We start from the raw sequence: 115,343 nt of genomic DNA on the forward strand, positions 1-115,343 counted from the left end.
CTTTTTTCAATTGGGCTGGCCACGGCAACGCTTGGATTCTGGACCACACGCATTGAGGAGCTGCAGACCATCACCGAGGATGCGGCCCGTACGGCTGCCCAATATCCGCTGACGTTATATCCCAAATGGATGTCCGGCATATTGCTGACCGTAATCCCGGTGGGTTTTGTCAACTATGTTCCGTCACTCTATCTGCTTCGCGGGGAATTAGGAGCATGGGTTCTTGTTGCGATTGTCGTAGTTGCCATCCTGAGCCTGGCCGCAAGTCTGCGTTTCTGGAAATTCGGTTTAACCAAATATCAAAGTACGGGTAGCTAAGGGGGAAAATATCGTCATGACCATGATTACAGCGCGCCATCTGCAAAAGGAATTCAAAACTCCTGTGGTACGCGAAGGCCGGTTCTCCGGGCTTCGCACCTTGTTTTCACGCGAATATCTGTCCAAGGAAGCGGTGCGAGACATTAGCTTTGATATTGGCAAAGGAGAGTTTGTTGGTTATATCGGCCCGAATGGGGCTGGCAAATCCACCACGATCAAAATGCTGACGGGTATCCTCCATCCAACCTCGGGTGAGGTGTTGCTCGGTGGCATGAATCCACATCAGGAAAGACGCCGCACGGTTGGACGTCTAGGTGTGGTGTTTGGACAGCGCAGCCAGCTCTGGTGGGATCTGCCTGTGAAGGATTCGTATGATATTTTGGCCGAGATGTACGGAGTCCGTCCCGAGGACAAAAAGAGACGATTGGGCCAGTTCGCCGAGCTGCTGGATCTTGAATCATTCTGGGCCACGCCTGTCCGCAAGCTCTCGCTTGGTCAGCGAATGCGTGCCGATCTCGCAGCTTCCATGCTGCATGATCCGGAACTACTTTTTCTCGATGAGCCGACGATTGGACTAGATGTGAATGCGAAGCGGAACATTCGTCAATTTCTTCGTACATTAAATGAAGAGTTTGGCAAAACGATTTTGCTGACCACCCATGACATGGACGATATTGAGCAGCTATGCAGTCGGGTGATGGTAATCAATCACGGCCAACTTACGTATGACGGCTCAATTCCCTCCCTACGTGACACCATCGGTCTGCCAACGCTTATCCGGGTGACGTATCGGGGTTCGTTTCATATGCCGGATATCATATCGTCCGCCATTCAGATTACAGGGGCAGAAGGCCAAGTCGTCACCGTCGAAGTTAATCGTAAAGAGTGGAGCACGATGGACATTCTGAAACAGCTCGAGCAATGGGGCCAGATTGAAGATGTCGAGATGAAAGAACCGGATTTTGAGGATATTATTCATCGGGTGTACTGACTGGCCTATTTTATTAGGATCTGGATGAGGGCCTGTTCAAATGCCGTTACATGCGGGAAGGACATGACGTACTGTAATATTGGAGGTGAAGTGTCATGCTTGTTACCAAACACACACTTGCTGCATCCAGTGCACACGCCACTCCCTATTACATCGTTCGAGGCACGAAGCCCGGACCCGTCATCATGATCACATCAGGAGTTCACGGGAACGAAACCGCAAGCATGGCCGCTGCGCAGAAGCTGGCTAATGACTGCATGACAGGACGACGACACGTGGTTCGCGGAATCCTCATTATTGTGCCACGGGTGAATCAGAAGGCCTATCGGAACAACAGCCGAGGAAAACCTGATTTAAACCGCACGTTCCCGCGGCATCTCTCTGGCAAAGCCAAACATCCGCTTGCTTCCGCTGTCTTTGGGCTTGCCCGTCAATATGGGCCTGCCTGGTGGCTGGACCTGCATGAAGCAAACGGATTATCCCAACGCAGTTCACAGGTACTGGGACAAACCTTGATTACCAATCCTGGCAGCCGGGCTGTTCCGGTATGCAAACGAATAATAGCGCGAATGAATCGGTCAATTCCCATTCGTGACAGACACTTCAACCTGAAGCAACACGAATTGCCCGGTTCAGCACGAACAGCCGCAGCTCGCCTGCTTCAAGCGCGCTCGGTTACGGTAGAAACCTGCTGGAGTCTGAACCGTTCGGAACGGATCAAGTATCAGACGGCAATTGTGCACCATTTTCTGCGTGAAGCAGGTTTGTTTTGAATCAATTTCGGGATGGTTGGAACAACAAAGACACCTTCAAGGATATCTCTCACGCCGGACGCGTCAGAGATAATTCTTCGAAGGTGTTAATTGTTTACAGGGTTACATTATGAAGTTACATTATGAAGTCACCTTACGTATTCCCCTCCTCCCTATTGATTCGGAAAGATTCAATATAATTGTGAATATCATGCTCTGGCGTCAGAAGCAACCCGGCAAGAAGCGTCTGCATCTGCTGCAGGTTATCGATATGCAGTTGAATCTCTTCAATTCGGTCACGAACGAGTTCTTTTAGTGCTTCGCTCTCCACATCCTCCTGACTGAGCAGCTGTAACGTATCCTTTATTTCCTTTAATGAATAACCCAGTGATTGAGCATCCTTAATGAATTTGATCTTAACCAGATAATCTTCGGTATACACACGGTATCCGTTGGATGAACGACGGGGAGCAGGCAGAATCCCGCTGTCCTCGTAATATCGAAGTGTTGCCATGCTTACACCCGTACGTTTGGCCAACTCTCCTCTTGTCATCGTTTTCATGCCTACTCCTCCATCCTTCTATGCATTATTCCTCCTGCTTGCTGCGCAGCTTGGTATACTTCATATCATAGGTGGCCTCCGGAAAATGGTTTGACGGCCCTTCCAGCAATGGTTGCTCCTCTTCTCCCTTCAAGTAACGGTCAAAGAATGCCAATGTATACGATCTGGTAATGTCCACATTATGCTCCGGCGTCATGCCCTTGGCAAACATCTTGGGTGAAATTAAGGAGATATCCGTGAAACTCTGATGGAAAAAGCCATCCACGGTTAAGTAATACGTATCATTCAAGCTGTGTGACATCACGTAATCCAAATCCGGTTCAAACTCGGGATAGAACACCTTGTCTCTCTCGGTTACGCTTGGGTCCAGGCTTTTGGCTGTTTCTCCTGACATAATATACATAAACGGCTGTTTCAAAGCTGTCGTAGAAACACTGCCCCAGAATCCGCCTTCCAAACTGAGTCCTGCTTTGAAACGGTCATCCTGGGCTAACGCTTCCGCTGTTGTTGCACCACCATAGGAGTGACCAAAAATACCGACAGAATCCAGATCAAGCTTGCCTTCGAGCAGCTGATTCGGATCTTGTGTATTCCACTGGGTGAGTGTATCCAGTACAAAGCTTGCGTCGGCTGCACGAATACCAACACCTTCTATATTATGTTGATATAGCTCCTCTGACGTTGGATAGTCAGGATCTGGCTCATATGAAGCAATATGTCCATCCGGGAATGTCACTTGAGCAGATGTATACGGATGGTCGATCCCAACAACAATGTAGCCATGGCTTACAAGTTCCTCAATCGCGGTCATACTTTGAAAACGTGCTGAGCGCACTCCAGGGGAGAACAATAATACTGGATATTTACTCTGTGCGGCAGATACCTCAGCACCCTTAACAACATGTGTGGGAATCGTATCCAGGTAACTGAACACCATCGGTGGAATTCCAAATACGAGACTGATCGCCTCTCCCAACTCGGCCGGATAATGTTCTAGCGGCAATCCTTTGGCCGTTTCCTGATCTACAGGATACCAAACATTGATCATAAGCTCACGCTTATCACCCGCTTCAGCCGTCTTGGTCTCTTCGCGGGATTCATCCGTTAGCTGCTGAGAAAAGGTGCCTATGGCGAATGAACCTGTTGGTTCAGGCATCGTGAACGCAGGGAAAAACGACGTCAACACTATGGAACCTGCACTGAGAGCCAGCACCAGAACAGAGGACAGGGACGTTGTGATCCATGAGCGACGTCTGGATTTCAACGTGCTCTGGGGTGCATGGTGAGAATAGTGTCTACGGCGTCCCCATCTTACGAATTGAACGCTCCACAGAATTATAAGTACAAGCAACACGATATAGGTAGGCAGCATCTGCACTCGTAAATGATTGATAATGCCATGCAGCAGCACTGCCAGCACGAGAGCGGAAAACATCCCCATGGAATACGCACGGCGCTTAGGAGCCGCCAGCATAAGTGCCGTAGCTAATATCGTGATGAGTACCAATATCCATTCTAAAATCCTCATTATTCTACCTCCAACTTGATGTAATACACCAAGGATAAACCTTGAAGTATAATTCAAGGTCAAGGTCAAATTTTAAACCATACTCAACTCATTGGAAAGTTCTCGTTTACGCAAAAAGAACTGCTCCTGACGCAGCAATCCGCGTGGGAACAGTTCCTATCCATTTAAACCTTCAGATCCCATTTAAACCTTCAGATCCCATTTGAATACTTCAGACAACGTGCAGTTACCGGAGGAAAATGCTGATATTCCCGTTGAGTCCGGTCCCGGATAAATACGCGCTGTCATGACCTTCTCCCCGCCTTGAATAAATACTTCAACCGATGAGACATCCACAAAAATTCGCAGCTCCAGCCTGCCGTCATTCAGCTCCACTTCTGCAGCACGTTCACCTCCGAGGCCATTTCCCGAACGATCCCGATTAAGACGAAGCTTACGCTCTTCCACCTGATAGGTGATAACGGTCTCTTCCCCCTCACCCACACGTAATTTCAATCCAAAGTTCTCTGCCGTTCCCGATTCAAAAACAACATACAGTTCATAGCGGTCTCCTGGCATATCCAAATCACGTATCCCGTCCAAATGGATGTTCTGTTGCTTGATCTCGTTTGTGCGATATTGCTTCAGCTCCGCGATCGGCAGAAAGAACAATCGCTCTCCTCTCAGAACGATCTGCCGTGGCAGCGTCATCGCTCCTGCCCAATGATGACCATGCTGCGTTGGGATATCCGTTTCCCATGTTTCCATCCACGCCACCATGATGCGTCGGCCCTGCTCATCGTCCGTTGTCTGCGGTGCATAAAAATCAAACCCGTAATCGAGTGGATCATATTGCTCATATTCCAGTACACCCTGCTTCTCATCCAATGTACCAATCATATAAACCGTGGAATGTAAATTTCGATAATTATCCATCTGAGCGGGCATCCGCTGCGGTGACATGATCAAAATATCTCGGCCTCCAAGAGAGAATAAATCGGGACATTCCCAGTTGTCTCCAAGTGTACCGTCGCTTTGCGCCATGACGTTGACGTAGCTCCATTTTTCCAGATTGGTGGATTGATATAACAGAATTACACCTCGGCCAGCCCCGTCGTTTGAACCCAGCACACAATAATAAATCCCATTTCGTTCAAACACCTTGGGATCACGGAAGTCCCTCGGACTTGTATGCTCTGGAATCTGATCCAGCCCAATGACCGGGTTCAGCACACTTTTGACAAAATCAACGCCATTGTCCGATACAGCGATATTCTGCGTCTGCCTGTAATCATTGTCTTTGTCTGGTCCAGTCACGACATGTCCCGTGTACATAAGCAGCAGCTTGTCGCCCTGAACGAGAGCACTTCCTGAGAAGCACCCTCCACTGTCATAACTCTGATCCGGAGCTAACGCCACCGGGAGATAAGACCAGCTAACCAGATCCTTGCTCACCGCATGTCCCCAATGCATCGGTCCCCATACCGGAGCATAGGGATAGTACTGATAGAACATGTGATACATCCCGTTGTAGTATACAAAACCATTAGGATCATTCATCCAGCCCACTTCAGGCATCAAATGATATGCCAGGCGGTAAGCCGGATTAACCTTTTGACGTTGTTCCCTGATATACGCATTTGAGCGGGCTAGTGTATAAGTTCCCTGTGCAGGATGCGATATTTCCAGTAGTTCATTGTCCGTGTCTTGTTTTGTTTCTGTTTCCCGTTTCAAGTATGATTCCTGATTCATATGTCTATCACTCCTGTCTCTCTACTGCAATCAATCTGAAACCAATTATTTGATGGACCCCTGCATCACGCCTTGGATAATATACTTCTGTGCAAACAGATACACGACTAGCACTGGCAGCAAGGTGAGCACCAAACCAGCCATTAATGGACCATAATCAACCGTATAGGTACCATAAAAATAAAAGGTGGATAACGGTAGTGTCCGCTGTTCGGATGAAGTCAGTACCAGAGAGGGCAACAAGAAATCATTCCAGATCCACAGGACGTTCAGCACGGTAATCGTAACGCTTGTTGGTAGGAGCACCGGCAATACGATGCGAAAGAAGGTCTGTACTCGGCCACAGCCGTCTATTAGAGCCGCTTCTTCCAGTTCCAGCGGGATGCTCTTGATGAAGCCATGATAAATAAAGACGGCGAGTGGACTGCCAAAGCCGATATACATATAGATAAGTGACCATTTGTTGTCCAGCATCCCCAGTGAACCATATATTTTCACGAGTGGAATCATGATTGCCTGAAAAGGAATAATCATTGCTGCCACCATCAGAAAAAAAAGATATTGGTTCAGCTTGCTTTTGTGCCGTACAAAATAATGAGCTGTCATCGCAGCGAGCATTGCAATCAGTAACACACCTGCCACCGTAATTAGCAAAGAATTTCCGAAGGCAGACATATACCCCATTTTATCGAAGGCACTAACGTAATTATCCCATTGAACGGACACTGGCAGGCCCAGTGGATCTGAAGTTATGGCCTGATTTGCCTTAAATGAATTCGTAATGAGCAGCAGAAACGGAAAAATGAACAACATCATCGCTACAATTAATAAAAACAGCTTGGCCCAGCCCAACAAGCGCGATTGTCCAGCCATTATGCCTCCACCTCCAATTTCTTGCTGAAATAGACTTGGAGTAATGTAATCGTAGCGACTAGAATAAACAGTACAAACGCCTCTGCTTGACCAAGCCCGTAATCACGTGCCAGAAAGGCCTGTTCATACACATGCATGGATACCATTTCTGTGCTTTTGAAGGGTCCTCCGCTAGTGAGGGAGACATTGAGATCATAGACCATAAAGCCCCGTTGGAGGGACAGGAAAATGCATACGATAAACGACGGTACCATAAGTGGCAAAACGATCCGTGCCAGCATTCTGCGATTGCTTGCTCCATCAATACTGGCCGCTTCCATGACATCCTTGGGCACATTCATCAGCCCTGCAATATAGATCACCATCATATATCCTGCGTACTGCCATACGGTAACGACAACTAGTGCCCAGAACGCTTTATCAGGGTCCGATAACCATGATGTTCCGAACAGCGGAATGTTCATTTTCTGACCGGCAAAAACCAGTACTTGATTGAAGATAAACTGCCATATGAATCCAAGCACAATTCCGCCGACCAGATTGGGTAGAAAAAAGCCAGCCCGGAACAAGCCCTGTGCCTTCATACCACGTGTTACCGCGTAAGCAAGTAGAAATGCCACGCCATTGGTCAACACCACGGTAATAAATACGTATTCCAGAGTCATCCCGAATGACTTCCAGAACACGGTATCCTTGAACACGCCGATATAATTGTCCCAGCCCACAAGACTTTGCTCAACAGCAATACCATCCCAATCCGTAAACGTCAGATAAATCCCGTACAGAAACGGAATAATCATGACCGTTGCAAACGCAAATAGTGTTGGACCCGTAAAAATTAGTCGGGTGCGCAATCGGGTCCAAAATCCTTTTTCGGTAAGCATCGTTATCCTCCACTCTATCCCAGGGTGTATACAGTCGGTTGCCCGAAGACGAAGCGGGCGCGGAAAGTTGATCTCCCGCCCGACCAGTGTCCCCGAAATCCCTACCATTCTCTATGTGAAGCATCCAAAACCCGGTGGACAACAGATAAAGAGTTGCTTTTATCTATGCCCTAACGCTGCTTCAGTTTATTTCACGTTGGTCCAATAATCTTGAATTTCTTTGGCGAGTCCATTACGGTCAATCACATCAGCCAAATATTTCTGCATGGAAGCACCCAATTTGGACCAATGGTCAGCTGGAAGCGCGCTCATCGATTCCTCAATTTTGCCTGCCTTAATGTATTCACTAATCGACTTGCCCAGCGGATCAGCCGGTTCAAGTGTAATATTGCTGAATGCAGGAATGACGCTGGCCTGATTCACCAGGAAATCTTGACCTTTAGCCTCATAGACTATCCAGTCCAGAAATTTTTTCGCAGCTTCCTGCTGCGCTGGTGTGCTTTTTTCTTTGTCGATCAGAATGCGTTTGGATACGGCTGCAGAAATTTGCGTGTTGCCAAAATCATCGGGATTGTTGCTTATAGGAACCGGCAGGAAGCCATATTGCCCATCCGCGGTATCAAAGCTGTGAATTTGCGGCCATGCCCAGTTGCCTTGAAACCAGATGCCAACCTCGCCTTTACCCAGTACTTCGGGTCCACGCTCATACGTCCCGGACAACGGGGAGGCTTTGTCGATGTTATAGGTCTTCATCAGATCGAACGTATCCATCAAGCCATTGAATACAGCGTTGGAAGCCAAATCCACTGTACCTGCTTTCAGATCACTTATGAACTGATCCACTTTGGCGCGATCCGGAGACTGTCCGCCATATGCAAGTGCCAGATAGTGGGCGCCAAGCGACCAATCCATAGGTGATACAATTAAGGGTGATTTTCCGGTTGATGCAATCTTCTGAAACAATTCATCGAGCTGTGCAGTGGTTTGCACCGATTGGGGATCAAATGTGCCGCCTACGGCCTGATCCAGTATCTTCTGGTTGTAGATGAAGCCATATCCTTCAATGGAGAGTGGAAATGCATAGTTTTTCTCCTCAAATGTTGTTGCCGTGGTGCTATTTTCGACGGCATCCTTCATCCACTTTTCAGAGGTAAGGTCCATAACACGGTCCTTGAATTTCTCAACATCCCCTGTATCCAGCATCATCATTGTTGTCGGATTGCCAGATGCATAGAGCGCCGAGGCTTTCTCAAAAGGAGATTGCCCGCTTCCTACAGGTACGATTTCCAGTGTTATATTAGGGTTCTCAGATTGAAAATCCTTTGCTGCCTGCTCCAACTGACTGTTTATTTCTGCTTTGGAATTCAGCAGTGTAATTTTGACACTATCACCGGATGCGGACGATGACTCCGTTCCCGCTCCTGACTTGGCACCGCCACATGCCGAAAGAATAACTACCATAACCAATGATAAGACTGATAATTTCATCCATTTCCATTCTTTTTTCATCTGTTATTGCCCCCGTTCAATATTATAAAAGGAACCGCTTACAAAAATGATTATAGTGTCAAAGGTTTGACATGTCAATCGTTTGACATAAAATAAATAAGTTACCTTCCCATTAATTATTAGAATGTATAGACGCATAAAAGCATGCAAAAAACGACCTTGTTTAGGTCGTCTCTCTCTCCACCAGTGTGACTGGCAATATATGCTCCATCCCGATTTCCTCCTCAGCGATCTGGCCTCGGATCAACTCTACGGCTAGCTCAGCCATGGCCTCCATTGGCTGCCTTATGGTTGTAATTCCTGGCATCGCGTAACCCGCCGCCTGGATGTCGTCATAACCAACAATTGCGATATCCTCGGGAACTTTGCGACCATGAAGCACGATTTGCTTCAAGGCATGAATGGCCATCAGATCACTGGTTACGAACAGTCCATCCACTTCGGGATGCTGAGCAAGCAGTTTTCCGACCAATTCGGTATACTGATGCTGACTGAACACATTCAGGTCGGTTTCATGGATCATGACCGGCTGGATTCCATGTGCCTTCAGTGTGTCCGTGAAACCTGTAGTTCTGCGATTAGACAGCATTTGCAGCCCTAGATTGCCGCAGATATGCGCCACGTGTCGTCTGCCCTTGGAGAGCAGCAATTCGGCTGCCATAACCCCACCTTGATAATTATCAGATGAGATGAACGGGATGTCAGTACTGATTTGTCGGTCCAATGTAACGATGGGAGAATGCAGATTCATGTACTCATCCACTTCGAGCGTATGGCTTCCCATAATAATTCCATCGACCCGGTTACCCTTGAGCATCTCCACGTATTCTCGCTCTTTGGAAGGGTCCATGTGTGAGTTGCACAGCATCATTTTTAACCCGTTCCGGTATGCATGATACTCAATATAGTTTGCCAGTTCTCCGAAAAACGGGTGAGACACATCAGGAATAATCAAACCTATTACATTTGACTGCTTGCGCAGCAGAGAACGGGCAATTTCATTGGGACGATAATTCAGTTCGTTCATGGTTTGGTACACTTTATCCCGTGTCTTCTGACTGATATAACCCCGGTTGTTTAATACACGCGAGACGGTGGTTACCGAAACCCCAGCTCTGAGTGCAACATCATGAATTGTTGCCATAACAGCCTCTTTTCCTACAACATTCTTCATATCTTAATAATTATATACGTATTTTCAGCCCCGAACCAATCCGCACACCAGTCTGCTCTTTACTTCGCCTGGATCTTCGCTCTGGGCATACTATGCATGGCCCCATGTGTCACATGGGCCTGAACCACATACGTACCTGCCTGCTCAAAAGTATACTGCACCTCATACAGACCATTCTCTACCTCGCTTGCCTTCAAGGCGCCTTGTTCCTCCAGCTTATCCTCTGTCATCATTCCTAGTTCAGGCGAGACTGCCGGGGCATCCTCAAGCTCATCCCATATCTGGAATTGAACTTGATCCGCATCGCTTACCGGCACTTCACCCTGAGTAAGCTTCACCTGCAAGGTCACAGGCTTATGGAGAGAAGCTTTGTCAGGGACCACCAACTGTACTTTGATCATCTCCGGCATCTCACCAGACTGGGACTGCTCCTCATAGGAGCATCCCGCAATCAGGAGGGTCAGAATGATGAAGGGCATGAACCAACGGACTTGTCCGCTCATCAATTATCTGTCCTTTCTTATGAAGAAGATTTTGGTGTTTTTCCAATTCCCCACAGCATCACAATAATGATGATAAATGCGATCAGTGCAAGTAACGGTATCGTAATAAAACCAAACCAGTTCAAGTAATCGGTATAACACGGAATTTGTCCGCATGCCACTGAACTCCCCGTAGCGGAGTAAATACGCTGAATCGTTACATGATATAACGAGATTCCGCCCCCAATGAAACTAAGTGGAAGAACATATTTGGTGATGCCCACATCATCCTTGAAGTAGGCAATGCCCAGTAAAATCGTTAACGGATACATAAAGATCCGTTGGAACCAGCACAGATCACAGGGGATGTATCCCTTAATCTCACTAAAATAAAGGCTGCCTCCAGTCGCAATGACTGATACAGCCCAGGCAATAAACAGACGGGTATCAATGTTTTTTGCCCGTCCCTCAGGCTTTGAAGCTGTGTCCATCCGCTTGAACCCCCTTTTCTTGTTTGATCATACCGAATAATAATACAACATACATGACTCCAACGGGCTAGTGTTACAATTATGTACAGTCCATAACCGTACCGTGATCCATATACACGTTGCGGTGAGGTTGCTGACTCCCCTGATTATACCAAATATTTGAATATTTTGATGTGGTCTTTTTGCGTCCAAGTGAAGCCGCTGAAACGAAAAAAACTGCCGTATGGGGCAGCCTTTTCGTTCTTCTTTTATAAATAGCGATTACATGGATTTAGTCAGTGTGATGGAACCATCTTTTTGAGCCCATTTTACATCCCAGCCAAGAAGCTCAGCGATGAAACGCAGTGGCACTTGCGTACGTCCATCTTTGTTTACAAAGACCGTTGCACCTACATTTTTCTTCATGCCGTTCACTTCCATAACGTTGTTGTTCACCCAGAATTTCAGCGTATCATTACCAGCCATTACGGTTACTTGTTGTGCTTTTTTATCCCATTTCACAGTTGCACCAATTCCTTCACTCAGGAAACGCAGTGGAATGTAGGTTGTGTTTTTCCAGAGCATTGGTGTTGTGTCCATATTGGTTGTTTTGTCATTGATTTTCAGCATTTTGCTGTTCAGTTGCATCCATACAGTAGTTGTATCTGTTCCGGGCATTGTCGGTGTCATGGGCTGCTCTTGGAATTTGTCGTTGAATTGCGTCACGATTGCATTACCAAGGGCTTGACCTACACCAAACATAACTTTGAATCCTTCACGGTTGGTGGTGTACGAACCTTCGTAGTTAGCCGCAGCGTATTGATCCAATACTTGCTGCACTTGCTTCTCATGTGTAGTCAGTGCTTGTTGTCCAGCAGCTTTCGGCAGGTTACCTGCAGTTGCGGAATCCAGGAATGTCGCGAACTCCGTCGTGAATCCGTCAATACGTTTCTCGACAGCTGCACGAGCCGCTGCATCATTGTTTTTAACGGCTGTTACATAGTCGCTTTGTGCATTCACATGGTTGGTTACCCAAATTTCCTCGAACGCACTTGCACCGTCGTTACCGTAAATGGAAGCGATCGCTGCTTTGAAATCCGCTGTGTTTCCAGCTTCAGCTGTAACCAGTGCATTCGATGCTGCTGTGCGACCATCATATTGCTCTTGCATTTGCAGAGCCGACAGAGCAAAGTGCTCGGAAGCCAAGTGATTCAATGCGGATCTCAGATCAGCTGCTGGTGAATCTGCTTTGCTATTCTCGAATTTCTCAGGCATTTGTGTTGTGATTGCTGTGGAAAGTGCTTTACTCACATCGAACATTTCTTTGAAGCCCTCACGATACGCTTTATATGCATCTGCGTAGTCACCAGCGACATACTCATCAAATACTTTTTGCACGAGATCTTCATGTACTTTCAAAGCATTTTTGGCTGCTGCTTTTGGCAATTTTCCTTCGGTTGCTGTGCTCAAGAATGTAGAGAATTCTTCTACAAAACCATTGATGTTATCCTGTGCCTGTTTGATCCCAGCCTGGTTGCCCATTTTAGTTGCTTTCACAAGATCGTCTGTATATTTGTTATGAGCGCGGAAGATGCGTTCGAATTCTTTGGCTCCTGCATCACCGTAAAGGGAAGCGATAGCCGGCTGCATATCCAATGCATTTTGGTCGAGTGCTTTATAAGCTGCGTCCGCATCTTTTGCTCCGTCATATGCTTTCGCCATTGCGGTTACAGCGAGTGCAAAGTGTTCGGATAACAGATGATCCAAGCTCGCTCTCAGGTCAGCAGCAGGTGTATTAACACTTGCTTTCATCGTAGCCATCGGTGTCTGTGGTGTTGAAGCAGCCCCGGCGATTCCCGGCATCAATAACGTCAAGCTCAGCATGGGTGCGATAAATTTCTTCATTTTCATTTTCATTACGTGTTCACTCCTCGGTTAGTTTTGTTTATCCTTTGTTTCCTCGTCGTCGTCTTCATAGGGTGTAACGTAGAGTTCTTCCATCTGGATCACCTCTCTGGGCAAAAAAATCGCAGCCTCCGTCCAGGAAAGCCGCGAATGCGCGCCACAACAAGGTTTATCTCAAATTTAAAATTTTAAAATTATAGTGATCCGCTCCATTCAGCGCTATATATATACTGTAAGAGAAGAACTTTATTTTCCTATATTTATCAATAAAAGCTTACATCCAAGGTAAACCTGAAGTACAATGAACAGAACGATTGATTTCAATGAAGGAGGTCATCGCATGACATTGCTGCCCTATATTTTAATTATTGGTATTGCCCTGTTCGGTGGTATTGCTACAATGATCATCGGGAATTCGAAAGCGAATCAGACCAGCAACCCCGAGTATGATCGCAGGACCAAGCAAAATCTGAGCAAACTTACCTATGTATACGTGGGTGCCATCGTTCTCGGCATAGGCGGTTTCGTCCTGTATTTATTCAACTGAATAACCTTACTCTCCGCAAAGTACATGTTTGAACTTTTCGAGTAATTGAAGGTTTCGTTGTACATATGGGATGGTTTGGCGAACCATCCCCCTCTCTCTTATGACGGTCAAGAGTCCTCGTACCACCCACAAATGCATTTGTTCGTAAAGAATTTTCCTGCTGAAAGAATTACCTCCCTGAGTATATCCCTGCTCAAAGTCAGCTACAATCTCTCCTGCTTCTCTCTCTGTAACAGATGTAAAAACGGAGGAACTCAGCGTGGCTGCCAAATCAAAATGAATATCCCCTCTCCTTGCTTCTCCAACATCAATAATGTGGATGCTCTCCTCTGTAAATAACAAATTCCAAATGCCAAGATCCCCGTGAATGATTGCTTTATAGTGATCCTTGTATTCCATGCAATGCTCTGTATGTTGTTGCAGAGAACGTATACATTCAGATATTGATGTGGTTACTTCTCTGGAAACTTCACTCCATAATCGGGGTAACGCGAAGCGATCTGCCTGTTCGGTAATCTCAAGATGACTCGTCACACGATGAAAAAGAGAGATCAACCGACCTATCCGAATGAAATCCAAGTTAATCTGGTTACGGGGAAGGGCATTCTCTATATAAGTCTGTAGATTAAAGACTTCATGGTTGTCCGTGATAAATGGAAGGCCGTCTTTGGCATGTACCATGGATGGGGCGATATTTGCGGATGCCAATGCCTGATACATTTTATATTCAGTCCACGCCTGTTGTTCATCCCTCAGTTTACGCAGTACGAACTTCCCGTATGAAGCCTGAACGAGCATCGCCTTTGAACTATTTCCTTGTCGTATGGAATGGCAGTCTAGAATATTCCCAATATCGTAATGCTCTGCCACAAAATCGATGTTTGTCATGACTTCCCTCATTTCCTGACTCTTAATGATTCTCTAAATTAGGCAAAATGATATTTTGCCGCGTCCATACACATGTTTACAAGTTGGAGATAATTCAGAATTATTCTGGATATGTTCAGCGGGTAATATAAAGCCATAAGGACAGCAAGCCATTATAAATAACACAATTTAAAGGAGAGAAATATGATGAAGAAAAACTTGAAGAAATCTGCAGCAACGATGATGGTATTGGGCATGACTTTAACAGGAGCAACGGGTGTATTCGCTGGCACTCAATTGGAGAAAATCTCGGCATATCTCAACCATGGTATCAGCTTCAATGTAGACGGTGCGGCGTACTCACCAACGGATGGCAATGGCAACAAACTGGCTCCAATCACTTACAACAATTCCACTTATCTGCCTGTACGGGCCATTGCTGATGCACTGCATGTACCTGTATCGTATGACGGCAAAAAAGGACAGGTCATTATCGGTGAGGCTACAAGCAACCCATCCACGCTGAACAACGTATCCTATAGCGCAGCGCAAAAAGAAGCCATTCAAAAGGCATTTGCACAGTTCGATGGTTTCGAGGCAGCTTACGCTCCTCAGCAAATGATTGCAGGTGATACGTTCAAGAGTGTAGGAGCTGGAGAAGACGGCGTAAGCTTTACGTTCAGTCATATGAAAGTGGGTGTGTCTCCAAGAGATTATTCGGACGGTTATAATGGCAAAGACGTAAAACTCTCCAATGGCGTCACAGCCAAATGGTACACACCAGATCAAACGGGTATGCTCACGTTCAAACTGGATGATCGTTACGTTACGATTAGCTCACCGGATCATAAGCTGACTCAGGCTCAGCTGCAGCAAGTGGCAGTATCTGTACAAAAGGTACAAGGCAATGATCAGGGCGTTACCGGGTTCGCTGATGTGAAATATACACAAGAACAGTCGGCTGCCATCCGCAAAGCATTTGCAAAATTCCAAGGATTTGAGACTGCTTACGCACCACAACATATGATTGCCGGGGATACGTTTAAAAGTGTAGGTGCTGGCGGGGATGGTGTAAACTTTGTTTTTAATCACATGAACGTGACAGTATCACCCAAAGACTACTCCTTCAGCTATGACGGCAAAAATGTAAAACTGCCCAACGGCGTTACCGCCAAATGGTACACACCGGATCAAACCGACATGCTGACATTCAAACTGGATGATCGCTATGTGACGCTCAGCTCGCCAAAAAACGCATTAACTCACACACAGCTGGAGCAAATGGCGGTATCTGTGCAAAAAGTGAAATAATTTCGAATTTAAAATTAAGGAATCACACTGAAATCATACAACATAACCAACACACATCATTCTGTTCTTCCTGATGCGGGACAGATTCGATGTGTGCTTTGTCCTATTCCAAATGATCGCTATGATTCTAAAAACAAGGCTTTTGTCCAGATTCATTTCATATTGAATAACGTTATAATGAAGTATACTGCATTTAACAGAAGAAAAGATAAGGAGTAGATCATAATGGACCAGCGGATCGATCTATCCCCGGAGGAACTGCAGCAACTTGCGGGTGAATTCAACAAGGCCTCGCAGAACGGACATGATATCCTTGCGCAGCTCAAAACGATAATTGACCAGTCTGAAGGTCAGTGGGAAGGTGAGCGCCAGCGTGAGTTTTTACAACGAATAAATGGTAGCATAACGTCTATAAGCCATTATTTGCGTGGATTGCAGGAGACAAGCAATAGTCTTCAGCAGACGGCGACCCGTTTTCGTGAAGTGGATCAGTCCCGATAAAGCAAAACACATGTCACATCACATCGCATCAAAAAAACCATGTACCCGAAGATGATGATTTATCATTCTTTCAAGGCCATGGCTTTTTGAGATTTCTATGATTCACTCAAACTTACAGCAAACGCCTCTTCTTCCTCATCTGCATAACCCCTGAAAATGATCTCTTCGATATCTTCATGATTAAATACATACGTATAATCCGCATTGATATACCCTTCCGGATACAAACAGCCAATATAATCGAACTGACGTGGTGTTTCCGTCATCAACATTTGCTTGCGTCCATAGATGATTAACTTTTTGGTGCCTTCTTTTAAAAGGACGACGGAGCCATTGGGCAGTAAAGTGGATGTTTCTTTTTCCATAGTGATCGCCCTCCTTTATCATTTTATGTTTTTATTGGCATGAACTTCATCAGACTTGTTCAACACCCGGCGAAGCCAGTAGTATCGGTGTACATCCATAATAAAGTGAAATACGACAAAAGCCAGCATAATGTACACACACATGAGCACAACAGCTACGGTCTGCTGCGTAATAAAAGCCAGTGAAATGTTGGCCAGAAGATATCCAGCTCCCGTTAACATCGTTAACATAGCGACTGGCATTCTGGAGCCCATTTCCCCTTTTTTTCGGTGAGGGGACTGTCGCAGTTTACGCAAATGAAACTTCGCATACTGATATAAGGCAAATCCATATAAGACAAACGATGCAATGGCGTACCACGGCGTTGTGAAGCCCAACATGCCGTATGCAAACTTTTGCACAATAATCATAAAGCCCAAAGAACAGACGATCCCAAACACACCCCGAAACAGGACATAATTCAGCTGCAACCTTCGTGGTGTTACGATCAAGGCGACGGCCCACACATTCATCACCACCAGCAGCGGCAGGAGAATATAAGCGTATACGGGTTGGAACGGAACACTGAACACGGGAATCAACAGAAATATGTTAAGAAAGAAAAGTACCAGCGTACCCACACTGAACCGAATGCCCTCTACCGCATATACAGCCAGATAGTTTTCGAATGTCTCCCGGTGATAGGACGTTCCTTCATACATTGCAGAAACCGTGGTACCGGTCGTTGAATTTTTACGTTTTTTGCTTGCCATTTATTTAAACCACCCCGCTACTGTAGACCAGGCTTTCTTCGCACCATGCTTAACGACATCCTTCACAGAATCATCCTTCCCATCCCCATCCAGATCCATATTCATCGTTACCCCTTCCGCAAGATAAGTCAGGCCTACGGATACGCCCAAACCAACTGCGCCTACTGCCAACACAGGTGCTGCTGCAGGCAGAATAGCCGCTGTCAGGAGTGTTGCGCCAACGGTTGTTGCGCTGCCGACAACAACATTACCGATGATATCTCCAGCAATTTTGTCACTAGATGCATTATGGCTAATGTTCTCCTGGGTATCTGTGAAAACATCAATGCCAACACTTGCCCATCCCAGCTTGTCCGTTAATGCAGATTTGACCGCATAACCCGGCTTGAACATAGAGGCTATTTCCTTAATCTGCGGGGTAGCGGTTCCATTGGTAAGTTTGGCTTCAATGTCACGGACATAGTGAATTTTGTAGTCTCTGGGTCTTCCGTTCACAATCTTGTTATCTTTGACCGAATCGTAGCTTTCACGAACCAAAATACGTGGCGTATTCCGGTCCAGCTGCGGCTTGACCATGTAGCCATTTTTCACGCGATATCCCAACCGGGCAACAGCCGCGGCTCCCGTCAGTGTTCCTACCGTGCTTCCTGGTCCGTCAAATGGAGCGATTGGATTAATTCCGGTCAGCCCAAATGTACCACCTGACTGATCCTCTTGTTCCATTCGCTCACGGGTGGTTTTCACAAATGCCGCCAGTTGGTGCATATTCTCTCCAGCGCTCTGAAACCGCTGCTGGTGTGTCTGGTATAACCCAATGATGGTTTGACGATTCCCAGACTGCCAGGCTGCACCCTGAATGGAACGTTGCAGAGCGCCATCTACCTGCTGCAGTTGTGCGGTAACTTGTTCAATCTGCTGTGCGAGGGAGTTCAGGTACTCCGCTTTCATGATAATTTTGGTCAACTGGACTTCCTCCTTCGACTTAAGAAGATGCTTCCACCTGTTTAAACCGCAGGCAACATAGATAATGAACGTGTCGTTAGCAAAAACAGACTCTGCACCAACTCTTCTTCGGTCACCTTGAATGCGGTCAGATCTGTATCGTTACCTTCCAGGAATAACCAATTGCCATCGGTACTGCCCAGAAAATAAATGGTTTGCGACTTACCCTCCGTGCCACGAGTGTACACGTCAAATTGCCCCCTTCTCCGGATCGTCGAAAAAGCATGGGATAGCTCGTTGATCAACGATTCATTGAGATGATGGTCCTGCTGTAGAATCGATTGCATGGTCTCGAAGTCCGATCCAATCGGTAACGCGGATAGTTGCTGCAACGTTTCTGCCTGAATGGGTGTGCGCATCATTTCCTCTGCCGTATCGGGCAACTCGATCCGGTTTCCCATGAGTTGGAACAGATCCTGCAATTCTTCGAAAGTAGACAGTAACGCCTGATCCCGTGTGGGTGTCCATACCCATTCAACAATTTGCATGCCTGACAAAAAACCATAAATCACGGACGATTCACCATCCGCAATATGCAGATCAAGTCGGGTAACTGCACTACTGAGCTTACACCCCATCAGCAGGTTATGTACTTGCGGATCTATAGTGACTTGTCCACCTTCTACTTCAATGACACTATCTTTAACCAGACGGTTAACAACTTGTTTATATATGCACTCCGCCTGCTTACCCTCCAATGGGGGATCATTCAGATCTCTGATAAGCTGGTCCGCTTCGGGAATATTCATCAGTTGAAACAGAAACAAGGCCTCTCGGCCGGAACATTCAAACGATGTATATGAAGGCAAGATATTCCCTCTTTTCCTTAGTATAGGTTAAACATGTTATGGAAAAGGTCTATCATTTTATTGTAAAAGGTTATACAACTGCACTCAATGCGCCCTCGCTCCTGATATTGGGGTGATTAACATGATTATATTTACCCAAAAAATGCATAGAGGCACAACAAATGACACCGTCCCCCTACTAATTTGTCCACTATAAAATTCACCTTGCCAAATCGCCTAAACGGATCACTCTCCGATAGTTCATATAATCAATCATTTCCTCCCAGTCCAACTCACCAGCATTACCATCACGATAGTATACGGCTGCAGCGGGCAGAAAACCGACCAACGGTCCCATGCCACCACAGATCATTGCGCCACCGTCGCCACCTTTGGGCATCATGGTTCCAGATGCATCAAGCGTAAGTTCATACGTATAGGGATCTCCTGCAAACTGGATACCAAAAAAGTTAGGCAGCTCCAGATCATATGGTCGATCATCCTCTCCTAATAGGGAAGGGCCCGGCTCTGCCGATTCATCCATGATTCCCTCCAATCCCTCGAGGCTCCCAAAATGCTTTAATTTCATCGTGTAGTCAAAGCTGTCTCCCCATGGAAATAATGTGCGGCAGCCACCGCCATACAGATACTCCCACTCATCTTCAGTTAATAAACCAAAACCCGATTTTTCTTCTTCCTCAATGAGGTACTCCAGCGTCAAATCTTCATTGAACCAAAAAATCTGCACTGCCTCACCTTGACGAACCAGACGGAATTCTTGATGCAGTTCATATTGGTTCAGATCGGACAGCTTAAATTTCTCCAATTCTTCTGTAAAACAGGCATTCTCCTGCGCTACCGCTTCAGCTTCCGTCACTTCAATCCAGCCAAGGGAATGGTTGCTGCACTCCACTAACATGGGCGCAATATGGACTTCTCTCACAGGAGACATCTGGCTACATAAAAAAGAATCCACATCCTCCACACCATACTCACTGACCGTCTCCAGCAAATCCGCGGAAGTCTCGTCGTTCATCCCATCCTGCCAGCGATTCCACCCGAGTATTACCCGATCACCAGGCACAAACACAAATTTCTGCTCATCATATGAAAATACACCTGTCTCGATTCCCTGACCGTATCGTTCAAATGTCTCTAATCCTTTATACTGCATACCTACGGGAAAATGACTAACCAAACCACGCAATAGTTCCTCTTTTTCCTGAGCAGATAATCCTTTCCATGCCTCCCGATTTAATGCTTCCACGCACTCTCCCACCTTTCATTTTTGCCCTCAACTACCTTAAAGCCCTCACGGGCATACCCTTATTTCCCAGCCGCCTTTAACAGTTCTAACAGCAATTCTTTCCGTCTTCCATCGGCCTTGCGGGCCAGCGTTGCAAGCTTCTCCACCTTGCCCCAGATCGGATATAGCGCTCGCTCCACTTCATAATACTCCAGCTTTTGCAACTGTTTCACCAAAGGCTCAAGCTTCTCTTCATTTTCCAGTTCCGGCTGGATCTTCAGCTTCAGATAATCCGTAGAACGGCGCAAGCAAGCAACTAACGCAGGTATAGAATTAACCGTAACACCATGTGTCTCAGTAAAGGCAGCGGTAAACTTATCCTGTACCAGCTGATGCTCATCATCTACTTTGCCCATGTAATATTCAACCAAAGGGAAATACCGCTCATCTGTCAGCCCAAGTCCGAATGTTGCATAGCTGCCTGGCATACAGCTCTTCTCACCTTCGGTATCCTCGTAAAATTCGAATTCCTCAATGGCTTCACGTGCATATTCTTCAAGAAGCGGTAACAGCTCTGGATATGCCAATGCGTTAGCAAAAAAGCGATGCGTATCCGACTTCGCGATTCCTTTAATCGGCAGGTATTGCTTCACGCTGGATTTGAGCTTGATCTTGTAGCTTTTTGGGAAGCCCTGCTTCAACAGACGGATGATAAAAGCAATGGCCTGTTCGTAGGCAGCTGCTTCTTCCTTGCGAATGTGGATGGTAATAATAGAGAACACATCGTTCGCGGTGAACTCCACCAGCTCATTTTTCACATAAATATCTTCCTTGGCATAGGTTCCGCTACCTTCCGTCATCATGCGAACCGCACGGCCGCTGCCCAATTGTTTGGCCAGCTCCAAGAAAGTAAGGCCTTTCGGTTTACTGTAACTAGGCTCATAACGAAGAATCATTACGGCTGCATATAGCAGCAGATCAATAGGCTGTGCCGCCTGCTTCTCATGCTCACTATGAGCCTCGTCTTCCTCCAAAGAAGCACCTGGCTTGAGTGTATATACATTGGCGCTGTACGCTGAAGGCTGTACATCAAAGTATTGTGGCAAAAAATAATTCTCCGCCCATGACGTTATCGCACGGATAATATCACCACGATGCTCCGCCAGAGCTTCCTGACGCCCTTTGTTTAACTCCTGTATTCGATCATATTGCGCTATAGTCCACGCTACGTTGAGTTCAGGAAACAATTTTGGATCAAGCAGATGACGTGTCAGAAAAAAGGATTCCAACGGCTTTGTTGGATATGAACCTTTCAGCAGCTTTTGGTCTACGTATGTATGAATGCGCTCAAGCAGCTGCTGCCTTTTCCCTTCTTTGATATATTCGAGCATGGTCACTTGAAGCTTTCCTTCTGTCGTGGGGAATTTCCCGCGAAAGGTAAACCGATAGTCGATCAACGCTGTATCCGCCAACTTATCCAATTTCTCTTGAACGACTTCTACAAGCTTGGGCTGGATTTCATTTCGCACCTGTTCCTCGGTAAAAGGACCTGGATTCTTCGATTTGAATCCTTCATCCAATCCAAGATCCACACTGTCTATCGTGGTCCTTCCAGGTCTGTAATCCAGCAAAATATCATTAAAGATCCCCATTTGCAGCGTTGTTCGCTTCACAGCCTTTTCCAGGTCATTCCGCTTCAATTGTTCCTCAAACCATTCATGAATTACCGCAATCATCTCTTCCATTGCCTGATCATAGAGTGTACTCATCCTCTCGACCGCCTTCCCATTGATCTAATGTCTGCTGATGTCCACTAAGGTCTTCTGCCCAAAAGTTCTTACTAATCTCTGATAACTTCGCATACCATCTATATAAAATACGTATCTACGTTCGTAGTTCCACCTATTATTTTACTCTCTCAAGCTCACCCGGAACAATAAGTCTTACGCACGGTTGTTCGCTAGAAAAAGAATGATCCTCTCTCCTGCCCTGTCTGTGCATCCCGCAGACCAAGACAAAAACACCGGATTAGGCGATTTTCCGCCCATATCCGGTGTATTCACGAAATATTACGATTCTTTTTTATAACTTTAGTATGATTCATCTCGTAAACCATTCACGGTATTAATTGACTGTTTTGAACCATTCATTGACTTCAGTTGTGATTTCATCGCCGCCCATGGATTTCCATTTCGTCACAAACGCGTCGAATTCATCGATGCCAACCTGACCATAAATGATTTTGCTGAACGTATCTTTCTCCAGCTTGTCGAGTGCGTCTTTCTTCATTTTCATCGTATCCGTAGGTGCACCCGTGAATTTGTTCTTGATTGCATCATCCTTATGGGCTACCACGACTTGAGCCGCAGCGAACACTTCAGGTTTGTTGGCAATTTTCGTATTTTTCTCAAATGGTGTTTCAGGCTCCTTACCCGAAGCAAGTTCAGCCAGGGTATCCATCATCAGGTTGGGAATCCGTGCACCATCATAAGTGAGTGTGTACTTCAGCGGAGATACGCCGTCTTTCAAATCAGCTTCACCAAGCACTTTGCCATCTACAATATCAAAGTCATATCCTTGGGCAAAGCCATGCTCAAACTCCCCACCCACTTCTGGATTAGCGAAGTTATCGAACAAATAATTTTGATATGTGAAGAAAATTTCCGGGTTGGCCATATCTTTATTGATCAACACAACCCCGTTGCTCGCACCTGAACCGTGGTGATGGCTCTCGCCAGTTGGTCCAGTTGGCAGAGCGATTGCTTTGTAGGTAGCGCCGTCCACATTTTTCTTCACATCATCGATCGGCCAGTTCGGCATCCAGTGTGGTCCCACAATGATTCCGGCTTTGCCTGCTGTAAACAGTTCGGCTGCCTTGATCTCGTCATATACGCCGGCTTCCTTCGGCAGATAGCCTTTGGACAACCAGTCTTTCATCGTAGCAAGTCCTTCTTTCACACCTGGTTGAATTGAGCCATATTCCAGTGTTCCTTCTGAATTCACATTCCACTGCCCCGGCATCGTATTGTACATTCCGAAGATCCAGCCGGATTCACTCATCCACGTATTGAGGGCAATCTTCATGCCGACTGTCAGACCGTACGTATCTTTCTTCCCGTTACCATCCGGGTCTTTATTCGTAAATGCATCCATTACCGTAACGAGCTCATCGATCGTTTTTGGTTCTTCCAGCCCCAGCTTCTTCAGCCAGTCTTCACGGATAAACATAACCGGGTCGCCGTTGTAGGCATAGTCGAAGATCGGAATACCATACCGTTTACCTTCGTACATGTACGGGTACCATTCTTCCGGTGCGGATTCGGCAGCCCCTTTCCATGTGTCGGATGCATACTTGTCGAACAATTCACCTGCATCGGCGAATTTACCTGACTCAATCAACTCACGTACCAGATTGTAGTCACCACGGATGGAGACGATATCCGGCAGCTCTTCGTTAGCCGACAGGGAGAGGCGAAGCTTCGTGTAGAAAGCATCGTTGGTCACCGACACAGCCCAAGGTGTAGTCAGGTCGATGCCCAGACGTTCTTTGGCCCATTTGGTGTGCACGTTGTTCTGTGCAGTCTCTCCGTTCTTGAACTTTGTATCATCATTCCAGGCTCGCAAATAGCTCATTTGAACCGCAGGTTCATACTTGCCGTCTTGCAGCGCAAGTGGCGCAGCCGCTTCCTTGGACGGTTCTTCCTTTGCCCCCGAACTGCATGCCGTTACGGCAACCATCGTCAGTGCAAGCAATGCAGTCATCATTTTTCTATACATGAAACCCCTCCTCAATCGCTTTGAATACCCTTACATGAAAAGGATAGTGCAGCCGGGGATGCAAACATATATCACAATTTCAATGTTCATATTGATTTGTTAACCGTTCCGAAAATCCTGCGGGGTCAATCCATAATGTTTGCGGAATACTTGAATAAAATAAGGGGTATTGTTGTATCCCACTTCCTGGCCGACTTCATAGATCTTCATTGCCGTATGCTTCAGCAAGTGGACAGCACGTTCCATCCGGGAACGAATAATGTAGTCACTGATGCCTTCACCCGTTGATTGTTTATACATTTTAGATAAGTATACCGGGTGCAGATGTACCTCCCCTGCAATGACCTGCAAGGAAAGATCTTCGCCCAGATGATGGTCAATCCATTGTTGGACCTGTCTAATCATGCTTGATCCACTTTCCTGGCCCGTATCGGTTGCACTTTGAGCCCATTGTTCCATCACACTCCGGGTCCATGCTTCCAGACTGCGAAGCGACACACCGTAACCATCCTTCAACAGCTGCTGATACTGCTCACCAAGGACATCGGACAACTGTCTGCCCTCCCGATGAGCCATGTATGAGAAAGCCGCTGCTAGATAGTGAAAAGCAACATACACATGCTCCGGGAACACACTATCCGATAACTCGGCGAAAATCGAATCAATCTTGCGGTTTGCATCCTCCATCCGTCCTGCTTCCAGCAATGAAGTCAGTCCAGGTGGCTCATACAGTGCGGCAAGTGATTTCAATGTTGCCCCATGGGAGCCGGCAGCCGCATTGAGATGCAGTCCTTTGCCCGCTTCCGCCTGCTTGCGCAAGGCACTAACTGCCTGATGGTACAGCTGCGGAACCTGCTCTGGAAAACGACCGATCCGGCTAACGGACAGGGAGATCGTCGCGTTTAAATACTGCTTCACACTGTGAAGTAATCGTTCTCCAAGCCGTCCCATTAAGATTTCCGGTTCAGACTGTGCCTGTTTGGGGCTAGCCATGAAAACGAGATCATCATAGGCATCGTCCGTATGACAGAGATGATAGCTGCTGCCAAAGATCTCCTCCACCACATTGGAGATAGCGTATTTCATTAATCGGAATGCCTTGTGCGTTGGCTGCGGATCATCATAACGAATAAGCAGCAGCTGCATTTTGTCCTGAGGGCGGAAACCAATCTCCAATTGCTCCAGCTTTTCCACAAGTTCACTCTCTGCAAATTTGTGCCCCAGCAGCACATCCTTCATTAATCCAGCCCGCTTCTCCGGTAAATGCTCTCTCACCGAATACATAGCGCGCTGATGCATCAATTGTTTCTCTCCCTCCAGCCGAATCTGGACGGAGGCCTGCTGCACGGCTTCAATTAGTTCCTCATCCCGCACTGGCTTCAGCAGATAACTCACTGTTCCATGACGGAGTGCCTGCTTTGCATAATCAAAGGATGCGTGTCCAGATAAAATGATACATTTGGTCCGCTCCCACTTTTGCCGAATATGACTCACCAGATCCAGACCGGACAAGCCCGGCATACGAATATCGGTGATGATAATATGAATTTGATGGGCCGTCATTTGCTGCAAAGCCTCTTTAACTGAATACGCCTTATACACCTGTCCAATCCCATGTTCCCTCCACGGTATGGAGGATGCAATCGATTCCACCGCTGAATGTTCATCATCCACGACCATTAGATTCATCATTAGGATATTCCTCCTCAAACCATCGTATTTCTACACTGAGCCCCCCATAAGGGATCGATGCAAAGTGAAGCCCCGAAGAATGACCATATCGTGTAACGAGCCGCTGGTGTACATTCCAGGTACCCGTGCCAATCTCTTCACCCATCGGTTCATTGATTTCTCGTTCAAGACCAGCAATCTCTTCCGGCGTCAAAGTAACACCATCGTTATCAACAAACAGACTGTATCGTGTGTATTGCCTTCCATCCATTTGCTCTTGTGCTACCATGCCTGTAACCACGATGTGACCGCTACCCTCCATCGGTTCAATGCCGTGAATGACTGCATTCTCCACGATAGGCTGGATCAGCAGCCTTGGAATGTGCTGCTGCATCAGCTCTTGCGGTACAGCGATCTCATACGACAAACGATTGGTACGCATCTGTTGGATGGACAAATAATTGTCAAGCAACCGAATCTCCTCTTCCACGGTCGTCATATCGTTCTCATCACGTGTGATGTAGCGATAGTAATCTCCCAGACTGAGCGACATGGCAATAACCGCTTCGCGGTTGCCGAGCTGCGTCATATTTTTAATATAAAACAGACAATTGTATAGGAAATGAGGATTAATCTGTGATTGCAGATGCTTTAACGTTGCTTCCCGTGAACGGATGCGTTCCTCGTATACCTTTTCGATCAGCTCCTGAATCTGCTCGGCCATGTGATTGAAGCTCTGCGTCAGATACGCGAATTCATCACGGGAGTGATCGACCGGAATTCGTGTGGACAGCTGTCCTTTGCGAATCTGTTGAAGCCCTCTCATGAGACGTTGGATCGGCACCTGTACCTTTCGGTATAACAACAGTGCAGCACCAATACTGAGCACGAGCAGCAGCAAAATGGAAGTAATAAACATATTTCGACTCTTGTCCATCGGGGTAAGCAAATCATCCAGCACAACCGGGTTAACATAGATTCCGTTCAGCTGTTTGGAGAGCACATAACTGACCAAGTACTGCTTGCCCCCCACCTCCAGCTGATGGTTGCCTTCACTGCCCAGCGCGTTTATCGGCATGTCCTCCATGATGGCCTGGATCAGCTCAGGGTCCGCACTTCGATTCAATAACGGCTCATTGCCCGGTACGAATAGAAAGGGATCTCCCCCTTGGGCCTCCTTGAAGTCGTCCAGCATGGCTACAATGTTCATTGGATCAAAATTAATCTCCATCACGGTTCGAACACCCGTAGTCACCGGTTTTGCACTCCACTCATAATTATCCGTGAAGAAGTAGGTGAAGCTCCCCTGATCCAATTGCCACTGTCCAGGTTGGGGAAACTTCAACATGTTCTCATTGTATACGGTTCGACTTGTCTTGGTGGATAGAACCAATTCTGCCTGAGGCAGAACAATGGTAATATCGTTCTTCCAGCGGCTGGTGGACTGGTACAGCGACAATTTGTCGAGAATATCGAGATAGATGCTATTTTTCTCATATTGGCTGGTCGATTCCGTCATGTAACGATAATGCAAAATACTTGGATCGCGCAGTAATGTCAGCCCGTAGAGCGAAAGCTGCTCAATATTTTTATCTACCTGAGAGCTAAAATAGTTGAACTGGTTCAAGCTGGACTGCTGCTTCTCCTCGACGATCATGTCCACGTTCGCCTGATTGGCGTAGGTGTAGAGCAACAAGATGGGTACCAGCAAGCAGACCAGCAACATAACTGTTTTTGAGAATACTGTAAATTTCATTGCTTCACCCTGTCCCGGTTAAAGTAAAGATACATATCGAAGTCCTATTTTATATTGAAACCCCTTACATATCTATACTGAATTTCGCATAAAGCCCTTTTCAGCCTCTCGGTCAGCTTCTCTATTTGATGTTCATTTTTATTGAATAGTGCTCTGCTTCCTCCCTTTATGTGTTGTTATATCAACAAGTTAATAAATCAACATCCGCCTTGAAATGTTGTTCTATAGCTCACCCGTTTCCATTGCTATAATTCAGTTGCTCCACTTTTTGCAGAGGCTGACTGGCCTCATGACAGAGGCTGGACGATATAAAGGAGGGACCTGATGGCTATGGAACAACCACTAACGACCAATACGCCGGTGCGGCAGGCAACACACAATCCACGCAAACGTACCCGCTGGAATTTCAAACGCAATTGGCCGCTGCATCTGATGCTGCTGCCTTCGGTACTGCTCACATTGCTGTTCGCCTATGTGCCTATGGGCGGCATTATTATTGCTTTTCAGGATTTCAAACCATGGCTGGGATTCACCGGTTCCAAATGGGTAGGATGGGATAACTTCCGATTCATGTTCGAATATCCGGACAGTGTTCAGGTCATCTGGAACACGGTGCTGATCGCTGCCATAAAAATTGTGGCCGGACTCGTGGCCCCGGTTGTGTTTGCCATTTTGCTGAATGAAGTACGGAACTCCACGTTCAAAAGGTTCTCGCAGACGCTGGTATACCTGCCCCACTTCCTGTCGTGGGTTGTACTGGGCGGCATCCTGCTAGACATGCTCTCTCCCGAAGGCGGTCTGATTAACCAGGTGCTCGCGGCTGTTGGCATTGAACCGATCTTCTTTCTTGGCGATGGCGACTGGTTCCGTGTAACCGTGGTTATCAGTGATGTATGGAAGGAATTTGGATTTGGTACCATTGTCTTTCTTGCAGCCCTCGCAGGCATTAACCCTGCGCTGTATGAAGCTTCCGAAGTTGACGGGGCAACACGGCTTAAGCAGACTCTGCACATTACGCTGCCTGCACTCGTGCCGATGATTATTGTCGTGGGAACACTATCACTGGGGAATATTCTTAATGCCGGATTTGACCAGATTTTCAACCTGTACAATCCACTTGTATATGATAAAGGCGATATTATTGACACGTTTGTTTACCGGATGGGTATTTTGAATGGCAAAATGAGCTTTGCGACTGCGGTTGGTTTGTTCAAATCCTTTGTCGCCATGTTCCTCGTTATTACTGCCTACCGGATGGCTTACAAAATCGCCAATTACCGCATTTTCTAAGGAGGAATTAAGGTGTATCACAAAACGACCGGATACCGTATATTTAACGGCTTCAACCTGTTCTTCATCGCGGCCGTCTCGCTGCTGTGTGTGCTGCCGCTTGTCCACATTCTGGCGGTTTCCTTCAGCGGTAAAGCGGCAGCTTCCGCCAATCTGGTAACGCTCTGGCCGATTGATTTTACCGTCGATGCCTATACCAAAACGTTCGGTAACAGTAACTTTCTCAGCGCACTCTGGATCTCGGTGCAACGTACCGTGTTCGGTACGCTGCTCAGCATGGTGCTGGTCACCCTGACGGCATATCCTCTATCTAAAGAGAGTTTGAATTTTAAGGGACGTTCGCTGTACGCGTGGTTTTTCATCTTCACGATGCTGTTCAGCGGCGGACTGATCCCGTCCTATATCCTGATTCAAAAGCTGGGACTGATCAACACCCTGTGGGCTCTGATTTTACCTGGGGCTGTGGCGGTCTGGAACCTGATTCTCATGATGAACTTCTTCCGTAACGTGCCCAAAGAGCTCGAAGAAGCAGCGTTCATCGATGGTGCCAACCATATCACCACACTGTTCCGTATTTATCTGCCCGTATCCATGCCGGCCATTGCGACGATCTCCCTGTTCACGATGGTGGGGCAATGGAATTCCTGGTTCGACGGACTGATCTACATGAATGACGCAGCCAAATACCCGCTCGCTACGTTGATGCAAACCATTATCGTACAGCAGGATTTCTCCAACATGAATGTCGATGCAACACAGCTTCAGAACATGTCGCAGCGTACCGTTAACGCAGCCCAGATCTTTATCGGGGCACTGCCAATCCTGCTCGTGTATCCGTTCTTGCAGCGATTCTTTGTAAAAGGTATTGTGCTTGGGGCTGTAAAAGAATAGGGTTCGTATACTGAATGCATTCGCATAAATTCACATAATTTATCCCGAGGTTCATAACGCATTTATTTACTTCGGGATGATTTCCCGCGAATAGCGTTGTTATATTCATTAATGAGTTCATCCAGAACCATCGATTGACGAATGACTTCCGGATGCCACAGTTCTTTATGAGAATTTGCAATCTGGTGGAGCCTTTGTCTTGCCTTTTCGATACATTCCTGAATGGTTTCCGGATTATGCACCATACTCCCGCCCCCTGTTGTCCTTCAATATCCTCCATCCAAAAAAGACCATCTATTATAATATTCGGAACGAAGGTAGCTGCATATTACCCCAAAATCGAATTTATGGTTATTTTTTCTTGTAAAGGTTGAAATAAGATGAGCAATGGACTTCGATGGTGCAAAAACACGAAAAAATACCGGATAGGCTTATAGCCTTATCCGGTATTTCTATTTTACGGTAAAACGGTTCCATTCATCTTAATCCGATATCCTCAAAACGGTTACCAATTGTCTCAGGGAAGGCCTGTTTAATGGCATCGATGGCACGCTGTTCCGTTTCCCCCACCTGCTTGATCAGGTTGATTACCCTCAGTACAAGCCCCGGCTCCTTCGCATCCCATGCTGGTGAATCCTCAACCTTCTCCATCATCTGTGCATATAAGTCTGCGAGTAACGCATACTCCCGCACCACATGATTCATCTGATTGGACAAATGCCCAAGCTCTACAACATAGGCGGCCATATCCTGTCTTGAATTAGCATAATAGCGCAGGACCTTGGCGGCTTGATCGGTTTCATATACTCCAGATTGCAGGGCAGCAGCAATGGCTGCATATGCAGCAGGTCCACAGGCGTAATCTTGGGGTGGCAGCATATAATCATGGGTCTCCCATTTGTATACAGCCTGAATTAATGATTCTTTGCACACTTCCCATACGTCTACGGTTGTATGAGATTCAAGCACCTGATAGTACCAGTATGGTGTACTGTTCCGACCAAAAGAATCATAGGGCAGACGAACAATTTCATTTCCTTTACTTTCACAGATAAACAGTACCTGCTCCCCATCATCATACCCCGTGCAAATGACAAACTGATCATGCCATAGAATGGCCCCGACCCCCCGGTCAATGGAAGCTTTGATATCCAGCAGGGCCTGCTTCTGATAGAGCGGAAAGGTCAGCTCGAACGAAAAGCCCCCGTGTTGTCCGGTCGTGACGCCAATGAAATCCGCAGCTACAAAATTCTCAGCCATCCAGTTGTATGCCGAAATCGATTCTGTCGTTAGACCCCGATCTACTACTAATCGAAACACACTTGTGGTCATCCCCGCAATCATGTGACGCGGTAAATCCGTCCACTGTTTATGCATCAGAATCCGGTACATCGCATCTATATAGGAGCCCGCTCCGTTCCATGATATGTGTTCACGTGCAGAATTGCTGCTCTGTATAAAATGAATCCAATCCGGCAGTATTTTGCTCCCCATCCTCTACTCCTCCCTTCCTACCTTGCCGAGTGTGCACCCCACCGGGGCACAGTAGACCGTTTACGGTCAGGATACTTTAGGGAGATCAAGCGAAAATAATCAACAGCCTGGTCTTCCAATGTCTTCGCTTCCAATAAAGCCTGTGCCAGCTTCTCTGTGGCGTCTGCCTGCATGATCCATCTGTTATGCCCCTGAATCATGTATCCCTTCATCTGTATAATCAATGCTCCAAGCTGTTCATAGCATGCATAGGCCTGGTCCAGTTCAGTCCATATTCCGCGCGCATTCTGCAAGTACATCTGAATTTCAGTTCGGGACTGGCAATAGGATTCCAAAATATAAGCAGCACCCGATTCATCGTAATCTCCACTTCGAAGGGCTTGCACCCACACATCATACGCCAGTCTGCCCGAAGCGATATTCTGATCAGGCAGCAGCCTGAAAGGTATATCCCAATCCTCAATCGCCAATCTCAAAGATTCCAGCAGCATCTGTTGTTCGGGGATATGTACCTGTTCACCAAAAACCTGACAATACCAGAACCCGGTGAAGTTTAGTCCGAAATTGTCATACAGCAAAATCTGAGGTTCCTTGCTCCAGCCGTCTTGCACATAAAAGATGCGATCACTGTCATCATACCCGTGAATGACACCAAATTCCGGAATCCAGTAGATCACCCCGATGCCCCCATCCAGACTGCGCTTCACCCAATTCACCGCATCCTGCTGGTAATACTCGAAGGTGGGATGACGTGTCCGTCCTCCATCACTAATCGTGAATAATCCCAAATTATCGATTCCTTGGCGATGGGATTCGCCCCATTGACCGTAGGCTGTAACCGACAAATGCAGCAATCTGCGGTGTACCGAAAGTTTGAATGCCATCCCCGTATATCCAGCGAGCCCATATTTAGAACCCTGAAACAGACCCGCATGGGTCAATACAGCGTGCAGGCTATCCACATACGATTTGGACTCCCGCTTCATGATCAGGTTGTCTAACACAACTTCAGTCAAAAAAAATCCCCTCTCCATGGTTGTTCTAATTCACGTTTGCCTTGCGCTTATTGCAAGCCTGTCGATTATTCCTTCAGCACTTTGCTGAAACTTTCGTCTAAGCCACGTTGGAGACAACAGTTCCTCCCACTCGCTAATGAACAAATGCTGTAGGAAAGCATCCGTATCATAAAATTCAATCCAGTGAACCTGACCTTGCTTCTCTCGAATCCGATATCCATGCCACTGCTCTGTTTGCCGCACTTCTCTCAATCTTATCTCAGCGACAAACGGTTTACGGACAGGCAGCGCCTCTTCCCATGAACCCAGCAACCCGTCTGTCTGACACTGAAACGTCTCGTTCGTCATCTGCACATGAATCATGCCCTCCAGCCGGATGGCCGTTTGCTGTAAAGGGTCCATTTCATAACCAACCACGTAATCGGCGTTGAACTGGGACAGCATCTTCAATGGACACCAGGTAAATTGCCGTTCTCCGGCATGATCTCTGTAATGGATATGTACTTGGCGGGATTCGACAATCGCATGGGACAAAATCTCAAAGAACTGAAGCTGCTGCGGATCTGCTTTAAACACAGGAAGCTGACTGCTCTCCGTCTGCTGTTCCTCGAGTGTAAAACGCTCCAGCAAATGTGCCACACGTTTCACCGCATCCGACTGATCATAATTGTAATGCCGATAACGATGTGCCAGATATTTAAGCACCCGCTGCTCTTCTTGCGTCATATATAAATGGGGCAGTCGGTAGGTCTGATCCTCGTAACAATACCCCCGATATTTTGCGATATACACCAGGGGGGCGCGCAGAGAAATCGCCATATATTCAATATCACGCTGGGCCTGACGCCGGGATATTTCAAATTCACGTGCAAGCCAGCTGCTGTTCGGAAAACGTCCACTCCGAATCTGCTCGTCAAACCAGTGAATACGATGCATATTGCTCATTTCCCCGCCCCCCTATCTCATTCCGTATTTCGTAATTGTATTATACCAAAAGACATGGCCCGTTCCGAAGAACAGGCCTGTTATATTATACGGTTACCTTGTCCACTCTGGACTGCACAGCTTTGGAGCATTTCTTGCATACTTTCAGACTCGTACCATCTGTTTTGGTTTGCGAATATAACAATTTAATCCGGGTGCTGCTGCACACCGGGCATGTTCCTCTTCCTCGGGATGGTAGATTCCACAGGACGCGTCCTCTTTTTGTTTTTGCCAACGTATGTGAACCTCTTTTCGATATGGTTTGTGTGTTCACCGTTATTATAGGGGTCCCGCCAACAAAACGCGGAAAACGTACGCTAAGCGAAAATTTATTCAAACAAGCCGGAAATTCCGTACGCTAAGGAAATCCGGCTTGTGTTTTTATTCTGCAGGTGATGACTGTAGTATTCCATACACTAATTGCATTGATGAGGATATTTAATGCGCTGGCTCGCTGGAGCTGATCTTGCAGAGCACGTTCTCGCAGCTCGCCGTGTTTGCCAAAAAAGATTGCTCTGGCCAATGCATTCATGGCTTCTCCTTTGTTCAACCCCCGATTGATCTTCCGCCGTAGTGTTTCACTTGAAATGTAATCCATAATAAAGATATTTTTCTCGATTCGTCCCATTTCACGGATGCAGTTGCCAAACTGTTCTGGCGAGCATAAGATCCGAGTTTCCCCATAATCAGTGATGCCGAAACCGTTCCTTCCCGGATGGAATGCGCAAGCCGCAATACATCATCGTAGTTCTCCTGAATGACCTTTGTATTGATCTGTCCACGCAGCAGCTTCTCCAGTTGACGGCTACCGACAATGGATACGTCACCGGAACGGACGTAATTCCGAAGCTGGAGTCGATATATTCCATTGTTCATCCCACCGTTTCCGGGAACCAGAATTCGAAGGCTCCTCTCTCAATCTTGCAGGTTGGGCAAAGAAACTGACGGGTAAACCAACGATTTACGGTCGGGGCGGTCGGTCTTGATGCAGAGTTTATTAGTTTTTTTGCAGAAGGGAAAGGAGCTCAAAATGTCAATATCGAAGGATTGATCGAGAGGCTTGAACGGGAAGAATTCGATTTGGTAGCGGTGGGTCGGGCTTTACTGGTTGATCCAGCTTGGGCAGAGAAGATACGTAACGGGCGTGTGAAAGAGTTAGTGCCGTTTACAGCCGAGGCCTCGAAAACTTTATTTTAACATCCGTATAACCGAAACACGTTACGTTACTCGAATAAGACGGATGTTGGTAACGAGATTTCCTTCTACTCAATACTTAGTTTGATAATAAAACAGGTGAAACAAAAAACAGGTCACACTCTGATATTTAGTTTTTCAAATGTGACCTGTTTTAACGCGTATAGCGGCTGTACCAAATAATTATGCCTTAGCGTACGTTTTCCGCGTTTTGTTGGAGATACCCCTTAAAGAACTATTGCCCGGGCTTGTGGAAAGGGGATATCGTAGTGTTACCATTTCCGAATTATTTACATACGAAAAAAAATCCCCCAACAGGCTTTGATTTGCAAGTGACGCCCCCTTAATACAATTCCGCCAAAGGAGGCGCTTCTTAGTTTAATTCCGGGGGATTTTGATGTTGGTGTTCATGGTGTATGACCTCGTTAAAAAGATCGCCATTTCGTCCCTGCTGCTTCGGCGACTGTTTCGATTGCAATTGAGCTAACGCTTTTTCCAGTTCCCCGATCGTTACCGGATTGGCATGTCGCATCCATTCATAACCAGTGCAGTCTGCTTCTCCTATGGTTACCTTTTCACTATTCGACTATCCCGATTTCTAACGCTTTCTGGACGGCTTCTTCCTTGTTACGCACTCCTAGCTTTAAATAGGCCGAGGAGGCGTAGTTTCGGACCGTGCCGTCCGACAAATACAGCTTGGACGCTATCGTCTTGTACCGGAGCCCTTTGGCAACAAACTGCAATATTTCTATTTCCCTGGCCGTCAGGCCATAGTCGGCGGCGGCTTTCGATTGCGGCGATTCGATGCTACCATCGAGGTTATCGAATATTTTATGGGACATCCTCTGATCGATTAATGTGCCTCCCCGATGAATAAGCCGAATCGTATCGGCCAACTCGAGCGGTTCGGCCGATTTCAGCAGGAAGCCGTCCGCGCCGCCTCGTAGCAAGTCCAACGCTTGCTCCGTATCCTGAAACGTCGTAAAAATCAATACGCGGATATGCGGCCATTGCTGCTTGATCATTTTAGTTGCCTCGGCTCCGCCCATATCCGGCATATCCAAATCCATAAGCACTACGTGGGGCTGATGGCGTCCGCACAGCTCGACGGCTTGTTTGCCATCCTCAGCCAAATCGGCTACGTTCAAATCTGGGTAACTGTCGAGCAGCGTCCGCAGACTTTCCCGAATAAACGGCTGGTCATCAACGATCAACAAGCGAATAAGCTCGTCGGCCATTTCCGCTTGTCGCGGCAAAGTGCAGATGACAAGCGTCCCGTCCCCTGGCTTTGTATAGACGGACACTTGACCTTGCAAATTCATCGCCCGTTCCTTCATCGCGTTCATGCCGAAACCCTCCCGCCATTCCTCCAGCCCACTTCCGTTGTCCTGCACCTCTAGCCTCGTATATTGCTGCTCGAAGTGCAGAGAAACGGTAATTTCCGTCGCTTGGCCGTGACGAACCGCATTCGTAAGCGACTCCTGCAAGCAGCGAATGAACGCCATCTTCGCTTGGTGGGACAGTAGGTACTCCTCTCCAAACGCCCGAAAGCTTACATCGACCTGGGCATGCTCCCGAAATTCATCGGCAAGCTTTTGCAGAGACTGGACCAGGGAAAGCAACTGCTGAGGAGACTCCATTTGATGCAAGTAGCCCCTCACTTCCTCGATGCTTTTGCGGCCCAACTCAAGCAAGTCATCCAGCCGCTGTATCCCCGTTTCGGTAGCCAGCTCGGGGCGTAACGTTTCCATCCCCATAATGATGGACGTATAGGCATGGCCGACTGTATCGTGAAGTTCCCTCGACAGTCTGTTTCGTTCTTCTGCCAGTGTAATGCGCTCGATTTGGGACATGTATTGCTCAAGCACCGCATTTTGCTTGCGGATCGTTTCATTTTGCCGATAATTAACAATCAACAAATGAAAAGCGAATCCCATCACATAAGCAAGCCCATAGTAGGTGACCATAAGCCAATAGCTGTTGCTTGGCGCAATCACATAGAAAATGCCAGGTATCACAAGGACCGTTGCTGGGGCCATCCAACGATAGGACCTATGGGCGCTGTTCGCGGCAATAAGAAACGCCGATATAAGATAGGTAAGGTAAGCTTCCGGAAACAATGAGGTTAAATAGATACATAGCCCGCCAAATAGCAGTATTTCCGTGAGCAAGTAATACTTGTAGTTGAACATCAAACAAAACCACGGAATGGAGAGAGCGGCAAGCTCCCAAAAAATAACGCTCCATAGAGGCAACGTTAAACTTTCCTGAACATTTATACTCGTCGTGAGGATGAGCGAAATGCTAACTATAAGGCGGAGCGCCAGCATAATCCAATCATACCAAACCCACTGCTTAACCATCTCCAACAATGTCGATCAACCCCTAAGCCGTTTTCTGTTTTGTTTCCACAGTATTATAGACCAAACCTTCATGCCGTGCACATTTTTGCTGTTTGCGGTGTGGCACCTGCACGAAGGCCGGGTAAAAACAGCTATCGGTTCAACTGCCGAATCATGAAGCGCGTATAACCTCCCATTATTTTTGCCAACCGACCTGACAGCATGAAACTTACTGCGGCAAGCATCAGTCCCACAACCATCATAATGAGTGCTTTCGCCAACGTATCTACCTGCATGAAAATGAAATTCATATCAATGTAACGATACAACAGCGGCGCCAACAGGAGTGCAAGTGGTGCTACATAGAAAATGGCTACACTGACGAGACTGATGAGTCCGATCGCGAACTTCTGCATTAACCAAAAGACGGCGGACCAGTTGCGGCCATCCCTAAGCTCTGCTTTGGCTTGCGCCCAAACGGATGAGCCCGTTGCTCCATTTCTGTCGTAAACGTCCGTCGTAATGTCGGTATAAATTTTCGTCTGCGTGCGCTCGAATTGGATGAAGGTTGCCGTCGTTCGCAATACGTGTGTAACTAGTGGAATGCCGATGACCGTAAAGGAAAGACTTAAACTGAATGACAGAGCAACCATGTAAAAACAAAAGTAAAACAATCCTGTAACGAAAGTTAATAATAAAAAATAACCATTCTGGATGAAACCTGATTTCATAAGGTTCACCGCTCCTCTCTGTATAATATCCTCAGCGTACGGCATCTTCCGTCAACAGTACCAGTGTAAAAATGTCATATGACATTTCCGGCAGGTAAGATCATGATCATGTCCACGGGGCATGCCGAAACTAAACTGAACACCCCCCTTCCAGATTGCCCAGGAAGGGATTGTCGTCCTACCTTTACTTGATGTGGGACGGGTTTGTTTTACGAATGTGGAACATAATGTCGAACTGCTCCAGCAGGGAGGTATCAAAGTATACGGGGTATACGGGGTGGCCGGGGATGAGTTGAGCCCCAAGGCTCAGCAACGGTAGTTTTTCTCTAACCCATTGATTTGCTTCTCCCTCAAGATGGCGATTATCCAACAAAAACAGATCATAGGGGACTTTTCCAAGCGTATAATTGGAACTGTTCGCATCTTGTGGAATCGTATCCGTCCAAATCTTGGTTTCGCTTGGAGGATTGTATTGGCTGTATAGGGGTAGTACCAGCGTAGCTGTCACCTAGGGCAAAGTAGATGTAATCAAATGGGAAATTTATTAATGACCTCGTTATATTCCTGCTGGGCATCGGTGATTGCAAGCTTTGAATAGATTTCCAATACTTCCGGCTTTCATGTCCGGAATAGGGTTGTATGATTGCGTCATCGATGCCCTGATGTTTGAGCCAAGTCAGCAGGAAATGTCTCAACTTATAGGCGACAAGTTTTGAACAAGGCCAGCTTCCTTTAGAGGACTGAAGCCAGTGGAAATATCTCTGCCTGCTTTTATTGAGCTTGATGCTCTGTCTGATATGAGAGAGGCGATCAGGATTTCAGAATGGGGCGAGCAAACGATTCAGGACTTCATTTATGCTCTCACGACCCACGAAGATTTGAATCCCAAAACACTAAAAGAGTATGCAAGCGATCTAAAACATTTCATCGGCTGGTTTGAGACCGCCGACCACCAAGAGGAAGAGATTATATTTCGAATTGAAGATGTGGCTACTCCAACATTAACGCGATATCGGGAAGCAGCACAAAAAATAATGGAATTGAAACCGGCGGCTTAATACCCTGAAACGTTTTTTTGAGTGGGCCGTGTCGGAATCAAGGATTCGCCGTGACCCTTCGAAGCCGGTTAAATTGGTTCCGGAAGAAAAGGTAAGCGATCCTAACACTACAAAGCTTGCCGTTAGCTTGTCCGCGAAGGAATATCTTGAAGAACGGACTGAATCACTTCTTCAAAGATTACATTGGATTTCGGACCACATTGACGAGTTGGATGGCGTTAATTTGGAGAACGGGAAATTGCACATCGACCGATTGGAGAAAGATGCTCCCGATGAATCCCGGAATTTCAGTCTTTCCCTCTACGAACTGTTGCCGCGAATAAAGCTAACGGAAAGGCTTGAAACAAAGCAAAGCCCCAAGGACGCAGCATTTGCGCTCCTGGGGCTTTCGTTATTATCGTTTTAATATGCTTATATGAATACAATCATTATTCAAACAGATCCAGACGAAGACGCTTCAGGCTGGTATGCTGGATGAGCCATTGACCATTCATTTTGACAAAAGTCTCATGATAGTGTCCAAATCCGTGAAAGGATTTATTGTCATTGCCTTCGGGGAATGTCACCCAATCTTCCATTGGGGAGATGACTTTGGCTTCATTCTCGGATACAAATTCAACTTCGGCGCTATGTACGTGATGCACAGTTACGGCAACATCCACCAGATCCCGGAATACTTGAACGATGGTGTCACGGCCGGTTAATACCGGTATTGGATTGCCTTCTGTACTGAAATCAGCTACGGCATCCGGAGCAAACACCTCACCCAACGTATCCCACTGCTTCGTATCAATATAACGGCAATAACGCGCTTTGGTGTTCCGAATGTTTTCCAGTGCAAGCAGTTGTTCCAGTCCTGTGATGGTTGTTTGGCTCATGTGTTGTCCCTCCAGAAATCTAAGATGTAAGCAAATATATTATACGGAATGTGCAGCTTTCATCTGGGCAGCCAGCTCAGACATTTTTTTATTGTGTAAATAACTCTCCATCTCTTCTTCCGCACGAACCATCACCTGCTGAATCAGGCAGCCTTCGTTATGATCCTGCGAGCATTCGAACAGGGAAGCCTGTCCTTCAATCGCATGGATAATCTCCAGAAAAGAAGGGTCCGGATTCTTCCGGCTAAGCCGATAACCACCATTGGCACCCGAAGTCGATTCGATCATGCCGGCTTTGACCAGCTTGGTCAATATTTTAGATAAGTAGGTTGGAGATACTTTCTGCATCTCAGCTAACTGATGTACACTGACCAGTTGTTCCGGTTCGGTCGCAACCAGGAAAAGCATGGTATGCAGGGCATAGTTTGTAGCTTTCGAATATTTCATGAGGGCACCTCATTATATACGGATTTAATTTATCTATAATAGACTTGATTGAACGCTCTGTCAAACGTCGTAAGTTCCCGCATAATCAAATAAATGAACATCATAACATCTAAATGTGATAAAGCCCGCGATAATCCGTTGGAGTCATGCCTTCATGGGCTAAGAACTGGCGGTTAAAATAACTGGCATTGGGATACCCCGCCTCCTCAGCGATCTGTCCAATGTTGGCCGTAGGCCGTTCCAGCAGCCACTGCTTTGCCATCTGTAACCGCGAACGGGTTATAAATTCCATCGGGGTCATCTCCACAGCACTCTTAAACATTTTGCAAAAGTAATACGAACTCACACCCGCCATATCCGCCCAATCCTGCAACAAAAACGGTTGGCATGCCTCCTGCTGCATCTGTGGAAGCAGTCCAAGGATACGACTTTCAGCCTTGCTTGTGCGTGTGCTTTTCAGTGGAACAGCATGCTGTACGAACTCGGCCAACACAGCGTAGGTCAGGGTAGATAGTTGGGCAGGACGCAGCATCCGGTTCTGCTCAGCTTCATTCAGTAGAGCCATATGTGCTTCTTCCCATGGAGCCTGCTGCCGCAGCGTCCACAACAGATTGCGATGCAACCCCCGCTCAATCATATAATCATGCAGACGTTCACCGTAAAAATGAACCCATCGCACATCCCATGGATCATCCTCACTACTGTAGTAATGCTGCCGCTGTTGCGGGAAATACAGTACAGCCTGACCCGCACGAAGCTCATGCACTACCCCATCCACTTCCACGTACCCCTTGCCCGCAGCCACATAGTGAATATTGAAGTTGTTCAGTGCGCCAGCCTCCCGTAACACAGTGTGCTCGGGGTGGTCGACATAAAGTCCAACGGACTCTGGATAACAAAAATAGGGAATATCCTGCAAGGTTAGCAGTACCGTCTGTCTCATCATGGCCTATTCTCTTTTCTAAACAATATTGTGTTAACTCACTTCAATATATTATCATTTTCATTCATTCATCTATTACATATAATCACAATATACATTCATTCATAGGAGGAAACAACAAATGAATTCAGATCGAAAATTGCGCTGGGGAATTCTTGGTAGCGCTAGCATTGCCGTACGATCCGTTATTCCAGGTTTGCAGCAATCCGAGTTGAATGAAGTGACCGCCATTGCCAGCCGGGATGAAGAAAAAGCGAAACAAACCGCTGACCAACTCGGCATTTCTCAAGCTTATGGCAGCTATGAAGCTTTGCTTGCTGACGATTCCATTGATGCGGTCTATATTCCGCTTCCGAACCATCTGCACCGGGAGTGGACACTCCGTGCCGCTGAAGCTGGTAAACATATTTTGTGTGAAAAGCCCCTTGCCCTGACGGAGCAGGAAGCTCAGGAGATGGTGCAAGCCTGCGAAGACGCCGGTGTTCATCTCTCCGAGGCACTCATGTACCGACACCATCCACGTTATGATCAGATTAAGGATATTATCGCCAGCGGAGAAATTGGTGAAGTCCGCGGCATTCATAGTACATTTTCGTTCAACAGTTCCGGCTCGACGGGCAATGTCCGTTTCCGGCGTGATTGGGGCGGCGGTGCTCTGTATGACATCGGTTGCTATTCCATCAGTGCAGCACGGTTGCTGCTTGGTCAGGAGCCTTCGGCCGCGACCGTCATTGGCATGTTTTCTCCCGAGCATGGTCATGTGGATATGATGGCATCCGGCTTGCTTGAATTCGACAATCATATTGGCGTCACCTTTGATAGCAGCATGTGGGCTGCCTTCCGCAACACACTGGAGGTGCTTGGTTCAGATGGCATCATCGAGGTACCATCTGCTTATATCAGCAATCCAGACCGCGGCTCCAACTTCTTCGTAATTGTTGACGGCGAGCGTAAAGAAATTGAAGTCCCACAGGTAAACCACTACTCCCTTCAGGGGGACGACATGGCACGAGCTGTGCTTCAAGGTAAGGCTCTGCGCTTCGCTCCATCCGATGCTGTAGCCAATATGAAAGTACTCGAAGCTTGTCTTCGCTCGGCAGAAGAACGTACACGAATCACACTATAAGAAAAGGGGATGAACTGAATTATGGAATACATTGAAATTGCTGGTGCAGGGAAACCGATCTCCCGATTGATTAAAGGAACCGATTATTTTTACAATGATTCCTATGAGAAAGCAGCTACGAACATGGATGCATTCCTGGCGATTGGCGGTAATACCGTTGATTCCGCGCATATTTATTGTGGCGGGCAGAGTGAAGAAGTGCTCGGACGTTATATGCAGGAACGGGGTAACCGTAACGAGATCGTTATTTTGACCAAAGGTGCACATCACGATCAGAAGGGTCCACGTGTTAACGCTGATGCTATCCGCAGCGATCTTCTTACCAGTCTGGAACGGCTTCAAACCGAACATGTGGAGCTCTATGCCCTGCATCGGGATGATCCAAACATCCCCGTTGGTGTGATCCTTGAAGCGCTGAACGAACATATTGAATCCGGTAAAATCGGCGCGATCGGCGCCTCCAACTGGACCTGGCAGCGGCTGGAGGAAGCTAACGCATATGCAGCCGCTAATGGTCTGAAAGGTTTCACATTCAGCAGCCCGAATCTCAGTCTTGCCAAAGCAAACGAACCGTTCTGGGCAGGCTGTGTATCGGCAGACGAAGAAACGCTGGCATGGCATGAGCGCACCAAGCTTCCTTTGCTGTCCTGGTCATCTCAGGCTCGTGGCTTCTTTACCGGACGATTCACACCTGAAGTACGGGATAATGAAGATCTGGTTCGTGTATTTTACAGTGACGGCAACTGGGAACGTTTGCATCGGGCGGAACAATTGGCCGAGTCCAAAAATACCACACCAATTCAGATTGCACTTGCTTATGTATTAAACCAACCATTTCCGACCTGTGCGCTGATTGGCGCTCAAAATCGGGAAGAGCTTCTGTCCTGTGACGAAGGTTCACGTATCACATTGACACGTGAGGAACTGGATTGGCTGGACCTAGGCAGTAATGTAAAACCAAGCGTTTAATTCAAATATGCGCTGTGATTCAACCTTAAAGGTCAAGGGGCTGACTATTCCGCAATATAGCGGAGTGGTCGGTCCCTTGTATTCTACATATATGATTATCATGAAAAAAGTAATAAAAAGAGACTACCTATCAGAAATATTTTTCTGAAGGTAAGCCCCTTTTTAATATGAAATAGTCAAACTTTTAAAGTAATGACGATAATATCGTAACGATTACAGCTTCACAATCTGACCTGTCTTCTCGGATTCGAATGCTGCCAGAATGACTTGCAGGGAACGCAGACCTTCTTCACCGGAAATGCTTGGAGGGGTTTGCGTTACAATTGACTCTACAAAAGCATCAATCACGCCGCTTGGTACTTGTTTCTCGTTTGTAGCCATCGCACCGACTTTGTATGTCTCAACCGTTCCGTTAGTCAGTTCAACAATAACCTCGTCGCCTTCAACCGTTCCGATCTTCATCACACCATTTTCACACCACAGAACCGTACTGTTATCTCCTGCTCTGTATTGTGTCCAGCTGGCAACCAGCGTACCGATAGCACCGCTCTTCATGCGCAGCAGGCAAGTTGCGTTATCGTCCACTTTGGTGTTTTCCTTATGCAGCGTGCTGATGAAACCAGCAACTTCGGACACTTCATCATCCAGCAAATAACGGATAAAGTCCGACTTGTGCACGCCCAGGTCACCCATGGCACCCATAATCGCTTCTTCTTTACGGAAGAACCAGCTTTCTGCACCGTCTACGCTCCAGCCTTCCGGACCCGGATGACCAAAGGAAGTACGGAAATTCAGAACTTTGCCGAGTTTGCCGGAATCCAAAATTTCTTTGGCTTTTATGTGCGGAGGCATCAAACGCTGGTTGTGTCCAACCATCAGATACACACCGTTTTTCTTGGCATCTTCGATCATTTGCTCGCCTTCTTCGGTTGTAACCGCCATCGGTTTTTCAACCAATACATGCTTACCGGCATTCGCAGCAGCAATGGCCATTGAGGCATGCAGGTAGTTCGGCGTACAAACGCTGACTGCATCCACTTCTTCGCTTGCAAGCAATTCTTCGTAGCTGGAGTAAGCTTTACCTCCGTAAGTTTCGGCCATCTTCTCCGCACGCTCCACGATCGGATCGGCAAAAGCGACAAGTTCTACGTTCTCATTGGCAGCGTATTCTGGAATATGTCTGCGCTCGGCAATGGCTCCACAGCCGAATACAGCAACTTTAATTTTACTCATGTACAAATGTCCCCTTTGACAAATAAATTAGAATTGGTTCAGGTAATTCTGCTTCAACCAGTTATGGCTGTTGGCTACGCTTTCAAGCGGTGGATTCTGGCAAACGTCCTGTTCCACGATCAGCCATTCTACACCTGCACTTGTAGCTGCTTCAATAACAGCTGGCAGATTAACCGAACCTTGTCCCAGTTCCAAAGTCTTCATCTGACCCTGTTCGTCTTTGCTGAAGTCTTTCAAGTGAAGCAGCGGCAAGCGGCCTGCATATTTATTGATGTACTCAATCGGATTTTGTCCGGCAAATTGTACCCAACATACGTCCATTTCCACTTGAACCGCTTCAGGTGTCGTTTGAGAAAACATCGCATCAAAGGCATTTTCGTCGCCAACCTGACCGTGGAATTCGAAATCATGGTTATGATAACCGAAGATTAGACCTTGTTTGGTCGCTTCTGCACCATATTGTTGCAATTCATTAAACAGTTTGGTCCAGCCTTCTGCATTCTCTGGACGATCTTCAGGCATCAAGTAAGGGCAGATCATATATTGAGCACCAATAGTTTTGAGGTAGTCGATTTGTTGTTGTAAATCTTCACGCATCGCATGTAATGAAACGTGGCTGCTGAAACCTTTCAGTCCAAGCTCATCCAACAGCGCTTTCATTTCTTCGGCAGGAATGTCGCCATATCCGGCGAATTCGACACCTCCATAACCAAGCTCTGCTACCTTACGCAAAGTTCCACGGAAATCTGCTGCAGTTTCATCACGGAGCGTAAACAATTGCAAACCAATATTAAGTTTTTTCATATTAGATACACCTCTGCTCTCAAATTTGCTTTCATTGCTCTATCTGGTATCATCCTAACGCAAAACAGGCTAGAATGAACATATACAATATCGTCAGAACATGAACTATCTGATCAAATTTTTATATTTGGAGGATTACTTCTTTTGGAAACCTCAATACTGATCTGTGACTATTCCTATCACTATAAGGCGTTTAACCACAATATGAAGGGCGAGTTGCAAACGTATCTGTTCCGTCTGCAAACCGAGGGCTCTTGCAAGGTATATGTACAAGATGAAGAATATAAGATGATTGGCGGGGATTTACTGCTGCTCAAACCCGGGGACGACTATCATCTCGTTGTTGAAGAACCTCACAAGGAGGGCAGGTTGTCCAGCGGAGACTATTATTTGTTCTGTGAAGGGACGTGGATTGAAAGCTGGTGGAAGCGTCACCATCGGTCCACCGTGAGTCACATCGGACTGGATGATAAATTGGTGAGCCTCTGGCGCAACATGCTCCTGGAGAAACGTCGTGGACCACTGGAGGAAAATATAGAACTGAGTGACGCACTGCTGCGGGGCTTGTGCCTGTATATCGATCGAGCCATCAAGGAGAATATTCAGACGGATCGATCTGTTTCTTCGACGCTGAAGCTGAAACGATTCATTGAAGAGCATGCCACTGTGACCTTCAAACTCGAAGAAGCCGCCCGCTACGCAGGACTAAGCCTGTCTCGTGCGGTGCGATTGTTCAAGGAGCACTACGGCCAAACGATGATCCAGTATGCGATTGAGATTCGGCTGAACGCTGCCTTGGAGCGTATGAAGTACAGTGATATGACCTTGGAGCATATTGCCGAAACATGCGGCTTTGCAAGCTATTCCTATTTCCACCGGGTATTCCGGTCTCATTTTGGGATGTCTCCGGCTGAATATCTCAAATCCCAGGCCCATCAGTCCATTGATCTGGAGCATTTATAAGTGTTAGTTGTGACTGGATTCTCTCCTTACTTCAGGAAGAAAGCAGCCGATTCCTCATCTGCTACTTTCTTCCAAAAAAATCTCCTACTTCACATGACGCTACAACCACAAACCTGTATAGTTAAATATAGTATTCTTATAGATTCATACATACTCAATCTTATAATCTATTAATCTACAATTTGGAGAGATTTCAATGGAATCTAAACGTAAAATTCTCATCATTGAGGATGAACATGATATTTCACGCATTTTAGGAGACTATTTGACCAAGAACCAGTATGAAGCAGCAGTAGCCGGTAACGGTCAGGACGGGTTGCAGATGATGGACATTCTGCAGCCGGACTATATTATTCTGGACATCATGCTTCCGGATATGGACGGAATTGATGTATGCCGGGAAATTCGCCGGAGAAACAACATTCCTATTCTCATTTTGAGCGCAAGGGGAAGTGACACGGACAAGGTGCTCGGCCTGGGATTCGGAGCGGATGACTATATGACCAAACCTTTTTCCCTGAGCGAATTACTTGCCCGAATCAATGCCCACTTTAGACGATATGACAGTCTGAGTACAGAACATGATCTCACTCACCTGCTGCGTTTGTCTAATCTGGAAATTGACAAGAAAGCCTATAAGGTTACCCTCAATGGGGATGAAGTTTCTCTCTCCGCCAAGGAATTTGAGCTGTTGTTTTATCTGGCAAGCCATAAGAATCAAGTTTTTTCCAAATCCCAGTTACTTGACGCGATTTGGGGATATGCCGAATATGGAGATGAAAATACGGTTACCGTGTACATACGAAGATTGAGAGAAAAAATCGAAGCAGACCCTTCCAACCCTTCTGTTCTGAAAACAGTATGGGGCGTCGGATATAAATTCAACCATGAATAAGTGGGATTGGAGACGACTGTATGTCACTACACACCTGGACCAAACGTTGGCTCAAAACGTCATTAACTCTCCTGTTTATTCTCATTGGATGCAGCCTCGCTTTCTTTCTTGATTTGCTTATAGGCAGACATTCAGGTGAGTCCAATCTGGCAATCAATCAGGTTCGACTCAGGGTTAACCCCATTCTGCTTCAACTGGAGCAAACCCATGATCAATTGAATGATTCCAATATCAAGGAACAGTTGCGTTCCCTCGCCGAAAAAAGCAGGGTTGATTTCGACTATGTCGGATTGGACGGAACGGTGCTGCTATCCTCCACTCCTTCCTTCGAGGGCAGAAAGATTAATCTGCGATCTGAATTGCATTATGATCTGAATCATGCTTTAGAAGCTATGGATGGGAGCAATTCACTTAACATCGCTTTTCCTGTAATGGACGGCCCGGTGGGCAGACAAATCGGTAACGCCATTTTTACGATTCCGCAGTCGCTTGTCATCGTTCAGAAGTCCTCTACGTTCACTTTTTTTGTCCTGGGAACCCTATTTATGATCTCGCTCATTCTGGGGCTTCTACTGATCGTTATGAAACGTAAGATCAGAAAACGAGTGCTCTCCCCTATCCAGCAGCTGAAGCAACATGCTGAATTCATTCTCAAGGGACAGTATGATGAGCAGATCCAGTACAACCGGACAGATGAAATGGGCGAACTGTACGCCATGCTGGATCTGATGCGCACCGAAATTATGCATTTGAGTGAACAGCATATTAGACAGGAGAAGGCACAAAAAGAACTGATTACGAATATATCCCATGAACTCAAAACTCCGATTACAACTGTAAAAGTATACATAGAAGCCATTCTTGAAGGGTTGTGCTCCGATGAGGAGACGCTGATGGAGTATATGGAGATCATGCGTACTCATACGGACAAAACAGCTCGTCTCGTTGAGGACCTGCTTGTACATGCCTTGCAGGAGCTGGGCCAGATTTCGGTGGAGCCGCGTGAAATGTACAGCCTTTCTGCATTCGAAGCCATGTTGAAGCCCATCGGACATATCGTACGATTGAACGGCCTTAATTATGAGGAACCTGTGCACATTCCCAATGTGCTCATACGAATGGACCCCATACGAATTGAACAGGTTTTATCCAATCTCGTATCCAATGCGCTCAAACATACTGTTCCGGGAGACTCCATTCGCATTAATACAGTACTGGATTCGGGACAATTCCGGCTCAGTATTTCTGATTCGGGGCAGGGAATAAGAGCACAAGATATGCCTTTTGTATTTGAGCGGTATTTCAGGGGAAATTCCTCATCGTCCTCAAGGAATGTACATGAAGGAACCGGCCTCGGTCTGTCCATCTGCAAAAGCATTATCGAAGCGCACGGGGGACATATTTCCTTTTCGAGCAAAGAAGGTCAGGGTACTCAGTTTCAGTTCAATCTTCCGATCTGCTGAGCAGTTAAGTGAAATTTCCATTGTCTCACCCAAAGCACACTGTAATACTTTATTCATAATTTGATAATTCTTCCTCAACATCCTCCCCTTAGAATGAATCGTATACTGCAGTGGGGAGTGATCCGCTTGACCAAAACAAACATTATCCGGGCTCAAAACTTGTGCAAAACATACAATACTGGAAGTGAACAATACCACGCCATACGAAATGTCGATCTTGATATTTACGAAGGGGACTTCACGGTCATCATGGGCAATTCCGGTTCAGGCAAATCCACGCTGTTATATCTGCTGAGCGGACTGGACCAAGTGACAGCCGGGGAGGTTTACTTCCGGGATCAGCGCATTGATGCCTACAGTGAAAGGGAAATGTCCGAATTCCGTACTCGTAGAATTGGTTACATCTATCAGAGCATTAATCTGGTACCGGACCTTTCCATTCAGGACAACATTGCTTTACCTGGATATATTGCCGGTAGTAAAAGAAATGAGATCAAGGCGCGTACTTCCCATCTCATGAAGGCAATGGATATTGATGGACAGAACAGCCGCCTTCCCTCCCAAACATCGGGAGGACAGCAGCAACGGGCAGCAATCGCACGCGCACTGATTAATTCACCGGACATTATTTTTGCGGATGAGCCTACCGGGAGCCTCAACTATGACCACGGGAAAGCGGTACTGGATATCCTGACCGATATCAACCGGAAGGGACAGTCGGTCGTCATGGTTACGCATGATATCCAGGCAGCGTGCCGGGCTGATCGTCTGATCTTTATCCGGGATGGCAAGGTTGGTGGTATCCTCGAGTTTGACAAATATGACGAACACCAGATCCAGGATCGGGAATCAATGGTCTTCGCGTTTGTATCGGGAAAGGAGTAATTTATGGCTGCCATGTTGAAACTGAGCCTCTCCTACCTGAACAAAAACAAAATACAAAACGGGTTCATCACCCTGCTCATTTTGCTGTCGACCCTACTGGTATCCACTGCGGTCATCATTCTGGCCAATACAGGTAACCTATTTAACGAAATGCACAACCGAACCAATGGGTCTCATCAAATACTGACGTTCGATAAAGGGCTGAATGACCCTACAGCCGTGCATGACTGGTGGGCTGCCCAGGACGGAGTTGAGGTGTCACCTCTGCTGACTTACCGTACGCTGTCTGGCATCACTTTCAAAGGCACAGATATTCCCAACCTGTATCTATACATGATGAATCCCCCTTCACCACCATGGGCTGTGGATGAATTGGTCTTCTCAAGCGGTACACAGAGCTCTGCTCCAGCACAGGGGACGATATGGATTCCCACTTCCATGGCGAATGGCTATGATATGGCTGTAGGAGATACCGTTAATTTCAAGACCGGGTCGACCACCCTTGATCTTCGCGTTTCCGGGATTGTAGTCGATGTGCCTTATGGGGCACCTTTCACTAATACGGCAAGGATCTGGATGAACAGTACAGACTACCAGAGTGATTTTCAGGCACTCGCAGGAAAAGATAATCATATGATGGGCATACATTTTGATGATTATCAAACGAATTCCAGCTATTGGGAGCGTTATGCCAGCGATACGGGTGCACCATTTCTGGAAACCAAGATGGAGTTTGAGAGCATCTCTTCCTTCTATCTGATCATCAATCAGATTATTGGATTCATTATGATTTTCCTGGGGGCCGTCATGATGGTTATTGCCCTCATCACTATTGGATTTACCATTTCTGATGCCATCTTAGCCAATTACAAAACGATAGGTATCCTCAAATCACTGGGACTGACCTCTGGAAGAACAATTGGTACATACGTCATTCAATATACGCTGCTTTCCCTGATCGCCGTTCTTCCAGGCGTTGCGCTAAGCGTTTTTGTATCCAAGTTCATTATCCATATTTCTGTTTCTTCTCTTCGAGCTGGCAATGATGATATACCGATGGAAGGCATCGGAGCCGCCATGTTGATCGGCATACTGCTATTTGCTCTGGTCATCTTATTCGTTGTGTTGTATGCCAAAAAGGCACGCCGGATTGAACCCGTGCAGGCCATTCGCTATGGTATGTCGGAAACGGACAACACCCGATTGGCACGCCGAATGAATTCCCCGCTCGCGGGCCGGGTTGGATTTGCCCGACTGCCTGTTGCCGCCGTTATTGGCATACGCAATCTGATCAAGAATACCAAAAGCTCCATACTGATGCTGTTGTTAACCACCATGGCTGCCTCTGTGCTTGTCCTGGGATATGTTGTACTGACCAGCATTACCGGAATTGATCAGACAGCTGCAAAATGGGGTTATGACAATGCAAACATTGCAGCCGTCGTTGTGAACAAAGCCACCTTTCCCAAGAATGAGCTAAAGCAAGTCCTTGAAGAGGATTCCCGTATTAAAAATATGGGCTGGCAAGGCAACATCACGGGAATTGTCAGTCCCGAATCGTCAGCGGGCATGGCTGGCCAATCCACCAGCCTCTATCTGAGTGTTCTTGATGGGAGCTATCAGGAGCTAGGATTCGAAACGTTGAGAGGTACCAACCCTGAGCGAGAAAATGAAATTTCGATTGGTGTAAGTGTGGCAAGCATGTTGAACAAGGACTTGGGCGACCTGATTGACCTCTACATTGAGGGTGAAAAACGTACATTCATGATTACGGGGATCTATCAGGCCATCTCCAACATGTCCGTATCCGGGCGCATTACCGCAGATGCCGTGCGAAGTGTGAATCCAGACTATGGGGATGTCGACGTAGCCTTTATCAATGTCAATGATCCGGCACAGGCAGATGTCATTGCCCAACAGTTAAACGAACAGTTCAAGGATTCCGCTTCAATTGTCACACAGAAGACATTGCTTGATTCTGTTTACGCAGAAGCTGCGAGCATTCTCATTTACCCTATGGCTCTCATCGGTCTGTTGTTTATTCTGGTTACGTTCATTATCATTTTCAGTACCTGCCGGATCAGCATTCGCAAAGAAAGTAAAACCTACGGAATTTACAAGTCCATAGGCATGACATCCCGAAGAATTCGGTTGTCCGTTGCGCTGGGGGTTGCAGCTCTTTCTTCAATTGGGGCAATCCTTGGAATCGTCGTAGGTGTATATATGCTGCCAATTCTGCTTGAAAAGGTCCTCTCCGGATACGGAATCGTACAGATTCCCCTCATCCTGAACTGGGGAGGCATACTATTATTTGCATGCATGAGCATTCTTGCAGCAGCTCTGGGCTCCTGGGTATCATCCAGAGTGATTCGTGATGCTTCCCCACGCATTCTGGTCGTTGAATAATACAAAACGTATGAAGAATGAAGGAGGCATAACATGCGCAGGATCCATTGATCTTGCGGAATTAGAAGTGGATGGGAAATCCTCGGTTAAATCCGATGCGGGTACCATTCGTCTCGATTTGAATAACCTTGGGGATGGAAGCCAGCTCAAACAGTTTATAGTTTGTATTCCTTTAACAAACAACACAAATAAGAGCCTTTTCAAATCCGTTAAAGGATATGAAAGGGCTCTTTGCATTTAGAAAGTGTAGAACTGCACGTTCATAACTGCAACTTAACCTCTCATGTTCTCAGCTTTGGCTCCGCCACTTCTTCGCCAGTTCACCAATCTGATAGGGTGTAGTCCGGCAGCAGCCGCCAATAATCTTGGCCCCCGCCGCAACCCACTGCTCCGATGCATCGCTCATGCTGCCACAAGTACCCTGGCCGCTCCACGTCTTCGTTACTGCATCATAGATTTCACCCGAGTTAGGGTAGACAATAACCGGTTTATCGCTGGCCTGACTCAAAATACCGACCGCTTCTGTCACGAATTCCATCGGCGCACAATTCAAGCCAATCGCGGCAATCTGAGGCTCAGCACCAAGTAAGCGAGCACACTCTTCCAAGGGTGTACCCTCACTGATTGCTTTCCCGTCTTTCAAAGAGAAAGACATCCATGCATAGGCGTTGGGAAACTCCTTTAATAAAGCAACCAATACCTGCGCCTCCTGCAAGGATGGGATCGTCTCAAAAGCCAGAATATCCGCACCTGCCTCCAGCAGTGCTGCAATCCGTGGACGATGAAACGCGCTCAATGTTTCGTCCGAGACACCGTAGTGACCGACATACTCCGAACCATCTGCCAGATAAGCCCCATAGGGTCCAACCGATGCAGCAACAATCGGACGCGGACGAGCCAATACCCTTTTCTCCGTTACCACTGCCGTATGTTTCTTATCGGTTGACTCGTTAGCTTCTAAATTCTCTAACTTCCCCCTATCTTGCACTTCAGCCCAGACTTCATCTCGGGCTCGCGCAGCGAGTTTCACTGTCTTGCTTATCAGTTCCAGCGACTCCTGCTCTCCGATGCCTCTCTTGCTAAAGCCGTCCACAGTCGCCTGATAACTGGATGTAATAGCACAGTCCGCTCCCGCACGGAAGTAATCAGCATGCACCTGGGAAATCACGTCCGGATTCTCCAGCAGTACACGTGCTGACCATAACGGGTCATCCAGATCACAGCCATGCTGTTCCAATTCGGTTGCCAGTGCACCATCCAAAATCATCACCGGATATTGGCACAATATTTGTTCTATGGGATTAGTTTGCGTTGGTTGCGTCATGTACTTGTCCTCTTTTCTTGTTCGCACGTTCTGTCAGATAATACGCTGCATAACATAGTGCGATAAATGGAACCCCGCAATACAGCGCAATACGCTGTGTCGGGTCAAAGGCGATACCTATGCATGAAGCCAGGCACAATACAAACGAAATAATCGGTACCACCGGATAAAACGGCGTTCGGTAAACCAGGTCCTTTACCGAGTTACCCTCTCGAATATATTGCCTGCGGAACATATACTGTGAAGCGCTGATGCTCATCCACACGGCGACAACCGCGAGGCCTGAGATGGACACCAGCGTAATATACACAGTACCCGGGGCAATAATGCTGGACAGCAAGGCCAGACCGCCCCCAACCATGCTAATCAGAAGTGCATTCAGCGGTACACCACGCTTGGTCAACCGGGCAAACCACGGAGAGATCGTCTTTTTATCCGCGAGTGACCACAACATCCGCGAAGAGGCATACAGACCCGAGTTGGCAGCAGAGAGAATTGCCGTCAGAATGACAAAGTTCATAATATCTGCTGCATAGGGTACTCCAACTCGCTCCATCACGGCCACGAATGGACTTTCAAGGACACTGGCATCCGACATCGGCAATAACGCAGAGAGAATAACGATCGTTCCAATAAAAAAGAGTATTAAACGCCACAACGTGGTATTGATTGCTTTTGGAATGGTCTTCTCCGGATTCTCGGTCTCCCCGGCTGCAATCCCGATCAATTCCGTGCCCGAGAACGCAAAGTTTACGGCAAGCATCGTCATTAGTATCGCAGTAGCCCCGTTCGGGAACCAACCAGATGCAGTAATATTAGTTAGAAATGGTGCAGGTTCCGAATCAGCCATTGGGATAATACCGAACATGGCTGCGCCTCCTAGAATAATAAAGACCACAATCGTAAGGACTTTAACCGATGAGAACCAGAACTCCGATTCCGCAAAAAATTTGACCGTCAGCGCGTTGAACAGGAAGATCATGAGCGCAAAGAGCGCACTCCAGATCCATACATTCACGGAAGGAAACCAGCGCTGCATCAGCAGTCCGGCTGCTGTAAATTCGGAACCGAGGGCAACCGTCCAGGTTAACCAATACAACCAGGCCACGGTGTATCCTGTTGCTGGTCCGATGTATTTTGCCGCATAGCTATGAAACGCCCCTGTCTCCGGCATATGAACGGACAGCTCACCAAGACAGAGCATGACCAGATAAACGACAATCGCTCCAATCAGGTAAGATAGAATCGTGCCGATCGGTCTGCTGGATGGTATATCCAGAGCTAAGAAATAAACCTGTACCAATGACTCCACCAAGTGAGAGCATAATTACATGTCGTGCCTGCATTTTACGCTGAAAATGCCCAGTATCTTTGTTGTTATCCATGCCTGCTCCCCTGCTTCTTCATCCAGAACAACAAAAAGACACACTCTTCCTGAAGAGTGCGCCGTTACTGACAAATAAAAACAAACGTCCTATCTATCAGGCTGTTCACCCGCTGGAATTAGCACAGTATCGTTCAGATCTGTTGCTGAGGCTTCTAAGGGCCAGTCCCTCCACCTCTCTGGATAAGAAAATGATTTTTTATAAATATAGCGATCTATCATGGTTGTGTCAACTATTAAATATCATCATCCATTTGTGGATAAAGGAAATCTCCAACCCCATCTTTAATCTATCGATGATCCATAATCTGTGATTTTCATTTTCACATCATAGGTCACGGGAATCTGACTAAAGGTTTCATCCCAATTTTTTTTGACCTTTTTCCATACCTTCGGATATTTGATCCGCAACTGCTCTCCAAATCCGGCCACTTCCACCCGATAGGTGTGCTGCATTTTGTTCATAACCTGCTGCATCTGTTCTTTGGCTGCACCAGCGAACTGAACCTCCAATTCATTAATGTACTCTTCCGTCGCAGGAATTTCCGGAGAACTCCAATCTTCCATGAGCTGACCTTCTGATTCAACCTTTACATGAAAAGAAATGTCATCTCCGTGGACTTTTGGCACAATTTTGCTCTTAGTAGACTTGATTTCATAGACTATCGTATGTCCCTTTTTCGGTGCATACGATTTTAAGGCCCCTCCCTTAGCCTCCCCAGTGATCCAGGACAATCCTTGAAGGTCCACCTGATTTAAGCTGCCGATCCACTTTTTCGTTTTCCCTTTATAGACGCCTGCTCCTGAGAATTTATGCTCCCCATCAGCAGTAAGGACATTTTGCAGCAAAAAGCTTGATCCTGACTGCATTTTGCCATCAAGTTTCGCGAGGGATACAGGAGGAAGAATTTTATTGTTACGATATGCATTATTCACCAACCCTCTCAGATAAAAGGCTGGGATTTCTCCCGGCTCCTTGGAGCTAAGAGCATCCAAAGCGCGTCCTTTGCTCACCAGAATAAGGGAACTGGGTCGGATATCATTGTCCCGCAAAATAAAATCAAGCAGCTGCTCCAGACTATATTTATTCGACAACTCTTGGGAAACGACAATAACCTTTAAATGATGACCAATGAGTGGACGGTCTCTTCTTAGAGCAAACTGACGAAAGATCTGAAAAAGGGAATCTCCGGTAAGCTGTTCATTCAAAAAGGTTTGTCCGCCGGAAGAACCACTGGAACTGCTTTGATTTTCCTGTTTCCCCCCAACTCGTGGGACAATCTGTACGGTAGATGTAAATACATTGTTTTTGGGATAATGACCTCCTTGTTTATTAATGTCCTGTTCAAATTTCGATTCCTCAGCGACGTCCAGTCCCAGACCCACATAAACACTTAAATCTTCGATCTCTTTGCTGCTCCAGCACCCTGAGGCAAAAACCAGCAGCGCCGTTGACAAAATGGTTAATGTCTTTCTGATCCTGTTCAATTGTATTTGCCTCCTTTCTTTCGTAACATGCTCAACAACAGAAGCAATAGTGGCAAAATACCAAACAAATAAATGGATGCATCCCCCAAAAAGTTGCCGAGTTTGAACGTTTCGTCCACGTTCTGCGGAAGCATAGCAGTGATGTAACTGATCGGGAGCAGAATGATCAGAAAAGGCAGCATTTTTTTCTTGAACAATTGCGAACATCCAAGAGAAGCGGCATAATGCGTGATGGTAAACGTAGAGAAAATTTGCATAATCCAAATAACCAGCAGCAGGGATTCGAACCGTTCAAAGAACAATCCCTCAATCTCAAAGCTGCGCATCAAATCAAGTGTTGGCCACGTTCTTGTTCTCATGCCTTCAATAGATAAACTGCCAACAACCATAACCAATGTGATGAGGTAGATCACCATAGAGATAAGGATTCCCCATAACATGGCTTTCTTGCCCTTCTCCGGATTTTTCATAAATGCCATCACCACAAACATGACTTCATAACCCGTATAGGCAAGCATCGAAGATTTCAGCCCTTTAAACACCGGCATAATCCCCTCTCCCAGCACAGGTCTCAAATTATTGATCTCAAACAGACTGCTGCTCAGAAAAATGGCCAGTACAAAAAGAATAAGCGCAATGGGTAAAATGATCTCATACAAACGCGCCATGGAGTTGATCCCTCCTGAGATCAAATAAAAGCCGACCCACATAAACACCATGACAATGGCCCACACCGGGGTTCCCTCCAATAAATATAATCGGGTGACTTCAGCCATCACCCTGATTTCAAAGGCAGAGATGGCAAGGAAATACAGGATGATCGCAGCTCCCAAAATATAAGCAATCCACTTCCCTGTGATTTCCTCAGTGAATTGAAAAACGGTCTTCCCTGGGAATCTTCGGCACAGGGTCACCAGGATTATACCCAGCAGCATAACCAACAGACCGGACAATATAATTGAAATCCACACATCAGGCGTTTTGACCACCGTTACCGTAGTTCGGGGAAGTGTAAGTATTCCTGCACCGAGCATGTGATTGATGATAAAGACTGCGGCTTGAACTGTCGTCAGCTGATCCTGTTTAGGATTCATGATCCACCTCCTGAATATCGGATATGCCTACTTTTTGCGATCAGGGTCTTTTGGTTGCATCATGCTTGGGCGCTGCCTCATCATTCGTAAGGGTACCCGAATAACGAAATCCTTCCAATCCGACAGGCTGAACGGCACCGCCGGGGTGACGTAAGGAACTCCAAAGCTTTTCAACCGAACCAGATGACTGCAGAGCAGCAAGAAAAACATGACTACCCCAAACAATCCGAAGGCCGCCGCACTGAACATTCCAAAAAAACGTAATATACGCAGTGTAATCCCCGCACTATATGAAGGGATCGAGAACGAAGAAATCGCAGTAACGGCCACAACTATCACCAGAAATGGACTGACCATACCGGCCTTCACCGCGGCCTCTCCAATAATCAAACCGCCAACGATGCCCATCGCAGGTCCGATCGGCTTCGGAAGTCGAATTCCCGCTTCCCGCAAAATTTCAATGGAGACTTCCATAATCAGCGCCTCAATAATAGAGGGAAAAGGCACGCCCTGTCTGGTTTGAATAATGGTTAGAGCAAGCTTCGTTGGAATCAGACCCGGATGATAAGAGATAAAGGAGATATACAATGCAGGCGCGAGCAGGGCAAGCATGGCCGCCAGGAAACGAAGCATACGCAGAAACGTTCCCGGAATCCAGCGCTCGTAATAGTCTTCGGGGGATTGAAGCAGCATGCTGAAGGTCGACGGCACAATTAATGCAAAGGGTGTTCCATCCAGTAAGATGGCTACGCGTCCTTCCAACAACCCGCTGATTACACGGTCGGGTCTCTCTGTATTCTGAACCTGTTGAAAGGGGCTCAGTTCATCGTCTTCAATCAACTGTTCCACATAACCTGATTCCAGCATCATATCCATGTCCAGGCGTTGGATTCTTTTCTCCACCTCAGTGACAAGATCGGAACTTGCAATATCTTGGATATACGCAATGACGAGATCCCTTTTGATCCGGGTACCAACCTGATGCTTGGTCATAAACAAAGCCTCGTTACCTCCGAATAGCCGTAGTATGCCGGTATTATCACTCAGCCGTTCGGTGAAGCCGATTCTTGGCCCGCGAAGCAGCGCTTCAGATAGCGGCTCTTCCAGGCTCCGGGTTTTCCCTTTTGCTGATCCGACAAGAAGAGCTCCTGGCATCCCGTCAATCAACAATACATTTTTGCCGATAAGAACTGCCCGTGCCGCTTGTTGCAACGTCTCCGCTTCCTGAACTTCACTAACAGGCAGCAGCTGACTGCTTATATAAGCTTTGAGTTCATTTGCATTTTCGGGGTGTTGAAATGTTTCCCGCTCTGTTTCGGGTACCCCCTCAGTCATAAGGGGTGTGATGAGGTGCGTATCGATCAGATCATGATCTACCAAACCATCCACGTACATGACAGTCGCGGGCGTATTGGTTCCCCTTATCGTAAACTCCCGTATATGTACGTCTGCATTTTGACCAAACGTTTCTTTTACACTAATCAGATCCGTAGCATACTTCCCGGTAAGCCTTATATTTGCGTAACTTCCTGTCTCTTCGCCCGTAGAAGGATTGGAGTCAGCATCCCGATTTTGTTGATCTTTATTCGAAAAGGTCCCTTTCTTTAAGGATGAACGCACCCACTGGAATCCTTTCAAGAACAAGATTGGCATCAAAAATAATAAAAAGGCCTGTCCCCAAGTAGACCACTCCGGCACATAAGAGAATATTTTCGCCCACATCTGTCTCACCCCATTATTTAGACTTTCTTGGTATCATTGAGTATTGTTACCTTGACTGCTCACAATAATTCCCGATTTTTTGAACAACAAAAAAAGCAGATGCCTCGATCAGCACTGCTTCCCTATAGGGTTAATGGAGTTTACCTTATCTATACGATTTTGGTTACGTGTTGGGCCTTTGTGTCCAGTAGATGTGCAGATGCCGCAATGGTTGTAAAATCATTCAACGCCACCTCGATTTGCTGCTGGCTTCGCTCCACGTACCCTTCAACCTGCTGTGTTCCGCCAGAGATGTTCGTAATCTCTTTCGTTATCCCATTCACACTATCCCGAATCTCATTAATGGAATTCTCGACCATGGCCGAAAGCTTCCGTACTTCCTTCGCTACAATATCAAACCCGCGTCCATACTCGCCAGCGTGTGCAGCTTCAATCGCAGCATTCAGGGCCAGAAGCTGGGTCTGCGACGCAATTTCGCGAATTGTTTTAACAACTCCCTGGATCGAACGTGCCTGTTCCTGCAAATGAGTCAGTGTTGCTCGGTTCTGGGTGGAAACTTCAGATATATACGTGATACTGGACATCAGCTCACGGCTTCGCTCAATGCCGATATCAGCATGCTCGTTCAGATCATGTGACATCGTCTTCAATTCATTAACGACAGCTGAAATATTGTTCTGACGGGTAGTAATGTTTGTAGCTATTTTGCACACACCCACTATGTTCTGATTCAATTCATCATAGACAGGCATATACGTTGCCTCAAGCCATACGGAATTGCCCTTTGCATCCTTGCGTTCAATCTTGTCCTGAAAGCTGGTACCGTTAAGCATACTACTCCAGAATGCCTCATACTCGGGGCTGTTCACAAATTCATTGAAGCAAAACTGCTGATGCTGCATGCCATACATCTCAGCTACCGTATAGCCCATCGTCTGGGCAAACACTTCATTAACATAAGTAACCCGTCGATCCAGATCGAATCGAATCATGGCCAGGCTTTTCTCCATGGCCTTGATGACCAGCGCATCGGTGACAACATCTTTCTTTTCCACATCTACTATAGGCAAAGCGATCCCCACTCCCTGACTTCTTCCCGTGATTAAACCGTTCTCCTTCTGGCAGTTCCTGCTGTTTTGCAATTATGTATCCAACTGAATAGAGACGACTCTATTATTGTATACTCCAATTGCAGTCAATTGGATCACTCCCAAATCAATTTTCAACAATTAGGTTACGGCTTGCCTTTTTATACCCCATAACCCACCCGTCTAAACATTATTTTTCATCAGCAGATTCTAACACAAAAAGAGGCGGTATAACCGCCCCTAATAGGGGTATAACATTCCATATTTATGTTGTGATCTGTATGCATCTCTGTGCATTACGTTACCTGTTCATCCATTAGCCTCTCGGCAATTTATCCGCGTACCGACTACGGAGATCAGCTAAGCGTTCCAGCTTGGACAGTGCATGCTCCTTCTGCATCAATCCCACTGCCAACACCAATTGCTCCATTAAGAGAAGTGGAGTAACCATGGAATGAAATTCGCCAAGTTCCCCTCTGCTGACATAAAAAGATAACGCCGTCGTCAATCCATATAACAGGTCTTCGCGATCTGTCACAAGTACGGCTTTGCTGCCTGTATCTTTGGCATAATCCAGAATGACCTCTGCTTCGGGAAGCAGCCTTGTGAAGCACATCAACAGTACCACGTCCTCCTGCTGCATATGCATTAGTGATTCCAATAATTCATGACCCCCACCAGCCAGATGGATGACCGTCAATCCGAATCTGGACAGCCGAAAGGACAATAACTCCGCCAAACCTGCGGATGGCCCTGGGGCATAGATATATACTCTTCGTGCTTCTGCAAGGATGGCGGCTGCCTGCTCCAGATCTCCCTGCTTCATATGAGACAACGTCTCCTGCAAATGGGTGACGGAGGCTTCCAGCAACTGAACGGGAAGGCTGTCCGTATCCATGCGGGAGATTGTTTTATTTAATTTGAGGGCAGGTGTGGTGTCTTCGGATGTACGAAGCCGGATTTTGAATGCTTTGGCATTGTCATATCCTACTGCCCGCCAGAAACGGGATACTGTTGCAATACTAACCCCCAGCCTGTCCGCAATCTCCTGCTCCGTCATGAATAGGATTTCCTCCGGATTGCGTTCAACAAAATCAGCAATTTTTAGCTGCCCTGGTGACAGCTGTTCTTTATGAGTAAACAAATTCATTCCGTATGCACTCCTTTTCTCGCTCTGCACTTAGTATATCAGTTGAACGAAGAGGAAGTCGTTTATGTATGTAATATTTTTTTCATCAATTTATTATTGTGTAATAAAAATTACATTCGATTTACAAATGTCTTCTTTTCCGTTAATACTCCGCCCCTAGACTGTGGCTATGATGATCACCAACTTTCAGGGAGGTATGTAACGATGAAGAAGATGACTGAGCGTTATACGCTGACGTCTTCACAGAAAATGATGGTATTTGTGCTTTCCATGTCATTGTACGGTTTGTCCAACATGTTCACAGAGCTTATTCCCAAGCTTCAGCTGGGCCCCATTGAATTGTCCGTTGAATATTTTGCTTTCATTCCGCTGACACTCTGCATTTTGTTTCACCCTATGATTGCCGCTCTTGGTGCAGCTCTTGGCGAAGTGATCTTCGGTGAGCTGATGCTGGGTCAATTCGGCGGATTGGGCGAGCTGGAGAAATTCATTACCTTTTCCTTTGCCATGTATGTGGCAGGACGTATGGTCAGTGATCCTCGCAATCGCAGACAGGTTGGAATCGCAGCCATGACGGGAGTCATTATTCATCAGTTCCTCAGTTCACTGGTGGATATCGGTAAAGTGTGGATTGGTGTGGAGCAGCTGGAAGCAGTTCCTGGACTTGCGGAAAGTGTTGTACTGATCGAAGGGGTTGGCTTTCTGAATGACGTACTGTTCTCAGGTATCCTGTTCGCTCTTCTGCCGACGCTGTATCTGGTTCCTTTGCTCTACGGCAAAATTGAACCGCTGCTCGGCATCAAGCCTCGTAATCCAGGTATGAAATATGAAGGCATTGGCTTCTTTCGTCCAAAATTGATCCTCATCGGTGTGCTGCTGCTCGCAGTGGCCTTTGGCGCGGAATCTCTGTCCGAGATGGACATCAATTTCGCAGTGTGGGAGACGGATTACGAAGATCAGTACGGTTCTGCTTCGATCTGGATCAGCATCGGTGCTGCGACCCTGGTCGCCGTAGTAACACTTTTAATCATGCGGTCAAGACGCAACAAGAACAAGGGTGGCCCAGGTACGGAGAACAGACCCTATGCATAAGCATAATGTCCTACCCACATCTGACCATATTACTGCACCGGATTCCGCCATTTCCATTCAAAATGTCATTTTTACCTATCCTGGCTCGGAAGAGCCTGTCCTGAACGGAGCTTCACTAGAACTACAGCGAGGCAGTTTCACAGCTATTATCGGGGGCAACGGGTGCGGCAAATCAACCCTGTGCAAGTTGTTCAACGGCCTTATCCCCCAATTCTATACGGGTGACTTCTCCGGTGAAGTCCATGTGCTTGGCGTACCTGCCGAGGGCAGAAGTGTTGCAGATCTGTCCAGAAAGATCGGCTACGTCTATCAGGACTTCGACAATCAGCTCGTGCGGCCTACCGTCCTGGACGAGGCTTGCTTTGCACCTCTCAATTACGGACTGCCCAACTATCGGGAGCTCGGCGAACGTGCACTTGCCATGTGTGGTCTGGATGCCATTCATAATCGATACATCTGGGAGTTGAGTGGTGGTCAGAAACATCTGCTCGCTCTGGCTGGGGCCCTGTCGCTCGACCCGGATATCCTGATCGTGGATGAACCTGTCTCACAGCTTGACCCGCAGCATGCAAGACTCATCTATGAGTGCCTTTCCAGATTGAATACCGAATATGGCAAGACGATAATCGTCATTGAACATCATACTGAATTTATCGCCGACTTCTGTGCGGATGTGGTCCTGATGGACAAGGGTCGTGTCTTGTGGAATCTTCCGGTTAAGGAAGGTTTGAATCGAATCGCCGATTTGGAGCGGCTTGGCATTCAGCCTCCTGAGGTGACGCGTGCAGCTATTCAGGCTGCTGAGTTATCGCAGGGAGCAAAAAAAGAGGCAGGCCTCTCAGGTTCAGCCCAACGTTTCCCGGTCACTGTGGAAGAAGCCAAGGTTTATTTTGCCGAGCACTACTCGTCCATTCCATTCGGTTCTTTGCAAAATGAACATTCATCTTATTCAACCTTGGCACGCGATACTTCCAATCGGATTGTAAATACCGAGCGCCCAACGCCCGCCTCGGCTGCTGAACCATTGATTCCTATTGTACAGTTTCATCAGACCCGATTGCGTTACAGAGGACTGGGCAAAAAAGAACATGAGGTCATTCGCGGTGTTAATATTTCACTCCATGAAGGAGAACGGATTGCCTTAATTGGCAACAATGGTGCCGGCAAATCCTCATTATTGAAGCTGATGGCTGGTATTAGCCTACCACAGGAAGGTAGCGTCAGCGTTCTGGGTGAAGTTACCCACCGTTCCTCTTTGGAGCAGCTGGCGGGCAAGGTAGCTTATATTTTTCAGAACTCTTCCGAAATGTTTATCGAAGACAGTGTCCGCAAAGAGGTCGCGTATTTCTTGAAAAGCCGGCGCATCCCTGAAGCTGAGCAGCAGATTGCACACGTACTGGAGCGTTTCCGGCTTACTCCACTGCAAGAGCGGGATGCACGACTTCTCAGTGGTGGACAACAACGGCGGGTCACACTTGCCATTGGTGCAGCGATGAAGCCTTCACTCATGCTGCTGGATGAACCCACCGCCAATCTGGACCTCGCCACCCGCGAAGAACTGATCGGTGTGCTGGATGAGCTGGATCAGCATGTACGAACAACCATCATTGCCACGCATGACATGCAGCTGGTTACCCAATGGGCTACTCGTGTTATCGTGCTTCACAATGGCCAGGTGGAAGCAGACGGTACACCTGCGGACGTATTTGCAGATGAATCCCTTCTGCGCCGCTCCGGACTTGCGCTTACACAGATCATGGAGCTTTCGCACCGGATGGGACTGTCAACACTTTCACCGACAACCGATGCTTTTGTTGATAGCCTGTTGAATCAATCAATCACCAAGGAGGATGTGCATCATGCAGCTTGTCCGCAACTGGTTTGACAAAATTTCCATTGAACGCATTCAGCTTGAGCTGATGAATACCGTATATGGCAGCGGGCATGCCAGCCTGTCGCGGATTGATCCCCGTGCCATGCTGATCTGGTATCTCTTTTTTGCCATCGTTCCCTGGTTTGTTCATAACGGGACTGTGCTGCTTGGCATGTTCCTGTTGATGGTGACTACCACCATATTGTCCAGAGCCGCACCCTTTATCATTATCATTCTCTGCCTGGGGTTGATCGGTCAAGTCGGATGGATGTTCATTATCTCGCTGTTTTTCGGTGGCAATCTGGAATCTGCATTCCCTCTGCTGCTGTTGACATTGAAGCTGTCCATCGTCTCACTGGCGAGTATCACCGTCTTTTCGGGCATGGACCCGGAACGCATCGGCGATGGATTACTTGCGCTCGGCATGCCTGCAACCTTCTCCTTCAGCCTCTCTTATGCCTATCGCATATTGCCGGTGCTGTTCGGTGAATTCCGCAATATCATGCTGTCCTACAGACTACGGGGTCAAGTTCCCTCCCGGCACGGATTGCTCTATTGGCGGCTTGTTGTTTATTATATGAAGCTGTTCGTTGTGTCCTTCTTCCCGCTAATGCTGGCTACCGCCAAGCGTTCCCGTACAACCGTAGAAGCACTGGAGACACGTGGTTTCTCGTACGGTATGAAGCATCCCGAGTCCAAACGTCTAAAGCTGGCCCATCTGAAAATCACCTCGCGTGACCTCGGATTTCTCGCCGGATCGGCCATCTATGTTGCACTGCTGTTCTGGCTCGGTGGGCATTACGAAATACTGTAATCCAAAATGAAATTCTGTAATTCAAATTTATATCATTAACCATTCATGGAATAAAGGAGTGTCTTTTATGCGCATTGATCTTCATACACACGGCAAACTATCCAAAAACTCTGACTTCTCGGTCGATTACTTCACCGAAATGGTCAGCGAAGCCAAAGCCAGCGGGCTCGAAGCTCTCGCGCTAACCGAGCATTTTAATACCCGCAACTTCTACGATGTCTACGAGACACTGGATCGTCTCTATCCTTATAACGGAGAGTACTATGATGCAGACGGGCTGCGCATTTTTCCCGGCATGGAAGTGGACATTCAGGAGACAGGACATATTTTGCTGATGGGTCAAAAAGAACATATCCTTGCCGTCCGCAGCGGCCTGGAGCAATATACGGCCAAAGGTTCATTCATTCCTTTTGCCGAACTGCTGGATTTGGCCGAAGCCTGGCCCCTGCTCAAGATTGGCGCACACCCTTTCCGCGAATCCACTCCGCTGTATCAGCTGGATCGTGATTTGCTGGGACGTCTGGACGCCTTTGATCTGAACGCCAAGGACATGTATGAATACGGCATCGAGACGTGCCGCAATCAGGTTGATCCATTCGCCCAGTCCCTCGGCAAACCGGTCACTGCCGGAAGTGATACCCACCAATGCCTGCAATACGGCAGTGTATACAATGTGCTGGATCGTCCTTGCGGATCGGTTGCCGAGCTCAAAGAGCAGATTCTCGCCGGAGCGTACAGCATCGAAATCTCCCCGGACCTTCCCCTCCGCGTCAAAGCTTCCGTGATGCTTAAGAAAGTGATGAAACGTCTGGCCAAGCTGGACGCCTCACGTTTGCAGGAAGTTTAGAGTTTAGAGAAAACGACAGCTTCTAAAGAATTCAAAATGAGCCCAAAGGATATACATCCTGCAGGCTCATTACGGATTCATTTTTCCTTAATTAAAAATCATGCACCGTCACACATAATTGAATGACGATTCCGAACGGGTCACGGACAATTCCATACCCTGGACTAAACTCGTTTTGTTCATAAGGCACCAGCACCCTAACCTCTTCATGTTGCACAAGAGAATGATACAGCTCAGTCATTGTACTTTTGTCTTTCGATTGAATACATAGTGAAGTGCTGTTTCCCAACTGCCACGGCCGCTCCCTATCCATTTCCTCCTCAGCAATCATCAATTTGTTTACCCCGATCTGAAGCACCGAATGTGTAATATATTCATCCTGGCCTTCAGGATATTCAAACCCCGGGTTCATTTCCTTCATCTCTTTATAATTTTTCTTAAACAACACGTTAGCACCCAGGTATTTCTCATAAAAAGCAATGGCTGCCGCAGCGTCTCCATTCATCGACAGAAACGGGATCACTTCAAAGTTCATCTGTATTGCCTCCTTCGTTTGATTGGATTACACTGTTTACTATAACGATAAAAGGTGCCAACATATGGCACCATTGAGAGGTATTTTTATGAAAAAATCAGAACGCATGAACCAGATGCTGCGCTTTATCAATCAAAAACAACACTTCACCCTGCAAGATCTTATGCAGGAGTTTCAGATATCCAAGAGAACCGCATTAAGAGACATCGAATCATTGGAGGAAATCGGTGCACCTATTTATGCTGAGTACGGACGTTACGGCGGTTATCGTTTGCTTCAGCAGATGCAGCTGCCACCTATTTCGTTTAATACGAGTGAGCTTCATGCCCTCTACTTTGCCATGCAGGCTTTGCGAAGCTTTACCAATTTGCCCTTTCAGGTGTCTTTTCGTTCCATTCACGAGAAGTTTCTAAGCGCCCTCTCCGATAACCAGAGACAGGATATCGAGCGAATCCAACATCGTGTCTCTTTCCGGCACACCGAGCAAATCCGGGATAGTGAGCATTTGGAGTTTCTATTGATGGCTGCTGTTCAGAATATAGTGATACAAATTACGTATCAGAACATTCGCAGTAGCAGCAACCCACATCACAGCTCTAATCCCGACAAACCAAACCCTAGGCCTAGTATCCGCACCATTCAGCCAATTGCCCTCTATGCCATGAAAGGCTACTGGTATTGCCAAGCGTATGATCTGGATAAACAGGCGTACCGTGTGTTCCGCTGTGACCGTATCACATCACCTCAGATGACAGACATCGAACCTATAACTCATATTAATGAACTGAATCTACAGGATGCCCATTCGTTATGGAAACCATCAGAAGACGCCATCCTATTCAAATGCCTGATTAATGAAGACGGGATCGAGCTGTTCCAGCAAGAACAGTTTCCTTCCATGCAGCTTATCAACGATTCTGGAGAGATGACTCTTGTCGGGTCGTATGAAGCCCATGAGCTTGAATTCATCATTCGTTATCTCGCAAGCTTCGGCAAATCCATCAAGATCATGGAACCCGACACATTAAAAGAGTCTTTAAGACAGCACTATCTGGATTTGCTCGATCATGTTTAGTTATCGCTACAAATGATATAAGTTAAACTAATGATTTTACTTTGGATCATTGGCGGTCAGAACTTTCGTTTATCATGAACCGCTGGAGAGCTTTTTTTATTGCCAATTGCCAACTGAACCATAATTTGCAGCACAATGATGATAGCCAGACCATAGAACGCTTGGATGAAGCTGCCCGTGGCATCGTGTAGCCAGCCGATCCCCAGCGGACCAAGCGCGCCCAGAATATAGCCGCCGGATTGAGTCATCGCTGACCATGCGCTGGCTTCCTGAGCGTTATTCGTCTCATCAATAGGCAGCATCAATGCAATTGGGAACAGTCCCCCGGCACCAATGCCGAGTGGGATCGCGGCCAGCCAAGGACTGACGGACAGGTTCAGCATCAAGATGCCAATTAACTCCATTAACGCACACCCTACAAGCCAGAACACACGTCTTTGGTATCGATGTACCAGCATCGGAATCAACAAAGTAGATGGTAATGAAATCAACGTAAATAATGTTTGGATGCTGCCGGCAGTCTCTTTCGTATATCCCTGGCTTTGGATCGCGGGTGCAAGCCAGGCCGTTAAGGAATAGAAAATCGCTGCCATCAAACCAAAGAACATCGTCAGTATCCATGCTCGACTATTTTTCACCGGAAGAGCTTCAACGTTCAGGGCAGAAATCTGCCCGGATTGTCGAACCTTTCTTGCTGACAAGGCTAATTTCACCCAGATCGGCAAAGCAATGACGGCAAGTAATGCCCACAGCGAAAGTGAACCTTTCCACGACCCACCCAGAATATTTTGAAGGGGGACTGATAACCCCACACTAATACTGGCTCCCACGACCATTGCTGTAGAGTAGATACCCACCATGACAGCAACTCGTGTGGGGAAGTATTGCTTGATAAAGCTGGACAACAGCGGTCCTGCCAAAGCAATCCCTACTCCGGATAGAAAAGAAGTAAACATCATCAGAGGCGTTGCACCCACGAACAACCGCAGTGCCGTACCTACTCCAATGAGAATTAAAGCCAACACGATCGCACCCTCATTCCCCCACCTCCTGCTTAACTTTACGGAAAATGGAGCGAATATGCCCATACATAATACGGGAAGCGTAGTTAACAGACTTGCGGTAATTCCGTTTATACCCAGATCACTTTGTATGGTACTCATTAATGGAGAAATGGATGTAATGGATGGTCGCAAATTCAATGAAGCCAGAATAAGCGCCAGGACAATATAAAACAGTTTCACTATGATCACCTCATGTATGGTTATATGGTTGCATTCACTACTGATCCACCCTGTAGTTCTTATTGTAGTGCAAGACTAGTATAGAAGTATTATGATGATTGAACAATGCAATAGTTTCTATTAAAATGATTATAAAAACCAATGATTAGAGGGAAAACATATGGAAATCCGTCAAATGGAGAACTTTATCGTTGTTTGTGAAGAGCTCCATTTCACACGAGCAGCAGATAGAATTGGCATTTCTCAACCTACCTTGAGCCAACAGATTCGAGCCTTGGAGGATGAATTGGGTGTCCCCTTGTTCGACCGGGTGGGCAAAAAGATTGTGATGACCCAGGCGGGAACGCTGTTTCTGGAGCACTGTGTACAAATGGTTCGCCATTTACAGAATACCCAGGATGCGTTAGCTGAATTCCGCAATGATCAACGAGGTAAGCTGGTGATTGGAGTCCTTCCGTCCGATTTGGACTACCGCCTTACTCCTTTGCTTGTAAACTTTCACGCCCGTTTTCCCAAGGTCAAATTAAAGGTTGTTTCTTCGATTTATGTATTGAATCAAGTGCTGGATAACGAAGTAGACATCGGTATCGAGCTAACGACTGCTCCTGATGACCGTCTTGTCCGCATCCCTTTATGCAGCGAAGAATATGTACTCGTCGTTTCTGAGAACCATGTCTGGGCCGAACGGAAAGAGATTGGACTCAAGGAATTACGCGATATTCAAACGGTAATGTTCCCCGAAGGATTCACAGGCAGAGAACTGGTTGATGGCTATTGCCGCAAATATGGGTTTACTCTGAATACGATTATGGAGACGAGCTCGGCTACCTCCATCATTAGTCTGGTCAAAGCGAATGTTGGCGGAACTGTGCTGCCCTATCCACTAATCAAGGCGATGAATGAACCAACACTTCGCATCATTCGGATTACGGACGATGCCCCTTACCGTCACTTTGAAGTCATTCATCGTTCCGATCGCTACCTGACCCAATCTGCCAAGGCATTTATCGAGAAAACCATTGATTATTTTAATCAAGGATAAGTTCAAAGGGAGAGTGACTTGAATGCAAATAAAAGAGGTGGGCTTGCTCACAGATCAAATGGAGGCAATGAAGAAGTTTTACGGTACGTTATTGGAGTTGGAGCTACTGAAGGAGAATACAGCGGTTGTATCGTTCCGCACTGGAGGTTCGATTCTTTCATTTCAGCAAGCTCCTGGACAGGATAAGCCATTCTATCATGTGGCATTTACAATTCCGACAAACCAACTTGCTGCAGCCAAGAAGTGGGTTCAAGATCGAAACATCTCATTGCTTTCCAAAGATGATAAGGATGAGTTCTACTTCCCCTACTGGGATGCAACAGCTTTCTATTTCTATGACCCAAGCGGCAATTTAATGGAGTTCATCGCTCACCATTCGTTGGATAATGCAGTCGACGAAGCCTTTGGTTCTGGGCAGCTGCTGTGCATTAGCGAGATCGGCCTGCCCGTCGATGATGTACCCAATACAATAAGTACAATGAATGGACAGTATCAACTTGAACCCTTTGCCGGAGACGGAAAGCAATTTGCCCCCATCGGTGACGCAGAAGGTATGTTTATTGTCATCGACAAAGAGATGCCCTGGTTCCCAGACGGGCGTATGCCTGGTGTTTTTGCCACGGAGGTAAAAGTTGAAACTGGACAGACTGGGAGTATTTCGTTGCAGAACGGTTTATACTCTATTGTTTCGGTTTAAATCTGCAGGGCTTGTGCGTAGACTTCTGACAATGAAAAAAGAGCTATATTCCAAACTGACGTCGGTACGACTGCTGGCGTTAGTTTTCCAGTTTTCGTTATACTGTTCAGTACAACAAGAAAAGGCGCCAATTTATGGCACCATTAAAAAGATTGCCTCATTGGAAGAGTTATGTCTCCGTACAGGCTGTTCTATGAGGATTGACATGGAATGTATTAATGCTCATTCTTATTTGCATATTTTCTCTCATACGTTAAAAATTCTCTAAGTTTACTCGCATCCGTCATATCATGGTTACATTGTTCACTATCCAGGCACATATAGTTTCCCGTCACTAGATCATTCCGCCGTTTGGTTGTGACCAATCCAATTTGGCTGCCGGTACGGCTTTGATTACACAAATGGCAAAAGCACGTTTTCCTTCCCAAAAGTGCGGTGTAACGGCATTCAAGCGTATACAATTTTCCTTGCTCATGATACATCATATACAAGGAATTTGAGGAAATATCCTTCCATCCCACATAATCCAGCATCAAATTCTTAAGGTTGTCAAAATCTGGAATACTAAATGATTTGGCCTTTGGAAACAGCTTTCGCACTTGTTTATTCGTTATTATGGGAAACTTCTCTATATAAGGGGACAGCGACTCCAGCAGTTGAATAACCTCATCTTGTCCGCGAAATCGTCTAATGTTCTTAAACAGATCTTTGATTTCAGGGTTCAGGTGCTGGATGACCTCCCCAATCTTATATTCAACTTCTTCCTCAGTTGCTCTCAATGTCCGGTAATCACCTACGAAATAAACCGTTTGAATCAAATAACTAAGCTGTTTACGTATAAAATTCAGTTCATGCGGTTTGATTAACAACACCAAATTATACCTCCTAAACAAAGTTGAGTTTGTATTTGCACACAGTGTCTATAGACGTTTTGTAGAGACATACTTTGGAAAAGCAACATTCCACATTCTGAACTTATATCCCGAATTAAGCAGGTATAGAATTAGAAAACGGAACCTTGCTGTTCAAGCAACTCCTCTTTCCATTCTTCATGTTCCAAAACCTCTAATGCATTAAAATCACGACCAGCAAGAAAATCAGGACGTGTTAATTCAATCTGAGGCAAATTATTCACCGCGTTATACGTCATAATTAACAGTTTGCGATCAAATGGAGAAATATTAGGCGCTGATGCATGAGCCACTAATGGGTTAAAAATCAGTACAGAGCCCGCTGGCCCCTTAGGGGCAACAATATCGTAAGCATTGACCAGTTTGCGTAGTAAGGGCTTATCCAGTGTGTACTTTAAATCAACGCTCAAATGATTCTGCCAAGCTTCATCTGACTCAGCTTCAGATCCACTGATCACCGTGTCCATGTTCTCCAATCTGTGGGAGCCCGGAATGATAGCCAGCGGACCATTGAACTCCGTCACTTCATCCAGATAAATGCTTACATTAATTAATTCTGGCGTAGCAATCCCGTCCTCCTTTTCCCAATATACATAATCCTGATGCCAGTTCCACATTTCACCTGCCAAGCCCGCTTTTACATTAATTTTGTATTGATGTAGATATACTTCGTTATTCAGGAGCTGCATCACCGGATTTAATAGCCTCGAGTAGGATTTGAGCTGATCAAAGGTGTTGTTCGTGAAGTGAGGGGCATAAATAGAGCGAATCGTTCGATTATCTTTCTCAAAGACTCTCCTTGGGGAATCTTCGGCAAAAACAACTGGAATTTCTGCATTCAACTTATTTAATATATTCTTCGGAATTGCTGACTCCAGAAACAAATACCCCTGCTGGTTATAGCTCTCAACTTGCTCGGCTGTTAGTAACATATCGAACCCTCCCACAATGATATTGCTTTCGCCCACTATCCGTTACTTTCAATGATGAACTACCGCTCAAACCCTGGATGGATTTGAGCGGTGTTCAAATAGTCATTATGTTTTGGAACTAACTGCCCCCTGCGGTCGAAGATAAGGAATGAACGTCTCTTTCCCTTCATAGCTCAACAGCGTTAATCCTTTTTCTGAGTATTCGACAATGGTATCGAGCGAAATCGGGATTTTACCGTTGATGGTTGTCACAACATACGTTGGGACTGCAAATCCGGTCGTATGTCCGACAAGTCCACGCAATATTTCTATCCCTTTTTCCAGCGGAGTCATAAAGTGAGAAACACCCGTCACATTATCGCAATGATAGAGATAATAAGGCCTTACACGAATCTTCAACAGGCCATGGAGCAATGCTTTCATCGTTTCCAGATCATCATTAATACCTTTAAGCAGAACGGACTGATTCTGTACCGGAACACCATGCTTCAACAACAAATTACAGGCTTTCGCCGATTCCTCCGTAATTTCTTTCGGATGGTTAAAGTGGGTATTCAGCCAAACCGGATGATATTTCTCCAGCATTTCGCAAAACTCTTTCGTAATGCGCTGAGGAAGGAGAACGGGATACCTTGTCCCAATTCTAATAATTTCGACGTGTGGAATACTTCTGAGGTGTGAAATGATATGCTCGAGCCTGTCATCGGAATAGGTCAGAGGATCTCCGCCGGTTAATAGTACGTCGCGAATTTCTGGATGTTCTGCAATGTATTTGAAATCCTCTTCAAAGGATTCCGCTTCCTGCTTCTCAAAATAAGTCCCGTTTACATCCGTCGTATGATACTTGCGCGTGCAATGTCTGCAATATACGGAGCATTGCTCTGTAACTAGCATGACAATTCGGTCCGTATACTTATGAACAATACGATTCGTTTTGCGATATTTCATATCTCCCACGGGGTCAACGTCGGAATACATATTAGGCATCAACTCGTCAACCGTTGGCAGAGCTTGTAAGCGAATTGGGCAATTGGAATCTGTAGGGTCCATCAACGAAGCGTAATATGGAGTGACGGCCCAACGGTACAGCCCTTCACTTTTTTTAATCGCTCTTTCTTCTTCAGGACTTAATTGGATCATTTCTTTTAGCGCCTCAACCGTTTGAATCCGATTGCGAAATTGTGCCTTCCAGTTATCCCAATCCCAATCTCCACGCATACTAAATCCTCCTCAGAGCATGTATTTAGTTGATTTTCAAAATCGAAAAATTGTTGTACTCTCCTGCCTCTGACCGGCTTGCAAATGATTCAGCAATCACCCCCCATATGAAGTAACATCCGGACCCGTAGGCTCTGTAATGGTTCGGACCGATGAAAACACGATAAAAATAGATGAACCCATCAGTCCAATTGCCCCCACAATCAAGGTGGGCGTCGTACCAATAATTCCTCCAAGCCAACCTCCAAGCACCGCGCCAATCGGAACTACACCCATGCCAAACATCCGCATGCAGGCATTCATTCTTCCCTGTAAATTTTGCGGGGTGATGCCCTGTCTCAAGCTACGCTGGTTGATGTTATACACAATGACCATTGCAGCATCAATCATGTACATCACCATGATGAGGATGACGGCTGGTAAGGTAGGCAATAATGTAGCTACAGGAATAACCAGTGAGACAAGACCTGCAAGAAACAACGAAGTCACCATCGTTTTACCAATACCCAGTTTTTTCACCATGGGACCAGCAATAAAAGCTCCGAGCAAGGCACCTACACCGGACATCGAAAAGATCAAGCCAATATAGACGGGGGCCAGTGCCAAGGTCCGTGAAATATACAAAATAAAAATAGGTTCTATTACATAGGTAAACAGATTAAAAATGACTGTTCCGATCAAAATAGCGCGCAGGATATTATTATGAAAAACAAATTTTGCTCCTTCACGAATTTCAGCTCCCATGTTCTGTTTGGACCCCTCTGGTACCTCGACTGCATCCTCCTGCTTTTTAATACGAGCAAGATATACGGCTGATACCAGATATGTGCCGATATTAAATAGAATAGAGAAGGGGGCTGAGAATATCTGAATCAGTGCCCCGCCGATACTTTGCCCTACAACTGTGGCACTAGAACTGCTAAACTCCAGTTTGCTGTTCCCCTCTACCAACTCATCTTTCTTGACAACCGTAGGCAGATACGAAACGTGAGCAATCTCAAAAATAACCGTATTTATACCGACGATTGCTGCAATGATATAAAGCAAGGGCATCGTTAATATGTCCATGAAGATTCCAACAGGAATAGCAATGAGTGCAACAGCACGAACAATGTCAGCTGCGATCATCATCGGACGTTTAGGCTTGCGGTCCACCCACACACCAACAAACAAGCTGATTAGCAAAAAAGGTAAAAATTCGACTGCAGTCAGAAATCCCATTTCAAGCGGTGATGCATGCATGGTTAGTGCTGCAATCAGGGGAATAGCCACGGTCGTAATCTGAACACCAAATGACGAAACCGTGTGTCCCAACCAGAAATTCCTAAAATCATTCTGCTTCAATAAACCCAACGAAATTTTACTCATGAAGTCCTCCTACACGCTTAATTACTTTACTATGATCTGAATAAGTTTCATGGCATGATCGAGAGTCCCAACCGTTTCCTCGAAGGTGCTCCCTTCAGCAATAACATGGCCTAGACGGTGATAGGCATTTTGTGGAGGAGTTACACGCTCCCCGGGAAGAACGTTAACTTTAACTTCCTTCACATGACTTATCCGTATTGCCTGATCTTTGCCGATAATTTGCTCAACCCGCCCTTCCGTATCTGACATTAGAAACCGGATGCCGGCTGCACCCTCATACTTTACCTGTTGAATGGTAGGGCCGCGAAAAGCACATAATATTTGCTGCTCCAACATATCCACCCCTGTGGTGAGACGAATCAGTTCCGGAATCATCCCTCCTGCCAAACGACCGTTAATCTCAATAATAGAGCAGCCTTTCTCCGTCCATTTGATTTCGGTATGTGCAACTCCATTACGAAATCCGATGATCTCAAGGGCATGCAGCACAGTCTGAATGATCGTGTCGGATTGCACTGAACTTAATTTTGCCGGAAATAGATGTCCTGCTTCTACGAAAAAAGGAAGGCCTGTAAGCGACTTTTGAGTAATACCGATAATATCCGTTTTGCCCTGCCAGCTAATCGTCTCGACACTATATTCAGGAGCCACGATATATCTCTCAATCAGAACTTCCTTCGGTGCTAATTGACCGCGTACATTAAATTTATGTGAAAGGATGTTAGACACGTGCTGTTCAGCCACTTCAAGACTAATACAGAGACGAACTGCATTTGAGCCGCTATCCTCTGTTGGCTTGATTACACAGGGAAGACCAATATCTTTCAGTGCGGTAGCCAGTTCTGATTCATGGCGAACCACCTTGAAGGGGGGCTGAAGCATACCTGCCTGTGCAAGTCTCCTGCGCGTCTCTGCTTTGTTTCGTACCCTGTGAATAACTTCAAGGGGATTCCCTGGAAGGTCGTACTCTGCGCTCAGCGCAGCCACCTGCTCCAAGTAAAACTCGCTGGTTGTCGTTATCCCCTGTATTCCCGAAGGATCAATCGTCTCTGCAAGGTGTTTACGCAACTGATTCAAATCATTCGTGTCACACACATGAACCTGACATCCCGTTTCCTTTAATCCGGCGTACCTATCTGGATTATTGGTATAAAATACGGGGTCAAGTCCCCAACCTGCTGCACGAGTCAAGGCGAGCATTCCTGTACCTGTCGTGTTTGCTTCAATAAACACCAGTCTAGACACGGTGCATCACTCCCGAGAGCCTAGCGTAGGACCACGAATGGACGACAGTCTGATAAGGAACAAACTGCGGTCCCTCAGGCAAGCGCAAAGCATCAATTTGCTTTTCTTTTCTGTAGTCCCTGTTATAGATGGTACTGGCGTAACGGTCTCCCCGGTCCGGAAAAATGGCCAATATATTCGTATCTTGAGGCACATTAGACTGTAGCCATTTGACTACCGCGTAGACCGAACCAGAGGAATTTCCAGCAAAAATCTGCTGTTCTCTTGCCAGAGCAAGCGTTGCAGCAAACGCTTCTTCGTCGTTCAGCCAGTGCACTTCGTCAACGATCGAATGGTCCACGTTTGGTGCAATTAGGGAATTGCCCAGCCCGCCTTGCAAACGTTGGGGCCAATCAGGCTGTCCAAAAATAACGCTGCCAATACAATCGACCGCCACCACCTTGAGATCTGGGTTGTACCTTTTGAGTGCACGGGCTGTTCCTGTCATAGACCCGCCACTTCCAACAGAAGCAACCAGGTAATCTACACGTCCAAGATCATTCATGACCTCATGAGCAAGCTCACGATATGCAGCAGGGTTGTTGGAATTTTCATATTGTCTGGGCCAGTAGGCCCCCGGAAGCTCCTTCATCAATTCGTTGAGTCGCTGCAATCGTGCGCTCTGCCATCCGTTTGTGCCCATCTGTTCCACAATATCAATCTTGCAGCCTAACGCTGTCAGCTTGGCTAGAGTAATCTGGTCCATTCGCGGATCGGTAACAATATGAACTTCATGCCCCAGGCAGGTCCCAACCATTGCAACGCCACAAGCCATTGTTCCGGACGAACTTTCAATAATGGGAGCTCCATCCTGCAATTGCCCACTATACTTCGCTTCCAAAATAATTTGTTTGGCTACGCGGTCTTTCATCCCAAAGGGATTCATCAATTCCAGCTTGGCATAGACATTACCACCGATGATCCGATTATGGTTTAATTGCACCAAGGGTGTATTGCCTATCGTCTCGATCATGTTTGTGCAAATCAAACAGCTTCCCCCCAAGCCTTAGTATTCTTTTCTTGCACAACTGGTCAGGATCTCATCATAGCTTCTACTTCTTCGTCACTCATCTGCTGAATCTGCTCGTAGAGAAACTCCTCCACTCTGGATGCAAACTGCCTGATGGTTGGATGTAGCAGCACTTCACGTAATGGAACCTCCAGCTTCAATTGACGGCGAACTCTGGAGACAATTTGTGTAGCCAGCAAGGAATGTCCACCCAAGTCGAAGAAATGATCCTCTACACCAATATGCTCCATATTTAAAAGCTCACGCCAGATTCCTACAAGGTACTCCTCCATCTGAGTTTGAGGCTCCACGAAGCTGGCAGGAGCATAGTGGCTGAGTCGTTCAGGCTTGGCAAGCTGGCTTCGGTCTATCTTTCCGTTCGCATTCAGAGGCATCCGATCAAGCAGCAGGATAAAGGAAGGAACCATATAATCAGGCAGCATGTCCTTTGCCATTTGGCGAAGTTCCTCACTTATATCTGCGGAGGTATCCAAAGGCACAACATAAGCTACCAAACGTTTGATGTTAGATGAGTCTTCATCCACAAGCACGACGACTTCTTTTACATTTTCATGAAGCAGCAGCACCGCTTCAACCTCCCCCAGTTCCACCCGCATGCCGCGTATTTTCACTTGATTATCGGCACGCCCTATAAACTGGAGAGAGCCATCGGGACGATAAAAGCCGAGGTCTCCTGTATGATACATCCGTTCTCCTGGAACGAATGGATCTGGAACAAATGCCTGAGCCGTTCGGTCCGCCATATTCAGGTAGCCCTGAGCAAGCCCTACTCCAGCGAGATACAGTTTACCGTTAACTCCTGGTGGGACCGGCTGTAAATAATCATCCAGCACGTAACAGCGGTTGTTATCAATCGGTTTGCCGATACACACAGCCCCTTCGGCTTCCATATCCTCGCTCGTTGCTACATGAAGCGTGGAGTCAATCGACACCTCCGTAGCACCCCAAGTGTTATTAAGCGTACCCGGCAGCTTGGCGAAGAAGCGTTTAACTGTGTTTGCTGTTAGCGCTTCCCCGGACGAGATCGTACTGCGAAGCTTACGGAGTCGCCGCTCATCATCAGACGTGATTTCATCCAGTACCAGATTCAGCATACTTGGCACGAATTGAACGTGAACAGCCTCATATTGAATACACGCTTCAATAATTGAACGTGGATCACGGTGGAAACCAGGCTCAAGCAGTGCCACACGTCCGCCAGAGATCAAAGGCCAGAAGAACTCCACTGCTGCATCGTCAAAGGTCAACGTTGTTTTCTGAAGAACGGTTTCCCCTGCTTGCAACTTAAAGTGCTTCTGCATCCAACACATTCGATTTACCCAGCCCCGGTGAACATTGATAAGTCCCTTTGGCTTGCCGGTAGAGCCCGAGGTATAATACACCGACACAGGCGATTCCGCTGTAACGTTGCGTAAAGGTCTAATTGTTGGCTGCTGCTTGATGAGATCCCACTCCGAATCGGGACATATGAGGTCAACTCCGTCCATAGCAAGCTTCTCCCTTGCATGTTCCTGGATGAGACATACCTTCACATCCGCATCTTGCAAAATGTGCCGAATTCGGCTTGAAGGCAGTTCCATGTCGATGGGAACGAAAGCAGCGCCTGCTTTTAAAATCGCCATCAGACTGACTACCAACTCCAATGATCGCTCTACGCAAACCCCTACAACACTTCGTTCTCCAAGATGGTGAAGCAACAGGTAGTTCGCAAGCATATTCGAGCGCTTCTCCAGTTCCTCGTAAGTTAACATTTTATTTTGATAGATTGCCGCTATAAGCTGGGGAGTTTCACCTGCCTGACGTTCAAATAATTCATGCAGGCATACCTCAGAAGGAAACGCTGCAAAAGTATCATTCCACGCATAAAGCATGCGCTGCTGCTCATCCGCCGATAACAGAGGCAGCCTGGCTATGCTCTGCTCTGGATCACCCAAAATCGCTTCCATCAGGGATGTAAAGCTCTTGATCATTCGATCTATTGTTGCTCTTCTGAACAGTCGAGTATTATATTCGAACGTACATGACAACGGTCCGGAAGCTGCTTCCTTCACAAAAAGGGTCAGATCAAATCGTGAAACCTTGCTGTTGACTTCGATTGGATGCACAGTCAGATCACCCAGCTCCAGCCTTTCCTCTAACTGGTTTTGATAAGCGAACATGACCTGAACAATCGGAGAATAGGCATGATTCCGTTCAGGTTGCAGCTCCCTAACCAGTAATTCGAACGGTATGTCCTGATACTCATAGACGTTGAGGCACCGTTCTTTCACCTTTTGCAAATAGACACGGAAGCTGTCTTCACCCTTAAATTGGCTGCGTATAGCTACCGTATTCACGAAAAAGCCCATCATTTGCTCCAGTCCATGCTGATTCCTGTTTGCTATGGGTGACCCGACAACGATATCCTTTTGACCGGAGTAACGATGAAGCATGAGGCTAAAAGCGGCCTGCAAAATCATATATACGGATGCTTCCGTCTGCCGGCCAAGCGCCTGAATGCGCGGCATCCACTGCTCTGGAAGTGTAAAATGTATTTTATCCCCTGCAAAGGTTTGAATAGGCGGTCTAGGTTCATCGGTTGGTATCTGCAAAATGGGCAGTTCTCCCGATAGTTCGTTTTTCCAGAAATCAAGCTGCTTCCGAAGACCATTCTCCCGAATCCATTCCTTGTGCCATACAGCATAATCGGAGTATTGCAGGGGTAGCTTCAATAGCGGACTTGGTTTGTAATCAAGGTAAGCTTTGTACAGAATGTTCAGTTCATCCAGGAAAATCACGTTCGACCAGGCATCTGTTATCAGATGATGCATATTGATGAAGAGAATATGGCTACCCTCTTCAAGCTTGAACAGAACCGTTCGGATCAAAGGTCCCTGCTCCAGGTCAAAAGGCTTGCGTGCTTCCTCGCTCAGTCTTTGCTGAATGAGCGTTTCCAGATGATCCTCTGCACCCATTTCCAATGGAATGATCGGGAACTGTAGCTCCAGTTCTTCAGCAATGATCGGTACGGGTTGGTCATTTACAACGGTAAAGGTTGTTCTCAACGCCTCATGCCGGCGTATTAATTCGAGCAACGCCTCATGCATCGCCCGGGTATCCACTTCACCTTCCAGTCGGTAAGCCAAAGGCTCGTTATAAACCGGATCAAGCGGTTCCATTTGCTGTACAAACCAGAGACGTTCCTGGGCAAAGGACATTTCCAGCTTTTGATCGGCCAATTTATTGGAAGTAAACAATGTCTGTGTATTCAAATTCTCGCCATGGTACCCACGATCTTCAAGATATCTGGCTAAATCCTGCACGTTTCTTTGGGCAAAGATCAATGTCAGCGGCAGGTTCGGATCTGTGCAGGAACGAAGCAGACTCATAACCTTTGAAGCAGAAATCGAATCTCCCCCAACTTCAAAAAAGTCATCCTTCCGTCCGACCCGTTCAAGCCGTAGGACGTCCGCGAACGTTTCAGCGAGAAAAATTTCCATCTTTGTTTTCGGTTCATTCTCTGTCGTAGAGTCGCCAACAGCAACCGATGGGATGGGCAAGGCGAGACGATTGAGCTTGCTATTGCTGTTCAGCGGCAGCTCATCCAGCAGCATAATAAAATGCGGGATCATATAAGCAGGTAACTTTTCCTGTAAGGCCTCCTTGATTTGTCCCGCCGTTGTTGACTGGTCGGGGTACAATACGACATATGCCGTCAGGCGCTGGATATTGGGAATGTCCTCGCGTAGCAGCACCGCAGCTTCTTTAACGTGGGGTTCGGCGATCAACGCGGATTCAATCTCACCAAGTTCAACACGAATGCCGCGAATTTTGACCTGATGATCGGACCGTCCCACAAACCCAATGCTTCCATCCTCGTGAAAATAGGCCTGATCCCCCGTTCGATACATTCGTTCATCTGGAACAAACGGATCTTTGATGAACACCAAGTTCGTTCGTTCGGGATCATTGACATATCCTCTTGATAAGCCTTGACCCGCGACATAAAGATCACCGGTCATGCCAGTCGCTACCTTTTGTAAACTGTGGTCCAGAATATAGACCCTGCTGTTACTCAAAGGTGTTCCAATGGAAATTTGGCCCTCTGCCGAGAAGTCCTTTATCGTGCAGCGATGCAACGTGGAACCAATAGATAGTTCCGTTGCCCCCCAAAGATTGTATAAGTCACCGGGCATATGAAGCTGCATGTATCGGCGCCCCATCTGTGCTGGAAGTGCCTCGCCCCCTCCGAAGCAACCCCTCAAGTGTGTCATTCTTTGGACCTGTTGCGACGTAACCACATCCAGCAATCGGCCAAGCATACTCGAGACTAGAACAAGGAAAGCGACGTCATATCGTATGACAGCCTCTACGATCGCCTCAGGGTCCCGATGCAATCCTGGCTCAAGAAGTGCGATTCTGCCCCCGACAAGCAGCGGCCAAAAGATTTCCAGCGCCGCATCATCAAAGGTCAGTGTCGTTTTCTGCAAAACGGTCTCTCCAGGCTGTAGCTGCAAGACCTGCTGCATGGACAATAGCGCCGTCACCCAGCCTTGATGCATGTTGGCAACACCTTTCGGCTTGCCGGTAGAACCTGAAGTATAATAAACAGAGACAAGATGATCAGGACGAACCCCGGTACGCGGCGAGCTGTCAGGCTGATTCTTGAGTTCCTCGAAGAAGGCCGCGAGGACAAGCATCTCCTCTGCAATGTATGAAGTATCGGGCTGCCCGACTTGATCGATGATACAACAGCGAGCTCCTGCATCGATCAATACTTGTTGCTTGCGGGAATATGGAGCTTCCGGGTCGAGCGGCACGTAAGCACCGCCAGCTTTTAATATCCCGAGTAATACCACAATCAGCTCTGGCGAGCGATTCATACAGACGCCTACGGGTATATCGGGGCCTACCCCTTTTTGGATTAAATAATGTCCCAGCCGATTGGACTGTCTGTCTAATTCCTCATATGTAAGGCATGAATCATTCATGAGGACCGCAATATGCCGCGGAGTCCGCTCGACCTGCTGTTCGAAAAGCTCATGAAGGCAAGCATTCGGAAATTCCAAGCCATTCCCCTCCCTTAATTGTTCATGCCAGTGTATCCCTTATATGATGCAAGACCTCCTCAATCTGCTGCGAGTTGACTCCTACATGAGTCACTGCGCGAATACGGCCATGTCCAAGCTCATCGACGTGTACTCCTTTTTGATGTAATTTCTGTACAAAGCTCTGCCACGTAAATCGGGGGTCGGTTACGCGAAAAAAAACGATATTGGTCTCTACAGTCTGAGGCTCACACGCAATACCCGGAATGGACGATAACCCTTCCGCGAGCCGTTTGGCATTCGAATGATCTACCGCTAGCCGCGATACCATTTTGTTTAAGGAGACTAGTCCCGCTGCCGCAACTATTCCTGCCTGTCGCATGCCTCCGCCAAGCATTTTGCGAATTCGGTATACCTTTTGGATAAACGTCTCACTGCCAACAACCATGGAGCCAATGGGAGCAGATAAGCCCTTGGAAAGACAAAACTGAAGGGATTCGGCGTAATCGGCAATTACGGCTGCCGGTATCCCCATTGCTACAGAGGCATTCCAGATTCGAGCACCGTCCATGTGCACAGGGATTTGATGCTCTTTGGCAAATGCTCGAATGTCCTCCAGATAAGACAGTGGTAATATTCGTCCGCCCATGCGATTATGGGGATTCTCCAGGCAGAGCAATCCCGGCAAAGCAAATTGCGGGTCTTCCGGGTCCCGGGGAATTGCCTTTTGTAGGTCTTCAAGATCAAGACGCCCATCCGCTTGGGTCCTGATTGGTTCGTACATAATCCCTCCGCAAACACTCGCCCCCGCTGCTTCATAAATATAAATATCCGACTCATCACCAACGAGTACCTTTGATCCACGTGGGCAATGGGCCATGATAGAAGCAAGGTTAGCCATCGTGCCGCTGGGCATAAAAATGGCCGCTTCCTTTCCCAGCATTTCCGCTGCCTTCAATTCCAGCTTTTTTACAGTAAGGTCTTCACCGTACACATCGTCCCCAAGCTCAGCCTGAACCATGGCTTCCAGCATTTCAGGAGTAGGCAGAGTAAAGGTATCGCTGCGAAGTTCAATCTTGGCAAAATCAGACATACCGTCTCCTCCAGACTAAAAGCATGATGTTCATTTCATGCGATTAAATATAACGCCTCATCGCTTCGGCAATGGTACTTAGCAACTCCATCGGGGCTTGGAGGAAATCATGATGATCCCCATCCAGCACTTTGAAGGACGCTTGTCCGTATTCTTTCCAGCCACCTAATAGGGACGGGTTCACCTCTTTATCTCTATTCCAGCCGATAGCCGTGATCGGAAAAGGAAGAGTCTCAGGGCAACTTTGTATATAACTGCGATTTGCTTCCAGATCAGAACGCATGATTCCTGTGTTCAGCTCGACAATATCAGGCAAAGCCTTTCCCCCCATTTTATGAATGAGCAATTCGATCTCCACTGCAAGTTCCTGATCATCCAGTTCCAGAAACCTGCCATAGGGGCCTTCATGGGGTGCGACTTGGGATGATATAAACAAGTGTGACGGCAATGGCCCTCCATTACGCATCAATTGAACGGAAGCCTCATAGCTGGGTAACGCCGACCCACAGTGGCCAAAAAACGCAAAGGGACGATCCATATAAGGGCGTAGTGCTTCATTAAAATTCTCTGCCAGCTCCTCATAGGATGAATAAGTAGGTTCATGAAATCTGTTCTCTCGACCTGGAAGCTGGATCGGACATACTTCGATCTTGCCAATGAATTCAGGCCAGTGGCGATACATGCTTGCACCGCAACCGGAGTATGGTACACAGAACAAACGTGCTTTGGCAAATGGGGACGGCTCTCTGAGGAGCCATGGATTGTTTTGAACCGCTTCTTCAATAACGTATTCCAAGCTTATCCACTCCTTACGATTTTCGGGCATACCCGCGAACAGGCATATGTTTGATGCCACTAATAAAGTTGGAGCCCAAATATTCGATGGGGCCCAGGATGTCAAAGCGTTCATAATTCGCGAATAGTTCCTCATACAGCATGGTCATCGTCTGCTTCGCAGTTTTGTGACCGATACAATGGTGAGGGCCACTGCCAAAGGCAATGTGCGGATTAGGCGTTCGCCGAATGTCGAAGGTATAGGGATCGGCAAAGATATCCTCATCGCGGTTAGCTGAGCCGAGCCACACAACAACAGCATCGCCTTCCTTAATTTGCGTTCCCCTGATTTCAACATCACGCGTCGCGTATCTCATAAAATGACTCGCTGGAGAAGACCAGCGAAATACTTCTTCGAGCCCACTGTCCATGCATTCCGGGTGGGAGGCAAACTCACTGTACAGATCCTTTTTGACCAGTTCCAAAAAAGAGATACTCGCAGCATGGGGTGTAGTAACCGTCGCTCCAAGCAAAATACTGTAACAGTTGGAAATCACGGCCCCCGTATCTATCTTGGCTCCATCCATCTCCACATTCATCATAATGCTGATCAAGTCTTCACCTGGAGAGCGTCGACGCTCACTAACGATGTCCAGAAAGTAACCAAACAACTCCCGATGGGCACGTTGCAGGGTGGCGGTACTCCCCTCTGCCAACATGTATTCTTCATCATCAGGAGCAATGGCCATCGTGGTAAGCTGCGTCAGCATCGGCCAATCTTCTTCAGGCAGATCCAGCATGCATCCACTCACGGCAATGGACATCTCGAACATGGCACGGGCAAAATCTACTCCGTCCGGTTCCAAGCAAGGAGATAACAATCTGCCGATGGTCTTGCGAATCTGTTCCTCATGTTTGTCAATTGAATTGTGATTGAACCCGCGCTGGAGCGGGCGGCGAATCTGGGTATGACGCGGCGGGTCTGTGACCGCCATTTGCTTCCTACCGGCCGGGTCCTTTGTTCCCAGCAGGTTCACCAAGCTGCCCTGTTCCGATGTAAATGTGTTGTAGTCTTTTAAAACTTGAATGGCATCCCTATGCTTCGTAATGGACCAAAATCCCAGTTCCTCATTAACCTGCTGCCAATGAACAGGCGCCTCACGGCGCATAACGTCCCATACAGCGTAAGGCTCTCCATGGCTATATAACTGAGGGTCGAGCAAATCGACTTCGGCTAAATTCACTTGTGATGTATTCGGGGCATTGGTTGTTGGCATGTATCCATCCTCCTTGAGTTAGCCTTGTGTGACCGGTTTACTATCCTCAATCATGACAGCAAGCTCCGCAACCGTCGGCTTCAGATAAAGGAAGCGGGCAGGTATGACCGTTTCCAGCAAGTTCTCCATATTAACGATCAGTTCAGACAGGATCAGCGAGTCGCCGCCAAGTGAAAAGAAGTTGTCGTGAATGCCCACAGGCTCCACCAACAAGTTCTCTCCCCATAGTCTGACAAGTTCCGATTCCATCGCATTTCTCGGGGCAGTATAGGGTGTGCCCAATCTGCGAGGAGAGCGCACAGCCGCAGGCAATTGCCCCCTGTCTACCTTCCCGTTCGGCGTTAACGGCATTCCCGCCAGCGGCATGATGGCCCATGGAACCATGTAAGGAGGCAACTGCTGACACAGGTATTCATACAACCCGGTCAGCTTCCTGGATTCCTCATCTGGAGAAGAATTGGTCACAACATATGCAAGCAGACGCTTGTTCCCCAATCCGTCCTCTTGAGTTGTAACCACGGCAGCCTGAACATCTCTATGTTTGGTGATGACCATTTCGACTTCATCCGGCTCTACTCGGTATCCCTGAATTTTAACCTGTCGATCTGCACGACCGATAAACTCCAAGCCTCCGTCTTCAAACCACCGGGCAAGGTCCCCTGTTCTCAACATTCGGGCCCCGGCCGTTTTGCTCCATGGATTCGGCACAAATCTGCTCGCCGTCTCTGCCGGATTATTCAGATATCCTCTCGCTAAACCTGCCCCGGCAACGTATAATTCACCCTCCTGCCCCGGGGGCATCGGATTCAGATTTTCATCGCAGACGATTGCCCACGTTCCGTTGATCGGTGAACCAATCGGGACAGTAGGGTGGGTGGTCATCGTCGTAGTGGTCCAGCAGGTCGAGAATGTCGTATTTTCCGTTGGACCGTATCCATTAGTGAACGTCAGATGCGGATGGGTTGCCAGAAGCAGCTCAAGGTGTGCAGACGAGATCACATCCCCACCTGCCAACACATGTTTAAGCCCCTTAAACATATCCAGATAGGAATTCACCATTACCTGAAACAATCCCGCTGTTAGCCATACCGTCGTTACTCCCTCCGTTCGGATCGTTTCAGATAGCAGGTCCGGACGTATCATTCCGCTATCGTAGATAACCAGTCGCCCGCCATTGGTGAGAGGAGACCAAAGTTCAAACGTGGAAGCGTCGAAAGCGACCGGTGAAACAAGCAAAAATACATCATTGGGTGTAAACGAGAAATCCTTCGCATTATCGACTAAACGAGAAACCGCCCGATGCGGTACACATACGCCCTTCGGCGTGCCTGTCGAGCCTGATGTGTAGCTGATATAAGCCAAGTGCTCTGGTGTCACTTCTGCCCTCTCTCGCCTAGGGGCCGAAGCAAACGTCTGTTTGTCATGATCCAGCAGCAGTACAGGTATCGAATGTTCTTCGAACCGCTCACTGAAGCAGCCTTGAGTAATAACCAGGCAGGGCGAAGCATCTTCAAGGATAAAATTCAGCCTTGCCTGCGGGATACTTGTCTCAAGCGACAAGTAGCATCCCCCTGCCTTTAGGATTGCTAATAGCGAAATCACGAGGTCCAAAGAACGATTGGCAAGAACCATAACGATGCTGTCAGGGCCAACTTCAAACTCTGCCAGCCTGTTTGCGAGAGCTTCGGCAGCTTCATCCAGTTCACGGTATGTCATATGTCTAGATTCATAGGTCAGTGCAACACCATCAGGATTCGCTTGTGCATGGCGTTCGAACAAGTGATGGATGCAGGAAGACGGATTCAAGGGGATGATGCTCCCGCTCCAAAACGGGGCTGGCTCCCTTTCCGAAATTTCCTGAATACATGCCTCTTTCGCTAAATCGCTGACATATGAAGGATTGGGCTGCAAGCTTACCGGCCTCATATCCGTCCAGACGCCTTCAATCTGCTTCAGACATTCCTCGACTGTTCCTTCAAAGCCCGCGTATTCCCAGCCATATGCAAGCTCTCTCTCCACAGGCCAGATAGAATATTGTCCGTCGCTATTTCTAAGCGTTATATATCGCAATTGGGCTGACATCAGACCGACTCCTTCGCTTCATGGGTATAGGATTTCAGATACGCTGCAATCCGTGCAACATTCAAGGGATTCATCATGGAATAGTGATCCCCGTCCAGCATGATGCTATCTACCTGCTTGGCATAGTTGCTCCAGTCACCCTCCATAGACAGAGCCTGTTCCTCCTCTTGGGCCCTGAACCAGGTTAACGCGCCACCAAACCATTGGGGAACATGCTCTTGCATCGCCCTGTAATTGGATTTGAACAGAGTATAGAAATGATTCAGATGCTCTTCATCGGGACTCCAGTCTTTTTTTCGCTCATTTGAACGATCCCCTATCATTTGTACGCCTGTAATGTCCTGCAGGAAATGTTCCTTCCATTCGTTCTCCGAAAGCTCAAACGCTGCTTCTTCATGAGACCTTAGCCTTGCATCAAGCAGCATCAGCATCTCGACCTCTTCTCCTACCTGTTCAAGCTGGCAAGCCATTTCATGCGCCACAATACCGCCGAATGACCAACCTAACAAGGCATAGGGTCCTGTTGGCTGCACATCCCTGATCCGTGCAATATACTGATAAGCCATATCCTTAATCGAAGAAAAGGAACGCTCTGGCATGTCGTAGTTCATGGTTCCGTTCAAATGCTCGTCCTGAATGGCGTAAACAGGCCATTCCGCTCCCAAAGCCTGTGGAAAAGCGTTATAACATACGATGCTTCCACCTACAGGATGAATGCAATAAAGGGGGGTTCGGGAACCTGAAGCATTTAAGGCAACAAGAGATGATGGTTTTGACTCCCCTGCCGGAGCCTGACTCAGCAGCATGGCTAACCGTTCGATCGTGTCATGCTCCAGAATCGTTGATAATGGCAGCTTGCGTTCAAACGCCTGCTCTACTCTGGCCATGAGCTGAATCGCAAGCAATGAGTTACCGCCTAGGTGAAAAAATGAGTCCCTGATGCCTGGAGCAGCGACTTGAAGAACCTGTTTCCAAATATCCGATAATTGGTGCTCACAGGAATTCCTTGGTGGCTGGAATGCATCATTCAGTTCTGCCACAGGGCTCGTATCTGGCTGCGGGAGCGCCTTCCGGTCTATTTTTCCGCTAGTCGTTAACGGCATTTTATCAATGAACATCCAGTGACCAGGGATCATATACTCAGGCATACAGTTTTTTGAGAAGCTATACAAGTCCTTGCGATCCAGCGGAACATTCGGGTTTCTTTGCACGATGCAAGCAACTAGCTGCACATGCTGCCTACTGTGACTGGTTGTGTACACCACGCATTCCGCAATGCCGGGATGTTCGCCCAATCTGGCCTCAATCTCCCCTATTTCAATACGATGACCACGTATTTTGACCTGTTGGTCCAGACGACCCATATATTCAATAGCCCCGTTCGGAAGATACCTGACTTCATCCCCTGTTTTGTACAGGCGTGCATTCGGCTCGGTTCGGAGCGGGTCGAGTATAAATCTCTCCGCATCCAATTCTGGTCGGTGATGGTATCCGCGTGCCAGACAGACGCCGCCGATATACAGCTCACCAGGCACACCAACAGGGACAGGCGACATTTGTTCATCGAGTACCCGCAGATAGACATTTGCAATTGGATAACCGATTGGAACGTTTATATCTTCCGGTCTGCACGACCAACTGGTTACATCAACAGCAGCCTCCGTAGGTCCATACAGGTTGTGCAGTTCACATGACAGCTTTTCAAAAAATAGTTGCTTTAACATATGCGTAAGTGCTTCCCCGCTGCAAATGACCCTTTTCAGTGCAGTGCATTGCTCTACTTCTCGTTGAGCCAAAAAAGCATGCAGCATGGAAGGCACGAAATGAATCGTTGTAATCTCTTCTTCCTGAATGAGCTTAATCAGATATTCCGGGTCCTTGTGCCCTTCAGGCTCTGCAATGACTAATCCCGCTCCCGTGATCAACGGCCAGAAAAATTCCCATACGGAGACGTCGAATGTAAACGGTGTTTTCTGAAGCACCCGATCCGTCCCGGTTAATCGATATTCTTCCTGCATCCAGAGAAGTCGGTTGGCAATCGCTTTATGCTCGATCAACACCCCCTTGGGTTTTCCCGTGGAGCCGGAGGTATAAATCATGTATGCAAGCTGCTCGGGCAGGCACAGGACATTGGGATTCGAGGCAGATTCGATGGCTAATTCCTCATGAATCCGTTCCATATACAGAACCGTTCCAGCGTATCCTTCAAATAAGGAAGCCCACTGTTCGCTTGTTACGACAAGTCTAAGATCAGCATCCTGAATAAGTTCCTGAACGAAAACTGCCGGATGATGCGGATGAATCGGTACGTAGGCGCCGCCTGCCTTCAGAATAGCCATCAGACTGGTGACCAGTTGAGTGGATCGTTCCAAACATATACCTGCTTTCACATCTGGCCCAACTCCAAGTTTATGCAAATAATGAGCTAACCGATTCGCTTGTTCATTACACTCACGGTAGCTTAAGCGTTGACCTTGATAAGCAAGAGCAAGCTGCTCAGGGGTGCTCTCCACTTGCTGCTCGAATAACTTGTGCAGCAGATGGACTTGATGAAAATGGTTTTCCGTTTGATTCCAGCTATCTATTTCCTGAATTTCCTCAACAGACAGTAAGGTGTCGTGATCCGCAACCTCATAGGTATGTTGAACAATTGCACGCAGCGCCATCTGATAGTATCCGGCAACTCGGCTCATTTGCTCATCGCTGAACAACACCTGATCCCAACGGAGCGCCAGCCTTAATTCACCGCTTTCTCCATCCAGAGAAAATTCTGCTCCGAATGGAAAACTGTTGTCGGCGTATCCTGGCTCCTCAACAATGTGCAGCCTCCCATAGGAACCCAGCTTCTGCTCGGATACATAGAAATGAGTGAAATTAAAGAATGTCTCAAATAACTTGCCGTTTCCGGTATCCTGTTGGATCTGGGCCATAGGGTATCTGCGATATTGCAGCATCTCCTTTTCAGTTTCCCACGTTTTTTCCGCAATGGCGGCCCAGGTTCCTCCGTCCAGTTGCATGCGAAATGGCAGTGTATTAAGAAATAAGCCCAGGGCGCGGTCACCATCCTTCTGCTCAAGACGACCGTGGAACAGCACTCCCGTTGTGATGTCCCGTTGATTGGTTAATGTTTTTAAAATGTGTATGTGAACGGCCAGCAGCCAGCTCTTGATTGGAATCAGCGTCCTCTGTGCGAGTTCCTGCACGTCACGTGAAAGAGATGGCGATATTTCCACCTCCTTGAGCTTCATGACGGGAGGAGCTGTATCTGCCGGTTTCCACTGTGGAAGCCTAATTCGAGAAAAGCCGTCCAGTCTTCGCTCCCAGTACTCCTTGTGCTCGGGGGATTGTAATGCTTTTAATTCCTCCCTCACATATTGCTTGAATGTCGTTTGTAATCGTGGAGCAGGCTCCAGTACCTGATCTTGCAAAAGGTGATCCACCGTTCCAAACAACTCTGCTGTAAAATGGGCCACGCTCCAGCCATCCAGTACGGAATGATGCATGGACACGTTCAGTTGAACCCAGTCCTTCGCTCGCTGCAATATAACGACACGCAAGAGCGACTGACTCCATTCAAAGGATGTGTCCATTTCATGCTCCACCCATTCCTGAAGCATTTCCTGTTGTGTATCAGGGTCCATATCGCTTACATCTACATACTTGATGGGCAGCTTGCCTCTTGTATGCACCAATTGTAGAGGAAGACTGTAACTCGAGAGATCAAACGTCGTACGTAAGATCGGATGACGGTTGATTAACATCCGGAAGGCTTCGTCCCATACTTTCCTATGGAAGGAACCCTTTATGGAAAATTGAATGAGATCATGATACAGCCTGGACCCGGAATGCAGCTCACTTTGAAACAGCATGCCTCGTTGTAGTTGTGTAAGAGGGTACGCATCCTCTATATTTTCAGGCAGTTTGGCAAGGTCCTCTTCAGGCACCAGATCAAACCTGTTGTCTGTAAGCTTGACGATGTCCTGATTCATCAATACATGAGGTGCAAGCTCCCGTATTGTTTGATGAGATAACAAGTCCCTGATACCGAAATAGAGATTGGCATCTTTGGCAAGTGCAATAATCGACAGCATCCGGATTGAATCTCCTCCACAGACGAAATAATTGTCCTGGACGCCGATCCTGGAAACTTCAAGCACAGTTTCCCATATGTTTACTAGGCTCTCTTCAATTGCGTTGGCTGGGGGCACATACGCGGACCGCCTCGACTTATGTTCCGTGTTACTATGAAGAAGATCATAATCTATCTCACCTCTGGTCAAGCGAGGCAGTTGCTCCACCCAAAGCAACGTTCCCGGAACCATGTATTCAGGAAGTTTGTCCCGCAGATCATGCTGAACCTGTTGTATGGGAACAGTCTGCCCAGTCACAGCAACCAGGTAAGCCATCACATAATCTATACCGTATTCGTCCCTCCGTACCTGTATTGCTGCTTCCTGAACAGCTGGGTGCTTGAGACACGCCATCCGTATCTCATCAAGCTGAACGATATATTCACCTAGCTCCGCTTGGTAACCCAAATGGCGCAAGCATTCGATCTCTCCATTCGGTAAATAGCGACATATATCGTCCATCCGATATAACCACACACCGGACTCACCGTTTACTGAACGATAGCTCCATCGCTCATCCGGTTGACTGGCGTGAAACGCTCTTGCATGATCCGAATCCGGCTCGCTCGCATGCAGTGTACCCGCCGCACCCATAGGCACAACCTCACCATTGGCATCAAGAATATATAGCACCCGACCGGTTAATGGCGCACCAATGCCTCGATCTGGTCGTTCATATGAATTTCCACTAGCCGGAATGATACGACTACTGACTACACCCCCCAGCTCGCTCAGGCTGTTTATTTGAATGAGTTGCGGCTGATGACGGGTATGACGGCCTAACCACCCATTCATGGAAGGTATGGTTATGTTCTTTCCTTTAATAAAAATCGTACGAAGGTCCAGCTTCCCTTTTGCATTGGTTTCATCCAGTCTGATCCAGGTGAGAAACGAAGCCTGAGTTAGTGTAAGGCGCGTTATTTTTTCCTGAATCAGCAGTTCATTCATATATTTATGTTGATCGGCAATCCATCCAGGCACGATAACCAATGTTCCTCCGTTGAACAATGCTCCGCATATTTCCGATAACGCCAGTTCACTGTCCACTGCATGTAGCATGGCCCATACATCATCCCGATCCAAATCAAACGTTTCCGCTGCCGATTTAGATAGCTGCACAATTCTGTAATGAGGCACAGCGATAGATTGTGAAGCACCAGATGCTCCAGTATTACAGAACAGATACGCTCCATCATGTGCAGCCACCTGTACCTCAGGATTGGCAGCATACGCAGGGATTGCAGGAATCCGCTCCAAACAAAAGATCTCTTGTCCTGCTTGCGGAACTTTGCGGACGTTATTTTCGTTTGTAACAATGCATGATACACCTGCATGTTGCAGCATCATAGTATTCCGTGCTACAGGATGCTCGGAATTCAGCGCAACACAGCAGCACCCTGCTTTCCATACGGCCAACATACCCACGATGAGGTCTATGGATGGATCAAGCCATAGTCCTACGACCGTGCCGGGAACAACCCCGTTCTCACGCATGTACCACGCAACCTGATTGGATCTCTGATTAAGCTCAGCGTAGGTTATTTCGTCGCCTTGATCACGAACGGCAATGGTATCCGCTTGCAAGCCAGCCCAGTGTTCAAACGAATGATGGCCACATGTCGAACTCTGTACCTGAATTTTCGTATCCTTTTGATGATGCAGTTGTTCGGTTATAGACCGCTTCTCTTGCTCAGACATAAAAGGAATATGCCATATTTGCTGCTCCGTATCCTCCAGAATGCTTTCTATGAGTTGCACATAATGGACAGATAGCTGTTCAATCAGAACCTCATCGTATAAATTCTTTTGGTATTCGAATATGCCATGTAATCCATCTGGCGACTCCGCAATGTCTAGATACAATTCGAACTTGGCTGTACCCAGATCTAACTCAACCGGCTTAATGTCGATATGGGGCAAATCAAGCTCCAGCTTCGGATGATTCTGGAACGAGAACATCGCCTGAAAAATGGGTGTCTGTCCGAGGCTACGCTCCGGGGCCAGCCTTTCAACGAGCATATCAAAGGGTACATCCTGATGCTCGTAAGCTTCTAATGCAGTCTTTCGTAGCTGCATCAGCATTTCCCGAAAGGTAGGATTGTCATGCAGACGAGCACGCAAGGTCATTGTATTAACAAACATCCCGATGACGTTCTCAAGCTCAATATGATGCCGATTGGCAATAGGCGTTCCAATAATAATATTGTCTTGACCCGAATAACGGGCCAAAAGCAATTGGTATACAGCCAAGAGCCCAATATATAACGACGTACCGCTGCTACTGCATAACTGCGCGAAGCGCTCAGATAGCCGGAGAGGAATGTGAAATTCAAGAGAAGCTCCTGTATTATCGATCACAAGCGGTTTTGCTGGATCAACAGGCAAGTCCAGAACAGGAAGTTCTCCTTCCAGATGCTTCTCCCAGAATAGCATTTGTTTCTCAAGCCCTTCGCCTTGCAGACTATCTCTTTGCCATTGTGAAAAGTCAACTACCTGGATCGGCAGTTCTGTTAACTCAGCCTCTTTTCCTTGTCGTACAGCGGAATACAGCAAACTCAGCTCCCGCATGAAGACAGAATAGGACCAGCCGTCTGTAATAATATGGTGCATATTGATTAAAAGATAGTGTTCCTGTTCACTAATGGAGTAAAGAACCATCCGGAAAAGGGGGGCCTGTTCCAATGAAAACGGACTGCGTATATCCTGCATTATGCGGTTATTAATTCGCATGTCAGCTTCGGTCGGTAATTGAATATGACTGATGACATAGTCCAGTTCGGGAATGATGACTTGCATGATGTCATTGTTCTCCACTGTAAAATATGTTCGCAAGGATTCGTGACGCTCCACTAGTTTATTAATCGAGCGCTGAAGTATTTCGAGATCAACGGGTCCGTCAAGCTTGTACAACAGAGGCACATGATAGACAGAAGGGTCAGTTATGGTCTCCTGAACAAACCATATTCGTCTTTGAGCAAAGGACGCTGGAAACAAATAATGGTTACTGCTAATCGGTGTACTCAATTGGTCAGTCCCCTTTTTCCTTAGATGGTGGCTTCACGTTTTCGTGCCCCTCGGCATTCTTGAAATTTTCGGGATTTCTACTTTGCTTTCCGCTTCAATACTGCTGATAATCTGAGCCAATTCCATAATCGTTGGCGAATCAAAGATCGCTTTAATAGGTACGTTCTTGGAGAACTCCTTACGAATCAGAGAGTTCATCTGTGTTGCAAGTAGAGAATGACCACCAATCTCAAAGAAGTTTTCCTTCGTCCCAACTCCCTTTCGATGAAGGAGTTGACACCAGATCCGAGACAAGCGCTCCTCTGTTTCATTCGCGGGCTGTCTTGAACCTGCACTCTCCGCTGAAAATACATCCGGTTTCGGAAGAAGCGCGCGATTAATCTTCCCCCCCGCCGTAAACGGGAAATTCTTCAATGTCACATAGAAGGACGGCTGCATATAAGATGGCAGTAGCTGCTTGGCATCATGGCGGATGGTATCCAGAACAGCCTCTCCATTTTTGCATTTGACGTAGGCGACGAGTTGCTGCCCAGAGGCATCCAAGTCATCTCTTACCGTCACCAAAGCCTGTTCAACCTGTGGTAGCTGTTCCAGACAAACCTCGATCTCTCCAAGTTCCACACGATACCCTCTAATTTTGACTTGCGAATCCTTCCTTCCAATGTATTCGATCTGTCCATCCTCACGATAACGAACGTAATCCCCCGTTTGATACAAGCGCTCGCCCTGTTGGAACGGATGAGGAATAAAGGCCTTGTCAGTTAGCTCCGGTTGATTCAAATAGCCTTGGGCCAGTCTTACTCCGCCTATAAATAATTCCCCCGCAACGCCAATGGGTACAGGCTGAAGCAAGTGATCCAGAATGTAAAGCTGTGTATTCGGCAAGGGTCTGCCAATTGGAAGATCCTCATGCGCTTCATGCAGTTTATCCATATCATCATAAAAAGTGGTCGCCGCTACTGTTGCCTCTGTCGGCCCATAAGCATTGCTCCAACGAATACGTCCCTGCGTAATCTGCTTCCATTTTTCGTATAAGGCTATGGAGGCTTTTTCTCCTCCAACGGATACCAGCTTCATAGACACTGGAAAAGCATCTGTTTCCTCCCACTCACTAACGAGCAAATGCCAGTAGGCTGTAGGCAAGTAAAGTACACTGATTTCTTTCACGTTTAACCATCGGACGAACTCATGCGTATCCAATACCGATTTCGGACGCAGTACAAGCGTTGCACCTACCAGAAGCGCAGGAAATATCTCATGAATGGAGAAGTCGAAGCTGATCGCTGAAAATTGCACAATCCGGTCGTTATCATTTAGTCGGTTCCCCTCTATGACAGTCTGAACATGATCCGCAAGCGAACGCTGCGAAATCATGACTCCCTTGGGCTTACCCGTAGACCCCGAGGTATAGATTACATAAGCTGTATTTTCCATGGATATACATTTCGAAGGTAGCCCAGCTTCCTCTTGCGAGACACGTTCCACCTGTATTCCTTGCAGCTTGTCCACGGCAACCACACAATCGTGATCAATAGGCAAACTATCCATTAAATCGGAGCGCGTCAAAACAATCGGCATCCTGCTGTTCTCCACCATCCAGCGAATACGCTCTGCTGGGTATTCAGGGTCGATCGGCACAAAGCATGCGCCTACCTTCAACGTTCCGAGCATGGACGCCACCAGTTCAATCGAACGCTCCATGTACACGCCAATGACTGTACCCGCCTCAGTATGTGCATCCCGTAACATGCATGCAATAGCCTGAGCTTGGGTCTGAAGCTCTTCATACGTGATTGTTCGTTCTCCATCCTCAATGGCGACAGCGTGTGGATGACGAAGGACAGCTTGTGAGAATTGCTGATAAATGTCCTGCTCCTGGGCTCTATGATTTAACCCGGACCTCGCCGTATCGTTCCAGTCGACGAGCAGTTGCCTCCGCTCCTGTTCGGTCAACAGGGAAGCTTGTGCGATCGATTTTTCCGGCTGCTGTAACATACTTTCCAGTAACTGCGAATAGTGCTGGGCAAACCGCTCGATGGTTCCTCGTTCAAACAGAGCAGCCCCATATTCGATCGTCACTTGAAGCTCCTGCTCCTCCTCAATGAACATGCTGATGTCAAACAGCGAGTTGATGTTTTCCAGATTATACGGACTGAACTTTAATGACTCTCTATCATATACATGTTGCGTATTTTGCAGGGAAAACATCACCTGGAATATAGGCGAAAATCCCTGAGAACGTTCCGGTTGCAGCTCTTGGACCAGCTTTTCAAAAGGAATCTCCTGATGGGAGAAGGCCTCCATCGTGACCCTTTTCACGCTGCTCAACAGTTCCTTCCACGTCATCTCAGAAGACATACTGGTTCGAAGCACAAGTGTATTCACGAAAAAACCGATCAACTGCTCCCATTCCGTCCGATTACGATTGGTCATGGGTGAACCAACCAGAAGGTCTTGCTCGCCGGTATATCGATACAACAGCGCCTTGAACGTCGTAAGCAGAGTCATATATAATGATACGTTTTCCTGCTTACTGAATTGCCTTGCTTTCTCGGCGAGTCGTCGATCTATAGTAAAGTCCACATGCGCCCCTTTATACGATTGCTGGGCAGGTCTCGGACGATCGGTAGGTAATTGCAAAATGGGAAGCTTACCTTGCAATTGGTTTTTCCAATAGCCCATTTGTTCTTCCCAACGAACGCCTTGAAGCATATTTCGTTGCCAAATCGCATAATCCACGTATTGTAGAGAAAGGGCTTCCCTTTGAAAAGCAGGGTCTTGCTTGCAGCGATCATAATTTTCCCACCATTCCTGTTCAAGCAACGACATGGACCAACCGTCGAAAATAATATGGTGTACCACCAGCAGTAGAACCCACTCTTCATCGTCCAAACGATACAGACTAGTTCGAATTAACGGATCGTTGGCCAAATCAAATGGCTGTTGCTCCTCCTCAGCAATCAAAGCTTGGAGACGGAAATACTGGCGCTCACCCACGTCATTACGCAAATCTAACCGTCTAATCGGAAGTGACCGGAAGGGATGGATCATTTGCTTCGGCAGTCCAGCTTGATCCACAAAGTTGGTTCGCAAGCTCTCATGACGTTCAATTAATTGCTGGTAGCTCTGTTCCAGAGCTGCTTCGTCCAACTCCCCCATAACATGTAAGGCCTTGGAGATGTTATACATGGATGAGTCCTGCTGCCATTGCTCAAAAAACCAAATTCGCTCCTGAGCATAAGAGAGTGGCATATAAGGCTCGCGAGGTACTGGAACAATACTTTCACTTTCTGATGAAAGACCTTCATGCTGTGCCAGATAGTGCACTAAATGTGCTGCAAAGTCACTAAGTTGCGGAAACTCAAAAATGGTATACAGCGGCAGATCGGTCTGGAACGCACTTCGGATACGGGAGATAACCTTGATCGCCAGCAATGAATGACCGCCCAGTTCAAAAAACTGGTCCTCCAGCCCCACTTCTTCGCACTCGAGAATATCTACCCAAATGGCGGCAACACCCTTTTCCGCGGCTGTAACAGGAGCTGTCTTGTTTTTTCCTCCCATGTTGCGTTTGGGCTGTGGAAGAGCAGAGCGACTGACCTTGCCACTCGGTGTCAACGGCATCTCCTCAATCTTCATGAAAATGGTAGGAAGCATGTAATCTGGTAATTTCTTTTTTAAGTGCTCCCTTAATTCAGGCTCTACAATATCCTCCTGATCTACTACAACGTAAGCGACCAGTTCATGTGGTGCTTGCTGCTCCTGGTATGCCACAACCACCGTCTCCCGAACACCGGGATACGTGCTAATGACCGATTCCACCTCACCTGGTTCCACGCGGAAGCCGCGAATTTTGACCTGCTCATCCATTCTTCCTAAAAATTCAACATCACCGCTTGGCAAAAAGCGGGCCAGATCTCCCGATTTATACATGCGCTGACCAGGTTCATCTGCAAATGGATTAGGGATAAATCTGTCCGCGGTCAGTTCCTCCCGATTCAGGTATCCTCTCGCGAGACATATTCCACCAATATACAGCTCGCCATATACGCCAACCGGGACAGGTTGGAGTTCGTTGTCGAGAATGTAAATTTCACAGTTATCAATGGCTCTGCCTATGGGTGGCAGAGGATTAACTTCATCCATATCTTCAATCATAAATGCGGTAACGACATGGGTTTCCGTTGGGCCATAGTGATTCTGAACCGTGCAATTCCCAAGCTTTTTGTGCCAGTTTCTGATCTGTGGTGTAACGCGAAGCTGCTCTCCTGAAACAGTAATGTCTGTAATCTCATATTCGATGCCTTCGATCTGTTCGGCGACTTCAGCCAACTGCTGGAAGCTGATGTAGGGCAAATGCAAACGTTGAACTTTATGCACAACAATCAGTTCAAGTAGACTCTCCGGATTTTTGCGAGTCTGCTCATCGACCAGAATTACCGTGCCTCCGCTGCCAAAAGCTGAAAACATCTCGTGGCATGACATGTCGAAATTCAGGGTCGAAAACTGAAGCACAGTCGCCTGTTGCGGTGACTTCAGGTTTTTCATTTGCCAAGCCATCAGATTTACGATAGGGCGATGATCCATCACGATGCCCTTTGGCTTGCCTGTTGAACCCGAAGTATACAATATGTATAAAATATGATCTGGACCAACACCAGACTCCGGGACTTCTTCCACAGGCTCAAGCTCTTCAATATGATCCAGAACGAACAGATTTGTGCCAGCCCCCCCAATAAGCGACAACAGTGAGGATTGAGTAATTACAACCGGGACATCCGTATCCTCCAAAATATAAATTAAGCGGTCCTGAGGATAATGCGGGTCAAGTGGGACGTAAGCTCCTCCAGCTTTTAGAACACCAAGCACCGCAACGACCATTTCCAATGACCGTTCCATACAGATTCCGACGCAAACATCTGGGCCCACCCCATGCTCCCTAAGCTTGAAAGCAAGTCCGTTAGACAGACGATCTAACTCCTGGTAACTCAAGCGAGTGTCCTTAAAGACGATAGCACTCTTATCAGGTGTCTGTTTGACCTGACGTTCGAAATACTGGTGCATACAGATGTCATCCGGATAAGGCACGGTCGTCTGATTCCACTGCTCCAGAAGCTGACATTCCTGTTCAGATAAAAATTGAAGCTGCGAAATAGGAACATCCGGATGCTGAACGACGGACTCCAGCAGCAGAAGATAGTGCTGGATCAGGCTGGCAATGGTATCTTCCTTAAACCGATCGGTACTATATTCAACTCCACCAGACATCCCTTCAGCGTGTTCAATCAGGGTAAGCTCCATCTCAAACTTCGACGTTTGGTTATCAATCTCTAGTGGGGTAACATGAAGCCCATCCAGACTCAGCCGAACATCGTCAATCAGGTTGAACATCACCTGGAATAGTGGGGTTCCACCCAGATTCCGCTCAGGTTGAATAGCTTCAACAATGGTATCGAATGGCACATCCTGATTCGCATAAGCATCCAGTGTTACTTGCTGTACCCGTTTCAACAGGTCCACAAAGGACATGTCGCTGGATATGGATGTACGAATCACTAAGGTATTCACAAAAAAACCAATCAAATCCTCCAATTCATTGATATTACGATTGGCAATTGGCGTTCCTACGACCAGGTCTTCTTGTCGTGTGTATCGATATAAAAGAATCTTATAAACGGTCAGAAATGCCATAAAAGGAGTTGCTCCATACGTTCGGCTTATCTGCTTCAATGCAGCATTTACTTCTGATGGAATCGTGAAGGTAGTAAATGCGCCTTTGAACGTTTGGCGAGAAGGACTTGGAAAATCATACGGAAGGTGTAATATCGGTAAACTACCATTAAGCTTCTCCTCCCAATACGACAATTGCTGCTGAACTTCGCTTCCTTTCAAATATTCGTTCTGCCAGTGTGCATAATCTGCATACTGAATCTCAAGGGGCAGCAGGGGCAAATCCTCACCATTCCGGTTCGCACGATAAAGCAGTTCCAGTTCCTGGCACAGTACGCCTGTTGACCAACCATCAAAAACAATATGATGGATGTTCATCATAAAAAAGTGATCATTCGGCTGAACGCGAATCAAACCGGAACGCAACAATGGCCCTGTCGATAAATCAAACGGTGTCTGTGCTTCCCGCTGGAACAACTCCATGGCGGCGGGTTCCCGCTGTTCTTCAGGCAGATCGGTTACATCGTTCATTTTCCAGTTATATTCAGACTGATCATGGATAATTTGAACGGGTTCCCCGTCTTCAACTGCAAATGTGGTTCGCAACGACTCATGTCTGCTGACCATCTGCTCAAGGCTTTTGGTTAAAGCACTCGTATCCAGCTCTCCTTTGAAGCGAAATAGAAAAGGGATATTGTAAAATGCGTTTTGTGGATATAACTGATCCAAAAACCAAAGACGCTTTTGAGCAGAGGATACCGGAGAAAACTCCGTCCTCGATACAGGCTGAACGGTTGTATAAACGGCTGTATTTCCTACTCTTTGATGCAGCAATCTTTGGAGCATTTCTTGCTTGGATGCAGGAATTGGAAACTTGCGATGACCTGTCTCCATTCAAATTCTCCTTCCGTGGATCAGAATGAATAACTGTTTTTCAGACGACTTACATATTGGTATGAAAAATCGTAACCTCGCCATGCAGTAAACTCATCAGTTGATAGGCCTTATGTAGTTGCCAGCAATACTCAACATCAGTCTGGTCCAGCAAAATTCCAATGCAGGTACCGCTATGGGTGATGACAATACCCAACCCGTTCACCTCATTGCATATATCCAGAACCTGCTCCATCTGTTTTTTTTCCAGCAGTCGCTGATTCAAAATTGCGCTTTGAGTGGAGATTTTCCCCACAGCCTTCAAATCATTTTCTTTTATGGCAGAAGAAATGCTTGCAAGCATTTGGTCGTATTCCAGCTTCTCCACTGCACTAAAGGACCTGGAAATTTTATTGAACTCCGTTGTATCAACCTCGCCACCTTCATCAATACTTACAATAGACAGATTTGGGACCGGGCCAAGACTTTCACGTAACCTCACAGCCCGATGGTAATAAGATACGATACCGTCATACATGACACCATCCGTTGGTTCAATCTCCTGAATTAACGCCTCCAATTGTTCTGTTGTCAGGTTCAAACCAAAACAATGATCAATCGCTCGGGCAGTTGCAACAATATCAGCTGAGGAACTGGCCAAACCCTTTCCAACCGGAATGTTGCTGTTAATCTCAATAAATCCTCCCATCGGAAGGTCATACAATTGAAGAATTCTAAGCGCGATTTGCCTTGACTTCGATCTGTAACTGGGAGATACAATCAGGTGGGGGAGGCTCGGCTGTGACTGAAATGTTACATTTGAATATCGGTTGATCGGCAGCGTGATCAGGAAATTCTGTGCATCGGTTCCCACCCCTTGAAGAAGTTCACCAAATGTCCCGAATGATTTTCCAACTCCAATCGACTTTGTTACATTTTCCCCCTCCAAATATGAGCTCATCTGGTAACCCCCTAGGTCAGTAAAGTAAATAAGTTCGACTTCTCTCCTTCGCATTCTGCACGTATTCCCAATTCAACGCTCGTTCCCGTTCTTGAATGGATATAAGCTCCGCCACCTGATCCGGGTGAGTAGATCCTGAAGACTGTTTCGCAGACAATCCAGATTCAGCGGAAAAACATTGGATCAACATCTCATCCTGAAGTTTACTGACATAACCCATCTCACCGCATATCGTTCGGAGTAACTCTGAATCAACATTCAATGGCCCACGCCCCTGTTCAATCATGGCTGTAATGTACTTTCCTGCTATGATCTGAGCATTTCGATAGGGGATATCGTACTGCAAGGTTAGTTGATTTGCTAAGGAAAATCCGCCAAAAAACTGCTCGTTACAAACCCGTTCCATTTGCTCTCGATCAAAGCTCAGATGCGTAATGACATGAGTCAGCAATTGAATCGCGCTATTCATAGTCTCAAGCATCGTTAAAAAATGGCTACCTCCCTCCTTTGCTGTCTCAACCAAATTGGTATATGGAGTTCGCTGTTGCCCCATCACAAGATCGAGATAATATGCAGGAATATGAGCCAATTTTCCTCTAATTCGTTCTAAAATAGTAAAATTTTTCTTTTGAGGCATAGCTGAAGAAATGCCGCACAGATGATCGGGCAACTGCAAGAAACGGTATTCGCTACTACCCCAATTCATGAAATCTGTCATAAATCGTGTTAACGTCACACTCACATTTGATAACTCCGCACCAATCAGCAGCATAAAATCCTTGGAGGCGACACCCATCAATGCATGACGACATTCCCGATCAAATCCTAACATTCGTGCCATGTTCCTTCGGTCCCACTGTAATTCCAGACCTGACATTGCCCCTGAGCCTAGCGGACATTCATCCAGGCTTGTCCAATGGTTTTGAAAGCGTCCAATCGTTTGTCCAATGTGCTCCAGCATTGCTGCGAAATAGAAACCCGGGCTGATGATTTGTGCTGATTGGTAATGCGTATAACCGGGCATTTTGGTATGGATATGTTTCAGTGCAAGTGGATGAATAGCATCAGCCAGTGAGAGTAGAGCTTCCATCATATCGAGCAGTTGGTCTCTGGCCAGCATGACCTGAGCTGTTGCCTGTACATCATTACGACTTCGATCCAGATGCCAAGCTGTAATAGAGTGGCTGGTATTCTGTTCTACATAACGTTCAATCGCAAATAAGATGTCCGTCATATTTTCCTGAGGATTGCCTACCAATGTGTCCATGTCGAGTTTGTCCAATTGAAGCAAAATATGCTGCAACGCTTCATGTTCTAGCAAACCCATACGGGTATATTCCATGGAAATGACTTTTTCGATTTGGATATAATAGGGAAGCAAGTGTTGAAGCTCGTATTTGAATTGAGGATATAATATTTCATCATGAATAAAGGTGTTAGGTTGCTCCTTTAGCCGCCCAGTTAAGGTGTTTTGGCCTATCCTTTTGTCCATAAATCACTCTTCCTACCTTCATATTTAAAAGCATTTGACTGCAGCCTGACTAGAGAAAATAGACCAAAAATAAATTAGGAAAATTTTCATATATTTGATGTAATTATGTTTTTTTCTTCTTAATTACTTTTAACACAACCCACATGTCGAAGTAAGTCGCTTCTTGGTTCAAAACATGGATAATTTGTTTTTTTCTACATTTATTTCTCAACAGCCTGGAATGGAGTATTAATCGGTTATGACAGAGGTTTTTCCAAAAGAAAGTTATCCTGAATTTCGAAATTTCAGGCACTAGTTCAGCCGCTCTCATAACTAATGCTGTAAATCATTGGTCCCATATCCAGGTGCCAAACGGTAAATGATTATCGGAAGATAGTCTTTCCCCCTCCCCGATACCGGGCAAGACAGCTTCCATGGTTAATTTGTGGAGAATGTCATTCTAGTGCCGCCACTCTCGCTTCAATTTGCCGTGCGTAACGATTTGCAAAGCCCTTCGCTAATTTCAACACGACCTGACGGCTGTGCTGAACGAGCGTTGCTGCACAGTGGAAGAACTCTAAACGCAATCGCGCAATTGTAAATCGTTGATGAACAGGATCACCACAGTCAAGTTTGAATCTTTCATAGAAATTGTTAGCGAGCAGTTTGATAAGTAGATCGATTTCATTGGCTTGGAAATCGCCCGTCGCTATCCGGTCAATCGAAAATCCTTGTTTGACTCCTTGATGTAGTTTTCCATGCAACACCGCTGGTTGTAGAAGCGCCAAAGATCAATCGATTGTAGAATGGCAAAAGCAACGAAAGAACATCGGACATGTCCAAACATGTTGAAGCGCCGGTTTAAGCCAGGCGAAGCTGGAAAGGTGCTATTAACTGACATTACCTTTTTAACGTACAAAGGCAATAAACGCGCGTATTTATCGACGATTAAAGATACAGAGACGAATGAAATTTTAGCGTATGAAGTTTCTTCTTCGTTAAGTATAGAAATTGCGCTAAACACGCTTCTTAAATTAAAGAAGCATCGCCATTTAACCCAAGATGCCTTAATCCATTCCGATCATGATCGCGGGCAATGGAATTTGAAAAAGCTGCCGCCTGTAAAATACAGACAGCAGCTTAAACAAGTTGCCTAGCTTTTTTTTCAAAATGTCCTTTACAAAAGGTACACTTTAAACCTGGATGCGGTTTTGTTAAAAAAATTATCCCACTTCTCTTAAGAGCACTTGATCTCTAATTCGTTGCAATTTTTGTATGTCAGCCTACTTTTAACTTCAACCTCCTTTTTTTCGCCTTTAAGAACACGATGAGATGACACATGCTGACAGCTGTGAGCACGCTGAGCGTCATCTACAGATATAGACTTACTAGCGTCTTAGGACGAGGCACTATAAGACCTCCTCAAGCGCTTCATTAATAATACTTTCTAGATTACATCAAGCTCGGGTCTTGAAATTTCATGACGCATGCCTACTTCTTTACCAACGAAAGCGTTTATTTTATTATCGAACGCAGCTTTGAGGATCACAAAATTACTTCTACCTAAGCGTTTTCGGTCCGAATTATAACCATTAGGGTTCAACTCCCGCTGCCTAAGGATATACTAACATCATTTTTTACCGTCTCATCTAATGCCATTCTAGAAGCTTGACGTTCTCGTTGCTTCGTCGTTGGTATGGCTGGTGCTCATACGCCACCCGTATATCATCAAGGGTGACACCTTTAGATTGCAGCAATGCTAATGGCGCTTTTTACTTCGTCATCTTCAAGAACCAAAGGAATCTCAATAACGGATACCTCTTCTTGTCCTAGTATCTCTACTTGATTTACTCTTCTATTTCTCGGCGGCGTATTAGGGTTAACTGTAATTTCATCACCGTTTGTGAAGTCCAGTCCTTCCAATGGCAACAACTGATCAAAGAATTCCCGGTCTGCTAGACTGAAACCGTTCTGCTTATATACCTCTTACTTCGACTGTCCAATTACAGAGTTACGACCAATGTATAAGAATAACGGTATTCCTAATATTGAGAGAAGTTTCATTTCTCACCTCTCCTTTTAGTTTAGTTTCGTGCACTTACATCCTTCAATAATAATAGCACTGAAAGGGGAAATCATTTTGTTTCAGAAGGTCAAAGAGAAATGGAATGTGAAGACATAACGGATGTATCCACAGTTATCGGGCAGCGAAAACCCTGAAATGAAAGAATTGCACGAAATAAAGAAGTTTCGTAAATTAATTTTTCAAGAACATGCCGGGGAACTTAATGAAAAGGAAATCCTAGGCGTTATTCAAAAGGTCAGAAATATGGATCAGGAAATCGGAAAACAAGGCCATAAATATATTGAAGCCTTAGAAACGTATGTCATCAAACCGATCGGACTTGAGATAGAGGAGGTCGCATTCTGGGACACATTTTGTTTCCGAATTAACAAACAAAGCGACCTTAAAACGCTACTGAAAAACAATGAGAAGTTGAAGTGGCAGCAGTTATTAATCACTTTAAAAATGATTGAATGGCACAAACCCAAAATGTTGGTGTTGCCAAACAGCACTGCCGGTCAGCATTTTAGAGATGCCGTGATTCTTGATGGGGGAAGATTCGGTTTTTCAAAGGAATACAACCACGTATATCCTAATCAGTCGCGAGCTAGAATGTCCCATTTTCTTGTCAGCAAACCTGAATTCGACCGGGCAACTCGATATCTTTTCGAGGGAAAGATTAACGAGTGACATTCAGAAAGTGTGGCGTATATTAGCCTAATAATAACAACTATATTGTTTGCATGTTACAGAATAGGTTTACCAACTGGTTTCGGTGTGGTAGTCGTATATCTGATAGATTGGATAGTGTACCATTGTTATGTCCTCATCCTTTTCTTTAGAGTTTCTACTGTTGCTATAGTCTTTAATACCTTCTATAAAAGGATCCGCCAACACCTACTACCAACTAGGTGGATATTTGATTTCCTGCTATTCGTGTGCCTCTATGTATCAACTATTCCGCCCGTTAGCTTAACATCGCCCTACCTATAGGCATTGAAAGTTCTTGACATTATCAATCTTTGTTTTCTTAATTATCAAACTTTACTTTAAATCTAAAAAAGCTCGTCGAGTTTCCCGACGAGCTTTTTCTTAGTTACTGTAGCTCATGCCCGTTTTTATAGTCAACGGACAGTTCCTACTTTATTATTCAGCATTTTCTTTTAACACATTAAACTTAAAGAATAATCCCTTACTCAACCGTTACACTTTTCGCCAGGTTACGGGGTTTATCCACATCGTGACCAAGGGCCAGGGAAGCGTAGTAAGCAAGCAATTGCAATGCTACAACAGACAGAGCCGGGCTAAGCAGTGGCAGCGTCTTAGGAATAGCAAACGCTTGGTCAACGGATTTCAGCAATGGTGCTACGTGCTCTTCGTACGTAATTGCCAGTACGTCTGCGCCACGTGCTTTCACTTCTTTGATGTTGCTCACGGTTTTCTCCAGAACGTTCTCCTGTGTTGCCAGAGCAATGACAGGGATACCGTCCTCGATCAATGCGAGCGTACCATGTTTCAACTCACCCGCAGCATACGCTTCGGAGTGAATATAAGAGATCTCTTTCAACTTCAACGAACCTTCTTGTGCTACTGCATAGTCCAGACCACGGCCGATGAAGAAGAGATGTTCATGTTTGGAGATTTGTTCTGCATATCCTTTAATGGCTTCCGCTTGCTCCAGCATGGATTCCACTTGCTCAGGCAGAGCTTGCATTGCTGCCAGCGTGTGCGCAATTTCTTCTGCTGTTTGTGTTCCACGAACTTGCGCAAGGTACAGACCCAGCAGGTTGAACGCGATCAATTGCGAAGTATACGCTTTGGTGGAGGCTACCGCAATTTCCGGTCCTGCCAGCGTTGCGATTACATCGTCTGCATCACGTGCAATGGAGCTGCCCACAACGTTTGTGATGGCGAGTACATGCGCACCATTAGACTGTGCTTCACGCAGTGCAGCAAGGGTATCTGCTGTCTCACCGGATTGGCTCACTACGATTACAAGTGTATCTTTGCTCACGATCGGGGAACGATAGCGGTATTCAGAAGCAACATCTGTTTCTACCGGAATACGCACCAATTGCTCAATTACAGTACGTCCAACCAGACCTGCATGGTACGCCGTACCACAAGCGATGATTTGAACGTTACGAATATTTTTAATTTGCTCTTCTGTCATTTTCAACTCAGGAAGTTGAACTTTTTTGCCTTCATTGTCGATGCGACCCAGCATTGTATCACGATATGCTTTTGGTTGCTCATGAATTTCTTTCAGCATGAAGTGCTCAAATCCGCCTTTTTCTGCGGTCACAGCATCCCAATCGACATGAATCATTTCCCGAGAAATAAAGTTGCCTTCAATCGTCATCAATTCGACAGCATCATGTGTCAAAACAGCCATTTCACCGTCATTCAGAATGTACACATTGCGTGTATGCTCCAGAATTGCCGGGATATCGGAACCGATAAAGTTCTCGCCTTCACCAATACCAATAATCAGTGGGCTTGCTTGACGCACAGCTACGAGTTTCTCAGGCTCATACTCTGTCAGAACACCCAGCGCGAACGCTCCGCGCATCAATGTGATCACTTTTTGCACAGCTTTAACGATATCTCCATCGTATTCACGTGCAATCAGGTGAGAGATAACTTCAGTATCTGTCTCGGATGTGAAAGTATGGCCTTGAGCAATCAGTTCGTCTTTCAGATCCAGATAGTTCTCGATAATTCCGTTATGAACAACAGAGAACTTCTGGCTCTCATCCGTGTGGGGATGGGAGTTCTCATCTGATGGCTTACCATGAGTAGCCCAGCGAGTGTGTCCGATTCCGGCATTACCTACCAGCGGAGCACCCTCCAATTTGGCTTCAAGGTTCGCAAGACGTCCCAGAGCTTTGGAAATTTGCAGACCTTCCGGCGTAAATACCGCAATACCTGCAGAGTCATAACCACGATACTCAAGCTTTTTCAATCCTTCGATCAATACCGATTGAGTGTTCTTATTACCAATATATCCAACAATACCGCACATAGTTTAGTTCCTCCGATTGTATATGAATACTGTGTCACGAAGAGAAACAGGCTGGCACGGCATATCAGAAAAATGAAAATGATTGCCTAACGTATCATGAATACTTTTCAACTATTCAATTATCAATGATCAGAGCAGCCTCTTGCCGCTCCGCAGTCATAAGCTGTTATTAGATGCAATCATGAATGTACATCATTTTCCCGTCCGCGCACTGTTCACGCTCTTCGCGCACATTCATTTTAATTTTAGTTGATTCTGCACCTACCGGCGCGTTGTGTGAACAGTCACCTATCCATTTTCCGCAATCCGGTTTACGGCTCTGGTGCATCACCGGGAGGTCCCCGCCGAACAATCCGAACACCTCCACCTCGTCAGCTTGATTGCCGTCGATCCTGCTCAGTAGTCTCTTATGCTTCAAGATTCGTACCGATCAAAATCCTTCCCGCGCAACTTCAAGCTCTGGCGCTTGTGTAACTAGTACCTTACGATCCTCACTTTCTGTGTCTGAATGACGACTCCACTCATTATATGCACGTCAGGTTCATTTTGCAATGGAGCAAAGTACCTGTGACAATTTCGGCATATTTACCCACAATCCCGACCCGATAAACAGACCCATGGTCTCACTAGGCCGGGACGTAGGAATATGGGTTTATATAGAATAAACCCTGTTAGATTAAGCCTTATGTGACAGTGATTCCCTTCATGCAACTGTGTCTGTAAAACCTATCGATCAGGTTCTATACCAGTTCTTTTTGCACTACATCTGCAATTTGAGACACGAATTGTTCAAGTTCATTCTTATCTGGTCCTTCCGCCATAACACGGATCAGGGATTCAGTCCCGGAAGCACGAACAAGTACGCGTCCATTATCGCCCAGCTGTTGCTCTACTGTAGCAATCGCTTGCTCAATGGCAGAATTGCCCTCGTATTTGCTCTTATCTTCAACACGCACGTTCACCAATACTTGTGGGTACTGGGTCATCAGCGCCTTAAGTTCACTCAGCTTTTTACCGGAAGCTTTCAAGGTATCCACTAGCTGAATCGCTGTCAGCATGCCATCGCCTGTTGTATTGTAATCCAGGAAAATAACATGACCGGACTGCTCTCCACCCAGGTTGTAACCCCCACGGCGCATTTCTTCCATCACATAACGGTCACCTACGGCAGTCTTTGCTGTTTTCAGTGCCAGTTTCTCCGTTGCTTTGTAGAATCCGATGTTACTCATTACAGTAGATACCACGGTACTGTCTTTCAGCTTGCCTGCACGATTCATCGCATCACCACAGATGCACAGAATAAAGTCACCATCAACCTCAGCACCTGTCTCATCAATAGCAATCAGACGATCCGCATCCCCGTCAAAAGCAAGACCCAGATCCGCTTTATGTTTCAGCACCTCTTGTTTCAAATTCTCCGGGTGAGTTGATCCGCATTGCTCATTGATATTCAGGCCGTTAGGCTCAGCGCCAATAGCAATGACTTCTGCACCAAGTTCTCTGAACAATTTGGGTGCCAGCTCATAAGCTGCTCCATTAGCGCAGTCAAGAACAATTTTGAGTCCTGAGAACGACTCATTTACAGTTGTTTTCAGAAAGTCCAAATAACGATAACGGGATTCTTCATCCACGGTCACGGTTCCCAAACCACCACCTACAGGACGCGGCAATTGATCCGTTTCTGCATCCATCAGTTCTTCGATCCGGTTCTCCGTCTCATCCGACAGCTTGAAGCCATCTCCGCCAAAAAATTTGATTCCGTTATCCTCAACCGGATTGTGGGAAGCCGAGATCATTACCCCCGCATCGGCCTTCAGCAGACGAGCAATATACGCCACTCCAGGAGTGGATACAACGCCCAGACGAATTACATCGGCGCCAATGGATAGCAAACCTGCAACCAGTGCGGATTCCAGCATCAGCCCCGAGATACGGGTATCCATACCGATAACCACTTTTGGTCTTTCCACACCACCTGCAAGCACATAACCACCACAGCGTCCGATGCTGTAAGCCAGCTCCGCCGTTAACTCTTTATTGGCAACACCTCTTACACCGTCTGTACCAAAATATTTCCCCATGATCTAACTCCTTCTATTCGCATCATATAAGAGCATAAACGTTATTTTAAAATTTTGATCTGAACATTTTCTTTTACGGGTTGGAGCCACTATTGCTGCTGCCGCTGTTATTAGAGTTACCTCGATTGGTATTCCCCTGCGGGCTCTGCTCCTGATTGTCCGTATTCGATTCTGTTTCTTCTTCTCCAGGAGCAGTTTCGGTATCCCCATTCTCAACTTCGACTGGTGAAGGATCAGGCCCTATCGTCCCTTCATCCTTCGGATCCTCGCCGGGAGCAACCGTCGTATCATCAGCCTTTTCACTAATCTTGACGGTAGCGCTCAGATCAACTGATGATTCATCCAGTTTGGCAAAACGAGGCAAGTCAGCCTCAAGCTTTATTTCATGCGTGCCTACCGTAAGTCCAGCAAGATCCGCAGTCAACTTAATATCATCGCTACTTAGACCTTCAAGCATCGTTGAAGAACCTTTAAGCGTAATATTTAAGCCACCGCTTTTGGGAGTAACCAATGTCCCTTCCAGCCCGTTCCCGGCGCCAGTAAGCGTAATGGGTACGTTCGGAAAGACTTTGGTCGTCTCCTGAAGCTCATCGAAAGGCGATACCGTCACCTTAAGCTGAATCGAACTAGGCTCGATTTTCTCAAAACCGGAAGGCGGCGTCAAGTCCACGTTAACTGTCGATGTTCCTGCCTCATCAAACTGTGTAAGATCAAGGGTTACTTGGTCGTAGGACTGTATACCCGCAAGAGCATCCTCTGTACCGTAAACCGAGACTTCTTTCACGCTTGGCTCAACCGTGGAGAGCACCAGCCCCTCCGGCAGTTGTCCTGAATATTTGATTCTTAAGGGTACAGTTGTATAGGGCTGCCTGACCGGAATCCGAACTTCAACGGTCTCTGGTGTAACAATCGCATTTTCAATGACCTTGCCCTCGGCGTCCAATGCCTGAAGCTTCACCTTTTTCTGAACCACATCATCCTTCGCATCCTTCACGCTCACACTGCCCTGAACCTTCGCTACGGCGTCAAGCTGCCCTTCCGGCAGAGTTACCTTAACTGGCCCCGAAGGTTCAACAACAGGCGTTCCAGCACTGTATCCGGCGGAAGGTTCTCCTTCGGGTACAATATTCACGTCGAAAGATTTGGTGCCCAGTTTTTCCACGTTGACTGTAACCATGGAAGGCTCCATGCTCACCACTTCAACTCCGGAAGGCAGATCCGGTACTAAAGGTAACGTGTTGGACCCATCTTTCACCTGACTCAGATCCACTAGCACTTTATAATCATCATTCGTAAAAATTGAAGTTAACATCGAGCGCTGCCCTTTAATCTCCAGACGTACTTCATCCGTACTTAATGAAGTAAGGACGTAGGAGTTGCTGTCGAGCCCATAGGGCTGAATAGGCACGGTACGCTCCACAACCTTATTGGTCGTCCCAGTTGAGATTGTCGGCGTAGTTGGTACTTCATCCAGATGTATCATGAACCAGAGCAACAAACTCACCGCTAAGGCTAGAATCTTCGCAAAATTGTTATTGTTAAACCATTTATCCATTTTTACGCCCCCCCTTCCGTTTCCAGAAGGTAGTCCAACCATTCTTTTTACTTAGATTGGATGTTGGACGCAGTTCTTCGTACAGTTTGGCAATCAGCGATTCTTCCTTGATATCCCGGACGACCTGTCCATTCATTGCAAGAGACACTTGTCCCGTCTCCTCTGAAACAACCAGACAGATCGCGTCTGCCACCTCAGTAATCCCGATCGCTGCACGGTGACGCGTTCCCAGCTCCTTGCTGATAAACGGATTCTCGGACAATGGCAAATAACAGGCTGCCGCCGAAATCTGTTTGCCCTGTATAATGACGGCTCCATCATGGAGCGGTGTATTCGGAATAAAAATGTTAATCATCAGCTCCGAGCTAACCAGTGATTGCATCTGGATCCCGGACTCCGTGTAATCGTTCAGGCCGGTTTCGCGTTCGAATACAACCAATGCACCAATTTTTCGCCGTGACAAATAATTGACGGACTTAATGATCTCACCAATTAACACCGTTAATTCTTCGTCACTTGCCGCTGCCGAGCGTCCAAACAGCTTGCCACGGCCCAATTGCTCCAGACCACGGCGAAGCTCCGGCTGAAAGATAATAAAGACCGCAACGACACCAAACGTAAACATCTGGTTCATCAGCCATTTGAGCGTATAGAGATTTAGCCACGTACTTAGTGCCCAGATCACCACAAGAAACAATATACCTTTTAGCAGTTGAACCGCACGGGTGCCTCGCACGAGCAAAATCAGTTTGTACATAATATAGGTAACGATCAATATATCGATAACGTCCTTAATGGACTCTTTCCACGTTAAGTCAGCAAAATAGTTCATAAGCCAGCCCCCGCTATCCCCATTGATGAGTAAACCCTGATCTCATATTAACCCATTAGGATTTAAATAATCCTTATCTCGCATTTTTGCATCATTCGATTCAAGCTCGCTCCCAGGCACAAAATATAAACGAATTGAACCATTTCGATCTATATTTTGCTGATTGAAGGACGCTCTTTGAATTTATGCAAAATGCTTATCTATATGTAGTAGTATGTTCTCTTTAGTATCTAGGTTATAACGTTAACGTTCAGGTTGCAAGTTACGGGAGTCACAAACTGCGCAGAAACAACACAAATCCCATAAATTACAAAGTTCATAAGATAAAAAAGAGTACCCCAGCAATCTGGAGGTACCCTGCTTGGTATATACCATTGAAGAAGTCACCCTATATTAGCGGTATGCCACTTCATTTACCATATTGGTTATTTTGTACCAGAACCAGTCCAGCGCCTGATCAATACTTTTCACCTGACCGGAAATATGCGCCGTTGAAGCCTGATACAGCTGTCCGTCGATGACCGTCAGATTGCCATTTACATCACCGTACACCTGGGCAGTTCCATTCTCTATCGTAAGATCGCCAGCAATGGACTTACCCTCCGGAACAATAACCGTGTTTCCTTCAATCACGATCTGGTCCAGATTATTTCCCTTAACGACCATTTCGTTATTCTGATTCCAGAAATTCCAGGCGCTAAAGAGCATCACGACCAAAAAGAAGGCTGCCGCCGTCAGCGCGGGATGTCCTTTGACCCATTTGAGCCATACTTGCTGTCTCTTGGGCTGGGGCAGAGCATTCATAATTCGATTGGTCAGCTCATCCGAGGCAGACGGTGAATAGTGTTTCATGGCAAAGAGTAGCATTTCCGTCTGTTCCAACTCTTTAAAGCGCATGCGACAATCCGGACAGGTCACAAGGTGACTTTTCAGGTCAACCTTCTGGGCCGGGGACAACGACTCATCCAAACATTCATGCATTAAAGAGACGGCCGAGTTGCAATCCATATGAGAGCCAATCCTTTCTTAGATCACTTAGTCCTTGCATTGCCAAAAAGCACGCATAAGACTTGCATACATTACATACGTATCCGTTTCGGATATGTTTCAAATAATTTCGCCCAAAATAAAGACGTTTTACATTTACAACTTATACTCCAGTTTTTTACGCAAAAAATCACGACCCCGATGAACACGAGTCTTAATCGTTGTTACGGGCATACCTGTCACATCACTGATTTCCTGTAGCGACAAGTCCTGTAAATATCTCAAAATCATGACTGATTTATACTTGGCCGGCAAACTGTCAATCGCTTCACGGATAAGTGTCTGTGTCTCAGACAAAAGTGCTTCGCTCTCTGGTGTACGATCATCACTGGGAAGCATCGCATAACCGTCGGATCCTTCCTGATCATTCAGCTCTGCATCCAATGAGTAAGAGGGCTTCTTCCGTCGTAAACGGTCAATACACAGATTGGTTGCAATCCGGTAAATCCAGGTTGAGAACTTCTGGTTCGGATCATACTTCTCCATATTGCGAAACACACGCAAAAACGTCTCCTGTACAACGTCTTCGGCTTCATGACGATTGTTCAGCATCCGGTATGCCAGATGAAACAGCTTGTCCTTGTATAATTCAACGATTTCTGCAAAGGCTCGCTGGTCACCCTTCAGTACCAGCTTAACAAGCCTGTTCTCCAAATTGTCCACCCTTATTCCCCCAGACATGCTGATGGGTCTTCCGCCTTCTGATACCCGTCCACACTTGTAATTCACCAATCAAATCGTAAATCAACTTTGGTCAAAAATCAAGACTGTGCCGGAAAATATCCGCCAAAAACAGTAAAAACGGGAACTCCAGAAGGAGTCCCGTTTCATCTCTCACCCAAGCTGAGGAAAGAATTAAGCTTTTTGCTGTCTACATGGCTGTAAAGTTCATTTCATTAATTCTTAAGCAGCTTAACGATCAGCCCGTATTCCGAAGTCCTGCAGCAATACCGTTAATCGTCAGCAGCACTTCACGCAGTAGTTCTGTGTCATCCTCGCCGCGCTCACGCATGTCTCTGAGCTCACTCAGAAGTTGGACCTGCATGTAGGACAAAGGATCGACATACGGATTACGAAGTCGGATCGACTCTTGAATCACCGGTACATCATCCAAAATTTCAGCTTCTCCGGTAATTTTCAGAATCAGCTCTTTGGTAAGCTTGAATTCCGATTCAATCTGACCATAGATGCGATCACGTGCTTCCTTATTGGAAGTCATGGCCGAGTATTCCTTCGCAATGACCAGATCTGCTTTGGCAACAGCCATCTGCACCGTATCAATTAGTGTACGGAAGAATGGGAAGTTTTCATACATTTCTTTCAGGACATTCAGATTATCTTCCTTATCCTGATAGTAACTTTGCAGTCC

The 115,343-nt window shown here is 46.8% G+C and carries 89 protein-coding genes, 6 pseudogenes and 1 riboswitch (2 of these 96 cut by a window edge); of the genes and pseudogenes, 27 read left to right on the forward strand and 68 right to left on the reverse strand.

Annotated features, from left to right (window positions below; translation table 11 throughout):
• From Q0V21_RS17370 to Q0V21_RS17380, 3 genes are all read left to right on the forward strand, one after another.
• Positions 1–318 carry the 3' portion of an ABC transporter permease gene (locus Q0V21_RS17370; protein ID WP_079350140.1) on the forward strand. Its footprint begins 483 nt before the window's first position, so 318 of the gene's 801 nt are visible here — the last part of the coding sequence; its start codon lies off the left edge, out of view; its stop codon occupies positions 316–318.
• 22 nt (positions 319–340) lie between these two features.
• On the forward strand, positions 341–1,309 hold the full coding sequence (locus Q0V21_RS17375; RefSeq protein WP_301880621.1) for an ABC transporter ATP-binding protein: 969 nt from the start codon (positions 341–343) through the stop codon (positions 1,307–1,309).
• 95 nt (positions 1,310–1,404) lie between these two features.
• Positions 1,405–2,082: a M14 family metallopeptidase gene (locus Q0V21_RS17380; protein ID WP_079350141.1), complete on the forward strand. Its 678-nt coding sequence runs from the start codon at positions 1,405–1,407 to the stop codon at positions 2,080–2,082.
• 133 nt (positions 2,083–2,215) lie between these two features.
• On the opposite strand, the gene Q0V21_RS17385 is transcribed toward Q0V21_RS17380, so the two are convergent.
• The 10 genes from Q0V21_RS17385 to Q0V21_RS17430 all read right to left on the reverse strand — a co-directional run bounded on the left by Q0V21_RS17385 (position 2,216) and on the right by Q0V21_RS17430 (position 13,185).
• The gene (locus tag Q0V21_RS17385; protein WP_301879862.1) at positions 2,216–2,623 is read right to left on the reverse strand and encodes a MerR family transcriptional regulator; all 408 of its coding nucleotides are present in this window, start codon (positions 2,621–2,623) and stop codon (positions 2,216–2,218) included.
• A 25-nt stretch (positions 2,624–2,648) separates the two neighbouring features.
• Positions 2,649–4,151, reverse strand: coding sequence for an alpha/beta hydrolase (locus tag Q0V21_RS17390; protein WP_301879863.1), 1,503 nt, complete (start codon positions 4,149–4,151; stop codon positions 2,649–2,651).
• Positions 4,152–4,334: 183 nt separating this feature from the next.
• On the reverse strand, positions 4,335–5,882 hold the full coding sequence (locus Q0V21_RS17395; RefSeq protein WP_301879864.1) for a glycoside hydrolase family 32 protein: 1,548 nt from the start codon (positions 5,880–5,882) through the stop codon (positions 4,335–4,337).
• Positions 5,883–5,927: 45 nt separating this feature from the next.
• Positions 5,928–6,755 carry a carbohydrate ABC transporter permease gene (locus Q0V21_RS17400; RefSeq protein WP_301879865.1) on the reverse strand — a complete coding sequence of 276 codons (828 nt, stop codon included), beginning with the start codon at positions 6,753–6,755 and terminating at the stop codon, positions 5,928–5,930.
• Positions 6,755–7,639 carry a carbohydrate ABC transporter permease gene (locus Q0V21_RS17405; RefSeq protein ID WP_079350146.1) on the reverse strand — a complete coding sequence of 295 codons (885 nt, stop codon included), beginning with the start codon at positions 7,637–7,639 and terminating at the stop codon, positions 6,755–6,757. Before Q0V21_RS17405 ends, Q0V21_RS17400 begins: the two co-directional genes overlap by 1 nt.
• Positions 7,640–7,825: 186 nt before the next feature.
• The gene (locus Q0V21_RS17410) at positions 7,826–9,148 is read right to left on the reverse strand and encodes an ABC transporter substrate-binding protein (RefSeq protein ID WP_301879866.1); all 1,323 of its coding nucleotides are present in this window, start codon (positions 9,146–9,148) and stop codon (positions 7,826–7,828) included.
• A 163-nt stretch (positions 9,149–9,311) separates the two neighbouring features.
• Positions 9,312–10,292, reverse strand: a complete 981-nt coding sequence (locus tag Q0V21_RS17415) for a LacI family DNA-binding transcriptional regulator (RefSeq protein ID WP_079350147.1) — start codon at positions 10,290–10,292, stop codon at positions 9,312–9,314.
• Positions 10,293–10,381: 89 nt separating this feature from the next.
• The gene (locus Q0V21_RS17420) at positions 10,382–10,825 is read right to left on the reverse strand and encodes a FixH family protein (RefSeq protein ID WP_024631459.1); all 444 of its coding nucleotides are present in this window, start codon (positions 10,823–10,825) and stop codon (positions 10,382–10,384) included.
• Positions 10,826–10,842: 17 nt separating this feature from the next.
• Positions 10,843–11,295, reverse strand: a complete 453-nt coding sequence (locus Q0V21_RS17425; RefSeq protein WP_024631460.1) for a disulfide oxidoreductase — start codon at positions 11,293–11,295, stop codon at positions 10,843–10,845.
• Between the two features lie 261 nt (positions 11,296–11,556).
• Positions 11,557–13,185: a copper amine oxidase N-terminal domain-containing protein gene (locus Q0V21_RS17430; RefSeq protein ID WP_301880622.1), complete on the reverse strand. Its 1,629-nt coding sequence runs from the start codon at positions 13,183–13,185 to the stop codon at positions 11,557–11,559.
• A gap of 334 nt (positions 13,186–13,519) precedes the next feature.
• Here Q0V21_RS17430 and Q0V21_RS17435 point away from each other — a divergent pair, with 334 nt between their 5' ends.
• Positions 13,520–13,726, forward strand: a complete 207-nt coding sequence (locus tag Q0V21_RS17435) for a hypothetical protein (protein ID WP_024631462.1) — start codon at positions 13,520–13,522, stop codon at positions 13,724–13,726.
• Between the two features lie 6 nt (positions 13,727–13,732).
• On the opposite strand, the gene Q0V21_RS17440 is transcribed toward Q0V21_RS17435, so the two are convergent.
• Complete coding sequence (locus Q0V21_RS17440) at positions 13,733–14,614, reverse strand: phosphotransferase enzyme family protein (RefSeq protein WP_179132853.1); 882 nt, start codon at positions 14,612–14,614, stop codon at positions 13,733–13,735.
• Positions 14,615–14,797: 183 nt separating this feature from the next.
• Here Q0V21_RS17440 and Q0V21_RS17445 point away from each other — a divergent pair, with 183 nt between their 5' ends.
• Positions 14,798–15,904 (forward strand): stalk domain-containing protein, encoded by a 1,107-nt coding sequence (locus Q0V21_RS17445; RefSeq protein WP_301879867.1) that lies wholly within the window; start codon positions 14,798–14,800, stop codon positions 15,902–15,904.
• A gap of 225 nt (positions 15,905–16,129) precedes the next feature.
• Entirely contained in the window at positions 16,130–16,405 is a 276-nt protein-coding gene (locus tag Q0V21_RS17450) for a WXG100 family type VII secretion target (protein WP_053780166.1), read from the forward strand.
• A gap of 95 nt (positions 16,406–16,500) precedes the next feature.
• Here the strand turns inward: Q0V21_RS17450 and Q0V21_RS17455 are convergent, their stop codons facing one another.
• From Q0V21_RS17455 to Q0V21_RS17495, 9 genes are all read right to left on the reverse strand, one after another.
• Positions 16,501–16,770 carry a DUF4176 domain-containing protein gene (locus Q0V21_RS17455; RefSeq protein WP_301879869.1) on the reverse strand — a complete coding sequence of 90 codons (270 nt, stop codon included), beginning with the start codon at positions 16,768–16,770 and terminating at the stop codon, positions 16,501–16,503.
• 18 nt (positions 16,771–16,788) lie between these two features.
• Positions 16,789–17,523, reverse strand: a complete 735-nt coding sequence (locus Q0V21_RS17460) for a hypothetical protein (protein WP_443145239.1) — start codon at positions 17,521–17,523, stop codon at positions 16,789–16,791.
• On the reverse strand, positions 17,524–18,486 hold the full coding sequence (locus Q0V21_RS17465; protein ID WP_301879880.1) for a hypothetical protein: 963 nt from the start codon (positions 18,484–18,486) through the stop codon (positions 17,524–17,526). It abuts the gene before it with no gap.
• Between the two features lie 41 nt (positions 18,487–18,527).
• Positions 18,528–19,334 (reverse strand): hypothetical protein, encoded by an 807-nt coding sequence (locus tag Q0V21_RS17470; protein WP_301879881.1) that lies wholly within the window; start codon positions 19,332–19,334, stop codon positions 18,528–18,530.
• A gap of 199 nt (positions 19,335–19,533) precedes the next feature.
• Positions 19,534–20,580, reverse strand: coding sequence for a hypothetical protein (locus Q0V21_RS17475; RefSeq protein ID WP_301879882.1), 1,047 nt, complete (start codon positions 20,578–20,580; stop codon positions 19,534–19,536).
• Positions 20,581–20,639: 59 nt separating this feature from the next.
• Positions 20,640–22,328 carry a DUF6138 family protein gene (locus tag Q0V21_RS17480; RefSeq protein WP_301879883.1) on the reverse strand — a complete coding sequence of 563 codons (1,689 nt, stop codon included), beginning with the start codon at positions 22,326–22,328 and terminating at the stop codon, positions 20,640–20,642.
• 355 nt (positions 22,329–22,683) lie between these two features.
• Positions 22,684–24,336: an extracellular solute-binding protein gene (locus Q0V21_RS17485; RefSeq protein ID WP_079350155.1), complete on the reverse strand. Its 1,653-nt coding sequence runs from the start codon at positions 24,334–24,336 to the stop codon at positions 22,684–22,686.
• Between the two features lie 99 nt (positions 24,337–24,435).
• Positions 24,436–26,028, reverse strand: a complete 1,593-nt coding sequence (locus Q0V21_RS17490; protein WP_301879885.1) for a response regulator transcription factor — start codon at positions 26,026–26,028, stop codon at positions 24,436–24,438.
• The gene (locus tag Q0V21_RS17495) at positions 26,003–27,763 is read right to left on the reverse strand and encodes a sensor histidine kinase (protein ID WP_079350157.1); all 1,761 of its coding nucleotides are present in this window, start codon (positions 27,761–27,763) and stop codon (positions 26,003–26,005) included. Before Q0V21_RS17495 ends, Q0V21_RS17490 begins: the two co-directional genes overlap by 26 nt.
• Before the next feature lie 330 nt (positions 27,764–28,093).
• On the opposite strand from Q0V21_RS17495, the gene Q0V21_RS17500 reads away from it, so the two are divergent.
• Both Q0V21_RS17500 and Q0V21_RS17505 read left to right on the forward strand, forming a co-directional pair.
• Complete coding sequence (locus Q0V21_RS17500) at positions 28,094–29,053, forward strand: ABC transporter permease (protein WP_483312382.1); 960 nt, start codon at positions 28,094–28,096, stop codon at positions 29,051–29,053.
• Positions 29,054–29,065: 12 nt separating this feature from the next.
• Entirely contained in the window at positions 29,066–29,944 is an 879-nt protein-coding gene (locus Q0V21_RS17505; protein ID WP_024631475.1) for a carbohydrate ABC transporter permease, read from the forward strand.
• A gap of 62 nt (positions 29,945–30,006) precedes the next feature.
• On the opposite strand, the gene Q0V21_RS17510 is transcribed toward Q0V21_RS17505, so the two are convergent.
• From Q0V21_RS17510 to Q0V21_RS17535, 6 genes and pseudogenes are all read right to left on the reverse strand, one after another.
• The gene (locus tag Q0V21_RS17510) at positions 30,007–30,189 is read right to left on the reverse strand and encodes an aspartyl-phosphate phosphatase Spo0E family protein (RefSeq protein WP_301879886.1); all 183 of its coding nucleotides are present in this window, start codon (positions 30,187–30,189) and stop codon (positions 30,007–30,009) included.
• A gap of 232 nt (positions 30,190–30,421) precedes the next feature.
• A complete protein-coding gene (locus tag Q0V21_RS17515) occupies positions 30,422–31,438 on the reverse strand; it encodes a hypothetical protein (RefSeq protein ID WP_079350159.1) in 1,017 nt (338 codons plus the stop codon).
• Between the two features lie 17 nt (positions 31,439–31,455).
• Entirely contained in the window at positions 31,456–32,454 is a 999-nt protein-coding gene (locus Q0V21_RS17520) for a cysteine peptidase family C39 domain-containing protein (RefSeq protein WP_301879888.1), read from the reverse strand.
• Positions 32,455–32,484: 30 nt separating this feature from the next.
• Positions 32,485–33,399, reverse strand: coding sequence for a helix-turn-helix transcriptional regulator (locus Q0V21_RS17525; protein WP_301879889.1), 915 nt, complete (start codon positions 33,397–33,399; stop codon positions 32,485–32,487).
• 85 nt (positions 33,400–33,484) lie between these two features.
• Positions 33,485–33,673, reverse strand: coding sequence for a hypothetical protein (locus Q0V21_RS17530; RefSeq protein WP_072735590.1), 189 nt, complete (start codon positions 33,671–33,673; stop codon positions 33,485–33,487).
• Positions 33,674–33,817: 144 nt separating this feature from the next.
• Positions 33,818–34,239 (reverse strand): annotated as a pseudogene (locus Q0V21_RS17535) (Tn3 family transposase); the annotation flags it as partial.
• Positions 34,240–34,283: 44 nt separating this feature from the next.
• Between Q0V21_RS17535 and Q0V21_RS17540 the strand changes: the two are divergent.
• Positions 34,284–34,635: pseudogene (locus Q0V21_RS17540) on the forward strand (FMN reductase); the annotation flags it as partial.
• Between the two features lie 575 nt (positions 34,636–35,210).
• On the opposite strand, the gene Q0V21_RS17545 reads toward Q0V21_RS17540, so the two are convergent.
• The 3 genes and pseudogenes from Q0V21_RS17545 to Q0V21_RS17555 all read right to left on the reverse strand — a co-directional run.
• A complete protein-coding gene (locus tag Q0V21_RS17545; protein WP_179132855.1) occupies positions 35,211–37,004 on the reverse strand; it encodes a helix-turn-helix transcriptional regulator in 1,794 nt (597 codons plus the stop codon).
• Between the two features lie 122 nt (positions 37,005–37,126).
• Positions 37,127–37,705 carry a sensor domain-containing protein gene (locus tag Q0V21_RS17550; protein WP_301879890.1) on the reverse strand — a complete coding sequence of 193 codons (579 nt, stop codon included), beginning with the start codon at positions 37,703–37,705 and terminating at the stop codon, positions 37,127–37,129.
• A gap of 184 nt (positions 37,706–37,889) precedes the next feature.
• A pseudogene (locus Q0V21_RS17555) lies at positions 37,890–38,189 on the reverse strand (erythromycin esterase family protein); the annotation flags it as partial.
• Between the two features lie 265 nt (positions 38,190–38,454).
• Here Q0V21_RS17555 and Q0V21_RS17560 point away from each other — a divergent pair.
• Positions 38,455–38,763 (forward strand): hypothetical protein, encoded by a 309-nt coding sequence (locus tag Q0V21_RS17560; RefSeq protein ID WP_301879891.1) that lies wholly within the window; start codon positions 38,455–38,457, stop codon positions 38,761–38,763.
• Positions 38,764–38,860: 97 nt separating this feature from the next.
• Positions 38,861–39,103 (forward strand): annotated as a pseudogene (locus Q0V21_RS32875) (hypothetical protein); the annotation flags it as partial.
• 88 nt (positions 39,104–39,191) lie between these two features.
• Here Q0V21_RS32875 and Q0V21_RS17570 read toward each other — a convergent pair.
• The 3 genes from Q0V21_RS17570 to Q0V21_RS17580 all read right to left on the reverse strand — a co-directional run bounded on the left by Q0V21_RS17570 (position 39,192) and on the right by Q0V21_RS17580 (position 41,034).
• A complete protein-coding gene (locus tag Q0V21_RS17570; RefSeq protein ID WP_301879894.1) occupies positions 39,192–39,641 on the reverse strand; it encodes a nuclear transport factor 2 family protein in 450 nt (149 codons plus the stop codon).
• A gap of 39 nt (positions 39,642–39,680) precedes the next feature.
• Positions 39,681–40,088 carry an Rrf2 family transcriptional regulator gene (locus Q0V21_RS17575; protein WP_076291179.1) on the reverse strand — a complete coding sequence of 136 codons (408 nt, stop codon included), beginning with the start codon at positions 40,086–40,088 and terminating at the stop codon, positions 39,681–39,683.
• Positions 40,089–40,197: 109 nt separating this feature from the next.
• A complete protein-coding gene (locus tag Q0V21_RS17580; protein ID WP_301879899.1) occupies positions 40,198–41,034 on the reverse strand; it encodes an AraC family transcriptional regulator in 837 nt (278 codons plus the stop codon).
• A 118-nt stretch (positions 41,035–41,152) separates the two neighbouring features.
• Here Q0V21_RS17580 and Q0V21_RS17585 point away from each other — a divergent pair, with 118 nt between their 5' ends.
• On the forward strand, positions 41,153–42,157 hold the full coding sequence (locus Q0V21_RS17585) for a Gfo/Idh/MocA family protein (protein ID WP_094937094.1): 1,005 nt from the start codon (positions 41,153–41,155) through the stop codon (positions 42,155–42,157).
• A 21-nt stretch (positions 42,158–42,178) separates the two neighbouring features.
• Positions 42,179–43,126, forward strand: coding sequence for an aldo/keto reductase (locus Q0V21_RS17590; protein WP_301879902.1), 948 nt, complete (start codon positions 42,179–42,181; stop codon positions 43,124–43,126).
• 213 nt (positions 43,127–43,339) lie between these two features.
• On the opposite strand, the gene Q0V21_RS17595 is transcribed toward Q0V21_RS17590, so the two are convergent.
• Positions 43,340–44,359, reverse strand: a complete 1,020-nt coding sequence (locus tag Q0V21_RS17595) for a Gfo/Idh/MocA family protein (protein ID WP_301879904.1) — start codon at positions 44,357–44,359, stop codon at positions 43,340–43,342.
• Between the two features lie 27 nt (positions 44,360–44,386).
• A complete protein-coding gene (locus Q0V21_RS17600; RefSeq protein ID WP_301879905.1) occupies positions 44,387–45,163 on the reverse strand; it encodes a sugar phosphate isomerase/epimerase family protein in 777 nt (258 codons plus the stop codon).
• Positions 45,164–45,307: 144 nt separating this feature from the next.
• Here Q0V21_RS17600 and Q0V21_RS17605 point away from each other — a divergent pair, with 144 nt between their 5' ends.
• The 5 genes from Q0V21_RS17605 (at position 45,308) to Q0V21_RS17625 (ending at position 51,775) form a co-directional block, all read left to right on the forward strand.
• A complete protein-coding gene (locus Q0V21_RS17605; RefSeq protein WP_079350174.1) occupies positions 45,308–46,126 on the forward strand; it encodes a helix-turn-helix domain-containing protein in 819 nt (272 codons plus the stop codon).
• 196 nt (positions 46,127–46,322) lie between these two features.
• A complete protein-coding gene (locus tag Q0V21_RS17610) occupies positions 46,323–47,021 on the forward strand; it encodes a response regulator transcription factor (RefSeq protein ID WP_301879907.1) in 699 nt (232 codons plus the stop codon).
• A 20-nt stretch (positions 47,022–47,041) separates the two neighbouring features.
• Positions 47,042–48,484 (forward strand): sensor histidine kinase, encoded by a 1,443-nt coding sequence (locus Q0V21_RS17615; RefSeq protein WP_301879908.1) that lies wholly within the window; start codon positions 47,042–47,044, stop codon positions 48,482–48,484.
• Positions 48,485–48,610: 126 nt separating this feature from the next.
• Entirely contained in the window at positions 48,611–49,369 is a 759-nt protein-coding gene (locus Q0V21_RS17620; protein ID WP_301879909.1) for an ABC transporter ATP-binding protein, read from the forward strand.
• Positions 49,370–49,372: 3 nt separating this feature from the next.
• Positions 49,373–51,775 (forward strand): ABC transporter permease, encoded by a 2,403-nt coding sequence (locus Q0V21_RS17625; RefSeq protein ID WP_301879911.1) that lies wholly within the window; start codon positions 49,373–49,375, stop codon positions 51,773–51,775.
• A gap of 289 nt (positions 51,776–52,064) precedes the next feature.
• Here Q0V21_RS17625 and mmuM read toward each other — a convergent pair whose 3' ends face one another.
• The 7 genes and pseudogenes from mmuM to Q0V21_RS17660 all read right to left on the reverse strand — a co-directional run bounded on the left by mmuM (position 52,065) and on the right by Q0V21_RS17660 (position 61,025).
• Positions 52,065–53,099, reverse strand: coding sequence for a homocysteine S-methyltransferase (gene mmuM, locus Q0V21_RS17630; RefSeq protein WP_301879912.1), 1,035 nt, complete (start codon positions 53,097–53,099; stop codon positions 52,065–52,067).
• Positions 53,077–54,484: pseudogene (gene mmuP / locus Q0V21_RS17635) on the reverse strand (S-methylmethionine permease). Before mmuP ends, mmuM begins: the two are co-directional and overlap by 23 nt.
• Before the next feature lie 86 nt (positions 54,485–54,570).
• Positions 54,571–54,673: riboswitch (SAM riboswitch) on the reverse strand.
• 95 nt (positions 54,674–54,768) lie between these two features.
• On the reverse strand, positions 54,769–55,971 hold the full coding sequence (locus tag Q0V21_RS17640; protein ID WP_301879913.1) for a Ger(x)C family spore germination protein: 1,203 nt from the start codon (positions 55,969–55,971) through the stop codon (positions 54,769–54,771).
• Positions 55,968–57,065 carry a spore germination protein gene (locus tag Q0V21_RS17645; protein ID WP_301879914.1) on the reverse strand — a complete coding sequence of 366 codons (1,098 nt, stop codon included), beginning with the start codon at positions 57,063–57,065 and terminating at the stop codon, positions 55,968–55,970. Before Q0V21_RS17645 ends, Q0V21_RS17640 begins: the two co-directional genes overlap by 4 nt.
• A 27-nt stretch (positions 57,066–57,092) precedes the next feature.
• Positions 57,093–58,787 carry a spore germination protein gene (locus tag Q0V21_RS17650; protein ID WP_301879916.1) on the reverse strand — a complete coding sequence of 565 codons (1,695 nt, stop codon included), beginning with the start codon at positions 58,785–58,787 and terminating at the stop codon, positions 57,093–57,095.
• 149 nt (positions 58,788–58,936) lie between these two features.
• Positions 58,937–59,857, reverse strand: a complete 921-nt coding sequence (locus tag Q0V21_RS17655; protein WP_301879917.1) for a methyl-accepting chemotaxis protein — start codon at positions 59,855–59,857, stop codon at positions 58,937–58,939.
• 334 nt (positions 59,858–60,191) lie between these two features.
• Positions 60,192–61,025 carry a MurR/RpiR family transcriptional regulator gene (locus tag Q0V21_RS17660; RefSeq protein ID WP_079350185.1) on the reverse strand — a complete coding sequence of 278 codons (834 nt, stop codon included), beginning with the start codon at positions 61,023–61,025 and terminating at the stop codon, positions 60,192–60,194.
• A 204-nt stretch (positions 61,026–61,229) separates the two neighbouring features.
• Here Q0V21_RS17660 and Q0V21_RS17665 point away from each other — a divergent pair, with 204 nt between their 5' ends.
• The 4 genes from Q0V21_RS17665 to Q0V21_RS17680 all read left to right on the forward strand — a co-directional run bounded on the left by Q0V21_RS17665 (position 61,230) and on the right by Q0V21_RS17680 (position 65,651).
• Positions 61,230–62,117 carry a DUF8171 family membrane protein gene (locus Q0V21_RS17665; protein WP_079350186.1) on the forward strand — a complete coding sequence of 296 codons (888 nt, stop codon included), beginning with the start codon at positions 61,230–61,232 and terminating at the stop codon, positions 62,115–62,117.
• Positions 62,110–64,002 (forward strand): ABC transporter ATP-binding protein, encoded by a 1,893-nt coding sequence (locus tag Q0V21_RS17670; protein WP_301879918.1) that lies wholly within the window; start codon positions 62,110–62,112, stop codon positions 64,000–64,002. The genes Q0V21_RS17665 and Q0V21_RS17670 overlap by 8 nt, the downstream gene beginning before the upstream one ends.
• Entirely contained in the window at positions 63,977–64,804 is an 828-nt protein-coding gene (locus Q0V21_RS17675; RefSeq protein WP_301879919.1) for an energy-coupling factor transporter transmembrane component T family protein, read from the forward strand. The genes Q0V21_RS17670 and Q0V21_RS17675 overlap by 26 nt, the downstream gene beginning before the upstream one ends.
• Before the next feature lie 67 nt (positions 64,805–64,871).
• Positions 64,872–65,651 carry a PHP domain-containing protein gene (locus Q0V21_RS17680; protein ID WP_079350189.1) on the forward strand — a complete coding sequence of 260 codons (780 nt, stop codon included), beginning with the start codon at positions 64,872–64,874 and terminating at the stop codon, positions 65,649–65,651.
• Between the two features lie 91 nt (positions 65,652–65,742).
• Here Q0V21_RS17680 and Q0V21_RS17685 read toward each other — a convergent pair whose 3' ends face one another.
• Positions 65,743–66,186: a VOC family protein gene (locus Q0V21_RS17685; protein ID WP_301879920.1), complete on the reverse strand. Its 444-nt coding sequence runs from the start codon at positions 66,184–66,186 to the stop codon at positions 65,743–65,745.
• 88 nt (positions 66,187–66,274) lie between these two features.
• Here Q0V21_RS17685 and Q0V21_RS17690 point away from each other — a divergent pair, with 88 nt between their 5' ends.
• Entirely contained in the window at positions 66,275–67,261 is a 987-nt protein-coding gene (locus Q0V21_RS17690; RefSeq protein WP_301879921.1) for a helix-turn-helix transcriptional regulator, read from the forward strand.
• A 56-nt stretch (positions 67,262–67,317) separates the two neighbouring features.
• Here Q0V21_RS17690 and Q0V21_RS17695 read toward each other — a convergent pair whose 3' ends face one another.
• Positions 67,318–68,505 (reverse strand): MFS transporter, encoded by a 1,188-nt coding sequence (locus Q0V21_RS17695; protein WP_301879922.1) that lies wholly within the window; start codon positions 68,503–68,505, stop codon positions 67,318–67,320.
• A gap of 160 nt (positions 68,506–68,665) precedes the next feature.
• Here Q0V21_RS17695 and Q0V21_RS17700 point away from each other — a divergent pair, with 160 nt between their 5' ends.
• Together Q0V21_RS17700 and Q0V21_RS17705 are read left to right on the forward strand one after the other, a co-directional pair.
• Positions 68,666–69,547 (forward strand): LysR family transcriptional regulator, encoded by an 882-nt coding sequence (locus tag Q0V21_RS17700; RefSeq protein WP_301879923.1) that lies wholly within the window; start codon positions 68,666–68,668, stop codon positions 69,545–69,547.
• Between the two features lie 22 nt (positions 69,548–69,569).
• Positions 69,570–70,244 carry a VOC family protein gene (locus tag Q0V21_RS17705; RefSeq protein WP_301879925.1) on the forward strand — a complete coding sequence of 225 codons (675 nt, stop codon included), beginning with the start codon at positions 69,570–69,572 and terminating at the stop codon, positions 70,242–70,244.
• 215 nt (positions 70,245–70,459) lie between these two features.
• On the opposite strand, the gene Q0V21_RS17710 is transcribed toward Q0V21_RS17705, so the two are convergent.
• The 16 genes and pseudogenes from Q0V21_RS17710 to Q0V21_RS17785 all read right to left on the reverse strand — a co-directional run.
• Positions 70,460–71,116, reverse strand: coding sequence for a FusB/FusC family EF-G-binding protein (locus Q0V21_RS17710; protein WP_179132856.1), 657 nt, complete (start codon positions 71,114–71,116; stop codon positions 70,460–70,462).
• A 131-nt stretch (positions 71,117–71,247) separates the two neighbouring features.
• Complete coding sequence (locus Q0V21_RS17715; RefSeq protein ID WP_301879927.1) at positions 71,248–72,087, reverse strand: phytanoyl-CoA dioxygenase family protein; 840 nt, start codon at positions 72,085–72,087, stop codon at positions 71,248–71,250.
• 105 nt (positions 72,088–72,192) lie between these two features.
• On the reverse strand, positions 72,193–73,305 hold the full coding sequence (blsG, locus tag Q0V21_RS17720; RefSeq protein ID WP_301879928.1) for an arginine 2,3-aminomutase: 1,113 nt from the start codon (positions 73,303–73,305) through the stop codon (positions 72,193–72,195).
• A 96-nt stretch (positions 73,306–73,401) separates the two neighbouring features.
• Positions 73,402–74,673, reverse strand: coding sequence for an MFS transporter (locus Q0V21_RS17725; protein WP_079350198.1), 1,272 nt, complete (start codon positions 74,671–74,673; stop codon positions 73,402–73,404).
• A gap of 21 nt (positions 74,674–74,694) precedes the next feature.
• Positions 74,695–75,918 carry an ATP-grasp domain-containing protein gene (locus Q0V21_RS17730; RefSeq protein ID WP_301879931.1) on the reverse strand — a complete coding sequence of 408 codons (1,224 nt, stop codon included), beginning with the start codon at positions 75,916–75,918 and terminating at the stop codon, positions 74,695–74,697.
• A complete protein-coding gene (locus tag Q0V21_RS17735) occupies positions 75,911–76,930 on the reverse strand; it encodes a cysteine synthase family protein (protein WP_079350272.1) in 1,020 nt (339 codons plus the stop codon). The genes Q0V21_RS17730 and Q0V21_RS17735 overlap by 8 nt, the downstream gene beginning before the upstream one ends.
• A gap of 59 nt (positions 76,931–76,989) precedes the next feature.
• Positions 76,990–82,035: a non-ribosomal peptide synthetase gene (locus tag Q0V21_RS17740; RefSeq protein WP_301879933.1), complete on the reverse strand. Its 5,046-nt coding sequence runs from the start codon at positions 82,033–82,035 to the stop codon at positions 76,990–76,992.
• 22 nt (positions 82,036–82,057) lie between these two features.
• Positions 82,058–83,107: a low-specificity L-threonine aldolase gene (ltaE, locus tag Q0V21_RS17745; protein ID WP_079350201.1), complete on the reverse strand. Its 1,050-nt coding sequence runs from the start codon at positions 83,105–83,107 to the stop codon at positions 82,058–82,060.
• Positions 83,108–83,150: 43 nt separating this feature from the next.
• Entirely contained in the window at positions 83,151–83,903 is a 753-nt protein-coding gene (locus Q0V21_RS17750; RefSeq protein ID WP_301879935.1) for a thioesterase II family protein, read from the reverse strand.
• A gap of 13 nt (positions 83,904–83,916) precedes the next feature.
• Positions 83,917–85,158: a cytochrome P450 gene (locus Q0V21_RS17755; protein WP_079350203.1), complete on the reverse strand. Its 1,242-nt coding sequence runs from the start codon at positions 85,156–85,158 to the stop codon at positions 83,917–83,919.
• An 18-nt stretch (positions 85,159–85,176) separates the two neighbouring features.
• Entirely contained in the window at positions 85,177–87,240 is a 2,064-nt protein-coding gene (locus tag Q0V21_RS17760; RefSeq protein WP_301879937.1) for an amino acid adenylation domain-containing protein, read from the reverse strand.
• Entirely contained in the window at positions 87,240–94,394 is a 7,155-nt protein-coding gene (locus Q0V21_RS17765) for an amino acid adenylation domain-containing protein (RefSeq protein ID WP_301879938.1), read from the reverse strand. The genes Q0V21_RS17760 and Q0V21_RS17765 overlap by 1 nt, the downstream gene beginning before the upstream one ends.
• Before the next feature lie 33 nt (positions 94,395–94,427).
• Complete coding sequence (locus Q0V21_RS17770; RefSeq protein ID WP_301879940.1) at positions 94,428–100,958, reverse strand: non-ribosomal peptide synthetase; 6,531 nt, start codon at positions 100,956–100,958, stop codon at positions 94,428–94,430.
• A gap of 49 nt (positions 100,959–101,007) precedes the next feature.
• A complete protein-coding gene (locus Q0V21_RS17775; protein ID WP_079350207.1) occupies positions 101,008–101,898 on the reverse strand; it encodes a GHMP family kinase ATP-binding protein in 891 nt (296 codons plus the stop codon).
• A gap of 16 nt (positions 101,899–101,914) precedes the next feature.
• A complete protein-coding gene (locus Q0V21_RS17780; RefSeq protein ID WP_301879941.1) occupies positions 101,915–103,390 on the reverse strand; it encodes an argininosuccinate lyase in 1,476 nt (491 codons plus the stop codon).
• A gap of 434 nt (positions 103,391–103,824) precedes the next feature.
• Positions 103,825–104,171, reverse strand: a pseudogene (locus Q0V21_RS17785) (transposase); the annotation flags it as partial.
• 43 nt (positions 104,172–104,214) lie between these two features.
• Here Q0V21_RS17785 and Q0V21_RS17790 point away from each other — a divergent pair.
• The gene (locus Q0V21_RS17790; RefSeq protein WP_483312380.1) at positions 104,215–104,526 is read left to right on the forward strand and encodes a DDE-type integrase/transposase/recombinase; all 312 of its coding nucleotides are present in this window, start codon (positions 104,215–104,217) and stop codon (positions 104,524–104,526) included.
• A 586-nt stretch (positions 104,527–105,112) separates the two neighbouring features.
• On the opposite strand, the gene Q0V21_RS17795 is transcribed toward Q0V21_RS17790, so the two are convergent.
• Positions 105,113–105,301 (reverse strand): hypothetical protein, encoded by a 189-nt coding sequence (locus Q0V21_RS17795; protein WP_301879943.1) that lies wholly within the window; start codon positions 105,299–105,301, stop codon positions 105,113–105,115.
• 253 nt (positions 105,302–105,554) lie between these two features.
• Here Q0V21_RS17795 and Q0V21_RS17800 point away from each other — a divergent pair, with 253 nt between their 5' ends.
• Positions 105,555–106,124, forward strand: coding sequence for a hypothetical protein (locus tag Q0V21_RS17800; RefSeq protein WP_301879944.1), 570 nt, complete (start codon positions 105,555–105,557; stop codon positions 106,122–106,124).
• A 502-nt stretch (positions 106,125–106,626) separates the two neighbouring features.
• Here the strand turns inward: Q0V21_RS17800 and glmS are convergent.
• From glmS to ppc, 8 genes are all read right to left on the reverse strand, one after another.
• A complete protein-coding gene (gene glmS, locus Q0V21_RS17805) occupies positions 106,627–108,459 on the reverse strand; it encodes a glutamine--fructose-6-phosphate transaminase (isomerizing) (RefSeq protein WP_301879947.1) in 1,833 nt (610 codons plus the stop codon).
• Positions 108,460–108,628: 169 nt separating this feature from the next.
• Entirely contained in the window at positions 108,629–108,877 is a 249-nt protein-coding gene (locus Q0V21_RS17810; RefSeq protein ID WP_301879949.1) for a hypothetical protein, read from the reverse strand.
• A 322-nt stretch (positions 108,878–109,199) separates the two neighbouring features.
• Positions 109,200–110,540, reverse strand: a complete 1,341-nt coding sequence (gene glmM, locus Q0V21_RS17815) for a phosphoglucosamine mutase (RefSeq protein WP_301879951.1) — start codon at positions 110,538–110,540, stop codon at positions 109,200–109,202.
• Between the two features lie 73 nt (positions 110,541–110,613).
• The gene (locus Q0V21_RS17820; protein ID WP_179132860.1) at positions 110,614–112,095 is read right to left on the reverse strand and encodes a CdaR family protein; all 1,482 of its coding nucleotides are present in this window, start codon (positions 112,093–112,095) and stop codon (positions 110,614–110,616) included.
• Positions 112,088–112,927 (reverse strand): diadenylate cyclase CdaA, encoded by an 840-nt coding sequence (gene cdaA, locus Q0V21_RS17825; RefSeq protein ID WP_024631513.1) that lies wholly within the window; start codon positions 112,925–112,927, stop codon positions 112,088–112,090. The genes Q0V21_RS17820 and cdaA overlap by 8 nt, the downstream gene beginning before the upstream one ends.
• 393 nt (positions 112,928–113,320) lie before the next feature.
• Entirely contained in the window at positions 113,321–113,935 is a 615-nt protein-coding gene (locus Q0V21_RS17830) for a zf-HC2 domain-containing protein (RefSeq protein ID WP_024631514.1), read from the reverse strand.
• A gap of 135 nt (positions 113,936–114,070) precedes the next feature.
• Complete coding sequence (gene sigW / locus Q0V21_RS17835) at positions 114,071–114,637, reverse strand: RNA polymerase sigma factor SigW (protein WP_017692117.1); 567 nt, start codon at positions 114,635–114,637, stop codon at positions 114,071–114,073.
• Between the two features lie 256 nt (positions 114,638–114,893).
• Positions 114,894–115,343: the end of a phosphoenolpyruvate carboxylase gene (ppc, locus tag Q0V21_RS17840; protein WP_301879956.1), read on the reverse strand. It continues 2,343 nt past the right edge of the window; the window shows 450 of its 2,793 coding nt (coding positions 2,344–2,793); the start codon falls outside the window, past its right edge; its stop codon occupies positions 114,894–114,896.

The organism is Paenibacillus sp. 11B, assembly GCF_030487755.1.
In the GTDB taxonomy this organism is placed as follows: domain Bacteria; phylum Bacillota; class Bacilli; order Paenibacillales; family Paenibacillaceae; genus Paenibacillus; species Paenibacillus vandeheii.

Excerpts from the sequence above, each read along its gene's own strand:
- Q0V21_RS17375 (WP_301880621.1), top strand. The coding sequence starts at position 341 with ATGATTACAGCGCGCCATCTGCAAAAGGAATTCAAAACTCCTGTGGTA.
- Q0V21_RS17380 (WP_079350141.1), top strand. The coding sequence starts at position 1,405 with ATGCTTGTTACCAAACACACACTTGCTGCATCCAGTGCACACGCCACT.
- Q0V21_RS17385 (WP_301879862.1), bottom strand. The coding sequence starts at position 2,623 with ATGAAAACGATGACAAGAGGAGAGTTGGCCAAACGTACGGGTGTAAGC.
- Q0V21_RS17390 (WP_301879863.1), bottom strand. The coding sequence starts at position 4,151 with ATGAGGATTTTAGAATGGATATTGGTACTCATCACGATATTAGCTACG.
- Q0V21_RS17395 (WP_301879864.1), bottom strand. The coding sequence starts at position 5,882 with ATGAATCAGGAATCATACTTGAAACGGGAAACAGAAACAAAACAAGAC.
- Q0V21_RS17400 (WP_301879865.1), bottom strand. The coding sequence starts at position 6,755 with ATGGCTGGACAATCGCGCTTGTTGGGCTGGGCCAAGCTGTTTTTATTA.
- Q0V21_RS17405 (WP_079350146.1), bottom strand. The coding sequence starts at position 7,639 with ATGCTTACCGAAAAAGGATTTTGGACCCGATTGCGCACCCGACTAATT.
- Q0V21_RS17410 (WP_301879866.1), bottom strand. The coding sequence starts at position 9,148 with ATGAAAAAAGAATGGAAATGGATGAAATTATCAGTCTTATCATTGGTT.
- Q0V21_RS17415 (WP_079350147.1), bottom strand. The coding sequence starts at position 10,292 with ATGGCAACAATTCATGATGTTGCACTCAGAGCTGGGGTTTCGGTAACC.
- Q0V21_RS17420 (WP_024631459.1), bottom strand. The coding sequence starts at position 10,825 with ATGAGCGGACAAGTCCGTTGGTTCATGCCCTTCATCATTCTGACCCTC.
- Q0V21_RS17425 (WP_024631460.1), bottom strand. The coding sequence starts at position 11,295 with ATGGACACAGCTTCAAAGCCTGAGGGACGGGCAAAAAACATTGATACC.
- Q0V21_RS17430 (WP_301880622.1), bottom strand. The coding sequence starts at position 13,185 with ATGAAAATGAAGAAATTTATCGCACCCATGCTGAGCTTGACGTTATTG.
- Q0V21_RS17435 (WP_024631462.1), top strand. The coding sequence starts at position 13,520 with ATGACATTGCTGCCCTATATTTTAATTATTGGTATTGCCCTGTTCGGT.
- Q0V21_RS17440 (WP_179132853.1), bottom strand. The coding sequence starts at position 14,614 with ATGACAAACATCGATTTTGTGGCAGAGCATTACGATATTGGGAATATT.
- Q0V21_RS17445 (WP_301879867.1), top strand. The coding sequence starts at position 14,798 with ATGATGAAGAAAAACTTGAAGAAATCTGCAGCAACGATGATGGTATTG.
- Q0V21_RS17450 (WP_053780166.1), top strand. The coding sequence starts at position 16,130 with ATGGACCAGCGGATCGATCTATCCCCGGAGGAACTGCAGCAACTTGCG.
- Q0V21_RS17455 (WP_301879869.1), bottom strand. The coding sequence starts at position 16,770 with ATGGAAAAAGAAACATCCACTTTACTGCCCAATGGCTCCGTCGTCCTT.
- Q0V21_RS17460 (WP_443145239.1), bottom strand. The coding sequence starts at position 17,523 with ATGGCAAGCAAAAAACGTAAAAATTCAACGACCGGTACCACGGTTTCT.
- Q0V21_RS17480 (WP_301879883.1), bottom strand. The coding sequence starts at position 22,328 with ATGAGTACACTCTATGATCAGGCAATGGAAGAGATGATTGCGGTAATT.
- Q0V21_RS17485 (WP_079350155.1), bottom strand. The coding sequence starts at position 24,336 with ATGTATAGAAAAATGATGACTGCATTGCTTGCACTGACGATGGTTGCC.
- Q0V21_RS17490 (WP_301879885.1), bottom strand. The coding sequence starts at position 26,028 with ATGATGAATCTAATGGTCGTGGATGATGAACATTCAGCGGTGGAATCG.
- Q0V21_RS17495 (WP_079350157.1), bottom strand. The coding sequence starts at position 27,763 with ATGAAATTTACAGTATTCTCAAAAACAGTTATGTTGCTGGTCTGCTTG.
- Q0V21_RS17500 (WP_483312382.1), top strand. The coding sequence starts at position 28,094 with ATGGAACAACCACTAACGACCAATACGCCGGTGCGGCAGGCAACACAC.
- Q0V21_RS17510 (WP_301879886.1), bottom strand. The coding sequence starts at position 30,189 with ATGGTGCATAATCCGGAAACCATTCAGGAATGTATCGAAAAGGCAAGA.
- Q0V21_RS17515 (WP_079350159.1), bottom strand. The coding sequence starts at position 31,438 with ATGGGGAGCAAAATACTGCCGGATTGGATTCATTTTATACAGAGCAGC.
- Q0V21_RS17525 (WP_301879889.1), bottom strand. The coding sequence starts at position 33,399 with ATGAGCAATATGCATCGTATTCACTGGTTTGACGAGCAGATTCGGAGT.
- Q0V21_RS17550 (WP_301879890.1), bottom strand. The coding sequence starts at position 37,705 with ATGAAATCAGGTTTCATCCAGAATGGTTATTTTTTATTATTAACTTTC.
- Q0V21_RS17570 (WP_301879894.1), bottom strand. The coding sequence starts at position 39,641 with ATGAGCCAAACAACCATCACAGGACTGGAACAACTGCTTGCACTGGAA.
- Q0V21_RS17575 (WP_076291179.1), bottom strand. The coding sequence starts at position 40,088 with ATGAAATATTCGAAAGCTACAAACTATGCCCTGCATACCATGCTTTTC.
- Q0V21_RS17580 (WP_301879899.1), bottom strand. The coding sequence starts at position 41,034 with ATGATGAGACAGACGGTACTGCTAACCTTGCAGGATATTCCCTATTTT.
- Q0V21_RS17585 (WP_094937094.1), top strand. The coding sequence starts at position 41,153 with ATGAATTCAGATCGAAAATTGCGCTGGGGAATTCTTGGTAGCGCTAGC.
- Q0V21_RS17590 (WP_301879902.1), top strand. The coding sequence starts at position 42,179 with ATGGAATACATTGAAATTGCTGGTGCAGGGAAACCGATCTCCCGATTG.
- Q0V21_RS17595 (WP_301879904.1), bottom strand. The coding sequence starts at position 44,359 with ATGAGTAAAATTAAAGTTGCTGTATTCGGCTGTGGAGCCATTGCCGAG.
- Q0V21_RS17600 (WP_301879905.1), bottom strand. The coding sequence starts at position 45,163 with ATGAAAAAACTTAATATTGGTTTGCAATTGTTTACGCTCCGTGATGAA.
- Q0V21_RS17610 (WP_301879907.1), top strand. The coding sequence starts at position 46,323 with ATGGAATCTAAACGTAAAATTCTCATCATTGAGGATGAACATGATATT.
- Q0V21_RS17615 (WP_301879908.1), top strand. The coding sequence starts at position 47,042 with ATGTCACTACACACCTGGACCAAACGTTGGCTCAAAACGTCATTAACT.
- Q0V21_RS17625 (WP_301879911.1), top strand. The coding sequence starts at position 49,373 with ATGGCTGCCATGTTGAAACTGAGCCTCTCCTACCTGAACAAAAACAAA.
- mmuM (WP_301879912.1), bottom strand. The coding sequence starts at position 53,099 with ATGACGCAACCAACGCAAACTAATCCCATAGAACAAATATTGTGCCAA.
- Q0V21_RS17645 (WP_301879914.1), bottom strand. The coding sequence starts at position 57,065 with ATGAATCCTAAACAGGATCAGCTGACGACAGTTCAAGCCGCAGTCTTT.
- Q0V21_RS17650 (WP_301879916.1), bottom strand. The coding sequence starts at position 58,787 with ATGTGGGCGAAAATATTCTCTTATGTGCCGGAGTGGTCTACTTGGGGA.
- Q0V21_RS17660 (WP_079350185.1), bottom strand. The coding sequence starts at position 61,025 with ATGAATTTGTTTACTCATAAAGAACAGCTGTCACCAGGGCAGCTAAAA.
- Q0V21_RS17665 (WP_079350186.1), top strand. The coding sequence starts at position 61,230 with ATGAAGAAGATGACTGAGCGTTATACGCTGACGTCTTCACAGAAAATG.
- Q0V21_RS17670 (WP_301879918.1), top strand. The coding sequence starts at position 62,110 with ATGCATAAGCATAATGTCCTACCCACATCTGACCATATTACTGCACCG.
- Q0V21_RS17675 (WP_301879919.1), top strand. The coding sequence starts at position 63,977 with ATGCAGCTTGTCCGCAACTGGTTTGACAAAATTTCCATTGAACGCATT.
- Q0V21_RS17680 (WP_079350189.1), top strand. The coding sequence starts at position 64,872 with ATGCGCATTGATCTTCATACACACGGCAAACTATCCAAAAACTCTGAC.
- Q0V21_RS17685 (WP_301879920.1), bottom strand. The coding sequence starts at position 66,186 with ATGAACTTTGAAGTGATCCCGTTTCTGTCGATGAATGGAGACGCTGCG.
- Q0V21_RS17690 (WP_301879921.1), top strand. The coding sequence starts at position 66,275 with ATGAAAAAATCAGAACGCATGAACCAGATGCTGCGCTTTATCAATCAA.
- Q0V21_RS17700 (WP_301879923.1), top strand. The coding sequence starts at position 68,666 with ATGGAAATCCGTCAAATGGAGAACTTTATCGTTGTTTGTGAAGAGCTC.
- Q0V21_RS17705 (WP_301879925.1), top strand. The coding sequence starts at position 69,570 with ATGCAAATAAAAGAGGTGGGCTTGCTCACAGATCAAATGGAGGCAATG.
- Q0V21_RS17715 (WP_301879927.1), bottom strand. The coding sequence starts at position 72,087 with ATGTTACTAACAGCCGAGCAAGTTGAGAGCTATAACCAGCAGGGGTAT.
- blsG (WP_301879928.1), bottom strand. The coding sequence starts at position 73,305 with ATGCGTGGAGATTGGGATTGGGATAACTGGAAGGCACAATTTCGCAAT.
- Q0V21_RS17725 (WP_079350198.1), bottom strand. The coding sequence starts at position 74,673 with ATGAGTAAAATTTCGTTGGGTTTATTGAAGCAGAATGATTTTAGGAAT.
- Q0V21_RS17735 (WP_079350272.1), bottom strand. The coding sequence starts at position 76,930 with ATGATCGAGACGATAGGCAATACACCCTTGGTGCAATTAAACCATAAT.
- ltaE (WP_079350201.1), bottom strand. The coding sequence starts at position 83,107 with ATGTCTGATTTTGCCAAGATTGAACTTCGCAGCGATACCTTTACTCTG.
- Q0V21_RS17755 (WP_079350203.1), bottom strand. The coding sequence starts at position 85,158 with ATGCCAACAACCAATGCCCCGAATACATCACAAGTGAATTTAGCCGAA.
- Q0V21_RS17760 (WP_301879937.1), bottom strand. The coding sequence starts at position 87,240 with ATGTCAGCCCAATTGCGATATATAACGCTTAGAAATAGCGACGGACAA.
- Q0V21_RS17770 (WP_301879940.1), bottom strand. The coding sequence starts at position 100,958 with ATGGAGACAGGTCATCGCAAGTTTCCAATTCCTGCATCCAAGCAAGAA.
- Q0V21_RS17775 (WP_079350207.1), bottom strand. The coding sequence starts at position 101,898 with ATGAGCTCATATTTGGAGGGGGAAAATGTAACAAAGTCGATTGGAGTT.
- Q0V21_RS17780 (WP_301879941.1), bottom strand. The coding sequence starts at position 103,390 with ATGGACAAAAGGATAGGCCAAAACACCTTAACTGGGCGGCTAAAGGAG.
- Q0V21_RS17790 (WP_483312380.1), top strand. The coding sequence starts at position 104,215 with ATGTTGAAGCGCCGGTTTAAGCCAGGCGAAGCTGGAAAGGTGCTATTA.
- Q0V21_RS17800 (WP_301879944.1), top strand. The coding sequence starts at position 105,555 with ATGTATCCACAGTTATCGGGCAGCGAAAACCCTGAAATGAAAGAATTG.
- glmS (WP_301879947.1), bottom strand. The coding sequence starts at position 108,459 with ATGTGCGGTATTGTTGGATATATTGGTAATAAGAACACTCAATCGGTA.
- glmM (WP_301879951.1), bottom strand. The coding sequence starts at position 110,540 with ATGGGGAAATATTTTGGTACAGACGGTGTAAGAGGTGTTGCCAATAAA.
- Q0V21_RS17820 (WP_179132860.1), bottom strand. The coding sequence starts at position 112,095 with ATGGATAAATGGTTTAACAATAACAATTTTGCGAAGATTCTAGCCTTA.
- cdaA (WP_024631513.1), bottom strand. The coding sequence starts at position 112,927 with ATGAACTATTTTGCTGACTTAACGTGGAAAGAGTCCATTAAGGACGTT.
- Q0V21_RS17830 (WP_024631514.1), bottom strand. The coding sequence starts at position 113,935 with ATGGATTGCAACTCGGCCGTCTCTTTAATGCATGAATGTTTGGATGAG.